The organism is Saccharopolyspora sp. NPDC003752 (assembly GCF_053605825.1).
In genome coordinates, this window is record NZ_JBSGJZ010000016.1 from 1 (window position 1) to 113603 (window position 113603).

Annotated in this window: 102 protein-coding genes and 1 riboswitch (1 of these 103 running past the window's edge); of the genes, 49 read left to right on the forward strand and 53 right to left on the reverse strand. The window is 71.2% G+C overall.

Annotated elements, in window-relative coordinates; all coding sequences use genetic code 11:
* Positions 1 to 81 precede the first annotated feature (81 nt).
* On the reverse strand, positions 82 to 1929 hold the full coding sequence (locus tag ACWEV3_RS21485; protein ID WP_452615599.1) for an exo-alpha-sialidase: 1848 nt from the start codon (positions 1927 to 1929) through the stop codon (positions 82 to 84).
* Positions 1930 to 2188: 259 nt separating this feature from the next.
* Between ACWEV3_RS21485 and ACWEV3_RS21490 the strand changes: the two genes are divergently transcribed.
* The 4 genes from ACWEV3_RS21490 (at position 2189) to ACWEV3_RS21505 (ending at position 7897) form a co-directional block, all read left to right on the forward strand.
* On the forward strand, positions 2189 to 3799 hold the full coding sequence (locus tag ACWEV3_RS21490; protein WP_452615600.1) for an ABC transporter substrate-binding protein: 1611 nt from the start codon (positions 2189 to 2191) through the stop codon (positions 3797 to 3799).
* A 155-nt stretch (positions 3800 to 3954) separates the two neighbouring features.
* Positions 3955 to 4914 (forward strand): ABC transporter permease, encoded by a 960-nt coding sequence (locus ACWEV3_RS21495; RefSeq protein WP_358565111.1) that lies wholly within the window; start codon positions 3955 to 3957, stop codon positions 4912 to 4914.
* A 38-nt stretch (positions 4915 to 4952) separates the two neighbouring features.
* Positions 4953 to 6884: a dipeptide/oligopeptide/nickel ABC transporter permease/ATP-binding protein gene (locus ACWEV3_RS21500; RefSeq protein ID WP_452615763.1), complete on the forward strand. Its 1932-nt coding sequence runs from the start codon at positions 4953 to 4955 to the stop codon at positions 6882 to 6884.
* On the forward strand, positions 6881 to 7897 hold the full coding sequence (locus ACWEV3_RS21505; RefSeq protein WP_452615601.1) for an oligopeptide/dipeptide ABC transporter ATP-binding protein: 1017 nt from the start codon (positions 6881 to 6883) through the stop codon (positions 7895 to 7897). The genes ACWEV3_RS21500 and ACWEV3_RS21505 overlap by 4 nt, the downstream gene beginning before the upstream one ends.
* A gap of 114 nt (positions 7898 to 8011) precedes the next feature.
* Here ACWEV3_RS21505 and ACWEV3_RS21510 read toward each other — a convergent pair whose 3' ends face one another.
* Positions 8012 to 9163: a serine hydrolase domain-containing protein gene (locus ACWEV3_RS21510; protein ID WP_452615602.1), complete on the reverse strand. Its 1152-nt coding sequence runs from the start codon at positions 9161 to 9163 to the stop codon at positions 8012 to 8014.
* Between the two features lie 125 nt (positions 9164 to 9288).
* Positions 9289 to 11565, reverse strand: coding sequence for a 5-methyltetrahydropteroyltriglutamate--homocysteine S-methyltransferase (metE, locus tag ACWEV3_RS21515; RefSeq protein ID WP_452615603.1), 2277 nt, complete (start codon positions 11563 to 11565; stop codon positions 9289 to 9291).
* Positions 11566 to 11697: 132 nt separating this feature from the next.
* Positions 11698 to 11936, reverse strand: a riboswitch (cobalamin riboswitch).
* A 251-nt stretch (positions 11937 to 12187) separates the two neighbouring features.
* Between metE and ACWEV3_RS21520 the strand changes: the two genes are divergently transcribed.
* The 7 genes from ACWEV3_RS21520 (at position 12188) to ACWEV3_RS21550 (ending at position 16464) form a co-directional block, all read left to right on the forward strand.
* Positions 12188 to 12682, forward strand: a complete 495-nt coding sequence (locus tag ACWEV3_RS21520; protein WP_452615604.1) for an RNA polymerase sigma factor — start codon at positions 12188 to 12190, stop codon at positions 12680 to 12682.
* On the forward strand, positions 12682 to 13299 hold the full coding sequence (locus tag ACWEV3_RS21525; protein WP_452615764.1) for a methylated-DNA--[protein]-cysteine S-methyltransferase: 618 nt from the start codon (positions 12682 to 12684) through the stop codon (positions 13297 to 13299). The genes ACWEV3_RS21520 and ACWEV3_RS21525 overlap by 1 nt, the downstream gene beginning before the upstream one ends.
* Positions 13296 to 14024 carry a 2OG-Fe(II) oxygenase gene (locus tag ACWEV3_RS21530; protein ID WP_452615605.1) on the forward strand — a complete coding sequence of 243 codons (729 nt, stop codon included), beginning with the start codon at positions 13296 to 13298 and terminating at the stop codon, positions 14022 to 14024. Before ACWEV3_RS21525 ends, ACWEV3_RS21530 begins: the two co-directional genes overlap by 4 nt.
* A complete protein-coding gene (locus ACWEV3_RS21535; RefSeq protein WP_452615606.1) occupies positions 14021 to 14272 on the forward strand; it encodes an Ada metal-binding domain-containing protein in 252 nt (83 codons plus the stop codon). Before ACWEV3_RS21530 ends, ACWEV3_RS21535 begins: the two co-directional genes overlap by 4 nt.
* A 12-nt stretch (positions 14273 to 14284) precedes the next feature.
* Positions 14285 to 14809, forward strand: coding sequence for a hypothetical protein (locus ACWEV3_RS21540; RefSeq protein ID WP_452615607.1), 525 nt, complete (start codon positions 14285 to 14287; stop codon positions 14807 to 14809).
* A 28-nt stretch (positions 14810 to 14837) separates the two neighbouring features.
* Complete coding sequence (locus tag ACWEV3_RS21545; RefSeq protein ID WP_452615608.1) at positions 14838 to 15488, forward strand: DNA-3-methyladenine glycosylase I; 651 nt, start codon at positions 14838 to 14840, stop codon at positions 15486 to 15488.
* A 97-nt stretch (positions 15489 to 15585) separates the two neighbouring features.
* Positions 15586 to 16464, forward strand: coding sequence for a sigma-70 family RNA polymerase sigma factor (locus ACWEV3_RS21550; RefSeq protein ID WP_452615609.1), 879 nt, complete (start codon positions 15586 to 15588; stop codon positions 16462 to 16464).
* Positions 16465 to 16483: 19 nt separating this feature from the next.
* Here ACWEV3_RS21550 and ACWEV3_RS21555 read toward each other — a convergent pair whose 3' ends face one another.
* Complete coding sequence (locus ACWEV3_RS21555) at positions 16484 to 17179, reverse strand: hypothetical protein (RefSeq protein ID WP_452615610.1); 696 nt, start codon at positions 17177 to 17179, stop codon at positions 16484 to 16486.
* Between the two features lie 116 nt (positions 17180 to 17295).
* On the reverse strand, positions 17296 to 18279 hold the full coding sequence (locus ACWEV3_RS21560; protein ID WP_452615611.1) for a threonine/serine dehydratase: 984 nt from the start codon (positions 18277 to 18279) through the stop codon (positions 17296 to 17298).
* Between the two features lie 94 nt (positions 18280 to 18373).
* Here ACWEV3_RS21560 and ACWEV3_RS21565 point away from each other — a divergent pair, with 94 nt between their 5' ends.
* The 4 genes from ACWEV3_RS21565 (at position 18374) to ACWEV3_RS21580 (ending at position 22024) form a co-directional block, all read left to right on the forward strand.
* Complete coding sequence (locus ACWEV3_RS21565; RefSeq protein ID WP_452615612.1) at positions 18374 to 19045, forward strand: class I SAM-dependent methyltransferase; 672 nt, start codon at positions 18374 to 18376, stop codon at positions 19043 to 19045.
* A complete protein-coding gene (locus ACWEV3_RS21570) occupies positions 19042 to 19638 on the forward strand; it encodes a TetR/AcrR family transcriptional regulator (RefSeq protein WP_452615613.1) in 597 nt (198 codons plus the stop codon). Before ACWEV3_RS21565 ends, ACWEV3_RS21570 begins: the two co-directional genes overlap by 4 nt.
* 62 nt (positions 19639 to 19700) lie before the next feature.
* On the forward strand, positions 19701 to 21362 hold the full coding sequence (locus ACWEV3_RS21575) for an ABC-F family ATP-binding cassette domain-containing protein (protein WP_452615614.1): 1662 nt from the start codon (positions 19701 to 19703) through the stop codon (positions 21360 to 21362).
* Between the two features lie 116 nt (positions 21363 to 21478).
* Positions 21479 to 22024 (forward strand): type 1 glutamine amidotransferase domain-containing protein, encoded by a 546-nt coding sequence (locus ACWEV3_RS21580; RefSeq protein ID WP_452615615.1) that lies wholly within the window; start codon positions 21479 to 21481, stop codon positions 22022 to 22024.
* 47 nt (positions 22025 to 22071) lie between these two features.
* Here ACWEV3_RS21580 and ACWEV3_RS21585 read toward each other — a convergent pair whose 3' ends face one another.
* The 13 genes from ACWEV3_RS21585 to ACWEV3_RS21645 all read right to left on the reverse strand — a co-directional run bounded on the left by ACWEV3_RS21585 (position 22072) and on the right by ACWEV3_RS21645 (position 38672).
* Complete coding sequence (locus tag ACWEV3_RS21585; RefSeq protein WP_452615616.1) at positions 22072 to 23181, reverse strand: NDMA-dependent alcohol dehydrogenase; 1110 nt, start codon at positions 23179 to 23181, stop codon at positions 22072 to 22074.
* 17 nt (positions 23182 to 23198) lie between these two features.
* The gene (locus ACWEV3_RS21590; protein ID WP_452615617.1) at positions 23199 to 24698 is read right to left on the reverse strand and encodes an aldehyde dehydrogenase family protein; all 1500 of its coding nucleotides are present in this window, start codon (positions 24696 to 24698) and stop codon (positions 23199 to 23201) included.
* Between the two features lie 78 nt (positions 24699 to 24776).
* Entirely contained in the window at positions 24777 to 26402 is a 1626-nt protein-coding gene (locus tag ACWEV3_RS21595; RefSeq protein ID WP_452615618.1) for a sigma-54-dependent Fis family transcriptional regulator, read from the reverse strand.
* A 172-nt stretch (positions 26403 to 26574) separates the two neighbouring features.
* Positions 26575 to 27294, reverse strand: a complete 720-nt coding sequence (locus ACWEV3_RS21600) for a class I SAM-dependent methyltransferase (protein WP_452615619.1) — start codon at positions 27292 to 27294, stop codon at positions 26575 to 26577.
* A 115-nt stretch (positions 27295 to 27409) separates the two neighbouring features.
* On the reverse strand, positions 27410 to 27889 hold the full coding sequence (locus ACWEV3_RS21605; RefSeq protein WP_452615620.1) for a (2Fe-2S)-binding protein: 480 nt from the start codon (positions 27887 to 27889) through the stop codon (positions 27410 to 27412).
* A 9-nt stretch (positions 27890 to 27898) separates the two neighbouring features.
* A complete protein-coding gene (locus ACWEV3_RS21610) occupies positions 27899 to 30232 on the reverse strand; it encodes a molybdopterin cofactor-binding domain-containing protein (RefSeq protein WP_452615621.1) in 2334 nt (777 codons plus the stop codon).
* A gap of 142 nt (positions 30233 to 30374) precedes the next feature.
* The gene (locus tag ACWEV3_RS21615) at positions 30375 to 31496 is read right to left on the reverse strand and encodes a zinc-dependent alcohol dehydrogenase family protein (RefSeq protein WP_452615622.1); all 1122 of its coding nucleotides are present in this window, start codon (positions 31494 to 31496) and stop codon (positions 30375 to 30377) included.
* Positions 31496 to 31795 carry a putative quinol monooxygenase gene (locus tag ACWEV3_RS21620; protein WP_132480110.1) on the reverse strand — a complete coding sequence of 100 codons (300 nt, stop codon included), beginning with the start codon at positions 31793 to 31795 and terminating at the stop codon, positions 31496 to 31498. The genes ACWEV3_RS21615 and ACWEV3_RS21620 overlap by 1 nt, the downstream gene beginning before the upstream one ends.
* 32 nt (positions 31796 to 31827) lie before the next feature.
* The gene (locus ACWEV3_RS21625) at positions 31828 to 32451 is read right to left on the reverse strand and encodes a glycerol-3-phosphate responsive antiterminator (RefSeq protein ID WP_452615623.1); all 624 of its coding nucleotides are present in this window, start codon (positions 32449 to 32451) and stop codon (positions 31828 to 31830) included.
* A gap of 27 nt (positions 32452 to 32478) precedes the next feature.
* Positions 32479 to 34032, reverse strand: a complete 1554-nt coding sequence (locus tag ACWEV3_RS21630) for an FAD-binding oxidoreductase (RefSeq protein ID WP_452615624.1) — start codon at positions 34030 to 34032, stop codon at positions 32479 to 32481.
* Positions 34029 to 35702 (reverse strand): FAD-dependent oxidoreductase, encoded by a 1674-nt coding sequence (locus ACWEV3_RS21635; RefSeq protein WP_452615625.1) that lies wholly within the window; start codon positions 35700 to 35702, stop codon positions 34029 to 34031. Before ACWEV3_RS21635 ends, ACWEV3_RS21630 begins: the two co-directional genes overlap by 4 nt.
* A 16-nt stretch (positions 35703 to 35718) precedes the next feature.
* Positions 35719 to 37218 (reverse strand): FGGY family carbohydrate kinase, encoded by a 1500-nt coding sequence (locus ACWEV3_RS21640; RefSeq protein ID WP_452615626.1) that lies wholly within the window; start codon positions 37216 to 37218, stop codon positions 35719 to 35721.
* Between the two features lie 20 nt (positions 37219 to 37238).
* The gene (locus tag ACWEV3_RS21645; protein WP_452615627.1) at positions 37239 to 38672 is read right to left on the reverse strand and encodes an MFS transporter; all 1434 of its coding nucleotides are present in this window, start codon (positions 38670 to 38672) and stop codon (positions 37239 to 37241) included.
* A 312-nt stretch (positions 38673 to 38984) separates the two neighbouring features.
* On the opposite strand from ACWEV3_RS21645, the gene ACWEV3_RS21650 reads away from it, so the two are divergent.
* From ACWEV3_RS21650 to ACWEV3_RS21665, 4 genes are all read left to right on the forward strand, one after another.
* Positions 38985 to 39683 carry a FadR/GntR family transcriptional regulator gene (locus ACWEV3_RS21650; RefSeq protein WP_358565187.1) on the forward strand — a complete coding sequence of 233 codons (699 nt, stop codon included), beginning with the start codon at positions 38985 to 38987 and terminating at the stop codon, positions 39681 to 39683.
* A gap of 63 nt (positions 39684 to 39746) precedes the next feature.
* Positions 39747 to 41186, forward strand: a complete 1440-nt coding sequence (locus tag ACWEV3_RS21655) for a four-carbon acid sugar kinase family protein (protein ID WP_452615628.1) — start codon at positions 39747 to 39749, stop codon at positions 41184 to 41186.
* Positions 41187 to 41339: 153 nt separating this feature from the next.
* Positions 41340 to 42242, forward strand: coding sequence for an NAD(P)-dependent oxidoreductase (locus tag ACWEV3_RS21660; RefSeq protein ID WP_452615629.1), 903 nt, complete (start codon positions 41340 to 41342; stop codon positions 42240 to 42242).
* Positions 42239 to 43642 (forward strand): GntT/GntP/DsdX family permease, encoded by a 1404-nt coding sequence (locus ACWEV3_RS21665; RefSeq protein ID WP_452615630.1) that lies wholly within the window; start codon positions 42239 to 42241, stop codon positions 43640 to 43642. The genes ACWEV3_RS21660 and ACWEV3_RS21665 overlap by 4 nt, the downstream gene beginning before the upstream one ends.
* A 58-nt stretch (positions 43643 to 43700) precedes the next feature.
* Here the strand turns inward: ACWEV3_RS21665 and ACWEV3_RS21670 are convergent, their stop codons facing one another.
* The gene (locus tag ACWEV3_RS21670) at positions 43701 to 45191 is read right to left on the reverse strand and encodes a CehA/McbA family metallohydrolase (RefSeq protein WP_452615631.1); all 1491 of its coding nucleotides are present in this window, start codon (positions 45189 to 45191) and stop codon (positions 43701 to 43703) included.
* Positions 45192 to 45345: 154 nt separating this feature from the next.
* On the opposite strand from ACWEV3_RS21670, the gene ACWEV3_RS21675 reads away from it, so the two are divergent.
* Complete coding sequence (locus ACWEV3_RS21675) at positions 45346 to 45951, forward strand: TIGR03086 family metal-binding protein (RefSeq protein ID WP_452615632.1); 606 nt, start codon at positions 45346 to 45348, stop codon at positions 45949 to 45951.
* Here ACWEV3_RS21675 and ACWEV3_RS21680 read toward each other — a convergent pair.
* The 3 genes from ACWEV3_RS21680 to ACWEV3_RS21690 form a co-directional block, all read right to left on the reverse strand.
* Positions 45935 to 46309 carry an MmcQ/YjbR family DNA-binding protein gene (locus tag ACWEV3_RS21680; protein WP_452615633.1) on the reverse strand — a complete coding sequence of 125 codons (375 nt, stop codon included), beginning with the start codon at positions 46307 to 46309 and terminating at the stop codon, positions 45935 to 45937. The genes ACWEV3_RS21675 and ACWEV3_RS21680 overlap by 17 nt on opposite strands.
* Before the next feature lie 164 nt (positions 46310 to 46473).
* Positions 46474 to 47934, reverse strand: a complete 1461-nt coding sequence (ahcY, locus tag ACWEV3_RS21685; RefSeq protein ID WP_452615634.1) for an adenosylhomocysteinase — start codon at positions 47932 to 47934, stop codon at positions 46474 to 46476.
* A 383-nt stretch (positions 47935 to 48317) separates the two neighbouring features.
* Positions 48318 to 48788 carry a gamma-glutamylcyclotransferase gene (locus tag ACWEV3_RS21690; protein ID WP_452615635.1) on the reverse strand — a complete coding sequence of 157 codons (471 nt, stop codon included), beginning with the start codon at positions 48786 to 48788 and terminating at the stop codon, positions 48318 to 48320.
* A gap of 123 nt (positions 48789 to 48911) precedes the next feature.
* Between ACWEV3_RS21690 and ACWEV3_RS21695 the strand changes: the two genes are divergently transcribed.
* Positions 48912 to 50228 carry an amino acid permease gene (locus ACWEV3_RS21695; protein ID WP_452615765.1) on the forward strand — a complete coding sequence of 439 codons (1317 nt, stop codon included), beginning with the start codon at positions 48912 to 48914 and terminating at the stop codon, positions 50226 to 50228.
* Positions 50229 to 50252: 24 nt separating this feature from the next.
* Here ACWEV3_RS21695 and ACWEV3_RS21700 read toward each other — a convergent pair whose 3' ends face one another.
* From ACWEV3_RS21700 to ACWEV3_RS21715, 4 genes are all read right to left on the reverse strand, one after another.
* The gene (locus ACWEV3_RS21700; RefSeq protein ID WP_452615636.1) at positions 50253 to 50858 is read right to left on the reverse strand and encodes a DsbA family oxidoreductase; all 606 of its coding nucleotides are present in this window, start codon (positions 50856 to 50858) and stop codon (positions 50253 to 50255) included.
* A gap of 31 nt (positions 50859 to 50889) precedes the next feature.
* Positions 50890 to 52311, reverse strand: coding sequence for a selenium-binding protein SBP56-related protein (locus tag ACWEV3_RS21705; protein WP_452615637.1), 1422 nt, complete (start codon positions 52309 to 52311; stop codon positions 50890 to 50892).
* 103 nt (positions 52312 to 52414) lie between these two features.
* Entirely contained in the window at positions 52415 to 52702 is a 288-nt protein-coding gene (locus ACWEV3_RS21710) for a DUF1540 domain-containing protein (RefSeq protein WP_452615638.1), read from the reverse strand.
* A 90-nt stretch (positions 52703 to 52792) separates the two neighbouring features.
* Positions 52793 to 54451 (reverse strand): AMP-binding protein, encoded by a 1659-nt coding sequence (locus ACWEV3_RS21715; RefSeq protein ID WP_452615639.1) that lies wholly within the window; start codon positions 54449 to 54451, stop codon positions 52793 to 52795.
* Positions 54452 to 54555: 104 nt separating this feature from the next.
* On the opposite strand from ACWEV3_RS21715, the gene ACWEV3_RS21720 reads away from it, so the two are divergent.
* Positions 54556 to 55401, forward strand: coding sequence for a LuxR C-terminal-related transcriptional regulator (locus ACWEV3_RS21720; RefSeq protein ID WP_452615640.1), 846 nt, complete (start codon positions 54556 to 54558; stop codon positions 55399 to 55401).
* 70 nt (positions 55402 to 55471) lie between these two features.
* On the opposite strand, the gene ACWEV3_RS21725 is transcribed toward ACWEV3_RS21720, so the two are convergent.
* Positions 55472 to 55885 (reverse strand): STAS domain-containing protein, encoded by a 414-nt coding sequence (locus tag ACWEV3_RS21725; protein ID WP_452615641.1) that lies wholly within the window; start codon positions 55883 to 55885, stop codon positions 55472 to 55474.
* A 186-nt stretch (positions 55886 to 56071) separates the two neighbouring features.
* Positions 56072 to 58498 carry an ATP-dependent helicase HrpB gene (hrpB, locus tag ACWEV3_RS21730; RefSeq protein ID WP_452615642.1) on the reverse strand — a complete coding sequence of 809 codons (2427 nt, stop codon included), beginning with the start codon at positions 58496 to 58498 and terminating at the stop codon, positions 56072 to 56074.
* A 103-nt stretch (positions 58499 to 58601) separates the two neighbouring features.
* Between hrpB and ACWEV3_RS21735 the strand changes: the two genes are divergently transcribed.
* Positions 58602 to 59378, forward strand: coding sequence for an IclR family transcriptional regulator domain-containing protein (locus ACWEV3_RS21735; protein ID WP_452615643.1), 777 nt, complete (start codon positions 58602 to 58604; stop codon positions 59376 to 59378).
* 11 nt (positions 59379 to 59389) lie between these two features.
* Here ACWEV3_RS21735 and ACWEV3_RS21740 read toward each other — a convergent pair whose 3' ends face one another.
* The 3 genes from ACWEV3_RS21740 to ACWEV3_RS21750 form a co-directional block, all read right to left on the reverse strand.
* Positions 59390 to 60955, reverse strand: a complete 1566-nt coding sequence (locus tag ACWEV3_RS21740) for a GMC family oxidoreductase (RefSeq protein ID WP_452615644.1) — start codon at positions 60953 to 60955, stop codon at positions 59390 to 59392.
* A 141-nt stretch (positions 60956 to 61096) separates the two neighbouring features.
* The gene (locus tag ACWEV3_RS21745; protein ID WP_452615645.1) at positions 61097 to 61720 is read right to left on the reverse strand and encodes a TetR/AcrR family transcriptional regulator; all 624 of its coding nucleotides are present in this window, start codon (positions 61718 to 61720) and stop codon (positions 61097 to 61099) included.
* Positions 61717 to 61950 (reverse strand): DUF5708 family protein, encoded by a 234-nt coding sequence (locus tag ACWEV3_RS21750; RefSeq protein WP_452615646.1) that lies wholly within the window; start codon positions 61948 to 61950, stop codon positions 61717 to 61719. The genes ACWEV3_RS21745 and ACWEV3_RS21750 overlap by 4 nt, the downstream gene beginning before the upstream one ends.
* 248 nt (positions 61951 to 62198) lie before the next feature.
* On the opposite strand from ACWEV3_RS21750, the gene ACWEV3_RS21755 reads away from it, so the two are divergent.
* From ACWEV3_RS21755 to ACWEV3_RS21765, 3 genes are read left to right on the forward strand one after another with little or no spacing between them, the layout of a single operon-like run.
* The gene (locus ACWEV3_RS21755; protein ID WP_452615647.1) at positions 62199 to 63152 is read left to right on the forward strand and encodes a MetQ/NlpA family ABC transporter substrate-binding protein; all 954 of its coding nucleotides are present in this window, start codon (positions 62199 to 62201) and stop codon (positions 63150 to 63152) included.
* Positions 63149 to 64183, forward strand: coding sequence for a methionine ABC transporter ATP-binding protein (locus ACWEV3_RS21760; RefSeq protein ID WP_452615648.1), 1035 nt, complete (start codon positions 63149 to 63151; stop codon positions 64181 to 64183). Before ACWEV3_RS21755 ends, ACWEV3_RS21760 begins: the two co-directional genes overlap by 4 nt.
* Positions 64180 to 64842, forward strand: coding sequence for a methionine ABC transporter permease (locus ACWEV3_RS21765; RefSeq protein ID WP_132480038.1), 663 nt, complete (start codon positions 64180 to 64182; stop codon positions 64840 to 64842). The genes ACWEV3_RS21760 and ACWEV3_RS21765 overlap by 4 nt, the downstream gene beginning before the upstream one ends.
* Here ACWEV3_RS21765 and ACWEV3_RS21770 read toward each other — a convergent pair whose 3' ends face one another.
* Positions 64843 to 65820 carry a DivIVA domain-containing protein gene (locus ACWEV3_RS21770; RefSeq protein ID WP_452615649.1) on the reverse strand — a complete coding sequence of 326 codons (978 nt, stop codon included), beginning with the start codon at positions 65818 to 65820 and terminating at the stop codon, positions 64843 to 64845.
* A gap of 320 nt (positions 65821 to 66140) precedes the next feature.
* On the opposite strand from ACWEV3_RS21770, the gene ACWEV3_RS21775 reads away from it, so the two are divergent.
* Positions 66141 to 66887 (forward strand): DUF427 domain-containing protein, encoded by a 747-nt coding sequence (locus ACWEV3_RS21775; RefSeq protein WP_452615650.1) that lies wholly within the window; start codon positions 66141 to 66143, stop codon positions 66885 to 66887.
* 76 nt (positions 66888 to 66963) lie between these two features.
* Positions 66964 to 67485, forward strand: coding sequence for a DinB family protein (locus ACWEV3_RS21780; RefSeq protein ID WP_452615651.1), 522 nt, complete (start codon positions 66964 to 66966; stop codon positions 67483 to 67485).
* A gap of 8 nt (positions 67486 to 67493) precedes the next feature.
* Here ACWEV3_RS21780 and ACWEV3_RS21785 read toward each other — a convergent pair whose 3' ends face one another.
* Both ACWEV3_RS21785 and ACWEV3_RS21790 read right to left on the reverse strand, forming a co-directional pair.
* Positions 67494 to 68411: an LLM class flavin-dependent oxidoreductase gene (locus ACWEV3_RS21785; RefSeq protein ID WP_452615652.1), complete on the reverse strand. Its 918-nt coding sequence runs from the start codon at positions 68409 to 68411 to the stop codon at positions 67494 to 67496.
* A 20-nt stretch (positions 68412 to 68431) separates the two neighbouring features.
* On the reverse strand, positions 68432 to 69022 hold the full coding sequence (locus ACWEV3_RS21790) for a TetR/AcrR family transcriptional regulator (protein ID WP_452615653.1): 591 nt from the start codon (positions 69020 to 69022) through the stop codon (positions 68432 to 68434).
* A gap of 82 nt (positions 69023 to 69104) precedes the next feature.
* Here ACWEV3_RS21790 and ACWEV3_RS21795 point away from each other — a divergent pair, with 82 nt between their 5' ends.
* Complete coding sequence (locus ACWEV3_RS21795) at positions 69105 to 69995, forward strand: oxidoreductase (RefSeq protein WP_452615654.1); 891 nt, start codon at positions 69105 to 69107, stop codon at positions 69993 to 69995.
* Between the two features lie 54 nt (positions 69996 to 70049).
* Here ACWEV3_RS21795 and ACWEV3_RS21800 read toward each other — a convergent pair whose 3' ends face one another.
* On the reverse strand, positions 70050 to 72116 hold the full coding sequence (locus tag ACWEV3_RS21800) for a 3-hydroxyacyl-CoA dehydrogenase NAD-binding domain-containing protein (protein ID WP_452615655.1): 2067 nt from the start codon (positions 72114 to 72116) through the stop codon (positions 70050 to 70052).
* Between the two features lie 41 nt (positions 72117 to 72157).
* Entirely contained in the window at positions 72158 to 72946 is a 789-nt protein-coding gene (locus tag ACWEV3_RS21805; protein WP_452615656.1) for a crotonase/enoyl-CoA hydratase family protein, read from the reverse strand.
* A 91-nt stretch (positions 72947 to 73037) separates the two neighbouring features.
* Here ACWEV3_RS21805 and ACWEV3_RS21810 point away from each other — a divergent pair, with 91 nt between their 5' ends.
* The 4 genes from ACWEV3_RS21810 to ACWEV3_RS21825 all read left to right on the forward strand — a co-directional run bounded on the left by ACWEV3_RS21810 (position 73038) and on the right by ACWEV3_RS21825 (position 80040).
* Positions 73038 to 73541, forward strand: a complete 504-nt coding sequence (locus ACWEV3_RS21810; protein ID WP_452615657.1) for a winged helix-turn-helix transcriptional regulator — start codon at positions 73038 to 73040, stop codon at positions 73539 to 73541.
* Between the two features lie 188 nt (positions 73542 to 73729).
* On the forward strand, positions 73730 to 74551 hold the full coding sequence (locus ACWEV3_RS21815; protein ID WP_452615658.1) for a bifunctional allantoicase/(S)-ureidoglycine aminohydrolase: 822 nt from the start codon (positions 73730 to 73732) through the stop codon (positions 74549 to 74551).
* Between the two features lie 138 nt (positions 74552 to 74689).
* The gene (locus ACWEV3_RS21820) at positions 74690 to 76507 is read left to right on the forward strand and encodes a glycoside hydrolase family 15 protein (RefSeq protein WP_452615659.1); all 1818 of its coding nucleotides are present in this window, start codon (positions 74690 to 74692) and stop codon (positions 76505 to 76507) included.
* Between the two features lie 116 nt (positions 76508 to 76623).
* On the forward strand, positions 76624 to 80040 hold the full coding sequence (locus ACWEV3_RS21825; RefSeq protein ID WP_452615660.1) for an EAL domain-containing protein: 3417 nt from the start codon (positions 76624 to 76626) through the stop codon (positions 80038 to 80040).
* A 3-nt stretch (positions 80041 to 80043) separates the two neighbouring features.
* Here the strand turns inward: ACWEV3_RS21825 and ACWEV3_RS21830 are convergent, their stop codons facing one another.
* Positions 80044 to 80886 (reverse strand): DUF5996 family protein, encoded by an 843-nt coding sequence (locus tag ACWEV3_RS21830; protein WP_452615661.1) that lies wholly within the window; start codon positions 80884 to 80886, stop codon positions 80044 to 80046.
* Positions 80887 to 81729: 843 nt separating this feature from the next.
* Between ACWEV3_RS21830 and ACWEV3_RS21835 the strand changes: the two genes are divergently transcribed.
* The 6 genes from ACWEV3_RS21835 to ACWEV3_RS21860 all read left to right on the forward strand — a co-directional run bounded on the left by ACWEV3_RS21835 (position 81730) and on the right by ACWEV3_RS21860 (position 87628).
* Positions 81730 to 82692, forward strand: a complete 963-nt coding sequence (locus ACWEV3_RS21835; RefSeq protein ID WP_452615662.1) for a helix-turn-helix domain-containing protein — start codon at positions 81730 to 81732, stop codon at positions 82690 to 82692.
* The gene (locus tag ACWEV3_RS21840; protein ID WP_452615663.1) at positions 82689 to 83072 is read left to right on the forward strand and encodes a DUF397 domain-containing protein; all 384 of its coding nucleotides are present in this window, start codon (positions 82689 to 82691) and stop codon (positions 83070 to 83072) included. Before ACWEV3_RS21835 ends, ACWEV3_RS21840 begins: the two co-directional genes overlap by 4 nt.
* Positions 83073 to 83265: 193 nt before the next feature.
* Complete coding sequence (locus ACWEV3_RS21845; RefSeq protein ID WP_452615664.1) at positions 83266 to 83730, forward strand: hypothetical protein; 465 nt, start codon at positions 83266 to 83268, stop codon at positions 83728 to 83730.
* Between the two features lie 53 nt (positions 83731 to 83783).
* Complete coding sequence (locus ACWEV3_RS21850; protein ID WP_165967949.1) at positions 83784 to 84149, forward strand: RNA-binding S4 domain-containing protein; 366 nt, start codon at positions 83784 to 83786, stop codon at positions 84147 to 84149.
* A gap of 147 nt (positions 84150 to 84296) precedes the next feature.
* Complete coding sequence (locus ACWEV3_RS21855; protein WP_452615665.1) at positions 84297 to 85829, forward strand: bifunctional transcriptional activator/DNA repair enzyme AdaA; 1533 nt, start codon at positions 84297 to 84299, stop codon at positions 85827 to 85829.
* A 248-nt stretch (positions 85830 to 86077) separates the two neighbouring features.
* Positions 86078 to 87628: an MFS transporter gene (locus ACWEV3_RS21860; RefSeq protein WP_452615666.1), complete on the forward strand. Its 1551-nt coding sequence runs from the start codon at positions 86078 to 86080 to the stop codon at positions 87626 to 87628.
* A 29-nt stretch (positions 87629 to 87657) separates the two neighbouring features.
* On the opposite strand, the gene ACWEV3_RS21865 is transcribed toward ACWEV3_RS21860, so the two are convergent.
* From ACWEV3_RS21865 to ACWEV3_RS21880, 4 genes are read right to left on the reverse strand one after another with little or no spacing between them, the layout of a single operon-like run.
* Positions 87658 to 88461: an ABC transporter permease gene (locus tag ACWEV3_RS21865; protein WP_452615667.1), complete on the reverse strand. Its 804-nt coding sequence runs from the start codon at positions 88459 to 88461 to the stop codon at positions 87658 to 87660.
* Entirely contained in the window at positions 88458 to 89210 is a 753-nt protein-coding gene (locus ACWEV3_RS21870) for an ABC transporter permease (protein WP_452615668.1), read from the reverse strand. Before ACWEV3_RS21870 ends, ACWEV3_RS21865 begins: the two co-directional genes overlap by 4 nt.
* Positions 89207 to 89977: an ABC transporter ATP-binding protein gene (locus tag ACWEV3_RS21875; protein ID WP_452615669.1), complete on the reverse strand. Its 771-nt coding sequence runs from the start codon at positions 89975 to 89977 to the stop codon at positions 89207 to 89209. The genes ACWEV3_RS21870 and ACWEV3_RS21875 overlap by 4 nt, the downstream gene beginning before the upstream one ends.
* Entirely contained in the window at positions 89974 to 91029 is a 1056-nt protein-coding gene (locus ACWEV3_RS21880) for an ABC transporter substrate-binding protein (protein WP_452615670.1), read from the reverse strand. The genes ACWEV3_RS21875 and ACWEV3_RS21880 overlap by 4 nt, the downstream gene beginning before the upstream one ends.
* Positions 91030 to 91258: 229 nt before the next feature.
* Here ACWEV3_RS21880 and ACWEV3_RS21885 point away from each other — a divergent pair, with 229 nt between their 5' ends.
* Positions 91259 to 92221 carry an adenosine deaminase gene (locus ACWEV3_RS21885; protein WP_132479989.1) on the forward strand — a complete coding sequence of 321 codons (963 nt, stop codon included), beginning with the start codon at positions 91259 to 91261 and terminating at the stop codon, positions 92219 to 92221.
* On the forward strand, positions 92218 to 93420 hold the full coding sequence (locus ACWEV3_RS21890; RefSeq protein WP_452615671.1) for an amidohydrolase family protein: 1203 nt from the start codon (positions 92218 to 92220) through the stop codon (positions 93418 to 93420). Before ACWEV3_RS21885 ends, ACWEV3_RS21890 begins: the two co-directional genes overlap by 4 nt.
* Positions 93421 to 93484: 64 nt before the next feature.
* On the opposite strand, the gene ACWEV3_RS21895 is transcribed toward ACWEV3_RS21890, so the two are convergent.
* Positions 93485 to 94639, reverse strand: a complete 1155-nt coding sequence (locus tag ACWEV3_RS21895) for a PucR family transcriptional regulator (protein ID WP_452615672.1) — start codon at positions 94637 to 94639, stop codon at positions 93485 to 93487.
* 159 nt (positions 94640 to 94798) lie between these two features.
* Positions 94799 to 95449, reverse strand: coding sequence for a GntR family transcriptional regulator (locus ACWEV3_RS21900; RefSeq protein WP_452615673.1), 651 nt, complete (start codon positions 95447 to 95449; stop codon positions 94799 to 94801).
* A gap of 78 nt (positions 95450 to 95527) precedes the next feature.
* Here ACWEV3_RS21900 and lhgO point away from each other — a divergent pair, with 78 nt between their 5' ends.
* Both lhgO and ACWEV3_RS21910 read left to right on the forward strand, forming a co-directional pair.
* The gene (gene lhgO / locus ACWEV3_RS21905; protein WP_452615674.1) at positions 95528 to 96775 is read left to right on the forward strand and encodes an L-2-hydroxyglutarate oxidase; all 1248 of its coding nucleotides are present in this window, start codon (positions 95528 to 95530) and stop codon (positions 96773 to 96775) included.
* Between the two features lie 80 nt (positions 96776 to 96855).
* The gene (locus ACWEV3_RS21910) at positions 96856 to 98172 is read left to right on the forward strand and encodes an MFS transporter (protein WP_452615675.1); all 1317 of its coding nucleotides are present in this window, start codon (positions 96856 to 96858) and stop codon (positions 98170 to 98172) included.
* Between the two features lie 123 nt (positions 98173 to 98295).
* Here the strand turns inward: ACWEV3_RS21910 and ACWEV3_RS21915 are convergent, their stop codons facing one another.
* The 4 genes from ACWEV3_RS21915 to ACWEV3_RS21930 form a co-directional block, all read right to left on the reverse strand.
* Positions 98296 to 99498 (reverse strand): damage-control phosphatase ARMT1 family protein, encoded by a 1203-nt coding sequence (locus tag ACWEV3_RS21915; RefSeq protein WP_452615676.1) that lies wholly within the window; start codon positions 99496 to 99498, stop codon positions 98296 to 98298.
* A gap of 210 nt (positions 99499 to 99708) precedes the next feature.
* On the reverse strand, positions 99709 to 100299 hold the full coding sequence (locus ACWEV3_RS21920; protein WP_452615677.1) for a hypothetical protein: 591 nt from the start codon (positions 100297 to 100299) through the stop codon (positions 99709 to 99711).
* A 265-nt stretch (positions 100300 to 100564) separates the two neighbouring features.
* Positions 100565 to 103222, reverse strand: coding sequence for a sugar-binding protein (locus ACWEV3_RS21925; RefSeq protein WP_452615678.1), 2658 nt, complete (start codon positions 103220 to 103222; stop codon positions 100565 to 100567).
* A 102-nt stretch (positions 103223 to 103324) separates the two neighbouring features.
* On the reverse strand, positions 103325 to 104299 hold the full coding sequence (locus ACWEV3_RS21930; RefSeq protein WP_452615679.1) for an aldo/keto reductase: 975 nt from the start codon (positions 104297 to 104299) through the stop codon (positions 103325 to 103327).
* A gap of 188 nt (positions 104300 to 104487) precedes the next feature.
* Between ACWEV3_RS21930 and ACWEV3_RS21935 the strand changes: the two genes are divergently transcribed.
* Both ACWEV3_RS21935 and ACWEV3_RS21940 read left to right on the forward strand, forming a co-directional pair.
* A complete protein-coding gene (locus ACWEV3_RS21935) occupies positions 104488 to 105327 on the forward strand; it encodes a helix-turn-helix domain-containing protein (RefSeq protein WP_452615680.1) in 840 nt (279 codons plus the stop codon).
* A 123-nt stretch (positions 105328 to 105450) separates the two neighbouring features.
* Complete coding sequence (locus ACWEV3_RS21940; protein ID WP_452615681.1) at positions 105451 to 105756, forward strand: hypothetical protein; 306 nt, start codon at positions 105451 to 105453, stop codon at positions 105754 to 105756.
* A gap of 2 nt (positions 105757 to 105758) precedes the next feature.
* Here the strand turns inward: ACWEV3_RS21940 and ACWEV3_RS21945 are convergent, their stop codons facing one another.
* Together ACWEV3_RS21945 and ACWEV3_RS21950 are read right to left on the reverse strand one after the other, a co-directional pair.
* Positions 105759 to 107474 carry an NB-ARC domain-containing protein gene (locus tag ACWEV3_RS21945; RefSeq protein WP_452615682.1) on the reverse strand — a complete coding sequence of 572 codons (1716 nt, stop codon included), beginning with the start codon at positions 107472 to 107474 and terminating at the stop codon, positions 105759 to 105761.
* 96 nt (positions 107475 to 107570) lie between these two features.
* Positions 107571 to 108032, reverse strand: coding sequence for a YcxB family protein (locus ACWEV3_RS21950; RefSeq protein WP_452615766.1), 462 nt, complete (start codon positions 108030 to 108032; stop codon positions 107571 to 107573).
* Between the two features lie 42 nt (positions 108033 to 108074).
* Between ACWEV3_RS21950 and ACWEV3_RS21955 the strand changes: the two genes are divergently transcribed.
* The 4 genes from ACWEV3_RS21955 to ACWEV3_RS21970 all read left to right on the forward strand — a co-directional run bounded on the left by ACWEV3_RS21955 (position 108075) and on the right by ACWEV3_RS21970 (position 111645).
* Positions 108075 to 108281 (forward strand): hypothetical protein, encoded by a 207-nt coding sequence (locus ACWEV3_RS21955; RefSeq protein WP_452615683.1) that lies wholly within the window; start codon positions 108075 to 108077, stop codon positions 108279 to 108281.
* 291 nt (positions 108282 to 108572) lie between these two features.
* Positions 108573 to 109256 (forward strand): FadR/GntR family transcriptional regulator, encoded by a 684-nt coding sequence (locus tag ACWEV3_RS21960; protein WP_452615684.1) that lies wholly within the window; start codon positions 108573 to 108575, stop codon positions 109254 to 109256.
* Positions 109257 to 109261: 5 nt separating this feature from the next.
* Complete coding sequence (locus ACWEV3_RS21965) at positions 109262 to 110698, forward strand: amino acid permease (RefSeq protein WP_452615685.1); 1437 nt, start codon at positions 109262 to 109264, stop codon at positions 110696 to 110698.
* Positions 110695 to 111645, forward strand: a complete 951-nt coding sequence (locus ACWEV3_RS21970; protein ID WP_452615686.1) for an asparaginase — start codon at positions 110695 to 110697, stop codon at positions 111643 to 111645. Before ACWEV3_RS21965 ends, ACWEV3_RS21970 begins: the two co-directional genes overlap by 4 nt.
* Before the next feature lie 69 nt (positions 111646 to 111714).
* Here ACWEV3_RS21970 and ACWEV3_RS21975 read toward each other — a convergent pair whose 3' ends face one another.
* The 4 genes in view from ACWEV3_RS21975 to ACWEV3_RS21990 are tightly spaced (at most 19 nt apart) and all read right to left on the reverse strand, a layout consistent with a single transcriptional unit that may run on beyond the window.
* On the reverse strand, positions 111715 to 112302 hold the full coding sequence (locus ACWEV3_RS21975) for a GTP-binding protein (RefSeq protein WP_452615687.1): 588 nt from the start codon (positions 112300 to 112302) through the stop codon (positions 111715 to 111717).
* Complete coding sequence (locus ACWEV3_RS21980) at positions 112283 to 112657, reverse strand: DUF742 domain-containing protein (protein ID WP_452615688.1); 375 nt, start codon at positions 112655 to 112657, stop codon at positions 112283 to 112285. Before ACWEV3_RS21980 ends, ACWEV3_RS21975 begins: the two co-directional genes overlap by 20 nt.
* Positions 112658 to 112676: 19 nt before the next feature.
* A complete protein-coding gene (locus tag ACWEV3_RS21985; protein WP_452615689.1) occupies positions 112677 to 113099 on the reverse strand; it encodes a roadblock/LC7 domain-containing protein in 423 nt (140 codons plus the stop codon).
* A gap of 14 nt (positions 113100 to 113113) precedes the next feature.
* Positions 113114 to 113603 carry the final stretch of a sensor histidine kinase gene (locus ACWEV3_RS21990; RefSeq protein WP_452615690.1) on the reverse strand. It continues 1763 nt past the right edge of the window, so only the last 490 of its 2253 coding nucleotides appear in the window; its start codon lies off the right edge, out of view; it ends in the stop codon at positions 113114 to 113116.

Sequence of the window (113603 nt, forward strand, 5' to 3'; positions counted from 1 at the left end):
ATAACTTGTTTTTTTTGTGTGTGCGTGAGGTAAATAGCTGTACTATCGGCTATACCGCCACCACGACACCTGCCCGGACCGTCAGGAGATGGCCTCCATCGGGAGCCGGAGCCCGAGGTGGCCGCCGATCTGCGCGTTCCGCGTCCGGACGGCCTCCAGCTCCGCCTGCGTCAGCGCGCGCCGGTAGACGCGCACCTCGTCGACGGCGCCGTGGAAGCGGTTGGCGCCGTCCACGCGCTGTCCGATGTGGATTCCGTGGACCCCGAACTCCTTGCCCTCGGTGACGGAACCCGGCGGCACCTCGGCCGATCCGGCTTCCCGGCCGTCGATGCGCAGCACGAACCGGCCGTCCACCCGCTGGAGCGCCGCGTGGTGCCACTGGTCGTCGTTGTACGCGCCGGCGGACTGCACGGTGATGTTGAAGCGGTCCACCATGATCAGCGCCTGGATCCGGTTCGAGGCGGGTTCCGCGCGCAGCCACAGCTGCGGCGTGGTGCCGCTGCCGGTCCGGTACGCCCACAGCAGGGCGTACGAGCCGCTGGTGTCCGCGTAGCGGAACCACGTCGTCAGGGTGAAGTCGCCGCCGCCGAGGTCGATCGACTCGTCGAACGGCACCTCGACGCGGTCGTCCACGCCGTCCAGCGCCAACGCGTTCCCGAACCGCCCGGGCACCAGCGCCGCGTCGCCGCGGACGAAGGCGGGGTTGCCGCGGCCGGAGTCATCGGGGGTCGTCGGACCGGGTTCGGGCGGTGCCGGAATGCCCGGCGGCGTGCCGTTCGGCGTCGCCAGGTACGCCTCGTTGAAGCGCGCCCACCGGATCGACTCGTACGGCGTGGCGGAGCCGGCCTCGTAGTACAGCCCGATCTCGTCGCCGTCGAGCTTCACCATGTCCGAGTACGCCGACGGCCCCCACCAGAAGACCTTGCCCTGCTCCCACGGCTGCCAGCTCCGCCCCTCGTCGTAGGAGGAACGCACCGACATCGCCTCGCGCGCCACCGGATGCGCCGGCGCGGACAGCAGGATCCGGTCCTCGGCGTCGCCCTGGTCCCGCGCGTGCAGTCGCAGCGTCGACGCCTGCACGTCGGGCATGGCCAGGTCGATGGGCCGGAACGGCTCGTCGAACGTCGCTCCCCCGTCGCTGCTGATCGCGACCGACCGGTGGCCCGGATCGGTGCCGCGATCCCTGGCCAGCGCGTAGACCCGCCCGTCGGTGAGCTCGACGACGGTCACCTCCTGCGCGATCACCGTCCCGTCGTCGACGGCCGCGGACGCGCCGATGTGCCAGGTCTGGCCGCTGTCGTCGCTGTAGAGCAGGTGCGTGCCGTAGACGTGCGGGCGCACGCCGTCGTTGATCTCGTGGCTGGCGCCGACCACCAGCCGCCCCGCGTGCGGGCCGCGGGTGAGCTGGATGCCGTGCATCGGGCCGGTGGCGTACCAGAAGTTCCACTCCGGCCGCTTGCCCTCGGTCATCTCGCGCGGCGCCGACCACGTGACCCCGTCGTCGTCGCTGACCTGGACGAACGGATCGCGATCGCAGCCGTTCGGGCAGGGCTCGGGCCCGTTGTGGTTGCTGACCAGCACGATGCGGCCGGTGCGCTGGTCGACGATCGGCACCGGATTGCCGTGCGTCGACCCGTTGCCGTCGGAGACCACCTGCAGCGGGCCCCAGGTGCGGCCGCCGTCGGTGGAGCGCCGCAGCACGATGTCGATGTCGCCGTCGTCGCCGCAGTCCGCGACCCGGCCCTCGGCGAAGGCGAGGACGTCGCCGTTCCCGGCCCGGACGACGGCCGGGATGCGGAAGCACGCGTAGCCGAAGTCCTGCTTCGCGAACAGGACCTGCTCGTCGACGAACGGTGCTGCCGGGTCCGGTTCGGCGGCCGCGCCGGCCGGCGATCCCGACAGCATCGCGGCCGACAGCAGGACGCTCAACGCCGCGGCTCTCCACCGCCGCCGCGGCGGCCCTCCAGGTGCTATGCGCATGTCATGCCCTTCCAGCAGAGCGAACGAGGGTGGACATACTACGTCCTACGTGGAACCTCCGGAAGGCTCGGCGGACGGCTCCGCGAAACCGGCCGGAAACCTCTCGATCAACTGTTCTTGACCGCCGAACGCAGGCGACCGTAGCCTGCACTCCCAGACTTGACGTAGGACGTCCCATGTCCCGTCGCTCAACTCGCCAGGAGGCAACGTGAGCCCCCACGTTTCCCGCACCTTCGTCAGTCGCCGCGACTTTCTGCGCTACAGCGGGATCCTGAGCGCGGCGGCGGCCGTCTCCGCCACTGTCGGCGCCTGCGGCGGCCCCGCGTCGACGACCTCGACCGGCGGCGACGACAAGGGCCTGATCACCGCCGTGATCGGCTACGGCAACGACCAGACCTGGGACCCGACCATGACCGCGTCGGCGTTCGCGATGGCCGGCAACAACCACGTCTACGAAGGACTGATCGACACCGACCCGGTCACCCGCGACCCCTACCCCGCGCTGGCGGTGGCCGCGCCCGCCGACCCCAACGCCACCACCTGGCGCTTCGCACTGCGCCCGGGTGCGAAGTGGCACGACGGGCAGCCGGCCACCGCGGACGACGTGGTGTTCACCTTCGAGCGCGTCCTCGACCCGAGCACCCTGGCGTACTCGTTCTTCGCCGCGTGGCTCCAGGAAGTCCGCAAGGTCGACGACGCCACGGTGGAACTGGTGCTGAAGTTCCCGTTCCCGGACGGGATCCAGCGCCTCACGATCGCGAAGATCATGCCGAAGCACGTCTACGGCGCCCCGGGCGGCTGGGACGCGGCCAAGAGCGGCAAGGCCATCGGCTCCGGCCCGTACAAGCTGGTCGAGCACAACCCGAAGGCCAACACCAGGTTCGAGGCGTTCGCGGACTACAACGGCCCGCGCAAGCCCGCGGTGCAGAAGATGAACTGGCTGTCCATCGTGGACGCCTCCGCCCGGGTCGCGAAGATCTCCGGCGGCAGCGCCGAGGCGCAGGTCGCCGAGAACATCCCCTACGCCAACATCGACCAGCTGCGCCAGAGCGGGCTGCGGGTCGACGGCGGCAAGGGCATGAACCACCTGTTCCTGATGTTCAACACCGGCCAGAAGCCGTTCGACGACAAGCGGGTCCGGCAAGCCCTGTTCCACGCCATCGACACCCGCAAGATGATCGACGTCGCGCTCAAGGGCCACGGCACCCCGGCCACCAGCTTCCTCAACGAGCAGAACCCGGCCTACGCCAGGGCGAAGACCGTCTACGACTACGACCCCGACCGCGCGCGGGCGCTGCTCGCCGAGGCCGGGGTCAGCGGGCTGACCATCACGCTGATGGCGGTGAACGTCAGCTGGCTCGCCGACTGCCTGCCCACCATCGCCAACTCCTGGGAGGCGATCGGCGTCAAGACCGAGCTGCAGCCGCAGGACACCAGCGCGCTGTTCACCAAGATGGACCAGTCGCAGTCCTACCAGGTCGTCGCGGCGGCGTCGAACCCGAACCAGTTCGGCCTCGACCCGGACCTGATCCTGCGCTACAACTACACCGCCGGCGGCACCTGGATGAAGTACACCAAGTGGGACTCCAGCCCCGAGGCCAAGGCGCTGTTCGCGGCGATGGACCAGGCGATCCGGGAACCCGACCCGGCCCGGCGGCGGCAACTCGTCCACGACTACCTCGACGTGGTGGCCGACCAGGCGGTCCTCTACCCGGTGCTGCACAACGAGCTCGTGACGGCCTGGAACCCGGCGAAGCTCGACGGCGTCGAGCCGCAGCCCTACCCCGGCATGAACCTGTTGCAAGCCAAGCGAATCTAGGAGGAGATCTCGTCAATGGGCTTGCGTGGCGGTGCGGGTAGCGGCCCCCTGCGGGAGTTGCAGACGCCGTCTGGACTCCGGGATCCCCGACTTGTGTATGTCCAGTCCAACGCACCTTGCACGGCGGTGCGGGTGAGAACTGAGCGGAGTTCCACGTGGTCGTGATCGCGAGGATGCTGCTGCGGCGCATCCTCATCCTGATCCCGCTGCTGCTGGGCGTGATCCTGTTCGTCTTCATCATCATGCGCTTCTCCAACAACAAGCCGGAGTACGCGTACTTCCAGGGCGCCAATCCGACGCCCGAGCAGATCCACCGGTTCCAGCTGGAGAACGGCCTGCTCGACCCGCTGCCCGTGCGCTACCTGCGGTTCGTCGCCGACCTGGCGCAGGGCGACATGGGCACCAGCGTGCTGACCAAGGCGCCGGTGCTGGAGCAGGTGGCCACCGCGCTGCCGCTGACGATGCAGCTGACCTTCCTGGGGCTGTTCATCGCGGTCGTGCTGGCGCTGGTGTTCGGCGTCGTCGCCGCGCTGTTCCGGGACCGCTGGCCCGACCAGCTGATCCGGATCGTCTCGCTGGTCGGCGTCGCGGCCCCGGCGTTCTGGATCGCGCTGCTGTCCATCCAGTGGCTCGCCGTCGACCGCGGCTGGTTCCCCACCGGCGGCTACGTCAACCCGGGCGACTCGTTCACCGGCTGGCTGGTGTCCATGACGCTACCGGCGATCTCGCTGTCGCTGCCGGTGGCCGCGCAGCTGACCCGGATCATCCGCACGGCTGTGGTGGAGGAGCTGGACAAGGACTACGTCCGCACCGCGATCGGCAACGGCCTGCCGCCGATCGTCGTGGTCGGCCGCAACGTCCTGCGCAACGCGCTGATCAACCCGCTGACCGTGCTCGGCCTGCGGGTCGGCTACCTGCTCGGTGGCGCGGTGGTCATCGAGACCATCTACTCGCTGCCCGGCATGGGCCAGCTGATGATCAACGCGGTGCTCAACGGCGATCCCGCCGTCGTGCAAGGCGCGGTGCTCACCATCGCGGTCGGCTTCGTCGTGGTGAACCTCGTCGTGGACGTGCTGTACCTGCTGGTCAACCCCCGACTCAGGAGCGCCGCGTGATGCGCACCGGACTTGCCAACCGACTCGCCCGGCCGGGTATCCGGTTCCGGCGGCTCAACGCGATCTCCTGGATCGCCATCGGCCTGCTCGTCGTCATCTGCCTGGCCGCGATCCTCGCGCCGGTGCTGGCCCCGCATTCGCCGTACGCGCAGGAGGCCGCCGCGGGCGGCCCCAGCGCAACGCACTGGATGGGCCTGGACAGCGCGAACCGCGACATCTTCACGCGGGTGCTGTACGGGGCGCGCTGGTCGCTGCTGATCGGGCTGGGCGCCACCGGTTGCGCGCTGCTCGCGGGCGCGGTGGTCGGCGCGGTCGCCGCCACCTCCCGCTCCGCGATCGGCGAAACGATCATGCGGGTGCTCGACGTGATCATGGCGTTCCCGGGCATCGCGCTGGCCGCCGTGCTCGTGGCGGTCTTCGGCGGCAGCATCCCGGTGCTGGTGCTGGCGATCGCCTTCGTCAACGTCCCGCCGATCGCCCGCGTGGTGCGCGCCAACGTCCTCGCCCAGTACGGCGAAGACTACGTGGCGGCGGAACGCGTCATCGGCGCCCGCACCCCGCACATCCTCGTCCGGCACGTCGCGATCAACTGCGCGGCGCCCGTCCTGGTCTTCTGCACGGTGATGGTCGCCGATGCCATCGTCTTCGAGGCGTCGCTGTCGTTCATCGGCGCGGGAGTGCGCCCGCCCGACCCGTCGTGGGGCAGCGTCATCGCCGACGGCCGCAACATGGTCCTGACCGGCGGCTGGTGGGCGACGGTCTTCCCCGGCCTGGTGATCCTGCTGACGGTGCTCGCGCTCAACGTGCTCGCCGAAGGGGTTTCGGACGCCTGGGCGGCGCCGGCCACCCGGCAGGCCACCTCGGAACCCAGGCAGCGCACGCGAGCGGCCACCGGCGAGCGCACCGAGCTGCCCGGCCTCGCCGAGGCGGCGCAGCGGCTCGCGGAGCGGGCGCGCCCGCTGCCCGACGGCGAACCGATCCTGCAGGTCCGCGACCTCGCCATCGGCTTCGACGGCCGCCACGACGGCGTGGACATCGTCGACGGCATCTCCTTCGACGTCCGCCCCGGCGAAGTCCTGGGCCTGGTCGGGGAATCCGGCTGCGGCAAGACGATCACCGCGCTGACGGTGATGGGCCTGCAACCGAAGGAAGCCCGCATCGGCGGCGAAATCCTCTTCCGCCGCGAGGGCGGCGTCACCGACCTGCTCGCCCTCCCCCGCCAATCCCGGCGCCGCCTGCTCGGCCACGAGATGGCGATGGTCTACCAGGACGCGCTGTCGTCGCTGAACCCCGCCATGACCATCCGGGCACAGCTCAAGCAGCTGATCCGGCGCGGCGGCCGGCATGCGCCCGCGGAGCTGCTGGAGATGGTCGGGCTCGATCCCGCGCGCACCCTCACCGCCTACCCGCACGAACTCTCCGGCGGCCAGCGGCAGCGGGTGCTGATCGCGATGGCGCTCTCCCGCGACCCGAAGCTGATCGTGGCCGACGAGCCGACCACCGCGTTGGACGTCACCGTGCAGGCGCAGGTGATCCAGCTGTTGCTGCGGCTGCGCGCGGAACTCGGCTTCGCCCTGATCCTGGTCTCCCACGACCTGGCCCTGGTCTCCGACGTCACCGACCGCATCGTGGTGATGTACGGCGGGCAGATCGTGGAATCCGGGGTGACCTCGGCGCTGGTCGAGGCGCCCGCGCACCACTACGCCCGCGGGCTGTTCGGCGCGGTGCTGTCGCTGGAGTCCGGCGCCGAGCAGCTGACCCAGATCCCCGGCGTGGTGCCGTCCCCATCCGAATTCGCGGCCGGCTGCCGGTTCGCCGACCGCTGCCCGATGGCCACCGCGGTGTGCGAGGAGCGGGCGCCGGTGCTCGGCGGGCAGGGCAGGTTCCACGCGGTGGCCTGCCACCACCCGGCGATCGACCTCACCGCCGACCGGGACCACGCCTCGGCGGCAGCACAGGAGCGGTCATGACTTCCCCAGAACCCGAAACCCTCGTCGAGCTCGCCGACGTCCACGTCGTCCACAAGGCGCGCTCCGGCGGGCTGTTCCGCCGCGACCGGGTGCACGCCGTCACCGGCGTCGACCTGGCGGTGGCGGCCGGCGAAACCGTCGGCATCGTCGGCGAATCCGGCTGCGGCAAGTCCACCCTGGCCAAGGTCGTGGTCGGTCTGCAGCAACCGACCAGCGGCACGATCTCCTTCCGCGGCAAGGACATCTGGTCGCTGCCCGCCGCCGGGCGCCGGGCCGCGATCGGCGCCGAGGTCGGCATGGTCTTCCAGGACCCGGCCACGGCGCTCAACCGGCGCCTGCCGATCCGCCAGGCCCTGCGCGACCCGCTGGACGTGCACGGGCGCGGCAGCCGCCAAGAGCGCGAGGCGCGGGTCCGCGAACTGCTGAACCTCGTCGGCCTGCCTGCGAGCGTGGCGAACCTGCTGCCGGGCCAGATCTCCGGCGGCCAGCGGCAACGCGTCGCCATCGCCCGGGCCCTCGCGCTGCGCCCCCGGCTGCTCGTCGCCGACGAACCCACCAGCGCCCTCGACGTCTCGGTGCGCTCGCAGATCCTCAACCTGCTGCTCGAACTGAAGGAACAGCTGGGCCTGGCGCTGGTGTTCGTCTCGCACGACATCCAGACCGTGCGGCGGATGAGCGACCGGGTGGTGACGATGTACCTCGGGCGGACCGTCGAGCAGATCCCGGCCGGCGCGGTCGCCGCCGCCCGCCATCCCTACACCCGGGCGCTGTTCTCGGCGACGCCCGGCCTGCTGTCGCCGATCGAGCCGATCCCGCTCACCGGCCCGGTGCCGTCGGCGACGAGGCCGCCGAGCGGCTGCCCGTTCCGCACCAGGTGCTGGCGCGCCGACGAGACCTGCGCGGCGGAGATGCCGGACCCGCAGCGCGACGCGACCGGCCACGCGTTCCGCTGCCACCACCCCGTTCCGGCGGGCATCACCGACCTCGAACTCGCCGCTGAAGCCCTGTCCTGATCCGGCAGGGAAGATCGGGATCCGGCCCCCCGGACGGGCGACGCGGCGGCATAGCTCGGTGGACGTGCCGCTCCGGTGGGCCGTGCGATCGGCACGGCCCACCGGGCTACCGGCTCACGCCGTCGCGGCCGCGTGCACGGCCCTGAGCAGGCGGTCGTTCTCCGGGGCCGCGCCGCCCGGGAAGGCGAAGCGGCGCCGGTTGTAGCCGTAGGCGAGGCCGCTGCGCGGATCGGCGATGGCCTGCGAACCCGCCGCTCCGCTGTGCCCGAACGCGCCCTGGCCGAGGAACGGGTATACGTCGACCGACGCGGAGAAGCCGAGCCCGAAAGCCTTGTGCTGGCGGGAAACGAGGTCGTAGCCGATCGAGTGGATCTGCGCGAAGGCCGCGGCCGTGTCCGGCTTCAGCAGCGGTGCCTTCCCGCCGATGCCGGTGGTCGCGGCCGCGTACATCCCGGCGAGCCCGCGCGCGGAAGCGACGCCGCCGGCCGACGCCTGCCCCTTGGCCCGCACCACCCGGTGGTTCGGCAGATCCTGCAGTTCCACCGCGTCCGGGTGGTTCCGGTTCATCGCGATGCCGCTCAGGCTCTCCGGGCCGGTCTCGCCCGCCGCCAGCGCGGCCTGCTGCTCCGCGGTGGGCTCCATCGGCAGGGTGGTCAGGAAGCGCGGCTCCTGCTCTTCCGGCAGTCCCAGGTAGAAGTCCAGGTCGTGCGGGGCGCGGACGCGCGTCTCGAAGTGCTGCTGCAGCGTTTCGCCGGTGGCGCGGCGGACCACCTCGCCGACGAGCGCCCCGATGACCAGCGCGTGGTACCCGAACGCGGCGCCCGGGCGCCAGTACGGCCGCTGGGCGGCGAGCCGCTCCGCGATGACCCGGTCATCGGCGACCTCCTCCAGCGACAGCCCCGCGTCCGCGCCCACGAGCCCCACGCGGTGCGACAGCAGGTCGCGCAGGACGACGTCCTGCTTGCCCTCGGCGCCGAACTCCGGCCAGTAGTGGCTCACCTGCTGATCCAGGTCGAGCACGCCGTCCTGCACCAGCAGCGCCGCGACCAGGTACGCCGCGCCCTTCGTGGAGGAGAACACGCCGGTCAGCGAATCCCCGGTGATCTCGGGGCCGACCCACAGGTCGACGACCCGCTCACCCGCGAGGTGGGCCACCAGCTGGGCCGCGTAGTCACCACCCTCGGCCGCCGCCACGGCGGCGAACTCCTCCCGCACGGATTCGAACCCGGCGGCAACGGTGCCCTGCGGCGTGCGCTCCTGCGACATCGGCACTCCATTCGCTCGATCTGGTCCTGACCGGATCAAGTCGCCGCATCGCGGGGAAAATTCCCGGCAGATCGGACCGTTTCGCGGGCGGCGCCACCGGTTCGGCGCCGCCCGCGGGCCCGGCGTCAGCGCAGTGCGGCCGCCGCCGCGACGAGGTTCCGCAACGCCGCCTCGACCTCGGCGTAGCCGCGGGTCTTCAGCCCGCAGTCCGGGTTGACCCACAACCGTTCCGCCGGCACGGCCGCCAGCGCGGCCCGCAGCAGGTCGACGACCTCGGCGGTGTCCGGCACGCGCGGCGAGTGGATGTCGTACACCCCGGGCCCGACGCCGTGGCCGAAGCCGACCGCGTTGAGGTCGTCGAGCACCTCCATGCGCGAGCGGGCGGCCTCGATGCTGGTGACGTCGGCGCCCAGCGCCACGATCGCGTTGATCACGTCGCCGAACTCCGAATAGCACAGGTGGGTGTGGATCTGGGTCGAATCGGCGACGCCGCTGGTGGCGATCCGGAAGGACGTCACCGCCCAGTCCAGGTACTCCCCGTGCGCCGCCCGGCGCAGCGGGAGCAGCTCGCGCAGCGCGGGCTCGTCGACCTGGATGACCCGGATGCCGGCCGCCTCCAGGTCGGCGACCTCGTCCCGGATGGCCAGCGCGACCTGCTTCGCGGTGTCGGCCGGCGGCTGGTCGTCGCGGACGAACGACCACGCCAGGATCGTCACCGGGCCGGTGAGCATGCCCTTGACCGGCTTCTCGGTCAGCCGCTGCGCATAACTCGCCCACTCGACGGTGATCGGTGCCGGGCGGGAGACGTCGCCGTAGAGGATCGGCGGGCGCACGCACCGCGAACCGTAGGACTGCACCCATGCGTTGTCGGTGCTGGCGAAGCCGTCCAGGTGCTCGGCGAAGTACTGCACCATGTCGTTGCGCTCCGGCTCGCCGTGCACCAGGACGTCGAGCCCGAGCCGTTCCTGCAGGCGGATCACGCGCTCGATCTCATCCTGCATCCGCCGCCGGTACGTCGCCTGGTCGATGCGGCCGGCGCGCACCGCGGCGCGCGCCTTGCGGACGTCCGTGGTCTGCGGGAACGATCCGATCGTCGTGGTCGGCAGCGGTGGCAGGTTCAACGCCTCCTGCTGAGCCGCGCGCCGCGTGTCGTAATCGCCGCGCTGCGTGTACTCCGGCCGAAGTGCCTGCAACCGAGCGCGCACGCGATTGTTCCGGACCCGGTCCGCGCCGGCGCGGTCGGCGATCGCGGCGCGCGCCTCGGCCAGCTCGTCGGCCACCGCGTCGCGGCCCTCGCGCAACGCGCGGCCCAGCACGACCACCTCGCGGACCTTCTGCGCGGCGAAGGCCAGCCAGGACTTCACCTGCGGGTCGATGCCGGTCTCCGCGTCGACGTCGTAGGGCACGTGCAGCAGGGAGCACGACGTGCTCACGGCGACCTCGTTCGCCGAGCCGAGCAGCGTGGCGGCGGTCGCGAGCGCCTTGTCGAGATCGGTGCGCCAGACGTTTCGCCCGTCGACGAGCCCGGCCACCAGGGTCTTGCCGCTCAGCCCGCGAACCGACGACAGGGCGTCCACTGTGGACTTCCCGGCGACGAGGTCGGCACCGATCGCTTCGACCGGGCTGGACGCCAGCACCTCCAGCGCCTCGCCGAGATCGCCGAAGTATCCCGCGACCAGCAGTTTCGGCCGCTTCACCAGATCGCCGAGCCGCCGGTAGGCGGCACGCAGGGCGGCGAGTTCGGCCGGCGAGCGGTCGGCGACGAAGGCGGGCTCGTCCAGCTGCACCCACTCAACGCCGGCGCGGTGCAGCTCGCCGAGCAGCTCCGCGTAGGTGTCCAGCAGCGCGCCCAGCCGGTCCAGCGGCCGGAACGACTCCGGCGCGCCGTCCGCGGACTTGGCCAGCAGCAGGAACGTGAGCGGGCCGACGAGCACCGGGCGGGTGGTCACGCCCAGCTCCGCGGCCTCCCGGTACTGCTCCACGGGAGTCCGGTCGGCCAGCGAGAACTGCGTTTCCGGGCCGATCTCGGGCACCAGGAAGTGGTAGTTCGTGTCGAACCACTTCGTCATCTCCAGCGGCGGCTCGGACGCCACGCCGCGCGCCATCGCGAAGTAGGTGTCCAGCGGGCCCAGCCCGAGCTTCGCGAAGCGCGGCGGGATCGCGCCGAAGGTGACCGCGGTGTCCAGCACCTGGTCGTAGTACGAGAACGTGTTGCCCGGCACCGAATCCAGGCCCGCGTCCCACAGCGACCGCCAGGTCCGGATGCGGAGTTCGCGCGCCACCGCGCGCAGCTCCGCCTCGCCGATGCTGGACGACCAGTAGCGCTCCAGCGCGCGCTTGAGTTCCCGGTCGGGGCCGATCCGGGGGTATCCGAGTACGGTAGATCCGATCTTGCTGGTCAAGGCCCTCTCCTCGCGAGCTCGACGGCAGATGCCCCGAGGTCCGGGAAGGCGCAGGCGGACCGGCGCGCACCGCGCGGCGCGAGCCGGTCGTCCGCCGGGTCCTCCCGCGAGACCCCGGACCGCGCGCACCGGCCGGTGCGCGCACCGGTGGCAGGTCTTCGGACTCGCGGGCACGTCCCGGCCGGAGCCGGGGTTCCTAGTGGCCGTCGCTTCCCAGGCACGCGTGCCCAGTGCTGTGCCCGGTCTGGGACCGGGGACGGCGTTCGTTCCCACTCACCGCTGCGGGGCAGTCCCGGATTCGCACCGGGTTCCCTCTTGCCTCGTCCACCCCGCTCCAGGGAGGCGGACGAACCACCAGCACAACGGAGGCTACCGATCGGGGGGCCGTTGACAAGGGCCGGTGACGCGCCCGGCCCGCGCCGGGCGGCCCCCGCGCGACCGGCGATCCCCGGGCTGAACATGATCTTCCGGCCCGCCGCCGCGCCCCCGGTGAGACGCTCGTCACGCGGCACCGTCGCCGGCGGCCCGTTCCCGAAACGCGGGATGGCCACGTCCGGGTGACGATCGTGGAAACGAGGCGATCCGCATCTCACGTTTCCGCGGCGCGGGGCGTCTACGGGGAGTGAAAGTGAGACCGTTCGAGCAGATCGTTGACGAGTACGGCCCGATGGTGCTGCGAGTGTGCCGGGCCGTGCTCGGACCGGCCGACGCCGAGGACGCGTGGTCCGAGACGTTCCTGGCCGCACTGCGCGCCTACCCGGAGCTGGCCGAGGACACCAACGTGGAGGCGTGGCTGGTCACGATCGCCCACCGCAAGGCGGTCGACGTCACCAGGGCGACGGCCCGCCGGCCGGTGGTGGTCGAGCGCCTGCCCGAGCGGCCCAGCACGACCGGCCGCCCGGAGGACTGGGACGGCGACCTGTGGGCCGCGCTGAGCGCGCTGCCGGGCAAGCAGCGCATGGCGGTGGCCTACCACTACCTGGCCGGCCTGCCCTATGCCGAGATCGCCGCGATCCTCGGCGGCAGCACCGATGCCGCCCGGCGGGCCGCCGCGGACGGCATCAAGACCCTGCGCACGACCTACAGACCCACCACGAGCGTGGGGAGGGAAGCGTGATGATGACGATCCACGAATCCGACGACAGACACCTGTTCGACGCGCTCCGGACGATCGACTTCAACACCAGCGAGCGGCTGCACATCGACCTGGTGAGCGCGGCCCAGCGGGAAGGGCTGCTCGACGTCGCGTACCGCACCGTCGGCACCCCGGTCGGCGAACTGCTGCTGGCGGCCACCGAACGCGGCCTGGTGCGGGTCGCCTTCGACCGACAGGGGCACAGCTCGGTCCTGGAGTCGCTGGCCGAGCTGATCAGCCCGCGCATCCTGCGGGCGCCGGCCCGGCTCGACGAGGCGGCCCGCCAGATCGACGAGTACTTCGCCGGGCGGCGGCGGGCTTTCGACCTGCCGCTGGACTGGCGGCTCACGCGCGGGTTCCGGCTCAACGTGCTGGAGCACCTGCCCGACATCGGCTACGGCCGCACCGCCAGCTACGCGGAGGTCGCCGCCGCGGCGGGCAGCCCGCGGGCCGTTCGCGCGGTGGGCACCGCGTGCGCGACCAACCCGCTGCCGGTGGTGGTGCCGTGCCACCGCGTCGTGCGCTCGGACGGCACCTCGGGCGGGTACGTCGGCGGTGCGGAAGCCAAGGAAACCCTGCTGAACCTGGAGGCTGCATGAGCACGTCGAAGACGGACCGGTACGCGAAGCGGGTCGCGGCGGCGGACTGGGCGGGGGTCGCCGCCGAGGTCAACGACTACGGTTGCGCGCTGCTGCCGCAGTTGCTGACCGCCGCCGAGTGCGAGCGGATCGCGGCCCTGTGGGACGAGCCGGAGCACTTCCGGGCCACGATCAACCTGCGCCGCCACCGCTTCGGGGACAACGGCGACTACCACTACTTCGCCGCGCCATTCCCGGAACCGGTGGAGAAGCTGCGGCAGGCCCTCTACCCACGGCTTCTGCCGATCGCCCGGGACTGGGCCGAGAAGCTCGGCCGGGAACCGGAATGGCCGGACACCCTCGACGAGTGGCTGGACATCTGCCACCAGGCCGGGCAGGCCCGTCCCACGCCGATCCTGCTGCGCTACGAGCCGGGCGGCTGGAACGCGCTGCACCGGGACCTGTACGGCGACAAGGTGTTCCCGCTGCAGGTGGTGATCAACCTCAACGATCCGGGGACCGATCACACCGGAGGCGAGTTCCTGCTGGTGGAGCAGCGCCCGCGCGCCCAATCCCGGGGCACCGCGACGCTGATCCCGCAGGGGCACGGCCTGGTGTTCACCACGCGCGACCGGCCGGTCCGCTCGGCACGCGGCTGGTCCGCTTCCCCGGTGCGGCACGGGGTTTCGCCGGTGCGTTCCGGGCGACGCCACACGCTGGGACTCGTCTTCCACGACGCGGCATGACGACGTACACGCTGGTCGGAGCCGACGGACGCCCGTACGAGAGCGTCGTGCCGGGCCGCTTCGGCGGCTACCGGCGCGGCCGGATCTACGGGCGGCTGGACTGCCCGTCGGCCGCGCGTGCCATCGCCGACGGCGGATACGTGGCGCACCGGGTGTTCTTCGCAGACGAAGCCACGGCACGCGCGGCTGGGTACCGGCCCTGCGCGGTGTGCCTGCCGAAGCGGTACCAGGAGTGGAAGGACGGTTAGGAACCGTTGACGATGCCGATGGGGCGAAACCGCTCGCCACTGGTGGGCGAGTCCAAAGTGGAGTCCGGGATTCCGCCACCGCACAGCGAGATCGAGCTGGCGACGGTGGTGGGCCTGCTCGCCGGGCTGCGGCCGCGGGTGACCTCGATCGTCATCGGCTGCTCGCGGGACGCCCCGTCCCGGGCGACCGCCGATGCCGTCGAGCGGGCGTGGAGCGAACGGGGCGGGCACGTGCTCGACGTGGTCGACTGGCCGGAGCACGCCGCTTCGTGGCTGCGGCAGGCGCGGCGCTTCACCGAGCCGGGGCCGGACGCGTGGGTGGTGACCGGCCAGCTCACCGGCTGGGTGCAGATGGGCCGTCGCCTTCTGCACTCCACCGGCTGGGACCCGGCCCGTACGATCGGCACCGCAGCACTCGCCAGCGACGACATGATCGCCGTGGGCGGCGTGGGAACCTTCGACGGGCTGCGCGGCGCGGCCCGCGACGGCGGCACCTGGGAAGTGGTCCGCACGATCCTCGTGCACCGCCCCGCATGACGACCGAGAAACCGAGGAGAACGAGACAGTGAGTCCCGCAGCGGCAGACACCACGACGACCGACACCGGGGTCGTGATCGGCGAGGACGGGTTGGCGCGGCCGCCGTGGGCTGCCCGCGATCCCCTGCTGCGCGAGTACTACGACACCGAGTGGGGCATGCCCGTGCACGGCGAGCAGGCCCTGTTCGAGCGGATCAGCCTGGAGGGCTTCCAGGCGGGGCTCTCCTGGGCGACGATCCTGCGCAAGCGCCCAGCCTTCCGCGAGGCGTTCGACGACTTCGACCCGGACGCCGTCGCGGCGTACACCGAAGAGGACGAGGCACGGCTGCTCGGCAACGCGGGGATCGTGCGCAACAAGGCCAAGATCCGCGCGGCCGTCACCAATGCCCGCGCGACCATCGAACTCCGCGCCGAGGAAGGGCTGGAAGCATTCGTCTGGTCGTTCAAGCCGGAGACCACGCCGCGCCCGCGGACGATGGCCGAGATCCCCACGACGTCGCCGGAATCCGTTGCGTTGTCGAAGGCGTTGCGCCGCAAGGGTTTCGCGTTCGTCGGCCCGACGACGATGTTCGCGCTGATGGAAGCGATCGGCATCGTCGACACGCATCTCGTCGACAGCCATCGCCGCGGCACCTCCGGCATCTGGCCGCACCCGGATGGTGATGCCGCGGCGAGCTGACTGATCCTCCGGGAGTGCGCCGGCGGCCGAGGCGTGTCACATCGGCCGCGTCCGGCGGGTCACTCCTACGACACGACGTGACGGAGGAATGCGGCCGATGGACGAGAAGGACTTTCTGGCGGATCGCTTCGAGGCCCACCGCGGGCACCTGCGGGCGGTGGCCTACCGGATGCTGGGCTCGCTGAGCGAGGCCGACGATGCGGTCCAGGAGGCCTGGCTGCGGCTCAGCCGCTCCGACTCCGCGGAGATCGAGAACCTCGGCGGCTGGCTGACGACGGTCGTCGGCCGGGTGTGCCTGAACATGCTCCGCGCGCGGACGGCGCGCCGCGAGGAGCCGCTGGACGTGCACGTGCCTGATCCGATCATCAGCGGACCGGACGCCATCACCCCGGAGCACGAGGCGCTGCTGGCCGACTCCGTCGGTCTCGCGCTGCTGGTGGTCCTCGAGACGCTCACGCCCGCCGAACGGCTCGCCTTCGTGCTGCACGACCTGTTCGCGGTGCCGTTCGACGAGATCGCGCCCATCGTCGGGCGCACCTCCACGGCGACCCGCAAGCTCGCCAGCCGGGCCCGCGGCCGGGTGCAGGGCGCGGCCCCGGCCCCCGACGCGGACCTGGCCCAGCAGCGCGAGGTCGTCGACGCCTTCCTCGCGGCCGCGCGTGCCGGGGACTTCGATGCGCTGCTCGCTGTCCTCGACCCAGATGTCGTGGTGCGCACCGACGGGGGCTCGCTGCGCCCGAGCGTCATGCGGCGCGGCGCGAAGGAGGTGGCCGGAGGCGCGGTCGTCTTCGCGCAGCTCGCCGAGGCGACCCGGCCCGCGCTCGTCAACGGCGCACCCGGAGCGGTGGCGATCTCCGACGGCCGGCCGATCTCGCTCGCGGCGTTCACGGTCGCCCGCGGCAAGGTCGTAGAGCTCAACATCCTCGCCGACCCGGATCGCCTCCGCCGCCTCGACCTCGCGTTCCTCGACGATTGACCGGGAACGGGCCTCGGGGTCAGTGCGCGAACGCCGTGCCGGCGGCCGGGGCCCGGTCGACCTCCGGCCGGTACACCATCAGCACCGACGCCGCGCCGATCCACAGCGCGAACACGATCCCGGTCACCAGCCCGGCGACCGAGACGAAAACGCTGGGCATGTAGAAGGAGGTGACGCCGGCGATCAGCCCGATCAGGCCCACGCCGAAGCCGAACCAGCCCAGCCACGGCGCCAGCAGCTCGCCGCGCACCACGGCCGCCCCGGCGGCGGCCGCGAACAGGGCGACCAGCAGGCCGAGCCCGCCGAGGGACAACCGGTGCAGTTCGGCGAGCACGAACACCATCGCCTGGCTCGCGGTCTCCACATTGCGGCTCAGCGAAACCAGCGCGGTGACCGGCAGCATGCTCAGCATCGCCATCGTCGCGAGGCTGACTCCGGCGCCGAACACCACCGGCGAGAACGCCTCCGCACCACCTTCAGCGCGCTGCAACAGGTGGCGCAGGTGTCCCACGAACCACAGGAAGACCACCGCGGCCACCGTCGCCAGCAGGGCGGCCAGCAGCACGGTCGGGCGGTTCTCGGTCACGTAGAAGAAGGTGCGCACCGGCTCGTCGCTGGGCGGCGACAAGGGGTTGAGCAGCAGGCTGACCAGTAACAACACGGCGGCGGCCAGGCCGCTGGCCGCGCCCGCCCGCTCCCATGAGCGCTCGTTCATCACAGCCCCCTCCGCAGTAGCGGCACCGGCAGCACCGGTCGACACGCACCGGGTACCCAGAGTCGGGCCGGATCGAGCAGCCGGGATCCGCTCCATTGTGGACGCGGCCGCCGGGGTCAGCCGAGGCCGAAACGGCGCGCCCAGGCTGCGACGTCGGTGGTCGTGGCGTTCCCGCCGCACAGCACCAGGCCGAGCCTGGCACCGGGGCCGACCCGGTCGAGCACCTGGCGCGCGGCCGGGAGGAGGCATCCCGCGGCGGGCTCGGCCCAGACCTTCGCGTGGTCGGCCAGGTCCAGGACTCCCCGCACCGCCTCGGCGTCGGGCACCACGAGGACTTCGGTGACCAATGTGGACACGTGATCGTAGGTCAGCTGGGAGACCGCGGGGGCGCTGAGCGTGGACACGATCGAAGACAGCTCGACGGGCACCGGCCCGCCTGCCGCCAGCGCCTCGGACATGGCCTGCGCTCCCCCGGTCTCCACTCCCCAGATCCGCACATCGGGGCGTCGCGCGCGCATCGCCGCGGCCACGCCGGCGATCAGCCCGCCGCCACCGATGCTGACCAGCACGTCGGTGAGTTCGTCGGCGTCGTCGGCGAACTCCAGGCCGACCGTGCCCTGACCTGCGATGACGGCGGGGTCGTCGAACGGGTGGACCAGGGTGAGCCCGCTCTCCCGCAGCTCGGCGGTCAGCGCGAACGCGCCGGCCATGTCGTCGGTGACGCGAACGACGGCCCCGGCCGCCTCCGCGATCTCGACGGCACGAGCGGGCGCCGAGCTCGGCATGACGACGGTCGCCTTGACGTCCAGCGCGCCGGCCATGACGGCGAGGGCGATCCCGTGGTTGCCGCCGCTCACCGCGACAACACCGGCGGCCCGCTCCGCCTCGCTCAGCGACAGCAGTTTCGCCGTCGCCCCGCGCACCTTGAAGGATCCGGTGCGCTGCAACAACTCCAGCTTCGCGGTGACCGGCGCCCCGAGCAGCTCGGTGAGCCCCGGGCTGGGCACCGTCGGCGTTCGCACGACGTGCCCGGCGATGCTGTCGGCCGCGGCCTCGACGTCTTCGATGCTGATCAAGCCGCTCGGCTCCGTAGCAGTCACATCTGCACGTTAACCGACGTCCCAACGGTGCCGGTTCGGGCGGTGCGGGAAAATCGCTCGTTCCCCGACGCGTTGGTGATTTACGGTCGCGCACATGGAATCCGACCCCAGGCGCGTGGTGGAGAAGGGATACGACCGCATCGCGCGCCGCTACGCGGAGTGGATCGACAGGATCCACGGCGATCCGCGGCTGCGCTTCCTCGCCGAACTCACCGACCGGCTGCCCCCGAGGGCCTCCGTTGTGGACCTCGGCTGCGGTTCGGGCAAGCCGTGCACGGCGATTCTGGCCGAGCACCACGACGTCCTGGGCGTGGACGTCTCCGCAGCGCAGCTCGAGTTGGCGCGGCAGAACGTGCCTCGCGCACGGTTCATGCGCGAGGACGTGACGAGCCTCCGCCTCGATCCCAGGAGCGTGGGCGCGGTCACCGCTTTCTACTCCATCACGCATCTGCCCCGCGATGAGCACGCCGCGATCTTCGCCCGCATCGCGCGGTGGCTTCGGCCGGGCGGCCACTTCCTCGCGACGCTGGGCTGCGGCGAGACGGACGGCACCGTCGATGACTGGCTCGGCGTGCCGATGTTCTTCAGCAGCTTCGACGCGCAGCGGAACCGCGAGCTGCTCGACGGGGCCGGTTTCGCCCTGCTGATCGACGAGATCGTCACCATGCGGGAGCCCGAAGGCCTGGCCACCTTCCAGTGGGTGCTGGCCCGGGCGGAACCGGAGCCCGAAAATGACTATCACAAGTGTGATAATTTTGCTCCGTGACAGCCCGTGATGCCGCGACCGCGGCCGCCAAGAACCGCATCGTCGACGCCGTCTTCCGGCTCGTCGCGCGCGGCGGGGTCGGCGCTGCCTCGCTGCGGAAGGTCGCCGACGAGTCGGGCATCAACATCGGTTCCGTGCGGCACCACTTCGGCAGCCACGAGGGGCTGATGGTCGCCGCGGCCGAAGAGGTGGGCGCCCGCATGGCGCGGCGGCTCGAACAGGCGATGCCGGCGACGGGTTCCCCGCTCGGCGTGCCGGGCCGCCGCGCGCTGGTCGAGGCGGTGTGCCACGCCGTGCTGCCCGTCGCGGACGACGACCGGGCCGAGCTGATCGTGCTGGCCGAGCTGATCACCGCCGCGCGGCTGCGGCCGGAGTTCCGGCCGCTGGCGACCCGGATGGGCACCGATCTTCGGGCCGTCTTCCGGGAAGCGCTGCAGGCGGCGGGCGTCCGCGACGCCGAGCTGGAGGCGGAGCGCCTGACCGCGGTCGTCGGGGGCTTGACCTTCGAGCTGGTCTACCCGCACGGGTCGGCCGATGCCTCGCTCGTCGCCGAGGTGCTGCGCCGCCACGTCGCGGACCTGATCCCGGCGTAGCCCTCGCCGAATCCGGTGGCGCGGCGACGAAAACTTCTGAGCACTGTGAGGAGCCAACAACCGTGGGGCATGTCGAGTTGCAGAAAGCGCACTACGTCCTGCCGGACGGCCGGGTGCTGCTCGATGACGTGTCGTTCCGGGTGGGAGACGGGGTCAAGGCCGCGCTGGTGGGCCCGAACGGCGCCGGGAAGACGACGTTGCTCCGGTTGATCGCGGGCGATCTCGCGCCGCACGAGGGCAGCGTGACCCGTTCCGGCGGGCTCGGGGTGATGCGCCAGTTCATCGGCCACACCCGCGACGACTCGACGGTGCGGGACCTGTTGATCTCGCTGGCGCCGCCCCGGCTGCGCGCCGCGGCGAAAGCGCTCGACCTGGCCGAGGAGCGGCTGATCGAGCACGACGACGATGCCGCGCAGATCGCGTACGCCGAAGCGATTTCCGAGTACACCGATGCCGGCGGGTACGACGCCGAGGTGCACTGGGACCGGTGCTGCACGGCCGCGATCGGCCAGCCGTTCGACCGGATCCGGTACCGGGAGCTGCGCAAGCTCTCGGGCGGCCAGCAGAAGCGGCTCGCCCTCGAATCGCTGCTGCGCGGGCCGGACGAGGTGCTGCTGCTCGACGAGCCGGACAACTACCTCGACGTGCCCGGCAAGCAGTGGCTGGAAGAGCAGATCCGGGAGACGCCGAAGTCCGTCCTGTTCGTCACGCACGACCGCGAGCTGCTGCACCGCACCGCCAACCGCATCGTGACGGTGGAGCTCGGCGCGGCGGGCAACCGCATCTGGGTGCACGGCGGCGGGTTCGCCGGCTACGACGAGGCCCGTGAGGAGCGGATGTCCCGGCTGGACGAGCTCCGCCGCAGGTGGGACGAGGACCGGGCCAAGCTCGTGCGGCTGGTGAACGACCTGAAGCAGAAGGCCAGCTACAACGACGGCATGGCGACGCGCTACCAGGCGGCGCAGACGCGGCTGCGCAAGTTCGAGGAGGCCGGGCCGCCGGAGGCGGTTCCGCGCGAGCAGCGGGTGCAGGTCCGCCTGCCCGGCGGGCGCACCGGCAAACGCGCGGTCATCTGCGAGGACCTCGCCCTGGACGGGCTCACCAAGCCGTTCAACGCGGAGTTCCGCTACGGCGAGCGGATCGCGGTGCTGGGCGCGAACGGGAGCGGCAAGTCGCACTTCCTGCGGCTGCTCGCCCGGGGCGGCAGCGACGACCACGTGTCCGACCTGGACCAGGAGGCGCTGACCCCGGTCCGGCACACCGGCCTCGCGCGCCTGGGCGCGCGGGTGGTGCCGGGGATGTTCGCGCAGACGCACGAGCATCCCGAGTTCGCCGGGCGGACGCTGCTGGAGTTGCTCATGGGCGGCGGCAAGCGCCGGTCGGGCATGACGCGCGAGGAAGCCAGCCGCGCGTTGGCGCGCTACGACATCGTGCAGGCGGCGCAGCGGCCGTTCGACACGCTCTCCGGTGGGCAGCAGGCGAGGTTCCAGATCCTGCTGCTGGAGCTGGAAGGCGCCAACCTGCTGCTGCTCGACGAGCCCACGGACAACCTGGACCTGGTCTCGGCGGACGCGCTGCAGTCCGGTTTGGACGACTTCGAGGGCACCGTCGTCGCGGTCACCCACGACCGCTGGTTCGCCAGGTCCTTCGACCGGTTCCTGGTGTTCCGGTCCGACGGGCAGGTCCGCGAGTCACCGCACCCGGTCTGGAACGAGTCCCGCTAGGGGCGGCCGTCCGGTGGGAGTTCCGGGTGCCGCCGAGTTGCATCGGGAACGCGGCGGCGCACCCTGGAACTGTCCGGACGCAGCGCGGCAGACCAGATCGGGGAAGGTGATCGGACATGGCGAACGAACTGCGCGGCCGCCGGGTGGCGATCCTCGCCGCGGACGGTGTCGAGCAGGTCGAGCTCGAACAGCCGCGCCAGGCCGTGGAACAGGCCGGGGCCGAGGCGGAGCTGGTCTCGGTGCACTCCGGTGAGATCCAGGCGATGAACCACGACATCAACCCGGGCGACCGGTTCACCGTGGACCGCGAGATCTCCGATGCGTCGGCCGACGACTACGACGCGTTGATCCTGCCCGGCGGCACGATCAACCCGGACAACCTCCGGCGCGACGCGCGTGCGGTGGAGTTCGTCCGGAGCTTCGTGGACTCGGGCAAGCCGGTCGGGGCGATCTGCCACGGGCCCTGGACGCTCGTGGAGGCGGACGTGGTGCGGGACCGCAAGCTGACCTCGTTCCACAGCATCCGCACCGACATCCGCAACGCCGGCGGCGAGGTCGTCGACGAGGAAGTGGTGGTCGACCGCGGGCTCGTCACCAGTCGCAGCCCCCGCGATCTGCCCGCTTTCAACGCCAAGATCGTCGAGACGTTCGCCTCGGGCTAGCCGGGCGCTCCGGGGTGCGGTGGCACCCCGGAGCTCCGGCCCGCGGATCAGTCGTACACGATCACGCCGCGGATGTTCTTGCCGTCGCGCAGGTCCTGGTAGCCCTGGTTGACCTCCTCCAGGCTGTAGCGCGTCGTCACCAGCTCGTCGAGCTTGAGCTTGCCCGCGTCGTAGAGGCGCAGCAGCCGCACGATGTCGTACTGCGGGTTGGACGAGCCGAACAGCGTGCCCTTGATGGTCTTCTCGTTGAGCGTCAGGTCCGCGCCGGAGACGTGCACGGTGAGCTTCGCCGGATCGGCGAGCCCGGTGATCACCACGGTGCCGCCCTTGCCGATCGCCGCGGTCGCCTTGGACACCACGGTCTCGTCGACCGTCCCGACCAGGATCAGCGCGGCGTCCGCGCCCTGGCCCCAGGTCAGCTCGGTGACCTTCGCCTGGGCCTCGTCGGCGTCGGCGAAGGCGTGCGTGGCACCGAACTTCAGCGCCGTTTCCCGCTTGAACTCGAGCGGATCGACGACGACCACGTACTTGGCACCCGCCTGCAGCGCGCCCTGCACGGCGTTGATGCCGAGGCCGCCGATGCCGTAGATGATCACGGTGTCACCGGCCCGGACGTTGCCGGCGTTGACCGCCGTGCCCCACCCGCTGGGCACCCCGCAGCCGACGACGACCGCGGTCTCCAGGGGCAGCCAGTCGTCGACCTTGACCACCGAGTGCTGCGAGATCGTCGCCCGCTCGGAGAAGGTGCCCAGCATGCACATGGCGCCGATGTCTTCGCCCTCGCCGTGGAACCGGAAGGTCCCGTCGGGCATGGAGCCGGCCAGGATGGTGGCGCCCATGTCGCACAGGTTCTGCCTGCCGGTCGAGCAGTAGCGGCAGGTCCCGCAGTTGGGGATGAAGCTGCACACCACGTGGTCGCCGGGCTTGACCTTGGTGACGCCGGGCCCGACCTCCTCGATGATCCCGGCGCCCTCGTGCCCGCCGACGATCGGGAAGCGCGGCGGCAGGTCGCCGTCGGTGAGGTGCAGGTCCGAGTGGCACAGCCCGGCCGCGGTGTACTTGATCAGGACTTCTCCCGGGCCCGGGCCGTCCAGGTCGAGTTCGACGATCTCGAACGGCTTGCCCACTTCGCGCAGAACTGCTGCCTTGGTCTTCACGTGCGACTACCTCCGAATCACAGGGCGACGTTGACTGCCTTGGTCTGGGTGTAGAGATCGATCGCGTCCGCCCCCAGCTCCCGTCCCCAGCCCGACTGCTTGTAACCGCCGAAGGGAAGCGCGGTGTCGAAGCCGTTGTACTGGTTGATCCACACCGAACCGGCCTTGAGCTGCTTGGCGACCCGGTGCGCCTTGGAGATGTCGCGGGTCCACACGCCCGCGGCGAGCCCGTACACGCTGTCGTTGGCGACCGGCGCCACGCCCTGCTCGGCGCTGAACGGCAGCGCGGCCACCACGGGGCCGAAGATCTCCTCGCGCACCACGCTGAACTCCGGCTGCACGTCCACCAGCACGGTCGGCTCCACGAAGAATCCGCTGTCGCCCCAACGCTTCCCGCCGGTCAGCGCCCGCGCGCCGTCCGACAGGCCCGCCGCGACGTAGCCGGTGACGCGGTCGAACTGCTCCTGGGAGACCAGCGGGCCGAGCTGAGTGGCGGGGTCCAGGCCCGGTCCGATCTTGACCTGGCTCGCGGCCTCGGCGACCGCGGCGGTGAACTCGTCGAAGATGGCGTCCTCGACGAACAGCCGGGTGCCCGCGACGCAGCACTGCCCGTGGTTGAACAGCCAGGCGTTCAGCGAGCCGGGCACCGCCGTCTCGAAGTCGGCGTCGGCGAACACCACGTTCGGGCTCTTGCCGCCGAGTTCCAGCGACACCTTCTTGAGGTTGCCCTGCGCCGCGGCGACGATCTTCTTGCCCACCTCGGTGGATCCGGTGAACGCGACCTTGTCCACGTCGTCGTGCGCGGCGATCGCCGCACCGGCGTCGCCATAGCCGGTGATGATGTTGACCACGCCGGGCGGGAAGCCGGCTTCCTGGAAGACCTCGCCGAGCAGCAACGCGGTCAGCGGCGTCTGCTCAGCGGGCTTGAGCACCACGGTGTTGCCGGCTGCGAGCGCGGGCGCCAGCTTCCAGGACGCCATCAGCAGCGGGAAGTTCCACGGGATGATCTGGCCGCAGACGCCGACCGGCTCGCGCAGCGTGTAGGCGTGGAACTCGCCGCCTGGCACGAACGGCATCGACACGTTCACCGTGCTGCCGTGGATCTTCGTCGCCCACCCGGCGTAGTAGCGGAACACGTCGGCCGCCCAGCCGGTGTCCACCGCCTGCGCGATCGCCGCGGACTTGCCGTTGTCGAGCGCTTCGAGCTGACCGAATTCCGCCGCCCGCTCGCTGAGGAGGTCGCCGACGCGCCAGATCAGCCGCTCGCGCTCGTTGGGCTTCATGCGCGCCCACGGGCCGTCCTCGAACGCGCGACGCGCGGCGGCGACCGCCCGGTCCACGTCTTCGGCCTGCCCGTGCGCCACCTCGGTCAGCCGCTCGCCGGTCGCCGGGTCGTGCGTGGCGAAGGTGCGCCCCGACGCAGCGTCCACCCATTCGCCGCCGATCAGCAGCTTCTTCGGGCCGGACAGGAAATCCCGGACCGTCCTCAGCACCGGGAACTCATCCACCGCAGTCACCTGGCCTCCTCACGTCGTTGTGACGGGGACCATGTTCGCGGCCGCGCGCGGGCGGTAACTGTTCAAGAACTGAACACCTCAACGGGACACCCCGAGCGCACGCATCCTGCTGTACAGCGTGGTGCGGCTGATGCCCAGGCGCTGCGCCGCCTGCACCTTGTTGCCGCCGGTGTCGCGCAAGGCCTCGGTGATGGCTTCGCGTTCGGCCCGCTCCCGCCTGCTCAGCCGGGCGGTGCGGCCGGCGTCGCGGTAGCCGGCCGGGAGATCCGCGACGGTGATGTCACCGGCCGTGCGCCGCTCGGTGATGCCGCGGAGCACCCCGGCCAGTTCGCGGAGGTTCCCGGGCCACTGCTGGGCGATCAGCGCCTCGAATGCGCTCGGCGCGATGCGCAGGTCGGCCCGGAGCTCGGCGAGCATGGTGCGCGCGATCACCGCGAACTCGTCGGTCCGGTTGCGCAGCGGCGGCAATTCCACGCGGGCCGGGCAGGTCGCCGCGAGGCTCAGCACCCGCGGCGGCAGCCCGGATCGCGGCGCCGAGGTGAGCACGAGGCGCACGCCCGGATCGTCCGCGAGCATCCGCGCCAGCCCGGCGCACAGCGCGTCGGACAGCAGCTCGATTCCTTCGACGACGAGGACTTCCGCGCCCGGGTTCGGCGAGTAGAGCCGCTTGGCCCACTCCTGCTCGCCGACGACGACCACGTCCGCGGCGTCGAGCACCTGCACGGTTCGCGGGCCGGCGATGGCGCGTGCCGCGGAGGTGCGCCCGGAGCCGGGTTCTCCGGCGATGAGCACCGGCCCCGCTCCCCTGCTCAGCTCGGCCAGCTGCTGGTCCAGTCCGGTTCGCCGGTTCTCGGCCACCCGGCCGCGCGGCACCGGGACCCGCGTGCGGGCGCGGGGCGTCAGCTCGACCAGGTAGCCGTCGGCGGTGCCGGTGACCTTCTCTGCCCGCAGGTGCACGGCCGCCCCCGAGCCCAGCACCAGGTCGCGGGAGGCGGATCCGGTCACGCCGGAAACGAGGTCGCGCAGCACGGCGTGGTCCGGGGGTTCCAGCAGGTCGAGCGCGGCCCGGTTGGTCAGGACGAGCTCGCCGCCGATCGCCACCACGGCCCGGCACGGGCTGCGGGAGGCGTGCTGGAACGCCCGCAGCAGGCGCTTCTCCGATAGCCGCGCGCCTTCCCACAGCCGCTGCTCGATGTCTTCGACGGCGCGCTGAAGCAGCGGCGCGAACAGCGGATTGGCCTCGCGGGCCAGGCCGGTGATGTCCAGGACGCCTTCGATCCGGCGGGTCACGGGATGGCGGATCGGGTGTCCGTAGCAGCTGAACGACTTGAGCGCCTCGACGAAGTGCTCCGCGCCGTGCACCGCGACCCCGCGCATGACCTCGAACGGCGTGCCGAGCGCGTTGGTGCCCGCGTGTTCCTCGGTGAACTGCGCGCCGGGCACGGCGCTGATCCGGTTCAGCGCGAGCTCGGTGCGCAGGTCGGTGAACCGGCGGTCCACGATCCGGCAGGAGCTGTCGGCGAGCGCGATGCAGAAGGTGGTGTCCACCAGGCGCGTGGCGAGTTCGTCCAGCACCGGTCCGGCGGCGCGCATGAGCCGGCTGGCGGTGTCGAACTCGGCGATGTGCAACCGGTCCAGCGCCGACTCCGGGCGGAGCCCGCTCATGCTGGTGCGCCGCCAGGACGAGGCGATCTCGGGACGCATTACCTGGTTCCCGCTCGGATTCACCGCGTCCTCCCGGCCCCGCCCGGTCATGCGTCCGGCGCTCGCGTTAACGAAAGTTAACGCAGGATTATCTGTGACCGCCGCCACCGAAGCAAGCAGCCGTGCGAGTGCAATGCCGCCGAACGCACGCACCGCCAGTAGTACGAGGTGGTCAACGGGCCGCCGGGCGGCGGAACAACGCGGCCAGCAGGAAGGGAACGCCGTAGTGCGGCGCGTCCGCCGGCTGCCCCACCATGGGCCGCAGCTCGATCTCGGTGTAGTCCGAGAAGATCCAGCGCAGCGAGTCCGGGTCGAAGGCCAGCCCGCCGCCCAGGTCGCCCTGGCGGTAGAACTCCTCGTCGGAGAGCTCCGATCCCATCTCGCCGGCGGCGAAGCAGGTCAGGCCGAAGTGACCGCCGGGGACCAGCACCCGGTCCAGCAGGTCCAGGTAGCTCACCCGGCGGTGCGGCGGCAGGTGGTGCAGGCAGCCGGAGTCGTAGACCAGGTCGTACCGGTCCAGCCGCAGGTCCGGGGAGAACATGTCGGCGCAGTGGAAGCGGACCTCGACGCCGGCCTCGCGGGCGCGCTCCTCACCCCATGACACGGCTTCCGGCGAGAGATCGACGGCGTCGACCTCGAAGCCCAGCGACGCGAGGTGCACCGCGTTGCGCCCCGGACCGCAACCCAGATCGAGCGCACGCCCGGGAGCGAGCACGCCGCGGTCCAGGCAGGACACCAGGTTCTCGTCCGGTTTGGCGGCGAAGAAGGGAATCGGCTTGGCGCGGTCCGAGTAGAACCGGTCCCACCAGTCCGGGGTGTGGCGGGCATCCGCCGCGAGCATCCGGTCGAGCATGCGCATTACGTCGTCCATCGTCCGGACGTCCCTCTCCACCAACGACCTCCCCGATCGCGAAAGCGGTAAACCGGATCGATTTTACCTGCTCCACAAAGAGATTCGGGGGTTTCGAACCGCCGGTGGGCGGTCGTGCCGCCCACCGGCGGTGCGCCTACTCGGTCGCGTCGGCGGCTGCCCTGATCGCCTCCCGGATTCGCTGGTAGGTGCCGCACCGGCAGACGTTGCGGATCTTGTCGAGGTCCTCGTCGCCGATCTCGCGGCCCTCCGCTCGGACCTTGCGGACCGTCGCGACCGCCGTCATGATCTGGCCCGGCTGGCAGTAGCCGCACTGCGGGACGTCCCGGTCCAGCCAGGCCTGCTGCATCGGGTGCAGGTCCTTGCCGACGGTCGCCGGCAAGCCCTCGATCGTGGTGATCTCGTCGTCGGGCCCGACCTCGGAGACCGGGACGGAGCACGGGTTGAAGGCCTTGCCGTTGATGTGGCAGGTGCAGGCCTGGCAGACCCCGAGCCCGCAGCCGTACTTCGGTCCGCGCACGCCGAGGACGTCGCGCAGCACCCACAGCAGCCGCACCTCGCCGGGGACGTCCACGGTGACCTGTTCGCCGTTGAGCTTGAAAGTGTGCTTTGGCATGAGGACTCCTCAGAACGCCTTGTCCAGTCCGTCGGTGGGCGATTGCGGGATGGACGGTTCGCGCGGCAGCGGCTCGAAGCGCAGCGGGTCGTGGTGGTTGATCGGGAAGGTGGTGGGCATCGTGCCGGTCGCCCTGGCGTACGCGCAGGCCACCGCGGCCATCGTGGGCGCGACCGCCAGTTCGCCCGCGCCGCCGGGATCGTCGCCGGAATCGGGCATGATGATGATCTCGACCTCCGGCGGGACGTTCCACTGCCGCGTGTAGAAACCGTTGTCCCAGCTGCCTTCCAGCGGCAGGCCGCCCTCGATGTGCAGGCCGAAGGTCAGGGCGGTGGCGATGCCGTCGTTGATCCCGCCGAGCATCTGCGCTTCGAGGCCGCGCGGGTTGATGCACAGGCCCGGGTCCACCACGAACGTCACCCGGGTGACGCGCGGCCCGGTCACGCCCTCGTGCACCGGCGCCTCCCGGCCGACCGTTTCCGGCCGCGCGTCGATCTCGACCAGCGCGCCGGCGACCGCCTTGTACTCGTGCGCGAGCGCCACGCCCTGCGCCACGCCGGCGGGCAGGGACCGGCCCCACCTCCCCTTCTCCGCCAGGACGTCCAGCACCTTCCGGTAGCGCTCCTCCCTGGCGAATTGCCGGCGGAACGCCAACGGGTCCTTGCCCATCTCGGCGGCCAGCCGGTCGACGACGAGTTCCTGCGCGCACCGCACGTTGGGCGAGTAGACGTTGCGCATGCTGCCGGTGTGGAACTCCAGCGGAACCTCGTTGAGCAGCTGCGTGGTGACCCCGAAGGCGTATGGGCTGTGCTGGGACAGCAGGAAGATCGTCTGCGCGACCGAGTAGTTGCCGAGTTCCGGTTCCGTGACGGTGCCGGTGATGAGCTCGCCGAAACCGTGCCCGAAATCGGTTTTCACGCTGGTGTGGTACTGCTCGAAGGTCAGTACCTCGCCGGCGGCGCAGGTCGCCCTGATCCGGGAGAAGCACATCGGGTGCGCCCGGCCGTGCCGGAAGTCGTCGGTGCGGTGCCACATCAGCCGGACCGGCTTGCCGAACGCCCGGGACGCCTCGGCGGCCTCCATCGCCGCGTCGTGGAAGAGGTGGCGGCCGAAGGACCCGCCGCCTTCCACCACGTGCACGGTGACCGCGGTTTCCGGCAGCCCGAGGCGCTGGGCGATCTGCTGCTTGGCGATGATCGGGACCTTGAGGCTGGACCAGATCTCCGCCCGGTCCTTGCGCACGTCGGCGACCGCGCAGTTGGTCTCCAGCGGCGTGTTGCTGGCGAAGGCGAAGGTGAATTCGGCGTCGACCGCGGTCGTCAGCGGCAGCGCCGGCTTGACCGGCGGCGTCGCGGCCTTGAGCTTGCGCAGCAACGTCTCGTCGGATTCACCGTCCACAGTGCCCGGTGCCCAGGTCACGTCGAGGGCGCGGACGGCGTCGATGCACTGGCCGAAGGTCTCGCCGCGCACCGCGACGCCGGTGGAGATGATCGCGACGTCGGTGATGCCCGGCATGGTCAGCACCTGGTCGGCGTTGCGGATCGAGCGCGCCGTGCCGTTGATCGTCGGCGCCCGGCGGACCATGGTGGGCTTGGCGCCCGGCACGTCGAGGTCCATCGCGAACTGCTTGCGGCCGGTGACGGCGGCGAGCGCGTCGATGCGGTTCTGCGGCCTGCCGATGATCGTGAACTCGGAGGCGGGCTTGAGCTGCGGGGTGAACTCCCGGGTCGTCGGGCTGGCCGCGGTCTTCGCCAGCGAGCCGTAGGTCGCCCGCTTCCCGGACCCGTGCGTGATGACGCCGTCGGCGAGGCCGAGTTCGGTGACCGGGACGTGCCACTGCTGCGCGGCGGTGAGCTTCATCCGCTCGCGCGCGACGGCCGCCGCGAGGCGCACCGGGGTGTAGATCGCGTGGATGGTGTTGGATCCGCCGGTGAGCTGGTTGAACACCAGCTCGGTGCGCGCGTCGGCGAGCGTGATGCGGACCTTCTCCAGCGGTAGCGACATCTCCTCGGCGATGAGCATCGCGACCGCGGTCGTGATGCCCTGCCCGACTTCGGCGCGGTGCAGCGCGAAGGACACCGTGCCGTCGGGGTTCACCGCCACCGTGATCAGGTTCGAGGTGGGCAGGGCGGCGTGGGTCAGCGCGTCGGACAGGTCGTAGGCGTCGGTGAGTCCCGGGCTGGGCACGGCCGCCTCGGCGGCCGGCGGGCCCGCCAGCCTGGCCGCGGCGACCAGCGTGGGTGCGGCCAGCAGGTAGCCGAGGAAGCGCCGGCGCCCGGTGAGCCCGGGGCCGGGTTCGTCCGGTGGCCGCGTGGTGGCGCGGGGTGCGCGGTGCGAAGTCATCGTCGTCCTCTCGACACCGGGTGTGGCGACGATCACCTTAGGTTCGGCGGGCCCGCGCAACTGTTCAGAAACTGAACACCGGCCGCACCGCACGAGCCGCCCGGGACCGGCGGTTCTCGCTGGTCCCGGGCGGCGCCGGCAGTCAGAGGACGACGACTTGGCGGATGGCGGTGCCGTCGGCCAGGCGGTCGAACCCCTCGTTGATCTCGTCGAGGGTGAGGCGGTGGGACAGCAGCGCGTCGACGGGGAGCGCGCCCGACCGGTACAGCTCGATGAAGCGCGGCACGTCCCGCCTCGGCACGCACGAACCGAGGTAGCTGCCCCGCAGCGTCTTCTCCTCCGCGACCAGGCTCAGCGCGGGCAGGGAGAGCTGCGCCTCGGGATCCGGGAGGCCGACGGTGACCGTGGTGCCGCCGCTGCGGGTCGCGTCGTAGGCCTGCCGCAGGACGGGCGCGACGCCGGTCGTGTCGATCACCTTCTCGGCGCCACCGCCGGTGATCTCGCGGATCCGCTCGACGGCCTCCGGGCCGCCCGCCACGGTGTGGGTCGCACCGAGCCGGGCGGCCAGCTCCCGCTTGTGCTCGACGACGTCGACGGCGACCAATGTGGACGCTCCGGACGCCTTCGCCATCAGCAGCGCCGCGAGGCCGACGCCGCCGAGGCCGAACACCGCGACGCTCTCCCCCGCCTGGATCTGCGCCGAGTGCAGGGCCGCGCCCGCACCGGTCAGGACGGCGCAGCCGAACAGGGCGGCGATCTCGAAGGGCAGGTCGGCGTCGACCTTCACCGCCGAGCGCGCCGACACGACGATGTGCTCGGCGAACGCCGACACGCCCAGGTGGTGGTACGGCCGCGAGCCGTCGTCGGCCCGCCACCGCATGCCGCCGCCGAGCAGGGCGCCCTGCCCGTTCGCCGCGGCGCCCGGACCGCACAGGGCCGGGCGGCCGGCCACGCAGCGCTCGCAGTCGCCGCAGGACGGCACGAAGGCGAGCACCACGTGATCGCCGGGCTCGAAACCGGTGCCCGCGCCGGCCTCGACGACCTCGCCTGCCGCCTCGTGCCCGAGCGCCATCGGCAGCGGCCTGCGCCGCGAGCCGTTGATCACCGACAGGTCGGAGTGGCACAGCCCGGCGGCCCGGACCCGCACCAGCAGTTCCCCGGGCCCCGGCGGGTCGAGCTCCAGCGTCGTGACGTCGATGGGCCGCGACGCCGCGTAGGGCGCTTCGCGGCCGGACTCCCGCAGGACTGCCGCGCGGACCCGCATCACGCACCCGCCCCGGCGACCGGCACGCAGCGGGTGACCACGCGCTCGGCCAGCAGCGGCACGACCTGGCCGAGCACGATCCGCTTGAAGTGCTCGGATTCACAGTGCGCGGCGAAGTCCGCCTCGGTGTCGTACTCCTCGACGATGGCGACGACGTCGTCGTCGGTGCCGGCGTGCAGGCCGTAGCGGCGGCAGCCCGGCTCGGCCAGCGACGCCGCCGCCATCGGCGCCAGCAGGTCCAGCACCTCGTCCCGCTTGCCGGGGTTGGTGACGTACCGTGCGATCACGACGAAACTCATGGCTCTCCGTTGTTGAAAGTGTTGTGCGCGGGTCATTTCCCGGCCCGCAGCCGATCGCGGGTCAGCGACCAGAGCCCGGGGTCCGAGGTGGCCGCCGCGACCGCGCCCATCGCCAGCGAGTGCGCCACCCCGTCCACATCGGTGACGAAGCCCGCCGCGACGAACGGCGACAGCACGCGGCGGGCCTCCTCGGGCATCCACGGGATGATCGGGGCGGGCATCACCTCGACCAGGTCCGGGTTGCTCCGGCCGACGCCTTCCAGGCTCCGGTTCAGGTTCGACCGGTCGGTGACGAAGACCTTCTGCATCGTCAGCATGTCCAGCGCCCCGGCGCGGTCGATCAGCGCGGCCCGCGTGCTGACCACGCCCTGCGCGCCGATCTCGGTCAGGAAGTCGATCGCGCCGCGGTCCTGGGCGAGGCCGGGGCAGGCGTCGATGTTGACGAACACGGTCTTCTTCAGGTGCACCAGCACCCGGACGACCTTCGGCAGCTCGCCCACCGGGATCGACGCCAGGACGCCGACCGCGGTCGGTGCGGCGGCGAAGTCCTTGACCCGCGCCGCACCGACCACCGAGGCGCACACCGGGACGTCCGCGAAAGCCGCCTCGATCAGCGGGTTCAGCGGTCGGCGCGGACGCGTGGAAGGTTCACTCATGCCCGTTACTCTTACCCGCCCGGTGGTTCAGTCGAGCGGCCCGGTGCCGAACGACGTGGGCAGGCCCAGCTTGCCCGGGTTGAGCACGCCGCGCGGGTCGAGCGCGTTCTTGACCGCCTCGAACGCCGGGAACCCGGAGCCGAGCGCGTCGGCCAGGTACGGGCCGCGCAGCAACCCGGACCCGTGGTGGTGGCTCAGCGCCGCGCCGTGCCGGATGAGCACCGCGTTGGCCGCGTCCCACGCCGCGCGGTACCACTGCCGCCGCTGCTCCGGCTCGACCTCGCCGCGCAGCGAGAAGTACAGGCAGGCGCCGTCGGTGTAGGCGTGCGACTGGTGCGCCGAGGACGCCAGCGTGCCGGGCACCGCGCAGATCGCGGCCACCACCTCGTCGTAGATGGCGGGCAGCTTCGCCCACGGCCCGGCCATCTCCAGGGTGTCGGCGACGAACCCGGGGCCGGGGGTGAAGCCGTCCGCGGACTTGCCGACCAGCATCCGCTCGTCCAGCCAGCGCTCGAACACCGCCTGGCCGTCGAGCTCGATCCCCTGCTCCGCGCACACCTCGGCGCTGACCGCGATGCTCGCGTCCACGATCACCGGGTCGCCTTCGTCGGCGATCAGCAGCAGGTTCGTGTCGGGGTGCCCGAAGTGGGTGCCGCTCTCCAGCTTGTCGTAGAGGCGCATCGCGGCTGGGGTCGCGCCGCGCTGCATGATCAGCCGGCAGGCCTCCAGCCCCTCGGCGAAGGTGTCGAAGCCGTAGGCGATGGCCTTGGCGTACTCGGGCAGCGGGTGGGTGCGCAGCCGGACCGAGGTGATGATGCCCAGGGTGCCTTCCGAGCCGACGAACAGCTGCCGCAGGTCGGGGCCGGTCGCGGCGCGCGGGTAGTCGCCGAAGGTCGCCAGCGTGCCGTCGGCGAGGACCACGTCGAGCCCGACGACCATGTCCTCGATCTTGCCGTAGCGGGTGGACAGCTGGCCGGCGCCGCGGCAGGCGACCCAGCCGCCGACGGTGGAGATCGCGAACGCCGACGGCCAGTGCCCGGTGGTGGCGCCGTGGACCTCCTGCAGCTCCTTCTCGAAGACGTCGCCGAACATGCCGGCCCGGACCTCGACGACCTGCGATTCCGCGTCGAAGGAGACGATGCCGGTGAGGCCGCAGACGTCGAGCGCGACGCCGCCGAAGACCGGCAGGGCCGCGCCGGTGACGTTGCTGCGGCCGGCGGAGACGGTCAGCGGCAGGGTGTGCTCGTTGCACAGCCGGGTCACGGCCTGGATCTGCTCGACGGTGCTGACCTCGACGATCACCGCGTCCGGGGTGGCCGGGCTGTCGGCGGTCTCGCCGATCATCGAACCGGCCCACCAGTCGCGGGTGCGCAGCACGACCTCGTCGCGGTCGGTGTGCACGGCGTCGGCGATGCCGCGCAGCGATTCCACGACCGCGCCCGGGACCTCGACCGCGGTGGTCTGCAGCGACGCCGCGCCCTTGCCGACCGGGGTGCCCGCGCCGTAGCGGGGCGGGGTCGGGGCTCCGACGACGTACTTGCCGCGGTTGAACGGGTGGGTGATGGTCTGGCGGCTGATCATGCCTTCTCTCCCAACAGGATCGACTTCTCGTGGGCGATGTCCGCCCGGTAGCTGCTTACTTGTCCGGCGATGGTGTCGGCGCTGAGCCCGAGCTCGGTGCGGAGGAGTTCACCGACGACCGGCGCGGCTTCCGCGGAGGCGTCGCGGGCGAACAGCCGGAGGCGGGTGCGGCGGGAGAGCACGTCGTCGACCGAGCGCGCCATCTCGGACCGCGCCGCGTAGACGACCTCGGCCTTCAGGTGCGGCTGGCCGGCCACCAGCGGCTCGGCGAGCTCGGGGTCCTCCGCGATCAGCGCGCTCACGAAGCGCGACTCGGTGCCGTAGCGCCCGCCGAGGTGGGCGGCCGTGCCGCCGGAGGCGGCGACCGCCTCGGGGTCGTAGCCGGCGCCGCCGAGCAGCGGGAGCTTCGTGGTGCGGCTGCGGGTCTTCCGCCCGAGCAGCCCGGCGACCTCGTCCACCACGAGCTCGCCCATGTGGCGGCTGGTGGTGAGCTTGCCTCCGGTCACCGTGACCATGCCGCCGCCGCCCACGCTGATGTGGTGGTCGCGCCGCATGTCGAGGGTGGCGCCTTCCTTGCCGCCGACCAGCGGGCGCAGCCCGGCGAAGCTGCCGAGCACGTCGTCGGCGGTGATGCCGCTGTTGAAGGCGACGTTGGCGCCGTCGAGGAGGAACTCCATCTCCTCGCGCGTGCAGTGCACGTCGTCGATGGAGCCGTCGTAGTCGGTGTCGGTGGTGCCGAGGACGACGACATCGCCCCAGCGGGTGCAGGTCGCGCGGCGGGCGCGGCCCGGGATCGGCACCGTGACCGTGCAGTCGTTGCGGATCTTCGACCAGGGCACCACGACGTGCACGCCCTTGGCCGGGCGGACCTGCGGGCGGTGCGCGTCGTCGGCCAGCACGTCTAGTTCGTCGGTCCACACGCCGGTCGCGTTCACCACGACGCGGGCGCGCACGTCGATGTCCTCGCCGTCGGCGTGGACGACGGCGCCGCGCACCCGGCCGCCGTCCTTGAGCAGCCGCTCGACCTTCGCGCCGTTGGCGACGACCGCGCCGAGGTGGGCGGCGGTGCGCACGACGGTGAGGGTGAGGCGGGCGTCGTCGGTGCGGCTGTCGTAGTACATGAGGCCGCCCTTGAGGTGGTCCGCGCGCAGCGTCGGCGCGTGGGAGAGCACCTCGTTGGGGGTGAGCCGCTGGTGCAGGCGCCCGATCCGCCAGCCGCCGACCAGGTCGTAGGTCCACAGCAGGCCCTCGAATGCCTTCGCGATGCGGGGGTCGAAAACGCCTTCCTGCTCCAGGATCGGGAACAGGAAGGGCAGGCGCTGCACCAGGTGCGGCGCGTTGCGGCGGAACCGGTGCCGCTCCAGCAGCGAGTGCCGGACCAGGTTCACGTTGCCCTGCTCGATGTAGCGCAGGCCGCCGTGCACCATCTTCGACGACTTCGACGACGTGCCGGCGGCGAAGTCGTCGCGTTCCACCAGCGCCACGGAGAATCCGCGGGATACCGCGTCGAGCGCGGTGTAGGCGCCGGTGATCCCGCCGCCGATCACCAGCACGTCGAATTCCGCGTCGGCGAGTCGTCGCAGTGCCCGCCGGCGGTCCAGGATCACCGGAGCGCCGGGGGTGGCCTTCGCCGCGACCGAGTTGGGCCGTCGGGACGGCAGTTTCATCATGATGTTCCTTCTTCTTTCAGGGCAGTGACTTCCGGAGCTCCCGCTGCCATTCGGCGCGCAGCTCCTGCCGTTCTTGGTCGGTGGTCGCGGGTTCGAAGGTGCGGCCGACGGGGCGCGCGCCGACGACCTCGTCGAGCGATCCCCACAGGCCGAGCCGGACGCCGGCGAGGTACGCGACGCCGCGCAGGCTCGCGGTGGCGGAGTCGGCCACCCGCTCGATGGGGATGCCGGAGAGGTCGGCCTGGCTCTGCATCAGCGCGTCGCTGGCCGCCAGCCCGCCGCCGACGCGCAGCCGGGTCAGCGGTCCGTCCATCGTGGACCGGAGCCCGTCGGCGGTGTCGCACACGGAGTGCGCGATGCCTTCCAGGACGGCGCGGGCGATGGCGGCGCGCGTGGTGGCCAGGCTCAAGCCGGTGAGGCAGGCCCGGGTGCCGGGCACCGCCAGCGGCGTCCGCAGCCCGGCGAGCGTGGGCACGAACCACGTGTCCCGGTCGCGCGGGTGCGTGGCGGCGAGTTCGCTGATCCGCTCGGCGGAGTCGAACAGCTGCAGGTCCTCGACCAGCCAGCGCAGCGCCGAACCCGTCGTCGACGTGTAGGCCTCCAGGCTGAAGCGGCTGCGGCCGCCGGAGCGCCAGCCGACCAGCGCGAGCACGCCGTCGACGGCGTTGGCGGCGTCGGCCGGCTCGTCGCCGGTGAGCGCGCCGACGAAGGTGCCGGTGCCGTGCATGCACATGCCCTGGCCGGGTTCCAGCGCGCCCAGGGCGATCAGCGACGCGTGCTGGTCCCCCATCGCCGCGGCGATGGGCACCCGGATGCCGAGCACCTCGGGGTCGGTGCACCCGAAGTCGCCGTCGTCGTCGGACAGCGGCGGCGCCAGTTCCTGCGGGTAGCCGACCGCGGCGAGCCAGTCCGGATCCCACGCGTGCTCGCGCAGCAGGTAGCCGCCGAGCGCCGCCGCGTTGCTGGCGGAGACGGCGTGCGCGGTGCCGCCGTTGAGGTTCCAGCTCAGCCAGGTGTCGATCGAGCCGAACAGCAGCCGACCGGCGTCCGCGGCGGCCCGCGCCTCCGGGTTCTCCGCGATCTGCCGGGCGGCCCACAGGAACGGCGACCGGCTGCCGACCGGCCGGCCGGTGCGCGGCAGCAGGATCGGGTCCCACTGCTGCGCCAGCGCTTCGAGTTCCGCCGCGTACCGCCGGTCCTGCCAGACCACGGCGGGGGCCAGCGGCCGCCCGGTGACCCGGTCCCACAGGACCGCGGTCGCGCGCTGCGTGCACAGCGCCACCCCGACGATCTCGACGCCGCTGTCCGCGGCCCATGCCACGGCCTGCCGCGCCACATCCAGGGTGTGCCGCCAGAGCTCGCCGGCGTCCTGCTCGACCCGCAGCGGGTCGGGGTGGACAACGGCGATCGGCCGGTAGAACGACGGCCCGCTCGATCCGTCTGCCGTGACCACGGCCGCGCGCGTGCCGGTCGAGCCTTCGTCGATCGACAGCACGCCTCGTTGCGAACTGCTCATGCTGGTGCCTTTCTGCGCCGTCAGCGGGTGGCCGGCACCGGTGCCGGCAGCAGGTCGATGACCTCGTCGTCGGGGTCGAAACCGCCGCGCGTCGGGTCCCACTTGATGACAACGCAGGTGATGAGCCCGAGCAGCGGGACGACGGCCAGCGCCGCGATCGTCGGGCCGAGGCCCATCGACTCCTTGATCAGCGGGAACACGTAGAGCCCGACGACGCTGCCGAAGCTGCCGAGCATGCCCGTGATGCCGGTGCCGAGGGTGCGGATGTCGCTGCGGTAGGACAGCGCCGCGATCGACTTGCCGTTGGCGCCGGGGCCCGCGGAGTGGAAGAAGATGAACAGGAACGGCACGGTGAAGGCCAGCACGGTCGGCAGGCTGCCGAATCCGAGCCCCAGCACCAGCAGCAGCACGAACGCCATCGCGTAGCCGACCGCCGAGCTCATCCGCAGGCCCATCCGGCGGCCCGCGTAGGCGGAGACGGCGCCGCCGATGATGCCGGCCGCGTTGAAGATCATCGATCCGACGGTGGCCTTCTCGAACTGCTCGCCGAAGATCGCGAGGCTGATCACCGGCAGGTACCAGCCGATCGCGAAGTACTGCATCGACTGGGTCAGCGAGATGAGCGTCGACAGCATCGTCCGCGGCAGGTAGGGCTTGCGGAACAGCACGCCCGACTGGCGGAAGCCGATCGACTGCTGCGCCTCGGCGGGCGCCTCGGCCCGCTCGCCCGGGACGGCGTCGAACCCGTAGATCCGGCGGAGGCTTTGCGCGGCGTCCGCGAGCCGCCCGCGGGATGCCAGCCACGATGGGCTCTCCACCAGGAACACCATCTGCAGCACGAACAGCGCCCCGGCGATGACCGCAGCCGAGCCGACCGACCAGCGCCAGATCTCCGCGCCGATGCCGAGCTTGTAGCAGATCAGCGTCAGCGCGAGGTTGGAGGTGGTGGCGATGTACCAGACGCACTGCCACAGGTTCAGCCGGCCCTTGAGGCTGGCGGGGGTGTACTCGGCGAGCATCGCCATCGCCACCGCGAAGTCGATGCCGTAGGCGACGCCGACCAGCGCGCGGCCGGCCCACACGGTCTCGAAGCTGCCCGCGGACGCGGTGAGCAGCGCTCCCGCGACGCCGATGAGCTTGGCCAGCAGCAGCGGCTTGACCCGCCCGATCCGGGCGGCCAGCCAACCGCTGGCCGGGTTGAAGAGGATCGCCACGGCCGGCGCCGTGGCGGTGAGCAGCCCGACCTGCCCTGGCGTGAGCGTCAGTTCCTTCACCATCGGCGAAAGCCCGGCGCTCAGCGCGGCGTTGGAGTAGGCGTCGAGGAACAACCCGCCGAGGATGAGGTACCAGAGGAAGTTGGCCTTCCTCGGCAGCCGTTCCAGCTTGTTGATCAACGCCACCACGTCGGAGGGGCCGGAGACCGTCCCCGCCACCGCGTTCGAAGGTGAGGCCACAGATCGCCACCTTTCGAGGGAAGGCACTGGCAGCGATCCGGCAAAAAGAAAAAAGGCACGACGAAGACCGCTGACAGTGGCTCTTCGTCTATGCCTGTCGTGGCGGAGACATTAACCGCGGCGCAACGCGGGCGTCAAGCGAAACGGCAGCGCTCAGGGGAATTCGCCCACCGGACCGCCCTATGTGGACGGGCCGGCCCCACGGCCTGCATCGATCCAGCGGACGCGGGCCGGTTGACGGGGTTCGGTCCGGGCCCTATCGTCTGCTGTCATCAGACATCTGACGTCTGATCTAGAGGAGGATCCGCAGCAATGTCGCTGTCCGACCAACTCGCCGAGCGGCTGCTCAGCGCGATCATCGACGGCACACACGCGCCCGGCAGCGCACTGCCGCCGGAAGGCGAGCTCGCCGAGCAGTACGTGGTCAGCCGCCTCACCGTCCGCGAAGCGATCAAGGCGCTGCGCGTGCAGAACATCGTGCGCATCCAGCGCGGCCGCGGCACCTACGTCAACCCGCCCGCGCAGTGGACCGCGCTGGACCCGCTGATCCGGGCCGCCGCAGCCACTCCCCGGTCGAGCGCGGCGATCTCGGAGAGCCTCATCGAGGCCCGGCGGCTGATCGAGGTCGGCGCCGTCGAGCTGGCCGCGGGCAAACGCACCGACGACGACCTGGCGCAGCTGCGGAGCCTGCTGCAGGACATGCGCGACGCCGTCGACACCGACGACGTCGAGCTGTTCGTGGAGGCCGACATCGCCTTCCACGACGCGATCATGCGCGCCAGCGGCAACGCGTTCATCCCGCTGATGTTCGAGCCCTTCGGCCGGCTGCTGGTCGAAGGGCGCCGCGAGACCTCCGCGGTGCCCGAGATCCGGGCCAACGCCCTCGCGCACCACACCAAGATCCTGCGCGCGCTCGAAGCGGCCGACCCGGCGCTCGCGCGCCAGGCGATGGCGGACCACATGGCCCAGACCGCCGACGACCTCCGCACCCACGTGCTCGCCGACAGCTGACCCGGCTCCCCCGACTCCCACGCGCCGCGTGGGCACCTCCGCACGCCTACAGGAAGCAGCGCCATGCCCGATCTGCCCCAGGACCGCCCGATCTCCGCGGAAGAACTCCTCGCCGGACTGCCCGCCGTCCGCCCCGTCGCCCCGGCCGAGATCGCCGAGCGCATGGCCGGCGGGCCGCGCCTGGTCGTGCTCGACGACGACCCCACCGGCACCCAGACCGTCGCCGACGTCCCGGTGCTGACCACCTGGGGCGTCGACGACCTGCGCTGGGCGCTGACCCAGCCCAGCAGGACCTTCTTCGTGCTCACCAACACCCGCAGCCTGTCGGCCGCCGACGCCGACGCCCGCAACCGCGAGGTGATCGACGCGCTCGCCCGCGCCGCGGACGCCGAAGGCGCCGACTTCGTGGTGGCCAGCCGGAGCGACTCGACGCTGCGCGGCCACTACCCGCGCGAAACCGATCTGCTGGCCGAAGAGCTGGCGCAGCGCGGCAAACCGATCGACGGCGTCGTCATCGTGCCCGCCTTCCCCGACGCGGGCCGGTTCACGATCGGCTCGGTGCACTGGACCCGCACGGCCGACGGCATGCTCCCGGCCGGGCGCACGGAGTTCGCCAAGGACGCCACCTTCGGCTACCGCAGCTCGGACCTGCGGGACTGGGTGGCCGAGAAGACCGGCGGCCGGGTGCCGGCGGACCGCGTCCTGGCCATCACCGCCGCCGACCTCCGGGAAGGCGGCCCCGAGCGGGTCGCCCAGCTCCTCGAAACCGTGCAGGACCAGCAGCCGGTCGTCGTGGACGCGGCCTGCGACGACGACATCCGCGTGCTGGCGCTCGCGCTGCTGCACGCCGAGTCCCGGGGCAAGCGGCTGCTCTACCGCGTCGGCCCGGCCTTCGTCCGCTCCCGCGCCGGTCAGGCGGGCGCGCCGCCGCTGGACGGCGAGGTGCCGCGCGGCATGGGCACCGGCGACGGGCACGGCCTGATCGCCGTCGGCTCGCACGTCGGCCTGACCACCAGCCAGCTCGACGGGCTGCGGGAGCTCGGCGGCATCACCGAGCTGGAGCTCGACGTGCCCGCACTGCTCGACCCGGCCGCCCGCGACGCCCACGTCGACGCGGTCGCGCAGGCCGCCGCACGGGCGATGTCCGGCGCCGACGTCGTGATCCGCACCAGCCGCACGCTGGTCACCGGCGCCGACCCGGACGCCAGCCTGGCCATCGCCCGCGCCGTGTCCGCCGGCCTGGTCGACACCGTCCGCGCGGCCGTCCGCGCGCACCGCCCGGCGTTCGTCGTGGCCAAGGGCGGCATCACCTCCAGCGACATCGCCACCGCCAGCCTCGACATCCGCCGCGCGATGGTGCGGGGCACGATGCTGCCGGGCATCGTCTCGCTGTGGGAGCCGGTCTCCGGCGAGTTCTCAGGCATCCCGTACGTCGTGTTCCCGGGCAACGTCGGCGACCGGCGAGCACTCGCCGACGTCGTCGCCTCGCTGCGGGGCCGTTGATGCCGCTCCGCGCCCAGGACGATCGCACATCGTTGGTGTTCAACGGGTCTCAACAGTCCACTTCGGACTCCATCGCACCGCCCCGGACGGCCGCGCAACGCTCCTGCGCCGTCCGCACGATCAACCTGCTCACCGCAGAACGGGGAAAGACGAATGCCTGACAACTCCGCCACCCGCGTCGCCGTGATCGGCCTCGGAGCCATGGGCCTGCCGATGGCCACCCACCTCGCACCCGCCTTCCCGGTGACCGTCTTCGACATCGACGCCGGGCGCCGCGCCCAGCTCGCCACCGCGGGCGCGGCGGAAGCGACCACTCCCGCGCAAGCCGCCGGGAACGCCGACGTCGTGCTGCTCGCGGTCCGCGACCAGCAGCAGGTCGAAGCCGCGCTGTTCGGCGCGAACGGCGCAGCCGAAGCGCTGAACCCCGGTGCCGTCGTGGTGCTCACCAGCACCGTCGGACCCGACGCGGCCCGCGAAACCGCCGCCAGGCTCGCCGAATCCGGTGCCCGCCTCGTCGACGCCCCGGTCAGCGGCGGCCCCACCCGCGCGGGCACCGGCGACCTGCTGATCGTCGTCAGCGGCGACGAGGACAGCCTCGACGCGGCCCGCCCGGTGCTCGACCGCCTCGCCTCCACCCTCACCGAGATCGGCCGGGAGCCCGGCGATGCGCAGGCGCTCAAGGCGATCAACCAGCTGCTCGCCGGCGTGCACATCGCCGCGGCCGCGGAAGCCGTGGCGATGGCCCGGGCGCTCGGCCTGGACCCGGCCACCGTCATCGACTCGCTGAGCAAGGGCGCCGCCGGATCGTTCATGCTCGCCGACCGCGGACCGCGCATGATCGAGGCCTACGGCGACGGCGCGGAAGTCCGGTCCCGGCTGGACATCTTCGTCAAGGACATGGGGATCGTCGCCGGCATCGCCAAGCAGGCGCACGTCCCGACGCCGCTGGCCTCGGCCGCCCAGCAGCTCTACCTGCTCGGCGAGCGCGCGGGGCTGGGCGGCTCCGACGACTCCAGCATCGTCACGCTGCTCTCGCCGAAGGAGGCGCAACGATGAGCCCTGCCGTGCTGCTGGGCATCGGCGCGGTGGGGATGGCGCTGCTGCTCTTCCTGGTGCTGAAGGCGAAGGTGCAGCCCTTCGTCGCCCTGCTGGTGGTCAGCACCGGAGTCGCGCTCGCCGGCGGCGTGCCGCCCGCTGAGCTCGTCGACACCGTCGAGAAGGGCATGGGCTCCACGCTCGGCCACGTCGCGATCATCATCGCGCTCGGCGCGATGGTCGGCCGCATCATCGAGCTCTCCGGCGGCGCGAACGTGCTGGCGCACACGCTCATCCGGCGCTTCGGGGAACGCCGCACGCCCCTCGCGCTCGCCGTGGCCGGGTTCATCCTGGGCATCCCGGTGTTCTTCGAGGTCGGCCTGATCATCCTGATGCCGCTGGCCTACGGCGTGGCGCGCAGCGCGAAGAAGCCGCTGCTGGTCTACGCGCTGCCGATGGGCGCGGCGATGCTGACCGTGCACGCGTTCCTGCCCCCGCACCCCGGCGCGGTGGCCGCGGCGAAGCAGATCGGCTCGGACCTGGGCTGGATCCTGCTGCTCGGGCTGCCGATCACGGCGGTCGTCGTCGGCGTCGGCTACCTCGTGTCGAACCGCTTGACGCGCAAGGAACATCCGATGTCGCCGGACGTGCGCGCCGAGGTCTACGGCTCCCCCGACCTCCCGCCGCACGGCTCCGGCGGAGGTGCGGCCGCGGTCGCCACGGCACCGGCCGAGGCGAAGACCGAACGGGCGCCGTCGTTCGGCATGATCGTGGCGCTCATCCTGACCCCGATCCTGCTGATCCTCGCCGGCACCGTCGGCCAGCTCGCGCTGCCCGAGGGCGCCGTGCTGAGGGAGGCGCTGACCGTCATCGGCGCGCCGATGGTCGCGCTGCTCATCGCGCTCGTGCTGGCCGCCTGGCTGCTGGGCATCCGGCGCGGCTGGTCGCACTCCCACGTCGCGGAGGTGATGGGATCGGCGCTGCCGCCGGTGGCCATGGTCATCCTCGTCGCCGGCGCAGGCGGGGTGTTCGGCAAGGTCCTGGTGACGACCGGCATCGGCGACGCGGTCGCCGACCTGCTGCAATCCACCGGGCTGCCGCTGCTGGTCCTGGCCTTCGCGATGACGCTCCTGCTGCGCGGGGCGCAAGGCTCGGCGACCGTCGCGCTGGTGACGACGGCCGGGCTGATCACGCCGCTGATGCAGGGGCTGGACCTGTCGCCGGGGCGGCTGGCGCTGGTCTCGCTGGCCATGGGAGCCGGCGCGCTCGGCCTCTCGCACGTCAACGACGCCGGGTACTGGATGTTCGCGAAGCTCGTCGGCCTGGAGGTCGGCAGCGCGCTGCGCACCTGGACGGCACTGACGACGGTCATGGGCGTGACGGGATTCGTGCTGACCGCGGCGGTCTGGCCGTTCGTCTGAGGTCCGTGAGCGCTTTGGGGTGCTATGACGCCCCAAAGCGCTCACGGACCGGACATCGTCACCTGGTCAGGAAGATCGGGTTCGTCATCGCCACCATCCGGCCGGCCCGGCGGACCTCCGCGCGCGCCCAGCGCGTGTAGCGCGGGTAGGTCGTCCACCGCGTGGTGAGCGAGCCGGTGGCGGGGACTTCCGCGGTGTGCTCCGGCCCCACCTGGTCCAGCAGCCGCACGGTCGTGCCGGGCACGCCGCTGACGGTCAGCTCGAACGTCACGGGTGTGCCCCTGTCGGCGGCGAGCCCTTCCCCGATGCCGGCGGTGCGCCGACCATCGGTCGCCGTGAAATCCAGCTGCACGGCGGATGATTCGGCGAGCCAGGAGCGCCCCGCACGCAGCCCGGCGAGCAGCTCCTCCCGCCGCAGGCCGTCCGCGAGCACCACGGTTTGCGGGCTTCCGACTACGTGTTCCGGGTTGTGCGCGTCGGAATTGCCGATCAGCGGAATCCAGTGGCCGGTGCGCAGCAGCCCGTCCCAGTGGTTGACCGCCGCTTCCTCCTCATCGGTCCAGCCCTGGTTCCACACCTCGACGAGATCCGCCAGCTCGTAGGCGAACTCGTAGGTGCAGCCGAAGCAACTGGCGAACGGGTGCGCGGCGGTGACCAGACCGCCCGCCTCGTGCACCTGGTCGACGAAGCGCCGGAAGCTGCGCGGGTCGTCGGCGCGGTAGCGCCAGTCGATCCAGGTCCCGGGCGGCAACCCGATCGCCGGCCAGTGCCCGGAACGCGTCGTGACCTCTTCACCGTTGAGGATCAGCAGGTCGTCGGTCGCGTGCTCACCCCACTGCAACGACGCCGACGACGTGTTGTGCTCGGTGGAGGTGATGAAGTCCAGGCCGGCGGCGCGGGCGGCCGCGACCAGCTCCGCGGGGGTCCGGCGGCCGTCGGAGTGCACGGTGTGCAGGTGGCAGTCCCCGCGGTACCACGCGCGGCCCCGCTCCCGGGCCGGCGCGGTCTCGGGAGCGGGGTTGGGGCGGGCCGGCGCATCGGCCGGGCCGAACCGCAGCGTGATGTCGACGCGATAGTTCATCCCCTGCGGCGCCACGGTGTAGGGGCCGAGGATGACGTGCCAGGTGCCCGGTGTGACCGGGCCCGGCAGGTAGCCCGGGGTGGCGCCGGCGGCGCTGATGGTGAAGCGGTCGCGGAACCCGCCCGACCAGCCGCGGAAGCCGCGCGCGTTGCCCAGCTCGTGCCCCTCCGGGCCGAAGATGCCGATGTCGCAGGCGTTTCCGCGAGTCCCGGGCGGGACCGCGGGCTTGTCGTAGGAGTAGGCGACCTCGATCTCGGCCACCCCGCGCGGCACCTGGACCGGCAGGTAGAACCAGTCTTCGATGCTCGGCCCGAAGGTGCCGGTGACGGTGCGGGTCTCGGCGCCCGCGGCCTGCTCGGCGAAGGCCACGCCCGGCAGCAGGTTCGCCGCCGCGATGACTCCTCCCGCGGCCAGGAAACCGCGCCTGCTCAGCAGATCCACCCATGCCTCCCATGGTCGAAGTGCCATGGATCCAATCGCCGCGACCTGACCTGAGCGGACACGGCGGATGAACCCCGTGCGGCGAGCGGCGGAATTCACCGCCCGGGTGCGCGATGAGTTTTCGCCGACCTCCGCGTCTAACCGGGAAGCACCGCAGGCGAACAGCGAGGAGGGCCATCCGGTGGACGAGCGAATCGCGACCGAGCCGGAGCTCTTCGGCGATGCCGCAACGCTGTTGGAGCGCGCCACCTGCTACGTCCTCGGCGCCGCGGCCGACATCACCACCGCGACGCTGGCCAACGCCACTCCGTGCGCGGGCTGGGACCTCCGGACGCTCGTCGCCCACGTCAACGATTCGCTGGCCGTTGTCGCCGACACGCTCGCATCCCGCGTTCCGGATGACGGCGAGGATTCCGCCGACCCGGTCGCAACCTTGCGCAACCGCGCCAGGGTGCTGCTGGAAACCTGTCTCTCCCACCCGGACGACGTCCACGTCGGCGGATTGCCCCTGGACGGCCGGATCGCCGCCGCGACCAGTGCGCTGGAGATCGCCGTGCACGGCTGGGACATCGCCCGGGCGTGCGGGCAGGACTCCCCCATCCCGGGCGGCGTCGCGACGGCGCTGGGCCGGCTGGCACCGATGATCGTCACCGAGGGCACCCGCCCGTCCCTGTTCGGGCCGCCCGTTGCGTGGTCCCGGCAGGCCACTCCGGGCGAACGCCTCGTCGCCTACCTCGGGCGCAATCCGCTCGCGGGACCGGGCGGCGGCCTCACTCCTCGCGGCTGAGCGCTTTCCAGTGCAGCTTTTCCCGTTCGCGCTTGGGCAGAGCCGCGACGACGAGGTCGTAGGAGTCCTCGATCATGTCCAGCACGAGCGGATCGGGCACGGAGCCGTCCAGGACGATCGTGTTCCAGTGCCGCTTGTTGAGGTGGTAGCCGGGCGTGATGGCCGGGTACGTCGCGCGCAGCTGGACCGCCAGCTCCGGCTCGCACTTGAGGCTGACCCGCAGCGGGTCGCCGCCCAGCCTGCTGATGGCGAAGATCTTGCCGGTGACCTTGAAAACGCTGTTGGTGTCGTCGAAGGGGAACTCTTCGCGCGCACCGGTGAGCGCGAGACATGCGTTCTTGAGCTCCTGCGGCGTCATGCGAGCAGCGTAACGACCGCCGCCTCCCGGCCGGTGCAGATCCGCGCCGAGAGGGTTGATTTCATTCAACACTGAAGCAATAGTGGTCGCAATCTTCGATGAGCGCGCAAAAAGGGCTGGAGCCCGCCGCGGGCGCGTCGCGGCGGGCTCCAGGTCTGGTTCGATCAGTAGCGGTAGTGGTCGGGCTTGTACGGACCGTTGACGTCGACGCCGATGTAGGCGGCCTGCTCCTTGGTCAGCTTGGTCAGCTTCACACCCAGCGCGTCCAGGTGCAGCCGCGCGACCTTCTCGTCCAGGTGCTTCGGCAGCACGTAGACCTGCTTGTCGTACTCGCCCGGCTTCGTGAACAGCTCGATCTGCGCGATCGTCTGGTTCGCGAAGGAGTTCGACATCACGAAGCTCGGGTGCCCCGTCGCGTTGCCCAGGTTCAGCAGGCGGCCCTCGGACAACACGATGATCGAGTGCCCGTCCTCGAAGACGTACTCGTGGACCTGGGGCTTGATCTCCTGCTTGCGGATCCCCGGCACCTTCTCCAGGCCCGCCATGTCGATCTCGTTGTCGAAGTGACCGATGTTGCCCACGATCGCCTGGTGCTTCATCTCCGCCATGTGCTCCGCGGTGATGATGTTGAAGTTGCCCGTCGTGGTCACGAAGATGTCCGCGATCCCGACGACGTCTTCCAGGGTGGTGACCTGGTAGCCGTCCATCGCCGCCTGCAGCGCGCAGATCGGGTCGACCTCGGTGACGATCACCCGGGCGCCCTGACCGCGCAACGACTCCGCCGCACCCTTGCCGACGTCGCCGTAGCCGCACACCACGGCGACCTTGCCGCCGATGAGCACGTCCGTGGCCCGGTTGATGCCGTCGACCAGCGAGTGCCGGATGCCGTACTTGTTGTCGAACTTCGACTTGGTGACCGAGTCGTTGACGTTGATCGCCGGGAACAGCAGCTCTCCGGCCTTCGCCAGCTCGTACAGGCGGTGCACACCCGTGGTGGTCTCCTCGGTGACACCCTTGATGCCCGCGGCGATCCGGGTGAACCGGCCCTCGTCGGCAGCCAGCGACTTCCGCAGGGTCTCCAGGATGACCTTGTACTCCTCCGGGTCGTCCTCGCCCGCGTTCGGCACCACACCGGCCGCCTCGAACTCGACGCCCTTGTGCACCAGCAACGTGGCGTCACCGCCGTCGTCGAGGATCATGTTCGGACCCTGGCCGTCACCGAACTGGAACAACTGGTCGGTGCACCACCAGTACTCCTCCAGCGACTCACCCTTCCACGCGAACACCGGCACACCCTCGGGCTTCTCCGGGGTGCCGTGGGGGCCGACGACGATCGCCGCCGCAGCCTCGTCCTGCGTCGAGAAAATGTTGCACGACACCCACCGGACCTCCGCGCCCAACGCGACCAAGGTCTCGATCAGCACAGCCGTCTGCACCGTCATGTGCAACGAACCCGCAACCCGCGCACCCTTCAACGGCTGCGAATCCGCGTACTCCTCGCGAGTCGCCATCAGGCCCGGCATCTCGTGCTCGGCCAACCGGATCTGATGCCGCCCGGCCTCGGCCAACGACAAATCCCGGACAGCGAACTCAAGGCCGTTGACCTTCTGCAACTTGACGCTCATCGCTACCTTCCCCTTGCAGGACTACTGATTCGGTTCTGCTCATCCAAAGTGGAACGCCGGAATGGCCCGATCTGCTACTGCACTCGGGCGCGCAACCGCGAGATCTCGCCGGTCGGATTCGGTGCGGCGTCAGGCCGCCGTCGACCGCGATGGATCGGCTCCGGGCCGCAATCTCAAGCCGCGCACAAAAAAAGCACCTCCCGTAGGAGGCGCCCTTACCGTGGTCTTCAAGCGGCTCGGCTGAGCGTGGCGGACGAAAGTCCGTTGCAGCGCCTCTCAGCCAGCGCTCGCGCCGTTGTGGCGCATCGTGTCGGTCAAACCCGGCGTGACCACATTCTGAAACCGGCTCAAGGGTTTGTCAAACGACTCCCGCCTCGCCGGACTCACCGATCCGCGCAGCGGGCGGCAGGCGGTTCGCCGATGATTTCCGCGCACACCAATCCGTCGCCGGCGGCCGGAACACCGGAAAGGCCCAGCGCCGCGCGCTGGTCCACTTCGGCACACCGCACCGGGCGGCCCTCGACCAGCAGCGGCGCGCGCTCGCGGGACGCACCCGCGTAGGCCAGGACGTGCCGAAGTTCACTGCCGTCCTCCAGCCCGATCCGTTCCGGACCGTGCAGGCACACCAGCCGGTAGCGGGCACCGCGTCCTTCGCATTCGTCGAGCACCCGGCGCTGTTCGGGTGTTGCGAGCCACACCGCGTGGTGTTCGACGATGCCCGGCGCGGTGGCCAGCACCGCCGGTCGCTGGCCGTCTCCCCTCGCCCGCAGCCCCGTCGCCCAGACGGCCGCGAGGCCGGTGCAGCGGGCGCGCAGCACGACCGCCGGCCCGGTCAGCCCCAGGTTCTCCCGCAACCAGGTGATCTTCGAGGGGCAACTGGAAGAACTCCGATGCCAGCCACAGACGCGACGCGCGACGACTCCGACACGACCACCGAGACCACCGGAGGCCTGGCCCAGGGCCTCAAGCGGCGGCACATGAGCCTCATCGCGCTGGGCGGGGTGATCGGCGCCGGCCTGTTCGTCGGCAGCGGCGTGGTGATCGGCTCCACCGGGCCGGCCGCGGTGATCTCCTTCCTGATCGCGGGCGTGCTGACGATCCTCATCATGCGGATGCTCGCCGAGATGACCGTCGCGCGGCCCGCGCTCGGGTCGTTCTACGCCTACGCCAGGGAAGCGCTCGGCGAGCGCGCCGGATTCGCGGTCGGCTGGCTGTACTGGTACTTCTTCGTCATCGTCGTCGCCATCGAGGCGGTGGCCGGCGGCAAGCTCGTCCAGCTGTGGCTGCCGGAGGTCCCGCTGTGGGCGGTGAGCCTCGTGCTGCTCACGACGCTCGCCCTGACCAACCTGGTTTCGGCGCGCTCCTACGGCGAGTTCGAGTACTGGTTCTCCTCCATCAAGGTCGCCGCCATCGTCGTCTTCCTGTTCCTGGGCGCGATCGCCGTCCTCGGCTGGTGGCCGGATTCGCCCGGCGGGCTGGGCAATCTCACCGCGCACGGCGGGTTCGCCCCGCACGGCGTCGCCGCCGTGCTCGTGGCCGTGGTGCCCTGCGTCGGCTTCTACACCGGGGCCGAGATCGTCACCATCGCGGCGGCGGAGTCCGCCGAACCGCGCCGCGCCGTGGCGAACGCGATGAAGTCGATCATCCTGCGCGTGGTGGCGTTCTACGTGCTGTCGGTGCTCGTCGTCGTGGCCGTGCTGCCCTGGAACTCCCCGGCCATCGAGGTGAGCCCCTACGCCGCGGTGCTGCAGGCGCTGAAGATCCCGGGCGCGGGCACGATCATGAACGTCATCGTCCTCACGGCGGTGCTGTCCTGCCTGAACTCCGCGCTCTACACGTCGTCGCGGATGCTGTTCGCGCTGACGCGCCGGGGCGATGCTCCGCGCGGCCTGACCAAGCTCAGCCGCACCGGGGTGCCCCGCCGGGCGCTGCTCGCCGGCACCGTCGTCGGCTACCTGTCGGTGATCGCCGCGTACGCCTCGCCCGACCTGATCTTCGCCTTCCTGGTCAACTCCTACGGCGCGGTGGCGCTGTTCGTCTACCTGATCATCGCGGTCTCGCAGGTGCGCCTGCGCAAGCGCCTCGGCCCCGACGGCGAATCGCAGCTGGCGCTGCGGATGTGGCTGTTCCCGTGGCTGAGCTACCTGACCATCGCGCTGATGGTCGTGGTGATCGCGGCGATGGCGGTGCTGCCCGACACCCGGTCGCAGTTCTGGCTCAGCCTCGTCACGCTCGCGGTCGTGCTCGCCGGCTACGAGATCCGCCGCCGGACGGGCGCCCCGCAGCAGGACTGACGAGGCGCCTCTCCACTGTGGGCGTCAGCGCGGGATGGCGGTGTGCTTGAACTCGTTGAGGTCGCTCCAGCTCAGCAGGTCCACCACGCGTTCGACGGTCGTGATGGACGCCGCCGGGTCGGCGCCCTGCGGAGCGCGGTTCATCAGCCGGACGAACACGGCCCGCTCGTCGACGATGAAGGTCGGCACGCCCCAAACGCGGTGCGAGGAAACGAAGTCCTCGTGCTCGGTGCGCACCTGCCCGAGCGCGGAACCGTCGTCGATGCGCGCGAACACCGCGTCGGCGGGAACGCCGTGGTCGGCAAGGACGCGCTGGACCACCGCGCGGTCCTCCAGGTGCAGTCCCTCATCGTGCCGCGCCTCGAACAGGGCGCGGTGCACGGCCGGGAACCGGTCCGGGAACTCGTCCCGGACCACGACACCGGCCTGCAGGGCGAGGATCCCGCTGTCCTGCTCGGGTTTCTCCCAAACGCTGGGCCGACCCTCCTCGACGTGCGCCTGGCCGAGGGAGAACGGCAGGTAGCGGACCTGCCAGTCGGCACCGGCGGCCAGGCCGGTGAGCAGGTGCTCGTGCGCGTTGCGGGCGAACGGGCAGCGGTAGTCCCAGGTGACGGCGAAAGCAGAGGTCATCTTCGGGTCAACATCCTTGTCCGGTATCGGGTCATGGGTAGCAGTAGGAATCGGAGGACGCGTCGCCGCCCTGCAGGCGCACTTGGTGGACCCGCCGGCCGCGGAATTCCGCGCCGTGCGGGAAGAACCTCTCGTCGACAGCCAGTCCGCCGCCCGTGTCCGGGTCGGTGTCGAGCTTGGCGAACCACGAGCCCACGCCGTCGGGGTAGAACTGGTCGTCCCACGACCCGTACAGCGAGTTCGTCAGGTAGATGCGCCGGCCGTCGCGGCTGACCTCCACCATCTGCGGCCCGCCGGCCAGCGGCCGGTCCGGCTCGGCCGGGTGCGGCACGCGGCCGATGATCCCGCCGAGGCGGACCGAGCCGGTCTCGCGGGGCCGCGCCGGATCGCTGACGTCGTACTGCTTCAGCTCGCCGGTGCCCCAGCACGAGACGTACAGGAACCGGTCGTCGACGGACAGGTTGATGTCGGTGACCAGCGGCGGCACCGCGCCGAAGGGTTGCAGCGCGGGCGGGAGCTCCTCGGCCGGCGCCGGCTCGGCGGGGATGGTGATCACCTTGTCGGCCTGCCAGTCGCCGTTCTCGCGATGCCAGCGCCAGACCGACGCCGACAGGTCTTCGGTGCTGACCACCACGCCGACGAAGCCCCAGGTCGCGCCGGGATCGTGCGACGGCCGCAGCTCCAGCACCATCTGGTGCTGCGCGCCGAGGTCCACGCGCTGCCGGTGGCGGCCCTCGGCCAGGTCCCAGAAGTGCAGGGCGTGGCCGTACTCGTTGTTCAGCAGCAGCTCGGGGACGACCCCGTCCTCGATCATCGAGGGCGTGCCCCACTCGCTGGTGATCAGGGTGTTCTGGTTGAGGTGCCACCAGGCGTCGTAGGCCAGGCGCTGCGGCCCGCGGTCGGTCTCCCACGCGCGCACGACGTCGAACGTGTCGTGGTCGAGCACCGCGATGCCGCCGGGTCCGTCGTCCCCGTTCGCGCCGCCGAGGCAGGAGAGGTAGATCCCGTCCGGGCCGCAGTGCAGCGTGTGCGGCCGGGAGTAGCCGGCCCCGGTCGCGAGCTCCTCGGCCGTCACGGTCCGCACCAGCCTCGGCTGTCGCGGGTCGGGATGGGTGTCGTAGATGTGCACGTTCGACGACCGCAACCCGGGTAGCAGCAGGTAGCGGCGCTGCAGGCCGTCCGTGTGGTGTCCGGAGTGGGCGAACGCGCTGCTGCACGCGTTCCAGCCGAAGTGGTGCAGTTCGTCGCCGCGGGTCGGCAGGTCGGCCCAGCCGACCACCCGGCCGAAGCTCGCCGACCCCGGATCGGTGTCGACGACGGTGAGCGCGTCCGGCTGCTGTCCGGACCGGTCGAACGCGACGACGTAGGCCAGGCGTTCGGCGGGCGCTGCGATGGCGTCGCCCGGGCTGCGGTAGAAGGTGGGATCGAGCTCGTGTCCGGTTGGAGAACTCATCGCGTCTCCTCGACTGCAACGTCTTCGTCACCCAGCGTCTCGCCAACCGCACTGAGCGTCGAGGCCGTCCACATCGTAGGACCCGCGCGCCCGCCGGACCGGGCTAAGCGGGTTGGTAGGTCAGGCAGTCGACGATGTCCCGCTGGTATCCGACGGAGATGCCCGGCGCCTGGCATTCGAGGTGGTCGTTGTACCGGCAGTCGGCCATCTTGCACGCCCCGACGTGGCCGATGGCGTTGGGGTCACCGCCGTCGAACTCGCCGCCGACGAAGGTGTCGCACTGCGCGTGGGCCGGTTCGCCGATGGTGATGGCCAGGGCGTGGCAGTTGTGGTCGTGGTTGAACGCGCAGTTCTCGGCCGTGCAGTTGTTCACCAGTGGCATTTCTGGCATTTCCATGTTTCCCCCCGGATCCGGTCGGTCGCCGAAGCGGTTCCCATGATGGACCGCGTGCGGCCGCCCGGCAGCGGATCCGGGGGCCCGTCAGCGGGCGGCGCGATGCCGCTCGCGGAGCAGGAAGCGCTGGATCTTGCCGCTCGGCGTTTTCGGGAGCTGCTCGACGAAGTGCACCGAGCGCGGATAGGCGTGCGCGGCGAACCTGCGCTTCACCAGCTGCTGGAGGTCCGCGACCAGCTCCTCGTCACCGGTCCGTCCCGCGCGGAGGACGACGTAGGCCTCCAGGACCTCGCCGCGCAGCTCGTCGGGCACGCCGATGACGGCCGCTTCGGCCACCGCGTCGTGGCGCACCAGGACGCTTTCGACGTCGAACGGCCCGATGCGGTAACCGGCCATGATGATCACGTCGTCGTCGCGGGAGGAGAAGAAGAAGGAGCCGTCGGCGTCCCGCGTCCCGGCGTCGCCGGTGAGGTACCAGCGACCATCGGCGGAGAAACGCTCGGCGGTCTTCTCCGGCGCGGCGGCGTAGCCGGTGAACCACATCAGCGGGCTGTCGGCGACGTGGAACGCGATGCGCCCCGCGGTGCCCGCGGGCGCCGGCTCGTCCCGGTCGTCGTGCAGCACGTCGGCGGACCAGCCAGGCAGGACGCCGCCCATCGAGCCGGGCTTGACCGGCTCGCGAACGCCGTCGGCCCAGGCGTTGACGACGACCATGCCGTGCTCGGTCTGCCCGTAGTGGTCGCGCACCGCCACGCCCAACCGCTCCTCGGACCAGGACACGACCTCCGGCGTCAGCGGTTCGCCCGCCGAAGACGCGCGGCGGAGCCGGATTCCCTCGGGCACGCCCGCCGGATCGGTGCGCAGGCTGCGGTAAACCGTTGGCGCGGCGGCGAAGTTGGTGACGCCGAACTCGCGGATGACCTGCCAGGTCAGCGCGGCCGAGAAACCCGCGTGCAGCAGGATGCTCCGGCGACCGGCCGCCAGCGGCCCGAGGATCGCGTAGTACAGGCCGTACGCCCAGCCCGGGTCGGCGGCGTTCCAGAACACGTCGTCGGCCCGGACGTCGAGCCCGAACTCCAGGTACGCCTGGAACGAGGCCAGGGCCTTGATCGGCACCGGAACGGCTTTCGGGGTTCCGGTGGTGCCCGAGGTGAACAGCTGGACCAGGATGCCGTCCCCGCCCCGGCGGACGGGTTGCGCGGTCGGCTCGTCGCCGCTGTACCGGCCGAGCAGCCCGGCGACGGTCGGCTCGTCGGCGGCGTCCCCGGCGACGACGATCCGCCACGGTGCGCCGGCCGGGATGTCCTCGCCCGGCTCCAGCTTGGCGCGCTGGTCCTGGTCGACCACGACGACCTTCGCGCCGCTGGCGTTGAGCCGCAGGGCGATGGCGGGCGGCGCGAAGGCGGTGAACAGCGGCACGTGCACGGCACCGCGGCGCCAGATTCCCAGCAGCGCCACGACCAGGTCGGCGGACTTGCCCATCAGCACCGCGACCGCGTCGCCCGGCTCGACGCCCAGGTCGGCGAGCGCGGCGGCGAAGCGCGCCGAGTCGCGGCGCAGCTCGCCGTAGGTGAGGTCCCGGCTGGTCAGGTCCGCCTCGACGACGGTGCAGGCCACGGCGTCCGCGGGATGGTCGTCGCACAGCAGGTCGGCCGCGCACGCGTCCGGCGAGCCGAACCTGGCGAGCAGTTCGGCCACCCGTTGCGGCGGCGTCGTCCCTGGTGCGGCGGTCGGCTCGATGCTCACGAATGCCCCTTCCCGCCGCTTGCTCCTTTGCCGCGGCGTAGCCGGGCGTTATGCTCCGCGCCACACATCAGTCCGCGATACCCCCGGAAAGGGGTGAAGGGATCGTGTACTTGCGCCCGGATGACGGGAACGCCTTCCGGCAGGCCGTGCGGGTGGTGCGGCAGCGGGCCGACGTGCCGGTCGCCTTCGGCGGGCAGGTCGCGGCGGGTTCCCTGCACCTCTCGGAGTTCGCCGGCGTGCGCACGGCCGCGCTCAAGGGCCTCCAGGTGCGCGCCGCGGCGGGTCTCGGCGGGCAGGTCATGACCTCCCGGCGCCCGGGCGCGGTGAGCGATTACGGGTCCGCGGTGACGATCAGCCACGACTACGACGTGCCCGTGCTCGCCGAGGGCATCTGCTCGGTGGCCGCCGCGCCGGTGACGGTGCACGGTTCCGTTCGCGGGGTGCTCTACTGCGCCGCACGCGGCGTGGTCCCGCTCGGCGACCGGGTGCTGGACACCATGGTCGACACGACCCGCCGGCTGGCCGGCGAGATCGCCGTCCGCGACGAGGTGGACCGGCGGCTGCAACTGCTGGACGTGGCGGACGCCGACAGCACGGCGCTTCGCGACAGCGTGGCGATCGAGGAGGTTCGCGAGCTGCACGCCGAGTTCCGCGCCATCGCCCAGGGACTCGACGACGCGGTCCTGCGCGACCGGCTGCACCGGGCGTGCGAGCGGCTGGCGCACCTCACCGACGCCCGGGACGCCGCCGATCCGCCTGCGTTGTCGCCGCGCGAGCTGGACGTGCTCTCGCAGATCGCGCTCGGGTGCAGCAACGCGGAAACGGCGCGGAGGCTCTCGCTGAAACCCGAGACCGTCAAGGCATATCTGCGCAGCGCCATGCGCAAGCTGGACGTGCACACCCGGCACGAGGCGGTCGTCGCCGCCCGGCGGCGCGGCGCGCTGCCCTGATTCCCCTGCGCGGCCCGGGAACGGTTGTGCGGCCGCTGTTGCGGGCGTCGCAGGCCTGACCCGACTCGGGCTACCGCGGGACGGTCGCGCCCGAGAGGCCGACGGCCTCCTCGACCGTGGTCGCGTAGGTGAACCGGTCGGCGACGTCGAGCATCTCCAGCAGGCGGTCCACGACCCTGTTCTGGGAGAGCAGAACCAGGTGCACCCCGCGCATCAGGGCGCGGTGCGCGGCCTCCAGCAGCACGACCGCGCCGTGGGTGGACAGGAAGGACAGCCCGGACAGGTCCAGGACCGCGGTGCCGTTGGTGGCCGAGAGGTGCGCACGCACCGCGTCGGCGAAGTTCGTGGCGCTGTTCATGTCCAGGATTCCGGCCGTTTCGAGGACGACGACGCCGGGCGCGGGGCTCGTGGTGCGCAGTCGCAGCACTCCTGGCGCGTGGTCGTCGGTGCCGCGTTCGGTGCGCGGGGCGGGGATGAAGGACATGTGCGGCCTCCCCAATGCTCGGGATTCGGGCTGTCGGCCACGTCGCGGAGAACCCCGGCGGGCCGCCCTCCACGCTACGGCCAAACCGTAGATCACCAGGCAAAATGACCATTCGAGCGCATCACAGCACGAAGGGTGTTCGCCCCTCGTCCGCGCCCCACGATCGGGCGACGGCGGCCGTCACGGTCAGCTCGCGGGGCCGCGCCGGGTGCGGCGGGTCGGCGTCGCCGTGGCCGGGTCCTCCGGCCACGGGTGCTTCGGGTAGCGCCCGCGCAGTTCCGCGCGGACCTGCCGGTAGCCGTTGCGCCAGAACGAATCGAGATCGGCCGTGACCGCCGCCGGGCGCCCGGCCGGCGAGAGCAGGTGCAGCACCACCGGCACCCGGCCGTCAGCGATGCGCGGCACGTCCTGCCAGCCGAAGACCTCCTGCAGCTTCACCGGCAGGGCGGGCCGGTCGCCCTGGTAGTCCACCTTGATCCGGGAGCCGGAGGGGACCTCGATCCGGTCCGGCGCGAGCTCGTCCAGGCGTCCCGCCGCGGACCACGGGATCAGCCGCCGCAGCGCGGCGCCCGCCGGGATCCGCAGGTCGGCCCGCCGCCGCGCGGCCGAGAGCTCCGGCTCCAGCCATTGGTCCACTATGGACAGAAGTGTTCCGTCGTCGGTGGCGGGCCAGGGATCGCCGAGGGCGGCGTGCAGGAACCCGAGCCGCAGCCGCAGCCGTCGCGCGTCGTCGTTCCAGGACAGCAGTTCCAGCCCCTCGGCGCGCAGGCCGGCCAGCAGCGCCTGCCGGACCCCGGCGGCGTCCGGGTCGCGGATCTGCCTGCTGCTCAAGATGATCGCGCCGAGCCGCTCGACGCGGACCGCCCGCACATCGCCGTCCGTCCAGCCGATCTCGTCGCTGGTCGTCACCAGCGCGGGCGCCGCGCTGCGAGCCAGCGCCTCGTCCGCGGGCGCGGCCAGCCGGACGACCCCGGAGGCGCTTCCCGGTGCCCGGTCCGCGACGGCCACCGCGAGCCATTCCGATTCGCGCAACCCCGAGTTGCCAGGCAACTCCACCGCCGTCCCGGACGCCATCAGGTACACCGCGGAGCCGGAACCCCGGCGCCTCGCCAACCTCTCGGGCTGCGCCAGCGCGACGACGAGCGCCGCATCGTCGCGCGCGGCGGTTCCGGGATGCGGCTGCACCGAACCGCGCAGCCTGCGGACCTCGCGCCGCCACCGATCGCTGCCCGGCGCGCCCCGGCGCAGCCGGGAAAGCGCCGTGGCGACGTCGATTTCGCTGGTCAGCGCATCGTTGTCGAGCAGGGCGACGACCTCGGTGGTGATGCCGGTGCCGGCCAGTTCGCGGCCGTCGAGCAGGGCCCGGGCCAGCCTCGGGTGCAGACCGAGCTCCGCCATCCGGCGGCCCCGGGCGGTGACCGCGTCGTCGTCCAGCGCGCCGAGCCCGCGCAGCACCTCGCGCCCTGCGGCCAGCGCACCGGCGGGCGGCTCGTCCCACCACGTCAGCGCCGACCCGTCCGGCGTTCCCCAGCACGCGAGCTCCAGGGCGAGCCGGGTCAGATCGGCCGTCCGGATCTCCGGTTCCGGGTACGCGGGTAGCGTGCTGTGCTCGTGCTCCGGCCAGCACCGGTACACCACGCCGGGCCCCTGCCGGCCGGCGCGGCCCGCCCGCTGGTCGGCGACCGCCGCCGACACCCGGACCGTGGCCAGCCCGGCCAGGCCGCGCCGGTTGTCCACCCGCGACACCCGGGACAGTCCCGAATCGACGACGGCGCGCACCCCGGGCACGGTCAGGCTCGACTCGGCGACCGCCGTGGCCAGCACCACGCGGCGCCGCTTCCCCACCCGCAGAGCCGAATCCTGCTGCGCGTGCGGCAGTCGTCCGTGCAGCGGCAGAACGTCCACATCGGACTCGCCCAGCTGGTTCGCGACGCGGCGGATCTCGCCGGCACCGGGCAGGAACGCCAGCACGTCGCCGTCCTGCTCGGCGAGGGCGGTGCGCACCGCCCGCGCCACGCACGCCTCGATCCGCTCCCCGCGCGTCGGCGGCAGGTACGAGGTCCGGACCGGATGGGTCCGCGCGTGCGCCTCCAGCACCGGTGCGCCGCCGAGCAGCTCCGCGGCCCGACCGGCCGCCACCGTGGCCGACGTCGCCAGCACCCGCAGGTCCGGGCGCAGCCCGTCCCGCGCGTCCAGCAGCAGCGCCAGCAGGAGGTCCGCGTCCAGGTGCCGCTCGTGGCATTCGTCGAGCATCACGACGTCGACGCCGCTCAGCTCGGGATCCGATTGCAGCCGCCGCACCAGCAGGCCGGAGGTCACCACCTCGACGACCGTCGCCGCGCCGCGACGGCGCTCGCCCCGCACCGAGTAGCCAACGCGCTGCCCGACCTCCTCGCCGAGCAGGCTCGCCATGCGCTCCGCCGCGGCCCGGGTCGCCAGTCGCCGCGGCTCCGCCACCACGACGCGAAACCCCTGCTCCGCCAACGCCAACGGCACGAGCGTCGTCTTCCCGGTGCCGGGCGGCGCCACCAGCACCGCCGTGCCGTGCTCCGCGAGAGCACAGGTGACGTCGTCGAGCACGGCACGCACGGGAAGATCGGGGAAGTCGAGCATAACGGCCCCATCTTGCCATCCCGGCCGCGCGGTTCGATTGACGCACAGAAGTTCGGCCGATACGTTGCCGGGAAAACCACCGCCGCCGAACGGGAATGGCACCTTGGGACGACTCGCCGACGCCGACAGCGCCGCCCGGAAGCAACGGCAGCTCGCCGGCGCACCGAACGCGGCGGATTTCTCCGAGGCACTGGCCCGGGGCCTGGCCGTGCTCGCGGCCTTCGACGGCGAGAACCGGCGGCTGACGCAGGCCGACCTGGCGCGCAAGCTCGACCTGTCCCGCGCGACCGTGCGGCGCGCCGTGCTGACCCTCGAACACCTCGGCTACCTCCGCGCCGAAGGACGCGCGTACGAACTCAGCCCGCGAATCCTGCGGCTCGCAGCCGGATACCTGACCTCGAACGTCACCGGCGCGCTCATGCAGCCGGTGTGCGACCGGATCTGCGCGCGGCTGCAGGAGGCGTGCTCCGTCGCCGTGCTCGACGGAGCGGACGCCGTCGTGATCGCCCGCGCGGTGCCGAACCAGCTGATCCAGGTGGGCAGCGGCATCGGTTTCCGGACTCCGGCGAACATCTCCTCCCTCGGCAAGGTCCTCCTCGCGCACCTGCCGGAGCAGGAGCGCCCCGGCGCGCTCGACGCGGCCGGGGCCCGGGCCGGTGCCCTCGACGGGATCGAGCGCGACGGGTACTGCTACGTCGCGAACGACGTGGAGCCGGGCGCCCATTCGATCGCCGTGCCCCTGCGCCGGTGGGACGGGCGGGTGATCGCGGCCCTGCACGTCGGGTGCAACATCGAGCGGATCTCACCCGAGACCATGCACGGTGACGTCCTGGCACTGCTGCGGGAGGCGGCCGACGAGCTGCACGCCCAGCTCATCTGAGCACCTCACCGTCAGCTGAGGCGATCGGCCATGAGCTCGCCCGCCATGATCGCCGCGAGGTTGGTGTTCGCGCGGGGAACCGTCGGGAAGATCGACGCGTCGACCACGCGGAGCCCCGCCACGCTCAGCACCCTGCAGCCGGGATCGACCACCGTCGCCGGATCCGACGGGCTTCCCATCCGGCACGTGCTGGTCGCGTGCTGCGCGTCGGCCGCCGTCGCGAGCAGGTAGTCGTCCAGCTCCGCGTCGTCGTCGACGGCCGCGAGCAGCGTCTCGTTGAGCCGGTCCGGCGAGAACGCCGTGATCGCCGCGACCTCGTCGCCGCGCACCAGCTCGACCAGGTGGCGGATGCCGCTGCGCAGCCGCGCCAGATCCCGCTCGTCGGAGAGCATGCGTTCGCGCACCTCCGGCTGCGCCGTCGGGTCGGTCGAGGTCAGGCCGACCGATCCGCGCGAGTAGACCTGGTTGTTCCACACGCCGAAGGACCCCGCGCCGAAGCGGACGTCGGCGATCTCCATCGCCAGCACGCTCTGGTTGGCCGCGATGACCATCATGTCGTCGGCCTGGGCCGCCGGGTGGTCGCTGGTGTAGCGGATGCAGACGTTCGTGTGCCGGTCGTCGGGCGTGCGCACCGCCGATTCCTCGTTCAGCGGGATGCCGACGAAGACCACCGGGTGGTCCTGCAGACCCTGGCCGACCGGCAGGTCCCGCAGCACGTCGATGTCCAGCGAGCGCAGGTGGGCGGCCGGGCCGATGCCGGATCGCAGCAGGATCGCCGGCGTGTGGATCGCACCGGCGCTCAGCACGACCTGGTCCGCGTGCTCGCGGCGCATCGTCCCGTCGACGAGGACCTCCACGCCGACCGCTCGCCCGCCGGACACGATGACCCGGTCCACGACGGCCTCGCCGCGGATCACGAGGCCGGGCAGCGCCCTGGCCGGTTCGAGGTAGGCGTCGTTGGTGGACACCCGTCGGCCGAGCCGCGAGTTGATCGGATACGGCGAAATCCCCGTCGCACCAGGGGCGTTCACATCGGCGGCCCACCCGTGCCCCGCCGCCAGCGCGGCCCGGTGCAGCGCCGCGTCCACCGCGCCCCACTCCGCCTCGGGCGTCCGGTAGACCGGGATCGGGCCGCCGCGCCCGTGGTACGGGGCGTCGCCGAACTCCTCGTCGTCCTCCAGCTTCGCGAAGTACGGCAGCACGTCCCGGGGAGCCCAGCCCTCGCACCCCGCGCGGGCCCAGTCCTCGAAGTCCGCCATCGGCGGGCGGATCGCGATCTGCCCGTTGATCGCCGAACTGCCGCCGACCCCGCGGCCGCGCCAGAACGGCTCCGGAGCCTGCTTCTCGGTCCGCGCCGCGGTGAGCCCCTGCCACACGAGGTGCCGCCCGGCGTCGGGATCCAGCAACGCGCGCATCGGGTTCGGCGACCGCCACACCTCCGGCATCTCGGCGGAGCGGTAGTCCGGGCCGGCCTCCAGGAGCAGCACCCGCCTCCCCCGCTCCGCGGCCCGGACCGCCAGGGCGGACCCCGCGGAACCGGCCCCGACCACGATCAGATCCCAGCCGCCCTCAGTCACCGTTCCTCCAAAAAGTTCGATTACCGCACACGTGTGCGCTATCGCGGAGACGGTACGACCACCCGGCCGGACGCCGCAACGGCTTTCCTCGCCGATGACCGGCCCGGATCGGGGCGCCGGTTCTTCAGGTGCGCTCCTCGATCACGTCCCCTCGCTCTCCCCTCTTTCCTGCGCCTTCGGGAAGAGAAGGTCCAGATGGGCCTCGACGCGCGGGCCGAGGAATCCCGCGCGCTCGGACTCGTCGAGGACCAGCGACTGCACGACGAGCCCGTCGATGACCGCGAGCAGCCCGGCCGCCGCCGCCACCGGGTCGGCGGCCGGGTTGAGCTCACCGCTCTCGCTCGCCCGCCGGAGGATCTGCGCGAACGCCTCGCGGAGCCCTTCGTCCACCTCCGCGGCGAAGCTCATGAGCGACGGCCGCGTGGTCGCCTCGGCGGAGAACGCCAGCCACACGCGGGCGTCGCGGCTGAGGCGCTCGTCGACCGGCAGCCAGAGGTCGATCAGCGCGCGCAGCACCGAGCGGGCGGGCCCGTCGAAGCCCACCGCCGCCGCGCGCCCCTCCACATCGCGGCAGATGTGGCGGAACGCCTCGACGATGAGCTGCTCCTTGCTCCGGAAGTAGTACTGGACCTGTGCGAGGGACACGCCCGCCGCGGCGGCCACCGCGCGCATGCTGACGGCCGGGATCCCACCCCCGTCGATCAGGTCGAGCACCGCGCCGATCAGGTGCGCTCGCCGCTCGGCGGCACGGCCCTCGACCGTCACCCCTGCCGGCCGCGCGCCGACCGGCCGATCATCATCGCGAGACCCACCACGATCTCGATGGCTCCCACCACGAGCAGGACGACCCCGACCTTGCTCGGCGAGACCACCGGCAGCTCGATCCCGCCCGTCGTCGCCCACAGCACGGCACCGATCAGCGCCAGGATCACGCCGCTGACGAGGGTCTTGCGCGCGGCACGAGCGCCGCTTTCGATCTTCTCAACATTGCCCATACGATCGTATTGTACAGACGTACTGTACGACCGTATAGGGCACCCCGGGCGGGCTCTTTCGATCGATTGCGGGACGCGGGTCACGACGAGGTGGCCGCTTAGCACGACGCAGGATCCGACGGCAAATCGCGCCCCGAAAATCCAGATCATGAAACGATGTCGGGTTCCTCGGCCGGCTGCTGCATCGTGGCGTCCGAAGGGCGCGCACGCATCGGATTCCCGCGCGCCGACACCGCGAAAGGCAAGACATGTCCGAGAACGACAACGCCCCCGACAACAACGACCTCGGGCTGCCGGAGAAGCCCGAGCAGAAGCGACGGGGCGTCCTGCTGGGCCTGGCCGCGCTGGTGGTGATCGCCGTCGTCGCGGTGGTCGTCGTGGTGCAGGGCGGCTCGACCGACACCGCGGCCGGCCGCACCAAGGTGCGCATCGGCGTGACCGACGCCAGCAAGTCGTACTGGAAGACCTACAAGGACCTCGCCGCCGCCCAGGGCATCGACCTCGAGACGGTCAACTTCAGCGACTACCACCAGGCCAACCCGGCGCTGTCGCAGAAGCAGATCGACGTGAACCTCTTCCAGCACCTGCTCTTCCTCGCCAACTACAACGCGTCCAATTCGGACACCCTCACCCCGATCGGCTCCACCTACGTCGTGCCGCTGAGCCTGTACTCCCGCAAGCACGCAGGCGTCGCCGACGTCCCGCAGGGCGGCACCGTCGCGATCCCGAACGACCCCACCAACCAGGCGCGGGCGCTGCTGGTCCTCCAGCAGGCCGGGCTGATCAAGCTCAGGGACGGCGGGACCGTGCTCGCCACCCCGGCCGACATCGACGCCGCGGCCTCGAAGGTGACCGTCACCCCGGTCGATGCCGCGCAGACCGTCGCGTCGCTGCCGTCGGTGGACGCGGCGATCATCAACAACAACTTCGCCCTCGACGCCGACCTCGACCCGAGCAAGGCGCTGTTCGGCGACGACCCCGACAGCCCGGCCGCCGCGCCCTACATCAACGCGTTCGTCGTCCGCGCCGAGGACCGGGACAACCCGACCTACCACAAGCTCGTCGAGATCTACCGGGACAAGCGCGTCTCCGGGCAGGCCGAGGCCGACTCGAAGGGCACGTCGGTGCTCGTCGACCGCCCGCAGGCCGAGCTGGAGGGCATCCTGGCCGACCTCACGCAGACCGTGAAGGCCGCCAAGTGAGCACGGGATCCCCGCTCATCGAGTTCCGCGGCGTCGGCAAGACCTTCGGCGCCGGCGACCGCGCGGTCACCGCGCTGGCGGACGTCGACCTGACCATCGACGCCGGCGAGGTGTTCGCGATCATCGGCTACTCCGGGGCGGGCAAGAGCACCCTGGTCCGGCTGATCAACGCGCTGGAGCCGGTCAGCGCCGGGCGGGTCGTCGTGGGCGGCACCGACATCACCGGTCTGCCCGAGCGGCGGCTGCGCGAGGTCCGGCTCGGCATCGGCATGATCTTCCAGCAGTTCAACCTGCTCCGCTCGCGCACCGTGTTCGGCAACGTGGCCTATCCGCTGAAGATCGCGGGCTGGGACAAGCGGCGGCGCGAGGAGCGGGTCGCGGAGCTGCTGCGGTTCGTCGGCATCGCCGACAAGGCCTGGCACTACCCCGACCAGCTCTCCGGCGGGCAGAAGCAGCGGGTCGGCATCGCCCGGGCGCTGGCGACCAACCCGGAGATCCTGCTCGCCGACGAGTCCACCAGCGCGCTCGACCCGGAGACCACCGGCGAGGTGCTGCGGCTGCTCAAGCGGGTCAACACCGAGCTCGGGGTGACCATCGTGGTGATCACCCACGAGATGGAGGTGGTCCGGGAGATCGCCGACCGGGTGGCGGTGCTCGACGCCGGGCGCGTCGTCGAGCAGGGCAGCGTGGTGGACGTGTTCTCCGCGCCCAAGACCGCGATCACCCGCCGGTTCGTCGAGACCGTGCTGCACGACCAGCCCGACGGCGAGAACCTCGCCAGGCTGCGCGCCCGGCACGACGGCCGGCTGGTGACCGCGAGCATCCGCGACGACCGGCGGATCGGCGCCGTGCTGTCCAACGCACTGGGCAGGCACGGCGTCCGGTTCGAGATCGTCTACGGCGGGATCAAGGAGCTCGGCGGCGAGTCGCTGGGCAGGCTGACGCTGGAGCTCAACGGCGCGGCCGACGGCGTCGACGCGCTGATCGCCGAGCTCCGCGAGATCACCGAGGTGCAGGAGCTGGTGGCGTGAACATCGACTGGGCGACGATCGGGCCGGTGCTGCTCACCTCGATCGGCCAGACCATCTGGATGGTGCTGGCCACGATGCTGATCGGCGGTTTCCTCGGCCTGGTGCTCGGCATCCTGCTCTACACCACGCGGGCGGGCGGGATCCTCGCCAACCGCTTCGTGTTCGTGGTGCTGAACGTGCTGGTGAACATCATCAGGCCGATCCCGTTCATCATCTTCATCACGGCGATCGGCCCGCTGACGATCCAGGTCGTCGGCACCACCCTGGGCACCACCGCGGCCACGTTCGCGCTGACCGTGGCGGCCACGTTCGGCATCTCGCGGATCGTCGAGCAGAACCTGGTGACCATCGACCCCGGGGTCATCGAGGCGGCCCGCGCGATGGGGGCGAGCCCGCTGCGGATCATCGTGGGCCTGCTGGTGCCGGAGGCGCTCGGGCCGCTGATCCTCGGCTACACCTTCGTGTTCGTCGCGGTCGTCGACATGACGGCCGTCGCGGGCGCGGTCGGCGGCGGCGGGCTCGGGGACTTCGCCATCACCTACGGCTACCAGCGCTTCGAGTGGGGCATCACCGCGATCGCGGTGCTGATCATCATCGTGCTGGTGCAGGCGGCCCAGTACCTGGGCAACCTGCTGTCCCGCAAGGCGCTGCGCGGCTGATCAGCCCGGTGAGCGCCCGTTCCGGCGGGCGCTCACCGGCGCGTCGGTGTCCAGGCGCTCCGCGATGAGGTCCAGCAGCGAGTCCACCTCGGCCCGGTCGTAGCCGGTGCCCGGCTCGGGCTGCGCGCGGAACACGACGGATTGCACGTCGCGCGAGGTCAGCGTGTCGGCGCCGCGCAGGGTGTCGACGACGCGGGCCAGGAAGTCATCGACCTCGTCCTCGTCGTAACCGTGCTCGTTGCCGGCGGAACCGTGCAGCACCACGCTGCCGATCGCCTCCGGGGTGAGCTGGGGCGCCCCGGCCGCCAGCGCGCGCGGGAAGGCGCGGGCGATCGACATCCCCTGCGCGGGGACGGATTGCGGCCGCTGCCGCGGGGTCATGTTCTTGATCATCGTGGAGACCATGACGAGGAAGGCGAAGACACTGGCCTCCTGGTAGCCCGGCCGGCCCGGCCCCGGCGGGTTGAACCGGGCGCCCAGCACGTCCTGCGCGGTCAGCGTGTCGGCACCGCGGAGGGTGGCCTCGACGCGGTCCATGAACGCATCGACCTCGGCCTTGTCCAGCACGTTCTGCTGCGCCGCCGAACTGCTGAACACCTCGACGCGCCCCGGCTGCACGGCCTCGCGGCGCCGGGGCACCCGCTCCACGGCCGGGGCCGCGCGCCGGACCACGGTCTTCTCCTCGCTCACCGCGCCGCTCCGCTTCCCGCGGCGCTCGGATTCCCGCACCTCGCGCTTCATCAGGGTGAGCGCGATCTGGTCCAGGAACTCGGCGACCTGGGCCTTCTTGTATGCCCGGCCGGGCCTACCCGGGCTGAACCGCGCCGTGAGCACGTCGCGCGCGGTCACCAGCCGCTTCCCGCGCAGCGTCGCCTCGACGCGTTCGAGGAATTCGTCCACCTCACGCTCGTCGAAGCCGCGGTCGCGCCGCCAGCTCCTGGCGAAAGCAACGTTGCGCACGTCGTCGGGGGTGAGCATCCTCGGGCCTCCAGGGCATGTGCCGCCAACTTCCGGACGCTTGCCCGGCGGGTTGACCGCCCGAGCCCCCGACCGCCCGTTCTGCGCGAACAGCTTGCCCGGGGCGGCGCGCGAGATCAACCCTTCCGGGCACCCTCGAAATGGGGCGTTCGTCGCACGCTGCGCCGAGCACCCGGTCGACTGCGGACAGTGGCCCCGGTGGCTGCGCCCGAACGGTCCAACCAGCTTGGTCGTCCACTGAGGACAACGAGCGTGGTGGCCCGCGCCGGGCCCGCGCGCCAGGATGGGAAGCACCGAACGCGCGAACACCGGAGGACTCCATGACCGACAACCCCGGCGAGCAGCCGAAGATCCAGCGATCGCCCAAGCGGGTGCGCACCTACCTCGGCGGGCGGCTCGTCGCGGACTCCAGGCGCCCGATGCTCGTGTGGGAGCACCCCTACTACCCGACCTACTACCTGCCGGCCGATGACGTCCAGGCGCAGCTGCGCCCGACCGGCGGCACGCGCCGCGTCGACCTGCTGGGCGACGGAGACGTCCACGACGTGCTGGTCGACGGAGCTTCCGCAGAGGGCGCCGCCGTCCGGTTCCCGGACTCCTCCCCCGCCCAGGGCCTGGTGCGGATCGACTGGGACGCCATGGACGAGTGGTTCGAGGAGGACGAGCCCGTCTACGTCCACCCGCGCGACCCGTACAAGCGGGTCGACATCCTGGCCGGCTCGCGGCACGTCGTCGTGCGCGTCGGCGGCGTCGTGGTGGCCGACTCGCGGCGCCCGCAGATCCTCTTCGAGACCGGCCTGCCGCCGCGCTACTACCTCCCGCTGGCCGATGTCCGGATGGACCTGCTGCGACCGTCGGACCGGCGGACCCAGTGCCCCTACAAGGGGACCGCGTCGTACTGGCACGTGGTGGTCGACGGCACCGAGCACGCCGACATCGTCTGGGCCTACCGCACGCCGCTGCCGGAGAGCCAGAAGATCGCCGGCCTCGCCTGCTTCTACGACGAGCGGGTGGAGGTCACCATCGACGGCGAGGTCCAGGAGAAGCCGCACACGCCGTTCTCCTGACCCACGTCGACCGTCCACCGTGGACGATCGGCAAAATCGCTTTCGCCCCGGCCGGGCGGAATGCGAAGATCACCCCATGCCCGCATCCCGCCGCGAACTGCTGCGCTGGCAGTTCGACCTGACCTGGTCGCTGTTCGAGTTCCACCTGGAACGGCTGAGCCCCGAGGACTTCCGCTGGGAGCCCGCGAAGCACTGCTGGACGATGCGCCGGGGCGAGGACGGGGCGTGGGTGCCGGACTGGGCCGACGCCGAACCCGATCCCATCCCGGTGCCCACCATCGGCTGGATCACCTGGCACATCGGCTGGTGGTGGAGCGTGACCATCGACCACGCGCGGGGCGTGCCGCCGCGCGACCGGACCGAGGTCGAGTGGCCCGGCGCCGGGCAGCCGGCCATCGACTGGCTGCGCGGGCTGCGCGCGGACTGGCTCGCCGTGCTGGACGAGTTCACCGACGCCGATCTGGACGCCGTCGCGTCGTTCCCCTGGCAGAACGACCCCGAGATGACCGTGGCGCACACGGTCGGCTGGGTCAACGCGGAGCTGATGAAGAACGCCGCCGAGATCGGCCAGCTCCGCCTGGTGCGCGCCGCGTCGTGACCGGGACGTCAGCCGAGCCGGGGCAGGACCTCGGCCGCCAGGCGCTCGGTCTGCTCGGCGTGGTCGAACATCGGGCTGAGCAGGATGCGCTGCGCGCCGGCGGCCGCGACCGCGCGTAGCTCCCGCTCGCAATCCTCCGGGGTGCCAACCACTGCGGCGGCCTCGATGGTTTCGGAGCGGCGGCCGTAGAGGCGCTCCAGCTCGGTGTTCATCCGCTCCCGACCGCGCTCCGGCGAGTCGTCGACCGCGATGTAGACGCGCTTGGCGATCGGGAAGCCGGCCGGGTCCCGCTCCTGCTCGGCGAGCGCGGCCGCCACGGTCCGGACCTGGTCGGCGAACCGCTCGGTGGGCGACGACCCGGCGCCGAAGAAGCCGTTGCCGTGGCGGACCGCGCGCCGCAGCGCCGCCGGGCTGTTGCCGCCGAACCAGATCGGCGGATGCGGCTTCTGGAACGGCTTGGGCTCCATCGCGGCGTCTTCGAGCTGCCAGAACCGGCCGTCGAAGGTCACCCGCGGCCGCGTCCACAGCTGCTTCATCAGCTCCAGGCCCTCGGTGAACCGGCCGACGAAACGCTCCGGCTCGACGCCGAACGCGGCGAACATCCGGCCGCGGCCGCCCGTCCCGACGCCGATCTCCAGCCGCCCCCGGGACATCTGGTCCAGCGTGCTCAGGCTCTTCGCGAGGTGCACCGGGTTGTGCAGGGTGGTCACCAGCACGGCGCAGCCCAGCCGCAGCCGGTCGGTGCAGGCCGCCGCGAAGGTCATCGTCTCGATCGGGCTCAGCTGCGGCATGGTGCCCAGCACCTGCTCCTGGGTCCACGCGCTGTCGAAGCCGAGTTCCTCGACCCGCCTCAGGTAACCGGCGAAGCCGGCGGCGTCGAACTCGCCGTCTGCGAAGAACTGCGGGATCGAGATCGCGAACCTCATGCGGTGATCGTAGCCCCCGTTCAGCGGGGCGCGATGCCGTTGAGGAGCTCGCCGAGGAGGACGTCGAGCGCGGCGTCCGAGCCCTCTTCCGGGACCATGCCGCTGGCCGCCAGGCTGGCGAAGCCGTGCAGCCCGGCGAACACCGACAGGCCGATGCCCTCGGTCCCGCCGGCGTGCACGTCGCCGCTGCGCTGGCCGTCCACGATGACCGCGAGCATCGACGTGCCCAGCCGGTGGCCCGCCGCGATCAGCTCATCGGAGGCGTCCGGAGCGTGCTTCCGGACGAACATCAGCTCGAGCAGTTCCGCGTCGTGCACGGCGAAGCGGACGTAGGCCCGGGCCAGCGCGGTCAGCCTGCGGCGGAACGGTCCCTCGGTGGCCGCGGCCGCGTCGAGCTCGGCGGTCAGGCGCTCGAACCCGCGCAGTGCGAGCGCGTTCAGCAGCGCCCTCTTGTCCTTGAAGTGCCGTCGCGGCGCGGCGTGGCTGACGCCGATGTCCCGCGCGAGTTCCCGCAGGGACAGGGCGTCGACCCCGCGCGTGCGCAGCGCGGTGGTGGCGGAGTCCAGCAACGCGGCGCGAAGGTCCCCGTGGTGATAACGACCTCCAGCCATGACCGGCAGCCTACCGTGGATGTTGACACCGGCAGCATTGTTGTCATTGTCAACTTTGTTGTCGGTGACTACATTGGCGGCCATGCCTGCTTGGAACATCGATCGGATCCCCGACCTGACCGGCCGCACCGCGATCATCACCGGCGCCAACAGCGGCCTGGGCGTCCACACGGCCCGCGCGCTGACCAGGGCCGGCGCGCACGTGGTGCTCGCCGTCCGAGACGTCACCAAGGGCGCGGCGGCGGCGGCCGCGCTCCCCGGCAGCCACGAGGTCCGCCGCCTCGACCTCGCCGACCTCGCCTCGGTGCGGGAGTTCGCCGACTCATGGGACGGAGACGTCGACCTGCTGATCAACAACGCCGGTGTGATGATCCCGCCGGAGGGACGCACCAAGGACGGCTTCGAGACGCAGTTCGGCACCAACCACCTCGGCCACTTCGCGCTCACGAACCTGCTGCTCCCGCGCGTCACCGACCGCGTGGTGACCGTGGCCTCCACGGCGCACCGGTACGTCCGGGGCATCAACTTCGACAACCCGAACTTCACCGGCGCCTACGACTCGCGGCGCGCCTACGGCCAGTCGAAGCTGGCGAACCTGCTGTTCGTGCTGGAGCTGCAGCGGCGGCTCACCGAGGCCGGCTCGTCCGTGCGGGCACTCGCCGCGCACCCCGGCTACGCGGCCACGAACCTGCAGAGCCATTCCCCGAGCCCGGTGCTGCGCCTGCTCATGCGCGCCGGCAACCGGGTCGTCGCGCAGGACGCGAAGGCGGGCGCGCTGCCGACGCTCTACGCCGCGACCCAGGACCTGCCCGGCGCGAGCTACCTCGGCCCGGACGGCCTGTTCGAGGTGCGCGGCGGTCCGACGCTGGTGAGCCGGTCGGCCGCGGCCAGCGACTCGGCGGCGGCGAAGAAGCTGTGGACGCTGTCCGAGGAACTGACCGGAACCGGCTTCCCCCTCGCCAAGACGAGCTGAAAGCAGCTGGGCCACTGCGGACGGATCCACAGTGGCCCAGCTGGTCGACTGCCGTCAGCCGAAGTTCGCGGACTCATCGGCCAGCCGGACCAGCAGCGGCGCCGGCTCCCAGCCGTCGTCGTGGAACTTCCGCAGTGCGGCCAGCACGTTCGCCGTGCCCACGGTGTTCGCGTAGTGCATCGGGCCGCCGCGGTGCCGGGGGAATCCGTAGCCCGCCAGGTACACCACGTCGATGTCCGAGGCGCGCAGCGCGATTCCCTCGTCGAGGATCCGCGCGCCCTCGTCCACCAGCGCGAAGACCAGGCGCTGCACGATCTCCTCCGCCTCGAAGCTGCGGCGCTGGGTGCCGTGCTTCTCGTGGTACGACGTCAGCAGCTCATCGACGACCGGGCTCGGGATCGCATCCCGGCTCCCGGACTTGTAGTCGTACCAACCCGCCCCGGTCTTCTGGCCGAACCGTCCCAGCTCGCACAGCGCGTCGGAGATCTCGTCGCGCGGCGAGTCGGGGTGCTCCGCGTAGCGGCGCTTGCGGATCGCCCAGCTGATGTCGTTGCCCGCCAGGTCGCCCATCCGGAACGGGCCCATCGCGAAGCCGAAGCCCTCGATCGCCGAGTCGACCTCGGCCGGCGACGCCCCGGCGCGCAGCAGCGCCATCGCGGCGTCCCGGTACTCGGCCAGCATCCGGTTGCCGATGAAGCCGTCGCACACCCCGGACACCACGGCGGTCTTGCCGACCCGCTGCCCCACCGACATCGCCGTGACCAGCACGTCGTCGGCGGTCTCGGCGCCGCGCACGACCTCCAGCAGCTTCATGACGTTGGCGGGGCTGAAGAAGTGCATGCCCACCACGTCGCCGGGCCGCCCGGTGACCGCGGCGATCGCGTCGACGTCGAGGGTCGAGGTGTTCGACGCCAGGATCGCGCCGGGCTTGGCCGCCGCGTCCAGCTTGGTGAACACCTCGCGCTTGACGCCCATGTCCTCGAAGACCGCTTCGATGACCAGGTCACTGTCGGACACGTCGGCGTAGTCGAGGCTCGGCGTCAGCAACGCCATCCGCCGTTCGAGCACCTCCGCCGCGAGCTTCCCCTTGTCCACCTGGGCCTGGTAGTTCCGGCGGATGATGCCCAACCCGCGGTCGAGCGCCTCCTGGCCGGTTTCCACGATGACGACCGGGATGCCCGCGTTGAGGAAGTTCATCGCGATCCCGCCGCCCATGGTGCCGGCGCCGATGACGGACACCTTCTCGACCGAGCGCGGCTGCGTCTCGCGCGGCACATCGGGGATCTTGCGGGCGGCCCGCTCGGCGAAGAACGCGTGCCGCAGCGCGGCGGACTGCGTGCCGCCCATCAGCTCCAGGAACGTGCGGCGCTCTTCGGCCAGCGCCTCGTCGAACGGCGCGGTCCCCGACAGCTCCACCAGCTTGAGGGCGGCCAGCGGCGCCTCGAACCCGCGACTGCGGCGGCGCAGCGGCTCGCGCATCGCGCTGACCTCGTCCACGCCGCCGACGGCGAGGTCGCGGACCCTCGGCAGCGGCCGCACCGCGGCGATCTCGCGGGCGAACGCCGTCGCGGCCGCCACCACGTCGCCGTCCACGACCCGGTCGAGCAACCGCTGGCCTTCGACGCCCGCGAGCGCCTTGGCGGTACGCGACTTGCCTCCGGTGATCATCTCGGCCGCCACCGCCGGGCCCACCGCGCGCGGCAGCCGCTGGGTGCCGCCGGCACCGGGGACGAGCCCTAGCGTCACCTCCGGGAGCCCGAGCTTGCTGGCGGCCGTGGCGACCCGGTAGTGCGCGCCCAGCGCGAGCTCCAGCCCGCCGCCGAAGCAGGTGCCGTCGATGGCCGCCACGACCGGTTTGCCTGCGGCGTCCAGCGCGGCGATGACGTCCACGAGCGTCGGCTCCGCCGCGGACTTGGGCGTCCCGAACTCGGTGATGTCGGCGCCCGCCGAGAAGAAGCCCGGACGGCCGGTCAGCACGACGGCTTCGACGTCGGCGGATTCCAGGGCCCGGCCCAGATCCCGCACGATCCCCTCGCGCACGGCGTGTCCGAGCCCGTTGACCGGTGGGTTCTCGATTCGGATGATCGCGACGGGACCGTCGAGGGCGTACTCGGTGGACATGCAGCAGACCCGCTTTCTGGTAGTGCGTCGTTCTCTTCGGCTCAACGGCCCTGGAATTCGGCCGCGCGCCGCTCCACGAAGGACTGGATGCCCTCCCGGAAGTCCTCGGTTGCGAACACCTTCTCACGAATTCGCGGGATTTCGGCGATCGCTGCCCGCTCCGCCGCATCGACGAAGGTCAGCGCCGCCTCCTTGGTCGCCCGGATGCCCAGCGGCGCGTTCCGGCAGATCAGCTTCGCCAGCTCGATCGCGCGGTCGACGTGCTCGCCGAACGGCACGACCTCCTGTACGAACCCGATCTGCAGGGCGCGCTGCGCGTCGAACTCCTCGCACAGGAACAGGTGGTACATCGCGTTGCCCCAGCCGGTCCTGGTCAGGTACCGGAAGTGCGCGCCGCCCAGCGGCGCGATGCCCCGCTTGGCCTCGATCTGCCCGAACCGGGCGGTGTCCGCGGCGACCACGATGTCCGCGGCCAGCATCAGCTCGATCCCGACGGTGTAGGTGATGCCCTGCACCGCCGCCACGACCGGTTTCCGGCACCGGCGGCCGAGCCCGAACGGGTCGACCTGGTCCTCCCGGCGCGGCTTCGCCGTGGCGTTCGGCCCGAAGAACTTCGGCATGTCCAGCCCGGCCGTGGTGTGCTCGCCCGCCGAGCAGAACACCGCCGCCCAGAGCTCGTCATCGTCGTCGAACGCCGTGAGGTGCGCGCTCAGCTGCTCCATCATGGCCGGCGTGTAGGAGTTCTTCTTCGCCTCGTTGGCCACGGTGATGATCGCGACCCGACCATCGATCCGCATCGTGACCTCGCCGGGCTCGGCTTCCGCGCTCATCCGGTCCTCCGCTCGGAGTCAGTCCTCTAGAACAACTGACCGGGAACGTAGCAACGTCCGTCCAGTAGGACAACCCACTACGATCGGCGGCATGAAGCGGACTTCGCTGGCGAACTGGCCCTGCTCCATCGCCCGGACCATGGACCTGATCGGCGACTGGTGGACCCCGCTCGTGCTGCGCGAGGCGTTCGCCGGGATCCGGCGGTTCGACGACTTCCAGGAGTCCCTGGGCCTGGCCCGCAACACCCTCAACGCCCGGCTGCAGCGGCTGGTCGAGGAGGGCCTGCTCGACCGCGTGCGCTACCAGCAGCGGCCCGACCGGTACGAATACGTCCTCACCGAGAAGGGCGAGGACTTCTACCCGGTGCTCGCGGCCATCATGGCCTGGGGCGACCGCTGGCTGGCGGGCGAGTCCGGGCCGCCGGTGATCACCCGCCACACCTGCGGGCAGGCCACCCGCGGCGTCGTCGTCTGCGAGCACTGCGCACAACCGCTCACGGCCGGTTCCGTCACCAAGGAGCTCGGCCCCGGGTTCCCCGCCCGCCTCGCCGACCGCGAGGACGTCCGGGCGCGCTTCGGCGCGCGACCGGAGTGACTCCTCGCCAAACCGATTCAGCGCGGTTCAGCGAAGTCCGGATGTGATGTATACGTAGACCTCGGACGGCTGTCCGGACGGGTTCCGGGGCCTTACGCTGTCCACGTCACACATCGCTGGCCCCCGCGGCGCACCCGGCAAGCACTGCACGGCAGCGTGTGAACGTCGATCAAGACAGGAGTTGCAACTTGAGCGAGCCGACGTACTACGCCCCCGAGGGCGGCCTGCCGTCGCAGAGCACTCTGCTGACCGACCGGGCCGTGGTGAAGGAGGCGTACACCGTCATCCCTCGTGGCGTGCTGCGGGACATCGTCACCAGCAACCTGCCCGGGTGGATCAACACCCGCGCGTGGATCCTCGCCAAGCCGATCGCCGGGTTCGCCACCACGTTCGCGCAGTACATCGTCGAGGTCGCGCCCGGCGGCGGCAGCACCGAGCCGGAGCCGGAGAGCGGCGTCGAGTCGGTGCTGTTCCTGCTCACCGGCACGCTGAACGTCGTCATCGAGGGCGAGAAGCACGTCCTCACGGCAGGCGGGTACGCCTACCTCCCGGCGGGCGGCAGCTGGTCGGTGGCCAACGAGTCCGACGCGGTCGCGACCTTCCAGTGGGTGCGCAAGGCCTACGAGCCGGTGGCGGGCTACCCGACGCCCCAGGCGTTCGCGGTGCAGGAGCAGGACGTCGAGCCGACGCCGATGCCCGACACCAACGGCGCTTGGGCGACGACCCGGTTCGTCGACCCGAACGACATGTCGCACGACATGCACGTCAACATCGTGACGTTCGAGCCCGGTGCCGTGATCCCGTTCGCCGAGACGCACGTGATGGAGCACGGGCTCTACGTCCTGGAGGGCAAGGCGGTGTACCGCCTCAACGACGACTGGGTCGAGGTCGAGGCCGGCGACTTCATGTGGCTGCGAGCCTTCTGCCCGCAGGCCTGCTACGCGGGCGGCCCGGGCAAGTTCCGCTACCTGCTGTACAAGGACGTCAACCGGCAGATCAAGCTGACCTGACGTCGGCGACGAGCAGCGATGGCCCGGCGGGTTCCGCCGGGCCACGCTCGTCCCACTGGTGCTCCGCCCGGGGGCAGGGGTAGAACGAGGGTGTCGGTCCTCGCGCGCTCGCGCGGGAATGCTGCACGGGAGGCACCCGTGACGTCGAACCAACAATCGCCTGGATACCTGCCGATCGCCGATCACGGGTTGATCGGCGACCTGCGCAGCGTCGCCCTGGTGGGCACCAACGGCACGATCGACTGGTACTGCTGCGGGCGCTTCGACGGGCCGAGCGTGTTCGCCTCGATCCTCGACGCCGAGCAGGGCGGCTCCTTCGAGCTCGCCGCCGACGTGCCCGCGCGGACCAAGCAGTTCTACTTCCCGGACACCAACGTGCTGATCACCCGGTTCTTCGCCGAGGACGGCGTCGGCGAGATCCAGGACTTCATGCCGATCGTGGACGACTCGCGCGAGGCGGGCCGGCACCGGCTGATCCGCCGGGTGGTGTGCGTGCGGGGCTCGCTGCCGTTCCGGGCCCGGGTGGCGCCGCGGTTCGACTACGCGACGCGGCCGCACGCCCTGCGCATCGAAGGCTGCCAGGCGATCTTCGAATCGGAAGAGCTGTCCCTGGCGTTGACGGCCAGCGTGCCGGTCGAGCCCGACGGATCGGACGTGTGGTCGGCGTTCAAGCTGCACGAGGGCGAGGTCGCGGTGTTCGCCCTCGACCGGGTCGGCGGTGACGTGACCCCGCGGGAGTGCCCGCTGGCCGAAGCCGAGCACGAGTTCGCCGCCACCGTGCGGTTCTGGCGGAACTGGCTGTCGGCGTCGCGCTACCGCGGCCGGTGGCGCGAGATGGTGCACCGCTCCGCGCTGACGCTGAAGCTGCTCACCTACGCGCCGACCGGCGCGATCGTGGCCGCGCCGACGACGAGCCTGCCGGAGAGCGTCGGGGGCGCGCGGAACTGGGACTACCGCTACGTGTGGATCCGGGACGCGGCGTTCTGCGTGTACGCGCTGCTGCGGCTGGGGTTCACCGCGGAGGCCGAGGCGTTCATGGGTTTCCTGTCCGAGCACGTCGATCTCCGCCGCTGCGACTCGCAGGGCCCGCTGCAGATCATGTACGGCATCGACGGGCGCAAAGAGCTGCCGGAACGCGAATTCGACCACCTCAGCGGCTACCTGGGCTCCGCCCCGGTACGCGTCGGCAACGCCGCCGTCGACCAGTTCCAGCTGGACATCTACGGTGCGCTGATCGACTCGATCTACCTCTACGACAAGTGGGGCGAGCCGATCTCCAGCGACCGCTGGGACGAGGTGGTCGACGTGGTGGACTGGCTCTGCGACAACTGGGACCGCCCCGACGAGGGCATCTGGGAGACCCGCGGCGGCCGCAAGAACTACCTGTACTCGCGGCTGATGTGCTGGGTGGCGATCGAACGCGCCATGCGGCTGGCCAACCACCGGGGCCTGCCCGCCGACATCCCGCGGTGGCGGCGCTCCCGCGACGAGATCTACCGGCAGATCATGAAGCGCGGCTGGTCGGAGAAGCGGCGCGCGTTCGTCCAGCACGAGGACGACGACGTGCTCGACGCGGCGGTGCTGATGATGCCGCTGGCCAAGTTCGTCTCGCCGACGGACCCGAAGTGGCTGTCCACGCTCGACGCGCTGGGCGAGCACCTGGTGTCGGACTCGCTGGTCTACCGCTACGACCCGCTGGCCAGCCCGGACGGCCTGCCGGGCACCGAGGGCACGTTCTCGATCTGCTCGTTCTGGTACGTCGAGGCGCTGACCCGCGCGGGCCGCCTCGAAGAGGCCCGGCTGGCGTTCGAGAAGATGCTCACCTACGCCAACCACCTGGGCCTCTACGCCGAGGAGATCGGCCACACCGGCGAGCAGCTGGGCAACTTCCCGCAGGCCTTCACCCACCTCGCGCTGATCAGCTCGGCGTTCAACCTCGACCGGGCGCTCGGCTGACGACCGCTCGGGAACGCGCAGCGCAGAAGCCCGAACGAAACGAGCGGTTAAGAAACAGGTGAATAAACAGTTAAGTCACTCGATGTGATCACACGGTTGCGGGCAGCATCCATTAGGTGGGCCATCCACTGCAAACCGTGCACGTTGCGTATCAACCACTGGTGAACATTCGGCTGGGCGGGATCGTGGCCATCGAGGTCCTGCCCCGTTCGGCCGACCGGCCCCCGCGGCCGAACAACCCCGATGCGCAGTTCGCCCCGGTCGACCAGGACTTGCGGCTGATCGTGCGCGCGATTCGGGCGGCTGCCGACCGCCGGGTCTGGCTCCCGCTGCACCTCACCATCCAGGCCCGGACCGTCGTAAGCGATCCCAGCGCGCTCATGGACGTGCGTCGCGCACTGTGGTCGGCCGGCCGCCAAGAGCACGAGGTCACCCTCGAGATCCGCCCACCGCTGGGCCAGCTCGACCCGGACCGGCTGCTCGCCCAGGTGGACGAACTGCGCGACTGCGGGTTCCGGATCGCGCTGGGCGGTGTTGGCGTGGACTCCCTTCCCCCGACATTGGTGACCGACCTGCGGCCGGACCTGCTCAAGATCGCGCCGGGCGTGCTGCGCGGATTCCCGGAGAGGCACGGTCGGCTCGCCATCCTCGAATCCATCCGGCACTTGGCCGAGGCCGCGGGCTCGACGCTGGTGGTGGACGGCGTCGACCACCAGCAGCAGTTCGAGGCGGTGCACCGCCTCGGCATCCGGCTCATGCAAGGCACGCTGCTCGCTCCCGCATCCGAGAAGCCACCGGAGACGACCCAGATTTCAGTACCGGTGCGGGAGATCCCAGGGGTGCCGAACAGGGAGACCACGACGGTCGCCGCCGGACCGCTGGCCACCGAATTTCTCTCGCCCGCCACCGCGCTCCCGGCCGACGCGCTGGCGGACGAGGCGCGGCGAACCTTCGCCGAACGCCCCGAGATCAGCGGCATCGTGCTGGTCGACGAGGACCAGCGGCCGCAGCAGACCCTTGACCGCAACCGGTTCCTGCTGGCTGTGACGGGTCCGTACGGGCACGCGCTGCACGCCCACAAGCCGGCGTCCCGGCTGGCCGACAAGCCCCGGATCGTCACCACCTCCACCACCGCTGCGGAAACCCTGCGACTGGTCACCTCGTCCGATCCGAACCGCGTCTACGACGACGCCGTGGTGGTCGACGAGGCGGGCCGGTGCCTGGGCGTGGTCCGGGCCAGCGATCTGGTTCGCGGCGTCACCGACCAGAAGGTCGAGGAAGCCGCCGCACTCCACCCGCTGACCAGGCTCCCCGGCAGCGATCGCGTCGCCGACGAGATCCGCCGGCACCTCGACAAGGGCGACGAGTTCGTCGTGGGATGGCTTGACGTCGACTCGTTCAAGGCCATCAACGACCGCGCCGGAGTCGCCGCAGGCGACGAGCTGATCCGGGCGATCGGCCGCAGCCTCACCGATGCGGCCACCTCGCTGGATTCGGTGCAGGTCGCGCATGTCGGCGGCGACGACTTCTTGGTGGCTTGCGCACCCGTGCACCTGGACGCGCTCGCCGCGGCACTGCTGGACCCACCACGCACCGTCGACGACACTCCGGTCACCCTGTCCCTCGCCACACTGGCGATCGACGGCCGTGGCGCGGCGAGCTACGAGGAGATCGCGCAACGCCTGGCACCGTTGAAACGGTTCGCGAAGGAGCTGCGCGGCCCGAGCTGGGTGATGTCGCGACCGGGGACCGAGCGCATCGAAATCCTGCGCGGCCGCACCGAGAATCCCGCCGCCCCGCCCCGGTCCGAAACTCCGACCGCCGCGCCGGACGACGCCCTGACCTGGCTGCGCCGGTCGAGCCAGCGCTTCACCGACCTGCTGGCCGTCGCCCCGGTCGGCATCGGACTGTTCGACCAGTCCGAGCGGCTCGTCGACGCCAACGAGGCGCTCTGCCGACTGCTCGGCTACCGCCTGGACCAGCTGCGCGGGTGCACCGCCGACGAGCTGGGCCATCCGCAGGACCAAACCCGGTCGCCGCGTTCCGGCAAGGGCGTGCTCGGGCCGAACGCGAACCCGAAGGTCCTGCAGCGGACGCTGTTGCGCTCGGACGGCCTGCCGGTGTCCTGCGAGCTGCACACCGGCCTTTCCGTTCAGGACGACGGGTCGCAGTTCTGGCTGGTCGTCTTCCAGGACATCACCGAACGGCGCCGGCAGGCCGAGGCGCTGCATCACCAGGCCACCCACGACGACCTCACCGGCCTGCCCAACCGGGCTGCGGTCAAGGACCTGCTCGCCGATTACCTCGCGGGCCCGGACCGCGAACGCACCGCGGTGCTGTTCTGCGACATCGACAAGTTCAAACGCGTGAACGATTCGCTCGGCCACGACGCGGGCGACGAGCTGCTGGTCGCATTGGCCCGGATCTTGGAAAGCGGCGTGCCGCCGGAGTGCACCGTCGTGCGCCTCTCCGGCGACGAGTTCGTGATCGTCTGCTCGGACATAACCGCGGTCGACGGGCTGGACGCGCTGAGCGCCCGGGTCTCCGCGCTCCTGCGCACCACGGTCCCGGTGCGGGGCCAGCTCATCCGCGTTTCGGCGTCGGTCGGTGCCGCGCGGGCCGATCAGCCCGACAGCACGGCGGACGACCTGCTGAGATTCGCCGACGCGGCCATGTTCGAGGCCAAGCGGCGCGGTCCGGGCAAGGTCTCGCTGGCCAGTCCCACCTTGATCGCATCCGCCGACGAGCAGCTGCACATGGAGGGCCAGCTGCGGGACGCCTTGGCGCACGACGAACTTGAGCTGCACTACCAGCCGGTGGTCGCCGCCGACGGCTCGATCGTGGGGGCCGAAGCGCTGGTGCGCTGGCCCCACCCGGACCACGGGCTGCTCGCACCGGGCGCGTTCCTGCCCATCGCCGAGCAAGGCGACCTGCTGCGCAAGCTGGACCGCTGGGTGTTGCGCACCGCCTTGCGCGAAGCGGCCGGGTGGCCGAACGCCGGCGGCGGGCACGCTCGGGTGGCCGTGAACCTGGCCGGGCTGGTACCCGGCGATCCACGTTTCGTCACCGCGGTCTCCGATGCGCTGGACGAATCCGGCATCGACCCCGACCGGGTCGTCCTGGAGCTCGTCGAAACCGCGCTGGTCGACCTGCCCGCGCAGGCCCGGTCGGCGATGCACGCGCTCGCCGACCGGGGAGTCAGCTTCGCCGTCGACGACTTCGGCACCGGCTATTCGTCACTGGCCCGCCTCAAGGAGCTGCCCGCCCAGATCATCAAGGTCGACCGCCGGTTCATCGCGGGCATCGGCGGCGACCCCGCCGACTTCGCCGTCGCCCGAGCCGTGGTGGACATGTCCCGCGCGATGGGCCGCCACTGCATCGCGGAGGGCGTGGAAACCGCCACCCAGTTCCACATCCTGAAAGGACTGGGCATCGACGGCTACCAGGGCTGGCTGTTCTCCCACCCCGTCGGACCGCGTGAACTCCACGCCATGCTCGGAACGACCAAACTGCGCGTTCCCGAAGCGCAGTAGCGATCAGCCGCGCTCCGCAACACCCTCCAGCTGGTTCCGGTCCCAGCCACCGGTTTCGGCGGCGGCCTCGTAGGTGGTCTGCAGGAACTCCAGCAGCGTCGCGTCCGGGTCGGCCGCGGTGCGCACGGCTTCGTAGGGCAGCAGGAACTCGCCGACCTCGGGGCTGTAGGAGGCGTCGGCCGGGCGGACCGCCTGCTGGGCGTACCCGGCGGGCTCGGGGTAGGCGTACGAGTAGAAGGTGCCCTCGCCGGGTCCGCCCGGCCAGAAGCCGCAGCTGCTGAGCTCGTGGGAGTAGCCCTCGACCATCACCCAGTCCGCGCAGTTGGGGGCGCCGCCCGGATGTTCCGGCGCGGTCCGCCCGGAGAACCGGGTGACCGCCAGGTCCATCGCGCCCCAGAAGAAGTGCACCGGGCTGACCTTCCCCACGAACCGCGCCCGGAACTCGGTCAGCACCCGGTGGGCGGCGAGCAGCTGCTGCCAGAACAGGTTCGCTTGCTCCGGGTCGTAGGAGGAGTGCTCGGTGTCCTCCTCGAACGGAATGGCGTGCTCGATCTCCCGCGGCATGGTCCAGATGGAGACCGGCAGTTCGAGCTCGCGGAGAGCGGCCATGGTCTCCCGGTAGAACTCGGCGACCGGCTTCGGCACCAAGCGGATCCGCCGCGCTTCCCCGACGCTGGACCGGATGTGCAGCAGGTGCTCGCAGAAGTCGAACTCGATGTCGAGCGAACGCCGGCCGTGCGGCATCAGCGAAGTGGTGAGCCCGCGAGCGGAGAGGTAGAGCGGAACCTGCCACCAGTGGTTGACCATGGGCGCCAAGGCCAACCGGACCTTCCCGACGACCTGCATCCACATGTGCAACGTGTCGCGAGTATCGACCCAATCGGCGACGCGCAACGAAGGCCAATCACCCGCAGAATCCCGAAAACCCGCCATAGCCGCCCCCAGCAAGCCGCCCCGACGGCCCCAGTGTGCATTTCCCGCAGCCCCGCCGCGCTCCGGACCATCCGGCGAAATGCATGCGCTATCGCGCCCAACCAGCGTGACGACGCCACGACCCGGCAGGGCGCGATAGCAATGGCTAGCGCTGCGCGGCAAGCCACCCGAACCGACGGAGCGCGCGGGCGAACCGCTCCGTTTCGGCAGCCAGGCACCCGAGGCTTCCGGTATCGACAGCACCGAGAGCGATTTGCTCCGCTTCGCAGGCGAGGTCGCCCTGGAGCAAGCGCATCGCCGATGCCATCTGCCCAGGAGTATCGATCCTCGCCGGGATTCCGCCGGGCACCGAAGTGTCGGATTCTCCTTGCACACCAGCACTTCCGAATGCGACGGACACGATGCAGTCCGTGCACTGCCTGACCGCTCGGGGCAGGCCGGGATTCGGCCCGTCCGGCTGCGAGCACTCCTCGACTTCGTCGAGCTCGAAGAACTGACCGCACCACGAGATGATGAGGGAATCCGTTGTGCGGCAAAGGATGTGGGAGAACCGGCACCATTCCGGGACAAGGCCCGGGCGGTATTGGACGTACCGAACCTCGCCGCTCTCCGATATCCATGTCCACGGCATCGTTCGTGACTCCTGCATTGCCCCTCCTCGGGTGAAGCGGATCTGATCCTGAGAAAAGTTGAGAAAACCTCACTAGATCTCAATAACATCGTGAGTACACTCAAGTTATCGTGAGAACACTCAGAGTGACATCGATCGATCGGGTGCACGTCGCCGCTTGTGATACTGAGATCGACGATCTGCCGACCGCCCCCGACCACAGGAGAGCTGCACCGATGGGACAACCACCTGCTTCGAGCACCGTTCGGGCTCTTGAGCTGGGAATGCGGCTGCGCGAACGTCGCGAACAGCTCGGGCTCACGGCCGCGGCGGTGGGCAAGCAGACCGGCATCGGCGGCAACAACATGTCGTCGATCGAGATCGCCAAGCGCAAGCTCACCGCGACCAAGCTCGACGAACTGGCCCGCGTCTACGAGCTCTCCGACGACGAGCGCGCGGAACTCGAAGAGCTGCGCGCCCAAGCCGAGCAGCGCGGCTGGTGGGACGACTACGCCCGCATGTACTCGGAAGACTTCCTGCGCTTCCTGGGTCTAGAGGCTGGTGCGACTGCGACGCGCGAGTACGCACCCGAGACGATTCCCGGTCCATTGCAGACCGCCGACTACGCCCGTGCCATGGTTCGCGGCGGTTCGCCCTACATCAAGCCGGTTGATGTAGGTCCCCGCGTCGAATCCCGACTCGCCAGGCAAATGCGCCTCGAAGGTCCCGATCCGCTCGCCTGCACGGTCATCATCGGCCAAACCGCCCTCCGGCAAGAAGTCGGCAGTCGCGACGTCATGGCCAACCAGCTCGCTTGCTTGGCAAAGCTCAGCGAAGAGCGCCGCGACCACCTCAAGATCCACGTCATGCCCTACACGGCTGGCGCGCATCCGATCATCGGAGGCGGACTCGTCTTGCTGTCGTTCGATTCGCGGTGGCTACCCGACATGGTCTGGCAGGAGTCGGTGACAACCGGATCGCTGATCGACAAGCCGCACGTGGTTCGCGAGCTCAGCGCCAGCTTCGACGAAGCGGCCGAACGCGCCCTGGATCTCGATGCTTCGCTTGAGATGATCCATCAGGTCCGCAAGGAGATGGAGAAGTCATGAACACCGCTGCCTCGTCCCCGAAGCCGACAACCGGCTGGTTCAAGAGTTCGTTCAGCAACCCATCGCAAGCCTGCGTCGAGATCCGTTTCGCAGATGATCTGGTGCAGGTCCGGGATTCGAAGGACCGCGGCGAAGGTCCCGTCATCGACGTGCTCGGCCGCGAGTGGCCGACCGTGCTCGCCGAGGTCGCCGGGCTGGTTCCCAGGGGTACCAACCGCGCCATCCGCATCGTGCGGCACGCCGACGGCGGAGCCGATTTCCAGCCGCTGCCCGCGCGCTCGTTAGCCCTGCGCTACACAGCGGCGGAGTGGGACGCCTTCGTGGCCGGGGTCCGTGCCGGGGAGTTCGACCTGCCGCGCTCCGTCCGGCCAGCGGCCTGATCTGCTCGGGGCCGTGAGGGTTCTGGGTTGCCGTGGCGGTCCAGAAGGCTCGCGGCCCCGTTACCGGACAGCAGATGCCGCAGGGCGCGATCGAGCAACCGAACGCCTTCGATGATCTTCGTTCGCGCCGATCAACCTCCTGGGCTGCCGGACGTCCCAATACCGGGAACGCCGCTTTCACCGAGGAGATAACGTGCTGGGTCGACGAGGGTTCGCCGCGATTGCCGTCGCCGTTGGTTGCTTCATCGCAGGCTGCGCGCCCGAAGGCCCTGCGCCGTTGGACCGGGCGAAGGCCGACCTCCAGGCGACCCAGTCCGCCGGCTCCACCGCCTTGCAGTTCGCAAGCGCATCGGCCGGTGCCGACCTCCCTTGCGAAGGGACGGACGATGACGACAAGACTTTCTACGGAACTACCAAGGCCAGAGCCGCGACCGAAGCCACGCGCGTCAGTCCCGAGCAGGCACGCCAGTACCTCGATGCCGTCGAAACCTTATGGCGCGGTCGCTCGAACTGGCTCGACCACAATCGCAGCACTCCCGAGATCGCGGAGATGGTCTACGTCTCGGTGGACAGCAGCGACGACTACCTGATCATCGCCCGGTACGACCCAGGCGCCGAGACGGTCGACGTGAGCGCCGAGTACACCTGTCAACCTTGATCGGCGGGCCGGTCGACCGATCGCGCCGGGTCGCCGTGACATCATGTGGTGCTGTGGAGTCCACCCGTATCGACCGCTGGCTCTGGGCCGTCCGGCTGACCAAGACCCGCCCGGACGCCGCCGCCGCTTGCCGCGGCGGGCACGTGCGCGTCAACGACCGCCCCGCCAAGCCCGCGACCACCGTGTGTCCCGGCGACGAGGTCCGAGCCCGCGTCGGCGACCGGACCCGCGTCGTCGAGGTCGTCCGGGTGATCCAGCGGCGCGTCGGCGCGGCCGATGCCTCCACCTGCTACATCGACCGGACACCGGCTCCGCCGCCGGAGACCTCGGTGCCGGTGGCCCGCCGCGAGCGCGGTGCCGGGCGGCCGACCAAGCGCGACCGCCGGATGATCGACAAGTTCCGCGAGCGGGGCGCCTGAACAGCGCCGTCAGCGGTCAGTTCCCGCTCCATCCGGGAAGAAGCGGGTCACCACGGCCGTTTTCCCAGGCCCACCGCCGCTGAGGCCGCTGGCTTGGGAGCGCGAGGCCAGCGATGATGCCCCAGCTCCCCGTGCCGTGCATGTCCGATGGCTGCCAGCGCCACGCACGTCCAGTCTGGGAAGGTCCTCATCGTGCTCGATTTCGAACGCTGCTGGCGTGCCACCCTCAGCCGAGACACTCGCTTTGACGGGCTGTTCTACACCGCTGTAGTCACTACCGGCATCTACTGCCGTCCAAGCTGCCCAGGTTGCCCCATGAGGAAGAACGTGCGGTTCTACCTGAGCGCAGCCGCAGCGCAATCCGCCGGCTACCGCGCCTGCAAGCGCTGCAACCCGGACGCCAGTCCCGGCTCTCCGGAGTGGAACCTGCGGGCCGATGTCGCCGGCCGGGCGATGCGGCTGATCGCAGACGGCGTCTGCGACCGGGACGGGGTGAGCGGACTGGCCGCGCAGCTCGGCTACACCGAGCGACATCTGCACCGGTTGCTCAGGGCCGAAATCGGTGTCGGCCCGCAAGCCCTGGCACGGGCTCAGCGGGCGCAGACGGCCCGAATCCTGTTGGAAACAACCCGTCTTCGCATCACCGACGTGGCGATGGCCGCGGGTTTCTCCAGCATCCGCCAGTTCAACGACACCATGACCGCGATTTTCGATCGCACTCCCACAGCTCTCCGGAACATGGCGACCTCCCCTGCCCCGTCCGCTGCGGGCACCATCAGCGTGCGCCTCTCGGTCCGCGAACCGTTCGACGGGCCAGCGCTGCTGCGCTTCTTCGCTGCGCGGACGATTCCAGGTGTCGAGGAGGTCGAAGGAGGCATCTATCGCCGAGCGCTGCAACTGCCGCACGGCGCGGGCGTGGTCGTCCTGATCCCGCGAACCGGCTGTGTGGAGGCGGAGTTCCGCCTGGAAGACGTCCGGGACCTGGCCACCGCCATACATCGGTGCCGTCGGCTGTTGGATCTGGATGCCGATCCGCTGGCGATCGCCGAACTTCTCGTTGCGGAACCGCTGACGGCTCCGCTGGTCGTGGCCAGCCCCGGCCTGCGCGTACCCGGAGCGGTCGATACCCAGGAACTGCTGTTGCTCACCGCCTTGCGGCAGACCTTGCCGAGGGGGCCGAGTCGGGAGGCTGCGGCCGCGCTGACGCTCCGGCACGGACGCGAACTGCCCTCGCCGACCGGATCGGTGACCCATCTGTTCCCCACCGCCGAGGCGCTGGCCGAAGCGGAACTGACCGATGTGCTCAGCCCCGAGTCTGCGCGGCTGCTGCGAGCTGTCGCCTCAGCTGTAGCCGCGGGAGAACTGGTGCTCAGCAACGGGGGCGACAGGGCGGACACGGAACGCCGGCTGAAGCAGGCAGGTCTGAGCGGCCAGGCGGCTGCCTACCTGGTGATGCGCGCGCTGAAGGATCCGGATGTCTTCCTCGCACAGGCGTCGGCGACCAGACATGCCCTCCGAGACCTCGGTGCACCGACCGACCTGGCTTCTGCGACACGGCGCGCCGAGCGCTGGCGTCCTTGGCGGTCCTATGCACTGATGCACCTCTGGAACCACCACGGCCACGACTACGAGCAATTGGCCTCTGACACCGGGCGGGGACACACGGCACTGGCGGCATGACGTCGCCTGCCGGACGAGACCGCAACGGCGAACACGCATCGAGGAAAGCTCATCGCCGGGCCGAGCCCTACGGCGGCATCGCTGCACCAGGCCGGCGCATCAGGAATGGAAAACGTCGCCTCCTGCGCAAATTCCCCCGTCGGTGATCGACCAGAAACGCCAGACCGCGCTGTTCCAAATTCCTCGGCCGAGCTCGATACCGAACTTCGCCTTCCCACAGCGCATCCCGAATCCGAACCAGGAATCAAATGATCCAGAAAACGCGCCTGAATCATTCCACGGCCACATTGATCGTCAGCAGCGTCACGACATTCCTGTTGCCGCTGGACTACACAGTCGCCTCCGTAGCTCTTCGCGATATCCACCGGGAATTCTCGATCAGTTTCAGTGATCAGCAGTGGGTGATCAACGGTTACACCATGGCGTTCGCGGCACTGTTGATGGCCGGAGGCGGCCTGGCCGATCTCTTGGGGCGCCGCAAGGTCTTCCTGTTCGGCCTTGCCGTCTTCACCGCGGCGTCGTTGCTGGCCGGCCTGGCCCCTGCGGTCCTGTGGCTGAACGTCGGGCGAGTAGCTCAAGGCATCGGCGCCGCAGGCATGTTCAGTTCTTCCCTTGCTCTGCTCACCCAGGAATTCGCCGGACCACGTCGTGCTCGGGCGTTCGCGGTCTTCGGCGTCGCCTCCGGGCTCGGGGCATCTCTCGGACCGTTCATCGGCGGGTTCGCCGTCGACGTGGGCGGGTGGCGATGGGCGTTCCTGCTCAACGTGCCTTTCGGCATCGCCATGCTGGTACTGGGGCTGCTGGGCACCCGCGACTCGAAGGACCCCGATGCCACGCGGCTCGACCTGAAGGGCCTGGTGCTGTTCAGCGGTGCGGTACTGCTCGTCGTCTACTCGATCGTCACAGCCCCTCAGATCGGCTGGAGCAGCCCCACCATCATCTGCACTTCGGTCGCGGCAGCCGCGATCGCCGTCATCTTCGTGCCGGTGGAGCTGCGCCAGCCCTACCCGCTAATCGATCTGCGACTGTTCGCCGACCGGACGTTCCTCGGCGCCAGCGTGGTGCCCTTGGTCCTCTCGGTCGCCTTCTGGGGCCTGTTCCTCTACACCCCGCTGTACTTCCAAGGGGTGTTGGGATACAGCCCCTTGGAGGCAGGCATGGCGATGCTCCCGTTCGCCGTTCCGCTGTTCGTCGCCGGGCCCTTGGGGGAACGTCTGGCACACGTCGTCTCATCCCGTGCGCTGCTGGGAATCGGTCAGCTGTTGGTCGCCATCGGTGCTGTTGCCCTGGCTTTCGCGCCGCTGCACAGCGAGTGGACGGGCTACGCGGTAGGAGGTTTCGTCAGCGGTCTGGGGACCGGGCTCATCAACGGTGAGATGAGCAACGTGGCGATCAGCATCGTCCCCGCGCACCGTTCCGGAATGGCTTCGGGCATCAACTCCACCATGCGGATCGTGGGGATGACAGCGGGCTTCGGAGGGATCGGAGCGGTGCTGTCCGCCGTGGTCTCCAACGACCTGGCAGCCCAGGGCCTCGATCATCTTTTCGGTGCGCTCACCATGGAAGTGGCGACTGGCAACATCAGCGGCGCGGCCGCCACCGTTCCCGATCCGCTGCGCAGCGCCTTCCGCGCCGCAGCCGACCACGCCTTCGCCACCGGCATGCGCGCCGGGTTCATCGTTGGCGCTGCGGTAGCCCTGCTGGGGGCGGCTGCCACGTTCGCGCTCATACGTCCTGGCCAATCGGAGACGCGGACCACCGCCACCGAGGCACCGCCGCATGCCGAGGCAAAGGCATAGCAACGCCGGCCTTGGAGGATTCGGCGCCGTCAGGGTTTCTTCCCGGCCCGGTCCGGGAAGAAGCGGGTCACCACCGCCGTTTCGACCAGGCCCACCAGCGTGTACAGCACGATCGACGTCGCCGTGAGGACCACGACCGACGCCCACAGCTCGTCGTAGCGGAAGCCGCCGACCGCGCGCAGGATCGCTCCCCCGGTGCCCTGGCCGGTGGCCAGCCACTCCGCGATCAGCGCACCGATCAGCGCGCCCGGCACCGCGATGCGGGCCGAGGCGAACAGCGCGGGCAGCGCCGCCGGGACCGCCACCTTCCGCAGCACCGTCACCTTGCCGCCGCCGTAAGCCGTGACCAGGTCGATCGTCGGGCGCGGCGCCGAGCGCAGGCCGAACACCAGGTTCACCAGCGCCGGGAAGAACACCACGATCCCGCCGATCACGGCGATGCCGGCGGCGTCGCGGCCGAAGACCAGCATGATCAGCGGCGTCATCGCCACCAGCGGCACCGAGCGCAGCAGCATCGCCACCGGCATGACGGCCTGCTCGACGCCGCGCGCCAGGAAGAACGCCACCGCGAGCACGATCGCCGCGACCAGGCCGGCGACGAAGCCGAGGCTCGCGTCGCGCAACGTGACCGCCAGGTTGCCGAAGACGGTGGCGCGGTTGGCAGCCGCGTCGTCGTCGGTGACCAGGTACTCCCACACCGCCGACGGCGGTTTTCCGACCATCGAGTTGATGTCGAACAGCTCCAGGAACGCGATCCACAGCAGCACCACGACGACGGCCGAGGCCACCATCGGGATCAGCAGGCGGATCGCGGATCGGGCGAACGTGCTCATCCCTGCTCCCCCTTGGCCCACGGCGTGATCAGGCGTCCGAGCACGGCGAGCAGCGCGTAGCCGACGCCGGCGAGCAGCCCGCACACCACGGCCAGCGCCCAGGTGCGCGGCACCACGTACTGCTGCTGGGCCACCGTCAGCACCACGCCGAGTCCACTGTCGACACCGCCGAGGTACTCCCCGATGATCGCGCCGAGCAGCGCCGCGGGCACCGCGATCTTCAGCGCGTTGAGCACCGCCGGCAGCGCGGCGACGAGCTGCACCTTGACCAGGCGGTGCCAGCGGTTGCCGCCGTAGGCGGTCACGACGTCCAGGCTCGCCTTGTCGGCCGCGCGCAGGCCGAGCAGCGAGCCGACCAGCGTGGTGAAGAAGACCGATAGCGCGGCGAGGAAGATCGTGGGCGTCCGGCCGCCGAACACCACCAGGATGATCGGGCCGATCGCGGTCAGCGGCATGCAGTAGCTGACCACCGCGAGCTGGGTGGCCACGCCCTCGGTGACCGGGAACAGCAGCACGACCATCGCGATCGCCAGCGCGATGAGATTCCCCCACAGGTAGCCCATTCCGGCCCCGCCGAGGGTGACGCTCGCGTTGTCCCAGTAGAACTGCCAGCCGTCCTCGGCGAACTGCTGCACGACGGCCAGCGGCGTCGGCACCGCGCCGCCGCCGGCGAACACCGTCGCCGCGAGCACCCACCACAGCGCCACCAGCGCCGCGATCCCGGCGGCGCCGCCCAGCCAGCGGGTCATGAGGCGGTCCGGGCGGTGAACAGCAGCTCGGAGATGTGGTCGTGCAGCGCGTGGAACTCGGGCGTGCGCATCATCTCCGGGGTGCGCGGGCGGGGCAGGTCGATCTCGACGACCTCGAGGACGCGGCCGGGCCGCGGGCTGAGCACCGCGACGACGTCGGACAGGAAGATCGCCTCGGAGATGCCGTGGGTCACCATGAGCGTGGTGGCCGGGCGTTCGGTCCAGATCCGCAGCAGTTCCAGGTTGAGCCGCTGCCTGGTCATGTCGTCCAGCGCGCCGAACGGCTCGTCGAGCAGCAGCACGCGGGGCTGGACCACGAGGGCGCGGGCGATCGACACGCGTTGGCGCATCCCGCCGGAGAGCTGCGCGGGCTTCGCCTTCTCGAAGCCACCGAGTCCGACCAGCTCGATCAGTTCCTGGATCAGCCCCGGCTCCGGCTTGAGGCCCGCGACCTCCAGCGGCAGCCGGATGTTGGTCGCGACGCTGCGCCACGGCAGCAGCGCCGAGTCCTGGAACGCGATCCCGAGGTGGTGGTGCTTGCGCAGTTCCAGCGGCGTCTCGCCGTGCACGAGCGCGGTGCCGGTCGTGGGCTCTTCGAGCCCGGCGAGGATGCGCAGCACCGTGGACTTGCCGCAGCCGGACGGCCCGAGCAGCGACAGGAACGCCCCTTGCTCGGTGTGCAGGTCGACGTTCTCCAACGCGGTGACCGGGTTCTTGCGCAGCGCGAAGCGCTTTCCCAGTCCCGACAGCGAAATTCCCTCGGTCACCGCAGCAGGTCCGGGTTCTCCTGGTAGACCTCGCGCAGCGGGGCGAGGTCGAACAGGTCATCGGCGGCGATGTCGATCCCGGCGAACTTGAGCGAGTCGATGTTGGCCCCGATGAGCTCGTCGGAGACGGTCAGCAGCCCGTTCGTCCTGGTGTCGTCGGAGACGATCAGCTCGGCCTGGCGCTGCATCATCCCCTCCTGCTCGTCGGCCTTGAGGTTCTGGTCCTTGCCGTACTGGTCGACCGCGAGGCGCGCGGCGCCGGCCGGGTCGGCGATGGCGTCCTTCCAGCCGCGCACCATCGCCTTCAGGAAAGCCTTCAGCTTGTCGCGTTCCTCGTCGATGGTCTGCTGCGACACGATCAGCGTCTCGCCGACCAGCGGCAACCCGTTGTCGGCGAACAGGAACTGCGTCGCCGGGACGCCGCGGCGGGCGAGCGTGGCGGCGCCGCTGGTGGAGAACCCGAGGTAGCCGTCGATCTGGCCGGTGGTGATCGGCGTCGGGTCGAACTGGAACGGCACGCGGGTGAGCTGGCCCGGGTCGATGCCGTTGGCCTTCAGCAGCGCGGTGAAGGCGAGGTCGTTGCCGTCCTGCACGCCGATCCGCTTGCCGATCATCGACTTGGCGTCGGGGATCGGGTTCTTCTCCAGCGACACGACCGCGAACGGGTTCTTCTGGTAGGTCGCGGCGACGATCTTCAGCGGCGCGCCCTGCTTGATCGCCGGGGCGGTGATCAGCGGCGCGGACACGCCGATCCACGCCCGGCCGGTGGCGATCGCCGCCTCCGCCGAGGTGCCCGCGGCGCCCCCGGCGAGCAGCTCCACCCGCTCGAAGCCCGCCTGCGAGAAGTAGCCGCGGCTGTCGGCGAAGTACTGGCCGGCGAACTCGACGTTCTTCACCCAGGACAGCTGCATGGACACCGAGCCGCCGGAGGAACCGCTCGACGCGTTGCCGCCGCAGGCCGACAGCAGCGCCGAGCCGCCCAGCGCCAGCCCGGACAGACGGAGGAATCGACGCCGGTCGAGGGGCCGGCCGGCAGACCGGAGGTTAATCATGCGTGGCAGTCAAACAAACGGCGCAGGCGCGATCCATGTGCGCGCAGACGAAAGATCCGGCCCGGTCCGGACGCGATCGTTGGAGAGTCCTACAAGGACGTTACGGTGCTGTGTCGAAGTTGCAGGCCCGATCGGGGCACGTGGGGAAAACCTTGGGCGATCCGCCGAAGCGGCGCACGGGCGGTTCCGGTTGGCTGTGGGGACGATGACGGTGGGAGGAGAAGCGTTCATGCTGCCGACGGCGGAGTTGCACATTCACATCGAGGGCACCTTGGAGCCCGAGATGCTGGTCCGCCTGGCGGCGCGCAACGGGGTGAAGCTGCCGACCACGGACATCGACGAGCTGCGCGCCCGGTACCGGTTCACCGACCTGCAGTCGTTCCTCGACCTGTACTACGCGAACCTGCCGGTGCTGCGAACCGAACAGGACTTCTACGACCTCACCAGCGCATACCTGGCGCGCGCCGCGCAGGCCGGCGTGCGGCGTGCCGAGATCTTCTTCGACCCGCAGACCCACCTGCGCAACGGCGTGCCGCTGGAGGCGGTGTTCGCGGGCCTCTCCGGCGCGCTGGACGACGCCCGCGACATCTCGACCGATCTGATCCTGTGCTTCCTGCGGGACCTCGGCGCGGACGCCGCGGAAGAGACGTTCCGGGCCGCGTTGCCGTTCCGCGACCGGTTCATCGGCGTGGGACTGGACTCCGCCGAGGTCGGCCACCCGCCGTCGCTGTTCCGCGAGGTGTACCGGATGGCGGCGGCCGAGGGGCTGCACCGCGTCGCGCACGCCGGTGAAGAAGGCGGGCCCGACTACGTGTGGGAGGCGCTGGACGTGCTCGGCGTCGAGCGGATCGACCACGGGATCCGCGCGATGGAGGACGCCAAGCTGGTGCGGCGGCTGCGCGAGGAGCAGGTGCCGCTCACCGTCTGCCCGCTGTCCAACGTGGCCCTCCGGGTGGTGGGCGAGCTGGCCGATCACGTCCTGCCCGCGATGCTCGACGAGGGCCTGCTCGTCTGCGTCAACAGCGACGACCCCGCCTACTTCGGCGGCTACGTCGACGACAACTTCGCGGCGCTGCGCAGCGAACTCGGCCTGGACGACCAGCAGCTCGCGACGCTGGCCCGCAACTCGTTCGACGCCTGCTTCGCCCCGGCGGAGCAGAAGGCCCGCTGGAAGGCGGAGGTGACCGCATGACGCATCGGCTGGACGGCATCAGGATCTGGGACGGAACCCGGGACGTCGGGGTCAGCGACCTGGTGTGGGCGCCGGACCGCATCGAGGAGGTCACCCCCGCCGCCGAGGAGCGCTGGCCGGAGTTGTGCGTGCTGCCGGGCCTGGTGGACACGCACGTCCACCTGCTCGGCTTCGCCGGCGAGGGCGACGGCGGCACCGACACGTTCACCTTCCCGCTGGTCACCACGCGCGAGGAGCAGACGCTGCACGCGGCCGCGAACGCGCAGAAGGCGATGCGCCGGGGCGTCACGACGCTGCGGGACCTCGCGGGCGACCAGGCGCAGGCCGCGGCGCGGCGGGCGTTCGACCTCGGCATCATGCCGGGGCCGCGGTTGCTGGTCAGCGGCCCGGTCGGGATGACCGCGGGCCACGGCGACCTGTTCGTCCCGCCCGCGGTGAAGGAGCGGGCGCCGCTGGCCGACAGCCCCGACGAGTGCCGCAAGCTGGTGCGCACCTGGGCGCGGGCCGGGCTCACCGGGATCAAGATCTTCACCAGCGGCGGGGTGCTGTCGATCGGCGACAAGGTCGGCTGGCGCAACCACACCCGCGAGGAGCTCCGGGCGACCATCGATGAGGCGCACGCGCTGGGCATGCTCGTGTCCGCGCACGCGCACTCGGAGATCGGCATCCAGATCGCCTTGGAAGAAGGCGCGGACTCCATCGAGCACGGCACCGAGCTCACCGCGGAGCAGGCGGAGGTGCTGGCCGCGCGCGGGACGCCGGTCGGGCCGACGCTGCTGATCAACGAGATCATCGCGCGGGGCGAGGCCGCCGCGAGCGCGGAGGCCAGGGACAAGGCCGCCGAGCTGGTCGCCCGCCGCGACGAGCTGTTCCGGGCCGCGGCGCGCGCCGGGGTGCGGTTCGTGCTCGGCACCGACGCCAGCGGCTACTTCGTGGAGTTCGGCGACCAGCTGACCGAGGTGGTCCGGATGACCGAGGTCCTCGGCTTCGACGCGGAGACCGCGCTGCGCGCGGCCACGTCCGACGCCGCCGCCTCGATGGGCCTCGGGAACGTCACGGGGCGGATCGCGCCGGGCTTGGGCGCGGACTTCATCGTCCTGCGCGGCAGGCCCTGGGAGCGGGCGGCCGACCTGGCGCCGGAGAACATCGTCGCGGTCGTCTGCCGCGGCGTCCTCGTCGCCGGCGAACTCCCGTCCTGACGGCGAGGGCTCGTGAGTGCGAAACCGGTTCCTAGCGGAACGAGCACTCACGAACCTCGTGCCGCTAGGCCGTGCCCGTTGCGGGCTGGTTGTTCTCGGCGACGTCCAGGCAGGTGAGCGCGAGGTAGAGGTCGACGCGGTCGCGCATCGAGGACAGGCTTCGGCCCGTCAGCTGCTCGATGCGCTGGATCCGGTACCGGAGCGTGTTCACGTGCACGTGGAGCTCCTCGGCGGAGCGCTGCCACGAACCGCAGGATTCGAGGAACGACGTGAGGGTGCCGATCAGGTCCGAGCCGTGCACGGCGTCGTAGTCGGCCAGCGGCGTGAGCATGTGGTGCCGGAACGAGCGGCGCAGCCGTGCCGGTAACGCCGACAGCAGGACGGCGTGCGAATCGACCTTCGACCCGGACACCACCACCGGCGCCCGGCCGGGCCCGTGGCCCCGCGCGGAACGCAGCCGCCGGCGGGCGATCTCCAGCGCCGAACCCAGGTCGCTGACGCTGGCGGTCGGCTCGCTCACGCCCGCCAGCAGCCGGTTCCGGCCGGGCAGCTCGGCCGCCGACAACTCGGCGGCCACGCCGTCGAGGTGCTCCGCCGCGCCGTTGACCAGCAGCACGGCGTTGTCGTCGTCGGCGTGCACGAGGAGGCGGCGGCCAGGCGCCGCCAGCAGGTCGGCGAGGTTCTCCGCCAGGCCGTCGCCGGGGCCGGCCGAGGCCGCGACCACGACCGTCGGGAGGTGCGGGTCGGCGCCGAGCATCCGCAGGTGCGCCGACACCTCGCCGGGCGCCGCGGTGTCCGAGCCGAGCACGCCGACGAGGTCGGCGATCTGCCCCTGCTGCAGGGAAAGCCGCTGCTTCTCCGCCAGCACGATCTCGCAGACCGGCGTGAACGACCGGTCCTCGGCGATCACCAGCAGCGGCAGGCCGAGCTCGGCGCACGCGGCCACCAGGCCCGCGGGCATCGCCCTGGTGACGAGCAGCCCGACGACCAGCCCGGCCGCCCGGCTGCGCGCCAGCGCGGCGGCGAACGGCCGGCTGTCGGCGGGATCGCGGTACCAGAGGCAGCTGGTGAGCACGAGGTCGCCGGGGAGCAGGAACCGGCTCGGATCCGGCAGGTCCGTCACGTAGGCGCGGCGCACCTCGCCGGCGAGCCCGGCCGCGCCCGCTTCCACGACGGACAACCCGAGGTCGAACTCGTGCACCAGCTCGCGCAGCCTCATCGTCTCTCCTCAACTCCGGTCGGTCGCCGAGGTAGCACATCATGGAGGCCGTGGTCCGCGCCAAGGACGGTCGGCTCCGGCGGGCCGTCGAGTGTCCGTTGTGGACGATGATGAACAGCCGGTGACGGGCCCGGTACGCCGCGCGATGCCGGGTGCCGCTCAGGGCTCGTCGTGGGCGGCGAGGACGTGGTCCCGGCCTCCCTCGACGTGGGCCGTGATCGTGCGGCGCAGCGCTTCCGCGTCGCGGGCCCTGAGCGCGTCGACCATCGCCTGGTGTTCGTCGTCGATGCGTTTCAGGTCGCGCCCGGAGCGGACCCAGCGGCGGCTGTAGGGCTCGACGAGGTGCAGCAGCTGGTCGATGAAGCGCAGCGCCAGCCGCCGCTCGGACATCTCGTAGATCCGGCGGTGGAACTGGTAGTTGAGGGACGCGCGGCCCGCCGCGTCCGCGCCCTTCTCGCGCATCCGGTCGGCCATGGCCTGCAGTTCGTCGATGTCGCGTTCGCGGCAGCCGCGCACGATCTCGTCGGCGAGGTGGGGTTCGAGCTGGAGACGCAGCTCGAAGAGCTCGGCGATGTCGCCGTGGCTGAGCTCGGCGACGATCATGCCGCGCTGCGGTTGCACCTCGATGAGGCCTTCGGCGGCGAGGGCGTGCAGCGCCTCGCGCAGCGGGATGCGGCTGACCTCCAGCTCACCTGCCAGCTGCTCCTGGACGAGGCGGGTGCCGGGGAGGAGCTCGCCACCCCGGATGGATTTCCGCAGCCGCGCGGCGATCACCTCGGCGCTGTTGCTGGTCCGGGCTGCACGAGTCACTGCGCCAGGATACCCCTTGCCCAATCCGCAGCGACTGTATACATTCGCTGCGAATCAACTCGAAGGGAAGGTTTCCGGATGTCCGGTGACGTCGACGTCGCAATCATCGGCGGTGGATTGCTCGGGCTGGCAACGGCGAGGGCGGTGTTGCGCGCGCATCCGGATTCCTCCGTGACCGTCCTGGAGAAGGAATCCCGGTGGGGCGCGCACCAGTCCGGGCACAACAGCAACGTGATCCACAGCGGCCTGTACTACGCACCGGGCAGCCTCAAAGCGCGGCTGGCCCGCGCCGGCGGAGAAGCGATGATCCGCTACTGCGACGAGCACGGCGTGCCGGTCAAGCGCACCGGCAAGATCGTGGTCGCCACGGCCGAAGAGCAGCTGCCGCGGATGGACGCGCTCGAAGCCCGGGGCCGGGAGAACGGCGTCACGGTGCAGCGGCTGAGCCGCGGCGAGATCGCCGAGCGGGAACCCCACGTCGCCGGTGTCGGCGCGCTGGCGGTCGCCGACACCGCGATGACCGACTTCGGCCAGGTGTGCCGTGCCTTCGCTGCCGAGCTCGCCGAACTAGGCGCCGACCTGCGCACGAACTCGCCGGCGCGGTCGTTCACCGCCGCCGGCGACCGGACCGTCGTCCACACCCCCACCGGCGAAGTCCGGGCGCGGATCATCGTCAACTGCGCCGGCCTGCACAGCGACAAGATCGCCGAGGCCAGCGGGCACCGGCCGCCGGTGCGGATCATGCCCTTCCGCGGCGAGTACGCCGAGATCCGCCCGGCTCGCCGAAGTTTGATCAACAACCCGGTCTACCCGGTTCCCGACCCGGATCTCCCATTCCTCGGCGTGCACGTGACGCCGATGCTCGACGGCACCGTGCACGTGGGGCCCAACGCCGTGCCCGCCCTGGCGCGCCAGGGCTACCGGTGGCGCGACGTCGACCCGCGCATGCTCGGCGAGTTGCTGCGCGATCCCGCCCTGCGCGGGCTCGCCCGGCGCTATTGGCGTTACGGCCTCGCTGAGATCAGCCGATCGCTGATCTGGCCGCTGTTCGTCCGCGAAGTCCGCCGGATGATCCCGGAGATCAACGGCGAAGACCTGCGCAGGCACGGCAGCGGTGTGCGGGCGCAGGCCGTCAAGCCCACCGGCGAGCTGGTCGACGACTTCGTCATCAGCCACACCTCGCACGCGATCCACGTGCTCAACGCCCCGTCCCCGGCGGCGACGTCGAGCCTGCTCATCGGCAGCCACATCGCCGCCGAAGCCTTCGACCGGCTCGGACTGACGGACATCGCCCGGACCGTGCGCGAGTCCCCGGCCGGAATCTGACCCGCGAGCCCCTTGCGGCGCAACCACGTGCTGCGCCCGGCCGCCAGTTCTCTCCTTCAACGACGATCGAGGATCGCTTCATGACCGACCTGCTCTCCAAGCCCGATCCCGGTTCTGGCTTGCACGAAAGCTCGACCCGCCGACGGGTGGCGACCGCGACGATCGTGGGTTCCGCCTTGGAGTGGTACGACTTCTACCTCTACGCCTCGATGGCGGCGCTGGTCTTCGGCGGCCTCTTCTTCCCGAAGACCGACGGCTCGACCGGCACGCTGGCCGCCTTCGCCACGTTCGCGGTGGGCTTCCTGGCCAGGCCGATCGGCGGGCTGCTGTTCGGCCACCTCGGCGACCGCATCGGCCGCCGGAACGTCCTGATGATGACGTTCGTGCTGATGGGAGCCGCGACCGGGCTGATCGGCCTGCTCCCCACCTACGAGACCATCGGCGTGCTCGCCCCGATCGCCCTCGTCGTCCTGCGAGTCCTGCAGGGCCTGGGTTCCGGCGCCGAGTACAGCAGCGCGGCGGTGGTCGCCTACGAACACGCCAGCTCGGACCGGCGCGGCAGGCAGGGAGCTTGGCCCGCGCTCGGACTCAACGTCGGTCTGCTCCTGTCGTCGCTGACGGTCGGTGCGCTGACCAGCGTCAGCGAGGAGTTCGTGCGGTCCGGCGGCTGGCGCATCCCGTTCATCGCGAGCTTCGCGTTGGTGGGCGTGGGGATCTGGGTGCGACGCCGGATTCCGGAGTCCCCCGCATTCGAGCAGGGTGCCGAAAAGCCGGCGAAGGCGCAGATCCCGCTCGTCACGCTGCTGAAGCGGGATTGGCGCGGCCTGCTCGTCGTGATGGGGATCGCGCTCGGGTACAACGCCCTCAGCTACATCTTCAAGACCTTCTCCCTCGCCTACCTGTCGGAATTCCAAGGCGTCGCGGCGAATGTGGGCGCGTTCGGCATCGCGCTGGCCAGTGCTGCCGCGATCGTCATGGCGCCGGTGTTCGGCTGGGCGAGCGACCGCTTCGGCAGCCGTCGCGTAGTCCTGGCCGGCGGCGTCGCATCGGCCCTGTTCGCCTTCCCGTTCTTCGTGCTGCTCGACACCCGGGACACCACCGCGATCTGGTTGTGCCTGGTGATCGCCACCGGCGTGCTGGCACCGGCCATGTTCGCGCCGCAGGGAGCGTTCCTGTCCAAGCAGTTCCCGGCTTCCGTGCGCGTCAGCGGGGTCGGTGTCGGGCGAGAGTTCGGCGGCGCCATCTCCGGAGGGCTGGCACCGGTGCTGGCGTTGGCGATCGTCGGCGCCAGCGAAAGCCACGCCACCTGGGGCGTGTCGTTGATCCTGATCGCCAGTGGCGCCCTGGTCGTCCTGGCGGCCCTTCTGGACCAGACGAAGCGGCACGCCGAACGCTGATCCGCGTTCTCCCGTCGACGTTGGGACAACGCCCTCGGTATCGCGCCGAGGGCGTTGTCGTTCTCGGGCCCACGACTGCTCTCTTTCAGAGCCCGGCGGACTCCATCGTCGCCGCTTTCCGGGTCAACGCGTGACCGCCGCATCACCGGCAGCCGCCGCCTGGATGAGCGCGTGGGAGCCGCTGGTCCGCCAGGCATCGCCGGTGCCGTCCAGGGCGGCGGCGGTCGCGTCGTCGAGGCCCACCACGACCTCCGACTTGAGGACCCGCAACGCGACCACCGGGGACGGGAAGTGGCCGACGACGTCGGCGAACGGCGTGGTGGCGGGCCAGTACCGGTCGCCGACGAGGCGCCGGTAGTTCAGGTCGCCCTTCATGATGGTGACCGACGCGGACGCGAGCTCGGCGCGCAGATCGGCCGGCATGGCGCGGTAGTCCAGCGGCGCGCAGAAGAACGGATGGGCGCGCACCTCGATCCGCCCGTCCCGCAGGCCGTCCCAGATCCGCTGCCCGACCGCGCCCACCTCCCCGGCGAGGCCCACCAGGTGGCGCAGGACGCCGACGACGTCGGCGGGCGTGGCGTCGGAGACGTAGTACGGCGTCGGCTTGACGTGCAGGACGACGCGGTCCGCTCGGCCGGTCGCCAGCAGGTGATCGGTCAGCACCAGGTCGGCGGCCAGCTCACCGGCGGAGTTGTCGGCGACGAGGTGAACCGGGCCGGGCTCGCCGAACAACGACCAGAACACCTGGCTGTCGCCGGTCACCAACCCGGCCGCGGCGCCCTCGGCGCCCGCCGACATCCGGAACGCGAGGTCGGCCTGGTTTCCCCACACCGCCGCCCGCACCACGGTGTCATCGCGATCCGCCTCGCTCAGCTGCGGCAACGCGTCCAGCGCCGCCAGCGCCTCGGCGGTGCCGGCGCTGCGGAGCTCCGCTTCCTTCATCGGAGCGAACGGATCGATCCCGCGCCACGGTCCGGGCTCGAAGTAGCCGACGGCTGCGAGCAGCTTGCGGAAGAAGTAGCTCTCCGCCCACAGGAACGAGCAGTCCGACCACGGCCTGCCCAGCCGGTCCGCCGCCCAGGCCGCCCAAACGCCGTCGTCGGGCGCGTCATCGCCGAGCGGCTCGACCACTCCCCCGGTCGTCTCGCGCAGCAGCTCCGCCAGCCTGCCGCGCACGCCCGTCCCGTAGGGGAACGCGGTGCACAGCTGCTCGATCATCACCGGGTGGCGTTCGTGGAACACCTTCCAGGCGAACGAACCCGGCACCCCGATCGTGATCAACGGCGCTTCCGGTCCCACCACTGCTCCCGCCTCGTGCCCATCCACCCGCCGAAGCCTACGCATGCGGTGCAAGTGTCCACATCAGACGTCCGCGTCGCACGTTCGGGGCAACCTGCGGGTCCCGCCGACACGCCCCGAAGCGGAGGAGTTCGAGGTGCCGAAGAAGGCTCCACCGGGCCAAGATCGCGAAGCTGACCAGCACGGACTTCTGACCCGGGCGGACAAGGGGCCGCGCCGGACCGGGGCGCGGCCCCGTCACGTTCCTGCCGCGGCCATCTCGCGGCGCCGGGCGCTGAGTTGCCCGCGCGCGAGCGGGACGACGGCGGCGAGGACGCACAGGGCTCCGATCGGAATCAGGTCGAGTGACACGACGGGCAGGATCGATCCGACCAGGACGAGCGCAGGGCACCACCACGCGACCGCCTTCGCCCTGGCCAGCATGATCGTCAAGGCGAGCAGTCCGACGTACAGCAAGGGCGGCCCGACCACGTAGAACACGACGCGCGCACCCGGGATGGCGCTGACCTGAGCGCTGATCGCGCTCATCCCGGCCTTGTCGGATGCCAGCAGCCCGGCCACGACGTCGATCACGAACTGAACGACCGAGGTACCCACGCCGACGAACGTGACGACGGTCCAGAACGTGCGACCGCGCCCTGGCAACTGCCTCCGCAGCCCCAGAACTGCGGGGACGAGCAACGCGAGGCCGACGAGGTTCACGAGGTGGGCGACCTGCCAGTCGAGACCAGGCCCGTACTGCCCGTCCATCCTCCCGACGAGGCGAACGACACCGTACCCGGCGAAGCACAGCGGCGCCGCGATCAGACATGCACGTGAGAACGTCATGCACCGACCCTGGCCCGGCCCGGTCCCGTGGTCATCGGGGCTTTCCCCCAACCGACCCGGACCTTCGCCAGACCCGGACCTTCGCCGCCGGCATCATCACGACACGCCGACGGCTGTGGACAACCTCCCCCGCCTGTGGACAACTCCCGCAATTTCAATGGAAATCGAAGGTCCGATTTCCATTGAAATTGCGGACACACCGGGACTCTGGGCGCGGGAGCGGCCGTTCCGGCGATGCGGCCGTTCCGGTGATTCCGCGCGCTGCCTACCTGATCTCGGCGGCTGATGCCGCCGTGGCTCCGTTCGGGGTGGTGAATCCCGCTAGCAGCCGCGTCGGCTTGCCGTTGGGGACCGCGATCGTCGTGGTTCGCTCTCCTCGGCCGTCCACTTCGATCTCTCGGTCCGCCAGGATCGCTCCGTCGGCGTCCACCGCGAACAGGTGGATCCGGCCCGGGCCGTTCGCCTCCAGGCCGGCGTGGATCTCGCCTCCACCGGCTCGTGCGCTCGTGAGCCGAGTCGCCGAATCGCCCGCCTGCGGGGCACCGCCCAGCGAGGTGTTCAGGCGCACGGCTTGCTCGATGGAACCCGGGGAGTCCACCGAGGACAGCGCGTCCAGCGGGAGCACCGGGGCCGGTGGCGGGGTCGGTTCTCCCGCGGGCCGGTCTTGGAGGAGCGCGTGGCCCCAGCGGTACGGGTCGCCTTGCACGCCGCCCCAGGTGGACCAGCCGATCCGGGACTGGCCGGTGAGGTCCTGCGTGTCCGAGTCGTACACCAGGACGTTCAGCCCCAGGCGCCGGGGATCGACCGATCCCGGCAGGTCCTGCAGCGGAATCGCCACCTCGACCGCGTAACCGCCCCCGCGCGGCTTCGACGCGAGCTCCAAGCCCGGCGCGGTCTCCTCGCCCGGGCCCTGGTGGTTGTCCGCATCCCTTGCATAGCAAGGACTTCCGGCCCCGCTGGTGGACGGCAGGACGGCCACCTTGAAGGTGCTCGACGTGTTCTCCGAGTCCGCCTTCGGGTCGATGGTGATCTCGACCGCGTCGGTGCGCCAGTGCCGCTTGCAGTCCTCCGGAGCCAGCAACGCACCTTGCTCGTCGTCCACGACGTCGACCAGTGCGTACAGCTTGTCACCGCGCCAGGACAGCCTTGCCGTGGCGGCGCAATCCGGAGCCGAGCACTGCTCGCCCTCCCACAGCGCGGACACGTCGAGCGGGGCGCCCGGGTACTCCTGGGGTCCGGCTTCGCCGTCCACCACCGGATCCGATCCGGCCTGCGGAATCGTCGTGGCCGGTACCAGTTCGAGGGCTGCGGTGGTCTCACTCCTCACGTCGTCGGTGCGGGCGGTCAAGGTGTAGGCGTGGTCGCCGCCCTGCATCCCGGTGGGCATCCCGGGGTCGGTGCTGCGCACCTCGTACGTGAGCGACGCGGTTTCACCGGGACCGACTTGCTCGAACCGCTGCTCCGCGTTCGGCACGTCGAATCCCGGCGGCGGCGCGAACCGAACCGCGCCGGAGCGGGGCTGCGCGCTGTGGTTGCGGACGATCACCTGAACGTCGCGCTCACCGAGCGCCGGAACGGTCTGGATCGGCGGAACCTCGTTCTCAAGCAAGGGGAATCCCGCTTGCGTCGTCCACCGCTGGAACTCCGCGACACCCGGCAGCGGCGCCTGCTCTGCCACGACCGGTGGCACGACGTCGAACCGCAGCTCGCTCTCCGCGCGTCCCTGCGGGGTTTCGATCCGCACCGGGACCGGCACGCGCGCGGCGGCCTGCCGCGGCGGCGCGGTCACGGCGAAGTCGACTCGCGCGGTCGCTCCCGGTTCGATCGTCCCGTGCGCGCCGTCGCCCCGGGCTTCCCACCCCGGCGGCAGATCCAGCGCGACCCGGCCCGCTTGCAGCGCCGCTTCCGCCGGTGCCGTCACCTCGACGCGGACCTGCGTGCGCTCGCCGGGCGTGATCCGCTGGCGCTCCGCGGTCGCGGCCAGCCCGGTGCCGACCGGGAGGCCACCGGGAATCGGCAGCAGCGCGCCGAGCAGCGGCGCGTCCGCGCCTTGCGCGCCTGGCGCGTGCGGCGCGCGGTTGGCGATCTCGGTGAGGTGATCGCAGCCGACCTGCGCGGGATCGGCCGGGATGTCCGGCCGGCCGGCCCAACCCTGGCTCCTGTACTCGCGTTCGGCGGCGCGTTCCCGCTGCTCCCAGTTGATGTCACCGGCGATCCCGTGCACGTAGTACTCGGACCCGGGCGAATCCGCCGGGGTGGTGCGCCTCTCGCAGTCCGGTCCCTGGACCTCCTCTTCCGCCCCGGCCGCGTTCGACAGCACCCGGCGCACCGACCAGGGCGCCAAGCCCTCGTCGTCGATCTGCTCGGGGAACGCCGCGGGATCGGCGGCCTGGCGGTACGCCTCGAGCGCGAGCCGTGCGGCGTACTGGTGGTTGCCATGGTTTCCCGGCGTGGGCGCGGGATCCATGGTGACGACGACCTCGGGCCTGGTCTGGCGCACGACGCGGACGAGCTTCGCGAGCACGTCGTCGTGGCGCCAGGCCTGTTCGGTCAGCGGGGCGCTCACCGTGTAGTAGAGGTCGGGCTCGTCGAGGTTGTACACGTCCGTGACGCCGAGGCCGCCGACCGCGCGCCGCTCCTCCCCTTCGCGCAGCAGGCCCAGCGCCGGTCCCTCCTCCGGCCCGACCGCGTTGCCGCCGCCTTCACCTCGGGTGATGGTCACGACGCCGGTGCGCACCTGGTGGTCGTGGCGCCACCGGCCGAACGTCGACAGCAGCGATGCCTCGTCGTCCGGGTGCGCGCCGACGAAGAGGACGTCCAGGTCCTGGGCGGGACCCGGCTGCGCGGCGCCGGGCGGCGCCAGCACCCCGGCACCCAGCGCAGCCGCCAGCACGACAATCGAACCAGCACGAACCGATGGCACCGAACCACTCCTCAGGCCGAGATGATCACGCGACGCCGAGGATGGCACGGACGCCCTTGCCGTGCGCCCGAAAACACGCCGCAGCGCAGCCCGTCCCACGCTTCAGGACGGCCAGGCGTCCACCTTCGTCGCGTTGTCGCCGAAGACGAACGGGCTCTGCTCGCACTCGGCGATGAAGTCGCCGGGGAAACCGAGCCGGAACTCCACCACGGCATCGAGCTCTTCGACCGCCTCGGCGGGCAGGACGACGTCGGCCGCACCGACGTTCTCGATGATCTGCTCGGCGCTGCTGGCGCCCACGATGGGCAGCACCGCCGGGGATTTGCTGCGGGTCCAGGCGATCGCCACCTGGGCCGGCCGGACGCCCAGTTCGCGGGCGACCTCGCGGACGGCGTCGGCCGCCGCGCGGTCCCGCTCGGTGAGCGCGGCGGGATCGACTCGCCGGCCCACCGCGCCGGAGAGCACGCCGGCCGCGAGCGGCGCCCACGTCGTCACGCTCATCCCGAACGCCTCCGCCATCGGCAGGAGCTCCCGCTCGATGTCCCGGTTCAGCAGGTTGTAGGGCACCTGCAGACCCGCGAACGGCGTCCAGTCCCGCCACTGCGCGAGCGTGTTCGCGCGGCTGACGACCCACGCCGGGGCGTCGGACACTCCGATGTGGAGGATCTTCCCCGCTCGCACGGCGTCGTCCAGGGCGCGCATGGTCTCCTCCACCGGCGTGTGGCGGTCCCAGATGTGCACCCAGTAGATGTCGATGTAGTCGGTGCGCAGGCGGCGGAGGCTCTGCTCCAGCGACAGCACGAGGTTCTTGCGGTGGTTGCCGGCGGCGTTGGGATCGGCGGCATCCCGCGACAACGTGTACTTCGTGCCGATGACGAAGCGGTCGCGCCGGTCGACGACCGTGCCGAGGATGCTCTCGCTCTCGCCGTAGGCCGAAGCGGTATCGAGGACGTTGCCGCCCGCATCGGCGTAAGCATCGATGATGCGCCGGCACTCGCGTGCGTCGTCGATGACCATGGTGCCGAGGACGAGTTCGGAAACGCGCAGGCCGGTTCGGCCGAACAGGCGGTATCGCATCGTCACACCACCTCCGCGCCGACCGCCGCACGACGGGCGCGGGTTCGGCTTCGGAGGTGCTCGATGCGGGTGGAAGCACTCATGCCCACCAGGCTGTTGCGCGCCGGCTGCCGCAGGGAGGCCCTGTCGGGGCCCGTCTCCGGGCCGATCCGATTCCACCCCGCGCTCGGCCACCTAGACTCGGGCGCGTGACCGACAAAGCGCTGGGCAAATTCCTGCGAGCCCGACGGGAGGCGACCGCACCGTCCGAGGCCGGGCCGTCGCTCGGAACGCGCCGCACCCCGGGCTTGCGCCGGTCCGAGCTGGCCGAGCTCGCGGGCATCAGCGTCGAGTACCTGACGCGCCTGGAACGCGGCAGCGATCGCAGGCCGTCCGGACAGGTGCTCGGCTCGCTCGCCGACGCCCTGCACCTCTCGCCCGAGGAACGCGTGCACCTGCACCGCCTGGTCAAGCTCGGCGACGGAGCGGTGTGCCAGCAGGCGACCGCGCCCGTGCGCTCGTTGCGCCCCACCCTGCGCGCCCTGCTCGACCGGTTGGAGCCCGGTCCCGCGTTCATCGCCGACCCGCAATCCGACATCCTCGCCCACACCGGGGGATTCCGGTTGCTCGCGATGCCGATCGGCATCCTCGACACCGACCCGCCGAACCTCGCGCGGTTCGTGTTCACCGATGCCAGGGCGCGCACGGCGTTCCCGGAGTGGGATCGTGTCGCGGACGAGCAGGCTGCGGCATTGCGCGCGGCGACCGATCTCGGCGATCGGATGTCGGCAGCGCTGGCCGACGAGCTGTCGGTGACGGCGGGCGCGGAATTCAGCCGCCGATTCGCGAGCGCAGCGACCCTCCCGCCCTCGACCGGCGTCGAACGGTGGACGCACCCCATCGCCGGCGAGATCCGCCTGACCTACGAAAGTCTCACCGTCCCAGGCCCCGACGACCACCGCCTGGTCGTCCACCTCCCAGCCGACGCGGCAACCGCCGAGGCGCTCGAAGCCCTGCGCGCTGATCAGCTGGCTCCGGCAACCGGCTGAGCAGACAACGGATATGACCTCGCGGGGCTCCCCGGCGGCGTTTTCCAAGCCGTGGCACGGGTTGCGCCCAGCGCATGACTGCGGCAGCCAGTGCGGGATGGCCGCCCGGAGCACCATGATCGAATGACCGGCCGGTTCGTGCTGCCGAGCGCAGCCCGGAAAGCGTTGGAACGCCTGGCAGAAGACGCGGCGGTCGCGGAATCCATCCGGCTCCACGCGGCGCAGAAGGCCGGCTACCGGAGGGCCTCGGAACGGCTGCTGGCCGCGCTTGCGGCCGGCGCGAAGAGCGACCAGACGCGCTTCGACGCCGCACGCGCGCTCGGCCGCGTCAACCGCAGCAGAGAGCTCGCGGCGCTGCAAGACCTCGAATCGGACCAGCGGGTCGGCCGCTCGACCAAGAAGAAGGCCGCCGAACGCCTGGATCGCTGACGTCAGTCCCGCGCGTCGGTGCGCCGCAGCAGCACCAGCGTCGACGCCAGCAAGGCCGCCGCCACGACCGCTTGCGCGAACGCGAAAACGCCCCAGGAACCGACGAGCTGGCCGTCGGACCAGAAAGCGCCGCCGAGGTAGGTGAACTGCGGCCCGAGCAGCAGCGAACCGAGCAGGAGCAGCAGTTCCGGGCCGAGGTACGCGGCGACCGTCGCGGCGACGAACGTCCGCTGCGATTCGTCCCCGGGCTCCGTCAGCGCGGTGACCGCGCACAGTCCGCCGATGGCCACCACCGGCAGCAGCGCCGCCAACGCGCCGACGCCGGCCATCACGGTCATGCTGCCGTATTCGTGCGGGATCCCGGCGAAGAGCATGACGAACTGCGCGGCGGCTGCCCCGACCACGACGTAGGCGAGCGGGCGCCGGCTGGGCGGCACGAACCGCGCCCGCCGCGGCACCGCGTCGAACGGGGCCCACCGCATGACCAGCAGGACGGTGAAGGCGATCACCGCGAAGAACTCCAGCCACACCCACACATCGGCCTCGGCGTGGATCGAGGCGAGCGCGTCCACGAGGCAGTAGACCGCGTTCGCGACGACCAGCCCCGCGCCGATCACGCTCCGCCCGCCGGGCCGCTCCATGAGCACGAGCCCGGCGAAGAGCAGGGCGAACCGGATCAGGAAGTACCCGAGCCCGAGGAAGCTGGACGCGGCGATCATGCCGGTGGACACGAACAACGTGGTCGCCGTGACGGCAGCGGCGGCCGCGAAGAGGACCTTCGAGCTGCGCACCCAGCCAGGAGCCCGGACCCGGCTCCGCCAGTCGCCCTCGCCCGGCGGTGGCGCACTGCGCGCCCGGGACCAATCGAGCACCGCCGCCATCCTGGTCGGCAGGTCGCCGACGCCCGGCGGGCCGACCGAATTCCGCAATTCCGCCGCCAGCGCGGACAACGGCGCGCTCGCCGCGCTGGCGGCGACGACGCTCAGCGCGTGCGGCAGCCGCCCGCACAGCTCGATCAGCTCATCGGCAGCCTGCCGCTCGGCCGCCAACCGGTCGTCGCCCAGCCGGCGGGCCAGCAACTCGCGCGCCTCGTCCGCGCCGAGCGGGTCCAGGGTGATCGAGCGGGCACCTTCGGCGATCAGGCCGGTCAGCTGGTTCCGGCTGGTCACCACGACGAACGCGGTGGAACCGCCGGGCAGCAGCGGGCGCACCTGCTCGGCGTCGCGGACGTCGTCGAGCACCACCAGCACTCGCCGGTCCGCCAGCAGCGTGCGGTAGCGGGCGGCCTGCGCCGCCGGGTCCGACGGGATCTTGTCGTCCCCCAGCGCCTCCAGGAAGCTCCGCAACACGTCACCCGGCCGCACCGGCCAGCCGGAAGCGTCGGAACCCCGCATGTTCGCGTACAACTGGCCGTCGGGGAACCGCTCGGCCACCTGGTTCGCCCAGTGCACGGCCAACGCGGTCTTGCCGATGCCCGCCGTCGCCTCGACCGCCGAGATCACCACCAGGCGGGCGGATTCCGCCAGCACCGCGTTCAACGCCGCGGTCTCGCCCGCCTGCCCGGAGAACGACGCGACGGCCGGCGGCAGCTGCCGGGGCACCACTGGATCCCGTTGCCGCCCACCGAAGTGGACGCCGCCGTAGACGTTGCCGACCTGAGCGACCGGCCCGTTCACGGTGCCGCTCTGCTCGTTCTTGGTCTCGCCCTCATCGCCCACGAGCCACCCACCCCATCCCACCAGGCCCAATGCGACGTTCCGCCGATGATCTTAGCGCCGCTGCGACGGCCGAGAGGGGGAATCCACGCGGGCGGATCAGCGTCGTGCCGCGACGAAAGCCTCGAACTCGGCCCGCTGCTGCGGGGTCATCACGTCCTTGGGGACGACCACGGCCTGCGCCTTGCCGAACATCACGTACCAGGCCTCGGGGGTCTCCACCGCGCGATCGAGCCCCTCCCACCGGCACCGCGACTCGACCAGCGGGTAGGCGACGTGCATCCACTCGTCGTCCAGCGACAGGCGGTACCCGTGCTGGATGGCGGCGGCCTGGGTGCGCATCCCCACCGCGACCATGATCGGCCCGATCGCGAAAACCACCGCCAGTCCGCCGGCGGCGGCCGCGTACGCGACCGCCGAGGAGGTGTCCAGCACGACCAGGACCACGCCGAGGAAGGCGAGCACCCCGCCCAGGATGCGGGTGAGGAGCACGTAAGGACGGGACAGGAACCGGATCGTGCGCCGCAAGCGGTGCACGTCGTGGGGAACCTCCAGGGACATCTGCACCGCCGTATCTTAGAGACGATTTCAGGATCGGCTCGCATGGCGGTGCGGCTAGCGGCCCCTCACACGCCGCCTGGACTCCGGGATCCCCGACTTGCTTCGACCTCGCCGCTGAAGCCGTCCTACCTGGAGCGGCCGCTACCGGCCGGGCTCTTCCGCGCCGGGGAGAACGTCCTCGAACCGCACAAGGACGAGGGCTCCCGGATCGCCTACGACGCGATCGGGGTGTTCGCCCGGCGCGGCTGACGTCGCGACGACCGGTTACCGTACGTTGCGATTCGCGCAGGAGACCTGCGCCTCAGCGGCGGGATGGTATCGGTCGAGATGAGCTCGGTTCACGGGGTGGTCCTCGGGTTTCGCCCCAGCGGTAGCCGCATCGGACACAAGCGTCACATCGACATCAAACGGTCATACTTCACCTTTTCGGGCGCATTGGTACGAAGGCTTGACAACGGAACGTGTTCGCATTCACCCTTTCGTGCCATGAACCTGTCCGACAGCCGGGCAGCCGGACATGGCATCCGGCGAGTTGGCGCGATGGAGGCAGTCCTCGAGACCCTCCGCGACGCCATCGAACGAGGCGAGTACTCGGTGGGCGACAAGCTGCCCGCCGAGGCCGGCCTCAGCAAGGAGTTCGAAGTCAGCCGGTCGGTCGTGCGGGAGGCCCTGCGCGCCCTGCAGGCCCTCGGGCTCACGGCGTCGAAGACCGGCAAGGGCACGTTCGTGGTGTCGAACCGGCCGGTCGAGAACCCGGTGTTCGGCCATTACTCGGCGCGCGACCTCCTCGAAGCGCGCCGGCACGTCGAGGTCCCGGCCACGGGTTACGCCGCGCGCCGGCACACCTCGGACCACCTGGACACGCTCACCGAACTGGTGGAGCGGATGGAGCAGGAGACCGACAACACCGCCTGGGTGGCGCTGGACTCGCTGTTCCACATCACCATCGCCCAGGCATCGGGCAACCCGGTCTTCGCGAAGGTCATCGAGGAGATCCGGGACGCGCTGGCCAGGCAGTCGACGCTGCTGAACCAGCTCGGTGACCGGCGCCCGGCGTCGAACGTCGAGCACCGGCTGCTCCTGAAGGCGATCGGCGGCCGCGACGAGATCGCCGCGGCCGAGGCCATGACCCATCACCTGACCCACGTCGAAAGCACGCTCAGCAACATCGTCGGGGCCGCCGCTACCGCGGTGCCCGCAGCTGATGAGAACGGGGATAGCTGAATCCAATGACCGACCAGATCCTGCAGCCGCCGCAGCGTGGCGACGGCCCGGCCGACGCCGGCGACGCTGGTTACAGCAAGTCGCTGAAAGCGCGGCACATCAACATGATCGCCATCGGCGGCGCGATCGGCACCGGGCTGTTCCTCGGCGCCGGTGGCCGGCTCGCGCAGGCCGGCCCGTCGCTGGCGATCGCCTACGCGGTGTGCGGGTTGTTCGCGTTCTTCGTCGTGCGCTCGCTCGGCGAGCTGATCCTGCACCGGCCCTCGTCCGGCTCCTTCGTCTCCTACGCCCGCGAGTTCATGGGCGAGAAGGGCGCCTACACGGCGGGGTGGATGCACTTCCTGAACTGGTCCACCACGGGCATCGCCGACATCACGGCGATCGCGCTGTACGTGCACTACTGGTCGGCGTTCACCCCGATCCCGCAATGGGTGCTGGCGCTCATCGCGCTGGCGATCGTGCTGACCCTGAACCTGGTGTCGGTCAAGCTGTTCGGCGAGCTGGAGTTCTGGTTCGCCATCATCAAGGTCGCCGCGCTGGTGCTGTTCATGTTCATCGGGATCTTCCTGCTGGTCACCCAGCACCCGATCGACGGCAACCTGCCCGGCCCGCAGCTGCTCACCGACAACGGCGGGATCTTCCCGGCCGGCGTGATCCCGCTGGTCCTGATCATGCAGGGCGTGGTCTTCGCCTACGCCTCCGTCGAGCTCGTCGGTGTCGCCGCCGGTGAGACCGAGAACCCCGAGAAGATCATGCCGAAGGCGATCAACTCGATCATGTGGCGGATCGGCCTGTTCTACGTCGGCTCGGTCGTGCTGCTGGCGATGCTCATGCCGTGGGGCGCCTACAGCAAGAGCGAAAGCCCGTTCGTCACCGTGCTCTCGCACATCGGCGTGCCCTACGCCGGCGACGTGATGAACCTGGTGGTGCTCACCGCCGCGATGTCCAGCCTGAACTCGGGCCTGTACTCCACCGGCCGCATCCTGCGGTCGATGTCGATGGCCGGTTCCGCGCCGAAGTTCACCGCCGTGATGAACAAGAGCCAGGTGCCCTACGGCGGCATCCTGCTGACCGCCGCCGTCTGCGTGGTCGGCGTCGGGCTGAACTACGTGGTGCCCGCCGAGGCGTTCGAGATCGTGCTGAACTTCGCCTCCGTGGGCATCCTCGCCACCTGGGCCATCATCGTGCTCTGCCACCTGCTGTTCGTCCGCAAGGCGCAGCGCGGCGAGGTGACCCGGCCGAGCTACCGGCTGCCGTTCTCGCCGTACACGGAGATCGTCACGCTCGCGTTCCTCGCGTCGGTGGTGGTCCTGATGGCCTTCGACGAGATCGGCCGGATCACGCTGATGGCCCTGCCGGTGATCATCATCGCGCTGGTCATCGGCTGGTTCCGGGTCCGCGGCAAGATCGACACCTCGGTGCTCGAAAAGGCCGACGCATGACCCGCACCCCGCCGGTCGGCGTTCCCGCGCACGTGCCGCTGGTGCACGTGCTGCGGGACGGCCTCGTCGAGAGCGTCCACCACGGCTCGGTCGTGGTGGTCGCTCCCGACGGTTCGATCCTGTTCCAGGCCGGCGACGCCGAAACGGCCTGCTACCCGCGTTCGGCGGCCAAGCCGATGCAGGCGGTCGCCATGGTCCGGCTCGGCCTGTCGCTGCCGCCGGACCTGCTGGCGCTCACGGCCGCCAGCCACTCCGGCGAGCAGACCCACCTCGCCGGCGCGCTGCGGGTGCTGGAGTCGGGCGGGTCGACCGAGGCCGACCTGGGCAACCCGGCCGACCTGCCCTTCGACCCGGCCGAGCGGGAGGCCTGGATCGCCGCGGGCCGCCCGGCGAGCAAGCTGGCGCACAACTGCTCGGGCAAGCACGCGTCGATGCTGCACGTCAGCCGCCGGCAGGGCTGGTCCACATCGGACTACCTGGATCCAGCGCACCCGCTGCAGCGCGAGATCGCGTCCACAGTGGAGGAGCTGACCGGGCAGCGGATCGCCAACGTGGCCGTCGACGGCTGCGGCGCGCCGCTGTTCGCCGTCTCACTGCGCGGCCTGGCCACCGCGGCCGGGCGCATCGCCAGCGCGCCGGCCGACAGCCCGGAGGGCGCCGTCGCGCACGCGTTCCGGACGCACCCGGAGATGGTAGCCGGTTCCCGCCGGGACACCACGGCGCTGATGGCGGCGGTGCCCGGCCTGATCGCCAAGGACGGCTTCGAAGCGGTGCAGATCGCCGCGCTGCCCGACGGCACCGCGATCGCGCTCAAGATCGCCGACGGCTCCGACCGCGCTCGCCTCCCGGCGACCATCGCGGCGCTGGAGATCGCGGGCGTCGACCCCGGCCTGCTCGCCCGGTTCACCAGCGACGGCCTGACCGTCACCGACGCCCTGAAGAACTGACGCCGCAAAAGGGGTGTGCCCGCCGGAAGTCCCGGCGGGCACACCCCTTTTCGCGGTCCGCGGTGATGCTCAGCGGCGTTCGGCGTAGACGCGGCCGGCGTGTTCCACCAGGGCGATCAGGACTTCCTTGGCCGACTCGCGTTCCCGGGCGTCGCAGAGGACGACCGGCGTGCCCGGGTCGAGGTCGAGCGCCGCGGCGACCTCCTCCACCCCGAAGCGCCGCGAGCCCGTGAACTGGTTGACCGCCACGATGAACGGGATCTCGCGGCGCTCGAAGTAGTCCACCGACGCGAAGCAGTCCGGCAGGCGGCGGGTGTCCGCGAGCACGACGGCGCCGAGCGCGCCCTGCGCGATGTCGTCCCAGAAGAACCAGAAGCGGTCCTGCCCCGGCGTGCCGAACAGGTACAACGCGAACTCGTCGCGCAGCGTGATGCGGCCGAAGTCCATCGCCACAGTCGTGGTGGTCTTCTGCTCCACCCCGGCTGTGGAATCCACGCCGACGCCGGCCTCGGTGAGGCGCTCCTCGGTGTGCAGCGGCCGGATCTCGCTGACCGCGCCCACCATCGTCGTCTTGCCGACGCCGAACCCGCCGGCGATCAGGATCTTCAGCGCGGTGACGGGCCCGCCGATCCGGTGGTCAGAGCGCGCGGAGGCCATTGATCACTTCCCTCAGTACGTCTTCGCTCGGCAGTTCGCGCGGCGGCGTGGGGCGCTCGATGCGGACGTGCCCGGCGTCGAGCAGGTCTGCCAGCAGCACCCGGACGACGCTCAGCGGTAGGTTCGACCGGGCCGCGATCTCCGCCACCGACACCCGCCTGCCCCGGCAGAGGCCGAGGATCCCGGCCTGTTCCGGGGTGAGCGTCAGGTCGTGCTCGGGCGCGGTGGCGGCCACCACGAGCGTGATGATGTCCAGCGTGCCGCGGCCCGGCCGGGCGCGGCCGCCGGTCATCGCGTACAGCCGCACCATCGGCCCCGCGTCGTCGTCGTACCAGTTCTGGTGAGGCCCGTTCACGGCCCGCACCCCGATGCCGTCATCGGTCACCCCCGGCTTGGCCGGGCGAGCGGTCCGCGGCGTGCATGTGCTCACCGACCTGGTTGATCAGCCGCGCCATCTCGTAGGCGACGAAACCGATGTCCGCGCCCGCGTCGGCGAACACCGTGAGGCAGGTGCCGCCGCCGGCGGCCACGACGAACAAGTAGCCGCCGTCCAGCTCGATCATCGTCTGCCGGACGGAGCCGGCGTCGAAATGCCTGCCGGTGCCCTTCGCGAGGCTGTGCAGCGCCGAGGCGACCGCGGCGAGGTGTTCGCCGTCCTCGTCGCGGACGCCCGACGACACGGCCATGGCCAGGCCGTCGTTGGACAGCAGCAGCGCGAGTCTGACTCGCGGCACGTTGTGGACCAGCTCGTCCAGGAGCCAGCTCAGCTCTCCGGATCGTTCGGTCGTGCCAAACATGGATGCTCCTCGTCTCAGGCGTCAGCGGAGTCGTCGGTAGCCACGCCACGCCCGCGGGCGAATCCCTGCTGGAGCGCGGACATCATGCTTCGCGCCTCCTCGGGCGAGAGCGCGGACGCTGCGGCCGGGTCGGTTCGCTTGCGGTTGTCCGCTTGCAGCCCGGCGGCGAGGCTCGCCTGGCGGGTCCGGCGCGGCAGACCCCCGGTGTCCGCTTCCGGCTCGGGCTCGTCGGCCGTCGCCGGCTCCACCCAGACCTGCTGCCGCGCCGGCACCGCGGTCCGGACCGGCAGCCTCGTCGCGATCGCCTTCTTCGGCGGTCGCACGGGTTCGTCCGGTTCGGACGGCTGGTCACGGGAGTCCCCGGCCGGTTCCGGCGTGAGGATCGACATCGGCAGCAGCACCACGGCCGTGGTACCACCGTAGGGAGAGCGGCGCAGCGACACGGTGATGCCCTGCCGGTTCGCCAGGCGGCTCACCAGGTACAGGCCCAGCCGGTCGCTTTCG

Excerpts from the sequence above, each read along its gene's own strand:
- ACWEV3_RS21505 (WP_452615601.1), top strand. The coding sequence starts at position 6,881 with ATGACTTCCCCAGAACCCGAAACCCTCGTCGAGCTCGCCGACGTCCAC.
- ACWEV3_RS21510 (WP_452615602.1), bottom strand. The coding sequence starts at position 9,163 with ATGTCGCAGGAGCGCACGCCGCAGGGCACCGTTGCCGCCGGGTTCGAA.
- ACWEV3_RS21525 (WP_452615764.1), top strand. The coding sequence starts at position 12,682 with ATGATGACGATCCACGAATCCGACGACAGACACCTGTTCGACGCGCTC.
- ACWEV3_RS21530 (WP_452615605.1), top strand. The coding sequence starts at position 13,296 with ATGAGCACGTCGAAGACGGACCGGTACGCGAAGCGGGTCGCGGCGGCG.
- ACWEV3_RS21535 (WP_452615606.1), top strand. The coding sequence starts at position 14,021 with ATGACGACGTACACGCTGGTCGGAGCCGACGGACGCCCGTACGAGAGC.
- ACWEV3_RS21540 (WP_452615607.1), top strand. The coding sequence starts at position 14,285 with ATGCCGATGGGGCGAAACCGCTCGCCACTGGTGGGCGAGTCCAAAGTG.
- ACWEV3_RS21550 (WP_452615609.1), top strand. The coding sequence starts at position 15,586 with ATGGACGAGAAGGACTTTCTGGCGGATCGCTTCGAGGCCCACCGCGGG.
- ACWEV3_RS21555 (WP_452615610.1), bottom strand. The coding sequence starts at position 17,179 with ATGAACGAGCGCTCATGGGAGCGGGCGGGCGCGGCCAGCGGCCTGGCC.
- ACWEV3_RS21565 (WP_452615612.1), top strand. The coding sequence starts at position 18,374 with ATGGAATCCGACCCCAGGCGCGTGGTGGAGAAGGGATACGACCGCATC.
- ACWEV3_RS21580 (WP_452615615.1), top strand. The coding sequence starts at position 21,479 with ATGGCGAACGAACTGCGCGGCCGCCGGGTGGCGATCCTCGCCGCGGAC.
- ACWEV3_RS21595 (WP_452615618.1), bottom strand. The coding sequence starts at position 26,402 with ATGCGTCCCGAGATCGCCTCGTCCTGGCGGCGCACCAGCATGAGCGGG.
- ACWEV3_RS21605 (WP_452615620.1), bottom strand. The coding sequence starts at position 27,889 with ATGCCAAAGCACACTTTCAAGCTCAACGGCGAACAGGTCACCGTGGAC.
- ACWEV3_RS21610 (WP_452615621.1), bottom strand. The coding sequence starts at position 30,232 with ATGACTTCGCACCGCGCACCCCGCGCCACCACGCGGCCACCGGACGAA.
- ACWEV3_RS21615 (WP_452615622.1), bottom strand. The coding sequence starts at position 31,496 with ATGCGGGTCCGCGCGGCAGTCCTGCGGGAGTCCGGCCGCGAAGCGCCC.
- ACWEV3_RS21620 (WP_132480110.1), bottom strand. The coding sequence starts at position 31,795 with ATGAGTTTCGTCGTGATCGCACGGTACGTCACCAACCCCGGCAAGCGG.
- ACWEV3_RS21625 (WP_452615623.1), bottom strand. The coding sequence starts at position 32,451 with ATGAGTGAACCTTCCACGCGTCCGCGCCGACCGCTGAACCCGCTGATC.
- ACWEV3_RS21630 (WP_452615624.1), bottom strand. The coding sequence starts at position 34,032 with ATGATCAGCCGCCAGACCATCACCCACCCGTTCAACCGCGGCAAGTAC.
- ACWEV3_RS21635 (WP_452615625.1), bottom strand. The coding sequence starts at position 35,702 with ATGATGAAACTGCCGTCCCGACGGCCCAACTCGGTCGCGGCGAAGGCC.
- ACWEV3_RS21640 (WP_452615626.1), bottom strand. The coding sequence starts at position 37,218 with ATGAGCAGTTCGCAACGAGGCGTGCTGTCGATCGACGAAGGCTCGACC.
- ACWEV3_RS21650 (WP_358565187.1), top strand. The coding sequence starts at position 38,985 with ATGTCGCTGTCCGACCAACTCGCCGAGCGGCTGCTCAGCGCGATCATC.
- ACWEV3_RS21655 (WP_452615628.1), top strand. The coding sequence starts at position 39,747 with ATGCCCGATCTGCCCCAGGACCGCCCGATCTCCGCGGAAGAACTCCTC.
- ACWEV3_RS21660 (WP_452615629.1), top strand. The coding sequence starts at position 41,340 with ATGCCTGACAACTCCGCCACCCGCGTCGCCGTGATCGGCCTCGGAGCC.
- ACWEV3_RS21665 (WP_452615630.1), top strand. The coding sequence starts at position 42,239 with ATGAGCCCTGCCGTGCTGCTGGGCATCGGCGCGGTGGGGATGGCGCTG.
- ACWEV3_RS21670 (WP_452615631.1), bottom strand. The coding sequence starts at position 45,191 with ATGGCACTTCGACCATGGGAGGCATGGGTGGATCTGCTGAGCAGGCGC.
- ACWEV3_RS21680 (WP_452615633.1), bottom strand. The coding sequence starts at position 46,309 with ATGACGCCGCAGGAGCTCAAGAACGCATGTCTCGCGCTCACCGGTGCG.
- ahcY (WP_452615634.1), bottom strand. The coding sequence starts at position 47,934 with ATGAGCGTCAAGTTGCAGAAGGTCAACGGCCTTGAGTTCGCTGTCCGG.
- ACWEV3_RS21695 (WP_452615765.1), top strand. The coding sequence starts at position 48,912 with ATGAGCCTCATCGCGCTGGGCGGGGTGATCGGCGCCGGCCTGTTCGTC.
- ACWEV3_RS21700 (WP_452615636.1), bottom strand. The coding sequence starts at position 50,858 with ATGACCTCTGCTTTCGCCGTCACCTGGGACTACCGCTGCCCGTTCGCC.
- ACWEV3_RS21705 (WP_452615637.1), bottom strand. The coding sequence starts at position 52,311 with ATGAGTTCTCCAACCGGACACGAGCTCGATCCCACCTTCTACCGCAGC.
- ACWEV3_RS21710 (WP_452615638.1), bottom strand. The coding sequence starts at position 52,702 with ATGCCAGAAATGCCACTGGTGAACAACTGCACGGCCGAGAACTGCGCG.
- ACWEV3_RS21725 (WP_452615641.1), bottom strand. The coding sequence starts at position 55,885 with ATGTCCTTCATCCCCGCCCCGCGCACCGAACGCGGCACCGACGACCAC.
- hrpB (WP_452615642.1), bottom strand. The coding sequence starts at position 58,498 with ATGCTCGACTTCCCCGATCTTCCCGTGCGTGCCGTGCTCGACGACGTC.
- ACWEV3_RS21750 (WP_452615646.1), bottom strand. The coding sequence starts at position 61,950 with ATGGGCAATGTTGAGAAGATCGAAAGCGGCGCTCGTGCCGCGCGCAAG.
- ACWEV3_RS21755 (WP_452615647.1), top strand. The coding sequence starts at position 62,199 with ATGTCCGAGAACGACAACGCCCCCGACAACAACGACCTCGGGCTGCCG.
- ACWEV3_RS21770 (WP_452615649.1), bottom strand. The coding sequence starts at position 65,820 with ATGCTCACCCCCGACGACGTGCGCAACGTTGCTTTCGCCAGGAGCTGG.
- ACWEV3_RS21775 (WP_452615650.1), top strand. The coding sequence starts at position 66,141 with ATGACCGACAACCCCGGCGAGCAGCCGAAGATCCAGCGATCGCCCAAG.
- ACWEV3_RS21780 (WP_452615651.1), top strand. The coding sequence starts at position 66,964 with ATGCCCGCATCCCGCCGCGAACTGCTGCGCTGGCAGTTCGACCTGACC.
- ACWEV3_RS21785 (WP_452615652.1), bottom strand. The coding sequence starts at position 68,411 with ATGAGGTTCGCGATCTCGATCCCGCAGTTCTTCGCAGACGGCGAGTTC.
- ACWEV3_RS21790 (WP_452615653.1), bottom strand. The coding sequence starts at position 69,022 with ATGGCTGGAGGTCGTTATCACCACGGGGACCTTCGCGCCGCGTTGCTG.
- ACWEV3_RS21795 (WP_452615654.1), top strand. The coding sequence starts at position 69,105 with ATGCCTGCTTGGAACATCGATCGGATCCCCGACCTGACCGGCCGCACC.
- ACWEV3_RS21800 (WP_452615655.1), bottom strand. The coding sequence starts at position 72,116 with ATGTCCACCGAGTACGCCCTCGACGGTCCCGTCGCGATCATCCGAATC.
- ACWEV3_RS21805 (WP_452615656.1), bottom strand. The coding sequence starts at position 72,946 with ATGAGCGCGGAAGCCGAGCCCGGCGAGGTCACGATGCGGATCGATGGT.
- ACWEV3_RS21810 (WP_452615657.1), top strand. The coding sequence starts at position 73,038 with ATGAAGCGGACTTCGCTGGCGAACTGGCCCTGCTCCATCGCCCGGACC.
- ACWEV3_RS21830 (WP_452615661.1), bottom strand. The coding sequence starts at position 80,886 with ATGCAGGTCGTCGGGAAGGTCCGGTTGGCCTTGGCGCCCATGGTCAAC.
- ACWEV3_RS21840 (WP_452615663.1), top strand. The coding sequence starts at position 82,689 with ATGAACACCGCTGCCTCGTCCCCGAAGCCGACAACCGGCTGGTTCAAG.
- ACWEV3_RS21855 (WP_452615665.1), top strand. The coding sequence starts at position 84,297 with ATGGCTGCCAGCGCCACGCACGTCCAGTCTGGGAAGGTCCTCATCGTG.
- ACWEV3_RS21860 (WP_452615666.1), top strand. The coding sequence starts at position 86,078 with ATGATCCAGAAAACGCGCCTGAATCATTCCACGGCCACATTGATCGTC.
- ACWEV3_RS21865 (WP_452615667.1), bottom strand. The coding sequence starts at position 88,461 with ATGAGCACGTTCGCCCGATCCGCGATCCGCCTGCTGATCCCGATGGTG.
- ACWEV3_RS21870 (WP_452615668.1), bottom strand. The coding sequence starts at position 89,210 with ATGACCCGCTGGCTGGGCGGCGCCGCCGGGATCGCGGCGCTGGTGGCG.
- ACWEV3_RS21880 (WP_452615670.1), bottom strand. The coding sequence starts at position 91,029 with ATGATTAACCTCCGGTCTGCCGGCCGGCCCCTCGACCGGCGTCGATTC.
- ACWEV3_RS21885 (WP_132479989.1), top strand. The coding sequence starts at position 91,259 with ATGCTGCCGACGGCGGAGTTGCACATTCACATCGAGGGCACCTTGGAG.
- ACWEV3_RS21890 (WP_452615671.1), top strand. The coding sequence starts at position 92,218 with ATGACGCATCGGCTGGACGGCATCAGGATCTGGGACGGAACCCGGGAC.
- ACWEV3_RS21895 (WP_452615672.1), bottom strand. The coding sequence starts at position 94,639 with ATGAGGCTGCGCGAGCTGGTGCACGAGTTCGACCTCGGGTTGTCCGTC.
- lhgO (WP_452615674.1), top strand. The coding sequence starts at position 95,528 with ATGTCCGGTGACGTCGACGTCGCAATCATCGGCGGTGGATTGCTCGGG.
- ACWEV3_RS21910 (WP_452615675.1), top strand. The coding sequence starts at position 96,856 with ATGACCGACCTGCTCTCCAAGCCCGATCCCGGTTCTGGCTTGCACGAA.
- ACWEV3_RS21920 (WP_452615677.1), bottom strand. The coding sequence starts at position 100,299 with ATGACGTTCTCACGTGCATGTCTGATCGCGGCGCCGCTGTGCTTCGCC.
- ACWEV3_RS21930 (WP_452615679.1), bottom strand. The coding sequence starts at position 104,299 with ATGCGATACCGCCTGTTCGGCCGAACCGGCCTGCGCGTTTCCGAACTC.
- ACWEV3_RS21940 (WP_452615681.1), top strand. The coding sequence starts at position 105,451 with ATGACCGGCCGGTTCGTGCTGCCGAGCGCAGCCCGGAAAGCGTTGGAA.
- ACWEV3_RS21950 (WP_452615766.1), bottom strand. The coding sequence starts at position 108,032 with ATGTCCCTGGAGGTTCCCCACGACGTGCACCGCTTGCGGCGCACGATC.
- ACWEV3_RS21955 (WP_452615683.1), top strand. The coding sequence starts at position 108,075 with ATGGCGGTGCGGCTAGCGGCCCCTCACACGCCGCCTGGACTCCGGGAT.
- ACWEV3_RS21960 (WP_452615684.1), top strand. The coding sequence starts at position 108,573 with ATGGAGGCAGTCCTCGAGACCCTCCGCGACGCCATCGAACGAGGCGAG.
- ACWEV3_RS21965 (WP_452615685.1), top strand. The coding sequence starts at position 109,262 with ATGACCGACCAGATCCTGCAGCCGCCGCAGCGTGGCGACGGCCCGGCC.
- ACWEV3_RS21970 (WP_452615686.1), top strand. The coding sequence starts at position 110,695 with ATGACCCGCACCCCGCCGGTCGGCGTTCCCGCGCACGTGCCGCTGGTG.
- ACWEV3_RS21975 (WP_452615687.1), bottom strand. The coding sequence starts at position 112,302 with ATGGCCTCCGCGCGCTCTGACCACCGGATCGGCGGGCCCGTCACCGCG.
- ACWEV3_RS21985 (WP_452615689.1), bottom strand. The coding sequence starts at position 113,099 with ATGTTTGGCACGACCGAACGATCCGGAGAGCTGAGCTGGCTCCTGGAC.